This window comes from Streptomyces sp. NPDC003284, from assembly GCF_053589675.1.
The window spans coordinates 170,181-285,523 of sequence record NZ_JBSFSI010000004.1; the positions used below are offsets into that span (position 1 = coordinate 170,181).

90 protein-coding genes and 3 pseudogenes (2 of these 93 cut by a window edge) are annotated in these 115,343 nt (G+C 73.0%); 55 read left to right on the forward strand and 38 right to left on the reverse strand.

Annotated features, from left to right (window positions below; genetic code table 11):
- Positions 1–759, reverse strand: the 5' portion of a protein-coding gene (locus ACWDYF_RS10790) for a dihydrodipicolinate synthase family protein (protein ID WP_389467751.1). It extends 147 nt beyond the left edge of the window; only the first 759 of its 906 coding nucleotides appear in the window; its start codon is at positions 757–759; the stop codon falls past the left edge of the window.
- An 84-nt stretch (positions 760–843) separates the two neighbouring features.
- Positions 844–2,163 carry an aminopeptidase P family protein gene (locus ACWDYF_RS10795; protein ID WP_389467754.1) on the reverse strand — a complete coding sequence of 440 codons (1,320 nt, stop codon included), beginning with the start codon at positions 2,161–2,163 and terminating at the stop codon, positions 844–846.
- A gap of 356 nt (positions 2,164–2,519) precedes the next feature.
- On the opposite strand from ACWDYF_RS10795, the gene ACWDYF_RS10800 reads away from it, so the two are divergent.
- On the forward strand, positions 2,520–3,479 hold the full coding sequence (locus tag ACWDYF_RS10800; protein WP_381736445.1) for a LysR family transcriptional regulator: 960 nt from the start codon (positions 2,520–2,522) through the stop codon (positions 3,477–3,479).
- A gap of 117 nt (positions 3,480–3,596) precedes the next feature.
- Here the strand turns inward: ACWDYF_RS10800 and ACWDYF_RS10805 are convergent, their stop codons facing one another.
- Positions 3,597–5,912: a M9 family metallopeptidase gene (locus ACWDYF_RS10805; protein WP_389467758.1), complete on the reverse strand. Its 2,316-nt coding sequence runs from the start codon at positions 5,910–5,912 to the stop codon at positions 3,597–3,599.
- A gap of 176 nt (positions 5,913–6,088) precedes the next feature.
- Here ACWDYF_RS10805 and ACWDYF_RS10810 point away from each other — a divergent pair, with 176 nt between their 5' ends.
- From ACWDYF_RS10810 to ACWDYF_RS10820, 3 genes are all read left to right on the forward strand, one after another.
- Positions 6,089–7,138 (forward strand): proline racemase family protein, encoded by a 1,050-nt coding sequence (locus ACWDYF_RS10810; protein ID WP_389467761.1) that lies wholly within the window; start codon positions 6,089–6,091, stop codon positions 7,136–7,138.
- The gene (locus ACWDYF_RS10815) at positions 7,135–8,085 is read left to right on the forward strand and encodes an ornithine cyclodeaminase family protein (protein WP_389467763.1); all 951 of its coding nucleotides are present in this window, start codon (positions 7,135–7,137) and stop codon (positions 8,083–8,085) included. Before ACWDYF_RS10810 ends, ACWDYF_RS10815 begins: the two co-directional genes overlap by 4 nt.
- A gap of 97 nt (positions 8,086–8,182) precedes the next feature.
- Positions 8,183–9,625, forward strand: a complete 1,443-nt coding sequence (locus ACWDYF_RS10820; protein WP_389467766.1) for an aminopeptidase P family protein — start codon at positions 8,183–8,185, stop codon at positions 9,623–9,625.
- Between the two features lie 215 nt (positions 9,626–9,840).
- On the opposite strand, the gene ACWDYF_RS10825 is transcribed toward ACWDYF_RS10820, so the two are convergent.
- The 7 genes from ACWDYF_RS10825 to ACWDYF_RS10855 all read right to left on the reverse strand — a co-directional run bounded on the left by ACWDYF_RS10825 (position 9,841) and on the right by ACWDYF_RS10855 (position 18,986).
- Positions 9,841–10,869 (reverse strand): ABC transporter ATP-binding protein, encoded by a 1,029-nt coding sequence (locus ACWDYF_RS10825; RefSeq protein WP_389467768.1) that lies wholly within the window; start codon positions 10,867–10,869, stop codon positions 9,841–9,843.
- On the reverse strand, positions 10,866–11,996 hold the full coding sequence (locus tag ACWDYF_RS10830) for an ABC transporter ATP-binding protein (protein WP_389467770.1): 1,131 nt from the start codon (positions 11,994–11,996) through the stop codon (positions 10,866–10,868). Before ACWDYF_RS10830 ends, ACWDYF_RS10825 begins: the two co-directional genes overlap by 4 nt.
- Before the next feature lie 2 nt (positions 11,997–11,998).
- Entirely contained in the window at positions 11,999–12,985 is a 987-nt protein-coding gene (locus ACWDYF_RS10835; RefSeq protein ID WP_381736452.1) for an ABC transporter permease, read from the reverse strand.
- Entirely contained in the window at positions 12,982–13,980 is a 999-nt protein-coding gene (locus ACWDYF_RS10840) for an ABC transporter permease (RefSeq protein WP_389467774.1), read from the reverse strand. The genes ACWDYF_RS10835 and ACWDYF_RS10840 overlap by 4 nt, the downstream gene beginning before the upstream one ends.
- 14 nt (positions 13,981–13,994) lie before the next feature.
- Complete coding sequence (locus tag ACWDYF_RS10845; RefSeq protein ID WP_389467775.1) at positions 13,995–15,752, reverse strand: ABC transporter substrate-binding protein; 1,758 nt, start codon at positions 15,750–15,752, stop codon at positions 13,995–13,997.
- 203 nt (positions 15,753–15,955) lie between these two features.
- Positions 15,956–16,660, reverse strand: coding sequence for a GntR family transcriptional regulator (locus tag ACWDYF_RS10850; protein WP_381736455.1), 705 nt, complete (start codon positions 16,658–16,660; stop codon positions 15,956–15,958).
- A gap of 160 nt (positions 16,661–16,820) precedes the next feature.
- The gene (locus ACWDYF_RS10855; protein ID WP_389467778.1) at positions 16,821–18,986 is read right to left on the reverse strand and encodes a WD40 repeat domain-containing serine/threonine protein kinase; all 2,166 of its coding nucleotides are present in this window, start codon (positions 18,984–18,986) and stop codon (positions 16,821–16,823) included.
- A 982-nt stretch (positions 18,987–19,968) separates the two neighbouring features.
- On the opposite strand from ACWDYF_RS10855, the gene ACWDYF_RS10860 reads away from it, so the two are divergent.
- The 5 genes from ACWDYF_RS10860 (at position 19,969) to ACWDYF_RS10880 (ending at position 25,015) form a co-directional block, all read left to right on the forward strand.
- Positions 19,969–20,856: a peptidoglycan-binding protein gene (locus ACWDYF_RS10860; RefSeq protein WP_389467781.1), complete on the forward strand. Its 888-nt coding sequence runs from the start codon at positions 19,969–19,971 to the stop codon at positions 20,854–20,856.
- Positions 20,853–21,740 carry a helix-turn-helix domain-containing protein gene (locus ACWDYF_RS10865; RefSeq protein ID WP_389467783.1) on the forward strand — a complete coding sequence of 296 codons (888 nt, stop codon included), beginning with the start codon at positions 20,853–20,855 and terminating at the stop codon, positions 21,738–21,740. Before ACWDYF_RS10860 ends, ACWDYF_RS10865 begins: the two co-directional genes overlap by 4 nt.
- A gap of 598 nt (positions 21,741–22,338) precedes the next feature.
- On the forward strand, positions 22,339–22,668 hold the full coding sequence (locus tag ACWDYF_RS10870; protein WP_389467785.1) for a hypothetical protein: 330 nt from the start codon (positions 22,339–22,341) through the stop codon (positions 22,666–22,668).
- Between the two features lie 9 nt (positions 22,669–22,677).
- Positions 22,678–23,601 (forward strand): helix-turn-helix domain-containing protein, encoded by a 924-nt coding sequence (locus tag ACWDYF_RS10875; RefSeq protein ID WP_389467787.1) that lies wholly within the window; start codon positions 22,678–22,680, stop codon positions 23,599–23,601.
- Positions 23,602–23,710: 109 nt separating this feature from the next.
- Entirely contained in the window at positions 23,711–25,015 is a 1,305-nt protein-coding gene (locus ACWDYF_RS10880; protein ID WP_389467918.1) for a Cmx/CmrA family chloramphenicol efflux MFS transporter, read from the forward strand.
- Positions 25,016–25,123: 108 nt separating this feature from the next.
- Here ACWDYF_RS10880 and ACWDYF_RS10885 read toward each other — a convergent pair whose 3' ends face one another.
- From ACWDYF_RS10885 to ACWDYF_RS10895, 3 genes are all read right to left on the reverse strand, one after another.
- Positions 25,124–26,101, reverse strand: a complete 978-nt coding sequence (locus tag ACWDYF_RS10885; protein ID WP_389467790.1) for an amidohydrolase family protein — start codon at positions 26,099–26,101, stop codon at positions 25,124–25,126.
- Between the two features lie 473 nt (positions 26,102–26,574).
- Positions 26,575–27,996: a uridine transporter UriT gene (gene uriT / locus ACWDYF_RS10890; protein WP_389467792.1), complete on the reverse strand. Its 1,422-nt coding sequence runs from the start codon at positions 27,994–27,996 to the stop codon at positions 26,575–26,577.
- Between the two features lie 9 nt (positions 27,997–28,005).
- Positions 28,006–28,977: a nucleoside hydrolase gene (locus ACWDYF_RS10895; RefSeq protein WP_381736464.1), complete on the reverse strand. Its 972-nt coding sequence runs from the start codon at positions 28,975–28,977 to the stop codon at positions 28,006–28,008.
- A 312-nt stretch (positions 28,978–29,289) separates the two neighbouring features.
- Between ACWDYF_RS10895 and ACWDYF_RS10900 the strand changes: the two genes are divergently transcribed.
- The 6 genes and pseudogenes from ACWDYF_RS10900 (at position 29,290) to ACWDYF_RS10925 (ending at position 34,279) form a co-directional block, all read left to right on the forward strand.
- Entirely contained in the window at positions 29,290–30,042 is a 753-nt protein-coding gene (locus ACWDYF_RS10900; RefSeq protein ID WP_389467795.1) for a GntR family transcriptional regulator, read from the forward strand.
- Positions 30,043–30,197: 155 nt separating this feature from the next.
- Positions 30,198–30,938 carry a class I SAM-dependent methyltransferase gene (locus ACWDYF_RS10905; RefSeq protein ID WP_389467797.1) on the forward strand — a complete coding sequence of 247 codons (741 nt, stop codon included), beginning with the start codon at positions 30,198–30,200 and terminating at the stop codon, positions 30,936–30,938.
- Between the two features lie 171 nt (positions 30,939–31,109).
- Entirely contained in the window at positions 31,110–32,240 is a 1,131-nt protein-coding gene (locus tag ACWDYF_RS10910) for a hypothetical protein (RefSeq protein WP_389467800.1), read from the forward strand.
- A gap of 26 nt (positions 32,241–32,266) precedes the next feature.
- Complete coding sequence (locus ACWDYF_RS10915; protein WP_389467803.1) at positions 32,267–33,130, forward strand: DUF3592 domain-containing protein; 864 nt, start codon at positions 32,267–32,269, stop codon at positions 33,128–33,130.
- 213 nt (positions 33,131–33,343) lie between these two features.
- A pseudogene (locus tag ACWDYF_RS10920) lies at positions 33,344–33,952 on the forward strand (S1 family peptidase); the annotation flags it as partial.
- Positions 33,953–33,961: 9 nt separating this feature from the next.
- Entirely contained in the window at positions 33,962–34,279 is a 318-nt protein-coding gene (locus ACWDYF_RS10925) for an FG-GAP repeat domain-containing protein (RefSeq protein WP_389467921.1), read from the forward strand.
- 248 nt (positions 34,280–34,527) lie between these two features.
- Here the strand turns inward: ACWDYF_RS10925 and ACWDYF_RS10930 are convergent, their stop codons facing one another.
- Positions 34,528–35,340 carry a class I SAM-dependent methyltransferase gene (locus ACWDYF_RS10930; RefSeq protein ID WP_389467923.1) on the reverse strand — a complete coding sequence of 271 codons (813 nt, stop codon included), beginning with the start codon at positions 35,338–35,340 and terminating at the stop codon, positions 34,528–34,530.
- A 176-nt stretch (positions 35,341–35,516) separates the two neighbouring features.
- Entirely contained in the window at positions 35,517–36,350 is an 834-nt protein-coding gene (locus ACWDYF_RS10935) for a PIG-L family deacetylase (RefSeq protein ID WP_381736469.1), read from the reverse strand.
- Between the two features lie 707 nt (positions 36,351–37,057).
- Between ACWDYF_RS10935 and ACWDYF_RS10940 the strand changes: the two genes are divergently transcribed.
- Entirely contained in the window at positions 37,058–38,617 is a 1,560-nt protein-coding gene (locus ACWDYF_RS10940) for a carbohydrate binding domain-containing protein (RefSeq protein WP_389467805.1), read from the forward strand.
- A gap of 70 nt (positions 38,618–38,687) precedes the next feature.
- Positions 38,688–39,992 carry a chitinase gene (locus ACWDYF_RS10945; RefSeq protein ID WP_389467808.1) on the forward strand — a complete coding sequence of 435 codons (1,305 nt, stop codon included), beginning with the start codon at positions 38,688–38,690 and terminating at the stop codon, positions 39,990–39,992.
- A 109-nt stretch (positions 39,993–40,101) separates the two neighbouring features.
- Here the strand turns inward: ACWDYF_RS10945 and ACWDYF_RS10950 are convergent, their stop codons facing one another.
- The 3 genes from ACWDYF_RS10950 to ACWDYF_RS10960 form a co-directional block, all read right to left on the reverse strand.
- Positions 40,102–40,794 (reverse strand): alpha/beta fold hydrolase, encoded by a 693-nt coding sequence (locus ACWDYF_RS10950; protein ID WP_389467810.1) that lies wholly within the window; start codon positions 40,792–40,794, stop codon positions 40,102–40,104.
- 102 nt (positions 40,795–40,896) lie between these two features.
- Positions 40,897–41,778, reverse strand: coding sequence for an alpha/beta fold hydrolase (locus ACWDYF_RS10955; protein WP_389467813.1), 882 nt, complete (start codon positions 41,776–41,778; stop codon positions 40,897–40,899).
- Between the two features lie 141 nt (positions 41,779–41,919).
- The gene (locus ACWDYF_RS10960) at positions 41,920–43,020 is read right to left on the reverse strand and encodes a hypothetical protein (protein ID WP_389467816.1); all 1,101 of its coding nucleotides are present in this window, start codon (positions 43,018–43,020) and stop codon (positions 41,920–41,922) included.
- Positions 43,021–43,294: 274 nt separating this feature from the next.
- On the opposite strand from ACWDYF_RS10960, the gene ACWDYF_RS10965 reads away from it, so the two are divergent.
- Positions 43,295–43,960: an MSMEG_1061 family FMN-dependent PPOX-type flavoprotein gene (locus tag ACWDYF_RS10965; RefSeq protein WP_037892361.1), complete on the forward strand. Its 666-nt coding sequence runs from the start codon at positions 43,295–43,297 to the stop codon at positions 43,958–43,960.
- Between the two features lie 114 nt (positions 43,961–44,074).
- On the opposite strand, the gene ACWDYF_RS10970 is transcribed toward ACWDYF_RS10965, so the two are convergent.
- On the reverse strand, positions 44,075–44,941 hold the full coding sequence (locus ACWDYF_RS10970) for an alpha/beta fold hydrolase (protein WP_389467823.1): 867 nt from the start codon (positions 44,939–44,941) through the stop codon (positions 44,075–44,077).
- A gap of 111 nt (positions 44,942–45,052) precedes the next feature.
- On the opposite strand from ACWDYF_RS10970, the gene ACWDYF_RS10975 reads away from it, so the two are divergent.
- The 6 genes from ACWDYF_RS10975 (at position 45,053) to ACWDYF_RS11000 (ending at position 49,071) form a co-directional block, all read left to right on the forward strand.
- Positions 45,053–45,532 (forward strand): CGNR zinc finger domain-containing protein, encoded by a 480-nt coding sequence (locus ACWDYF_RS10975; protein WP_389467826.1) that lies wholly within the window; start codon positions 45,053–45,055, stop codon positions 45,530–45,532.
- 167 nt (positions 45,533–45,699) lie between these two features.
- Positions 45,700–46,548, forward strand: a complete 849-nt coding sequence (locus ACWDYF_RS10980) for an oxidoreductase (RefSeq protein ID WP_389467829.1) — start codon at positions 45,700–45,702, stop codon at positions 46,546–46,548.
- On the forward strand, positions 46,548–47,156 hold the full coding sequence (locus ACWDYF_RS10985; protein ID WP_389467832.1) for a TetR/AcrR family transcriptional regulator: 609 nt from the start codon (positions 46,548–46,550) through the stop codon (positions 47,154–47,156). Before ACWDYF_RS10980 ends, ACWDYF_RS10985 begins: the two co-directional genes overlap by 1 nt.
- 147 nt (positions 47,157–47,303) lie before the next feature.
- Entirely contained in the window at positions 47,304–47,654 is a 351-nt protein-coding gene (locus ACWDYF_RS10990; protein ID WP_381736479.1) for a hypothetical protein, read from the forward strand.
- A 216-nt stretch (positions 47,655–47,870) separates the two neighbouring features.
- Positions 47,871–48,449: a dihydrofolate reductase family protein gene (locus ACWDYF_RS10995; protein ID WP_381736480.1), complete on the forward strand. Its 579-nt coding sequence runs from the start codon at positions 47,871–47,873 to the stop codon at positions 48,447–48,449.
- Between the two features lie 181 nt (positions 48,450–48,630).
- Positions 48,631–49,071, forward strand: a complete 441-nt coding sequence (locus ACWDYF_RS11000) for a VOC family protein (protein ID WP_389467836.1) — start codon at positions 48,631–48,633, stop codon at positions 49,069–49,071.
- Between the two features lie 27 nt (positions 49,072–49,098).
- Here the strand turns inward: ACWDYF_RS11000 and ACWDYF_RS11005 are convergent, their stop codons facing one another.
- On the reverse strand, positions 49,099–50,637 hold the full coding sequence (locus tag ACWDYF_RS11005; protein ID WP_389467838.1) for an FAD-dependent monooxygenase: 1,539 nt from the start codon (positions 50,635–50,637) through the stop codon (positions 49,099–49,101).
- A 124-nt stretch (positions 50,638–50,761) separates the two neighbouring features.
- Here ACWDYF_RS11005 and ACWDYF_RS11010 point away from each other — a divergent pair, with 124 nt between their 5' ends.
- Positions 50,762–51,433, forward strand: a complete 672-nt coding sequence (locus ACWDYF_RS11010) for a TetR/AcrR family transcriptional regulator (protein WP_389467841.1) — start codon at positions 50,762–50,764, stop codon at positions 51,431–51,433.
- Positions 51,434–51,479: 46 nt separating this feature from the next.
- Here ACWDYF_RS11010 and ACWDYF_RS11015 read toward each other — a convergent pair whose 3' ends face one another.
- Together ACWDYF_RS11015 and ACWDYF_RS11020 are read right to left on the reverse strand one after the other, a co-directional pair.
- Complete coding sequence (locus ACWDYF_RS11015) at positions 51,480–51,968, reverse strand: GNAT family N-acetyltransferase (protein ID WP_381736484.1); 489 nt, start codon at positions 51,966–51,968, stop codon at positions 51,480–51,482.
- Between the two features lie 148 nt (positions 51,969–52,116).
- Positions 52,117–53,241 carry an FAD-dependent oxidoreductase gene (locus ACWDYF_RS11020; protein ID WP_389467844.1) on the reverse strand — a complete coding sequence of 375 codons (1,125 nt, stop codon included), beginning with the start codon at positions 53,239–53,241 and terminating at the stop codon, positions 52,117–52,119.
- A gap of 103 nt (positions 53,242–53,344) precedes the next feature.
- Here ACWDYF_RS11020 and ACWDYF_RS11025 point away from each other — a divergent pair, with 103 nt between their 5' ends.
- From ACWDYF_RS11025 to infA, 3 genes are all read left to right on the forward strand, one after another.
- Positions 53,345–54,046 (forward strand): TetR/AcrR family transcriptional regulator, encoded by a 702-nt coding sequence (locus tag ACWDYF_RS11025; protein ID WP_389467847.1) that lies wholly within the window; start codon positions 53,345–53,347, stop codon positions 54,044–54,046.
- A 273-nt stretch (positions 54,047–54,319) separates the two neighbouring features.
- The gene (locus ACWDYF_RS11030; protein ID WP_389467850.1) at positions 54,320–55,111 is read left to right on the forward strand and encodes a GNAT family N-acetyltransferase; all 792 of its coding nucleotides are present in this window, start codon (positions 54,320–54,322) and stop codon (positions 55,109–55,111) included.
- Positions 55,108–55,332 carry a translation initiation factor IF-1 gene (infA, locus tag ACWDYF_RS11035; RefSeq protein ID WP_381736488.1) on the forward strand — a complete coding sequence of 75 codons (225 nt, stop codon included), beginning with the start codon at positions 55,108–55,110 and terminating at the stop codon, positions 55,330–55,332. The genes ACWDYF_RS11030 and infA overlap by 4 nt, the downstream gene beginning before the upstream one ends.
- Positions 55,333–55,509: 177 nt before the next feature.
- Here infA and ACWDYF_RS11040 read toward each other — a convergent pair whose 3' ends face one another.
- A complete protein-coding gene (locus tag ACWDYF_RS11040; RefSeq protein WP_389467857.1) occupies positions 55,510–56,553 on the reverse strand; it encodes a phosphotransferase family protein in 1,044 nt (347 codons plus the stop codon).
- 54 nt (positions 56,554–56,607) lie between these two features.
- Between ACWDYF_RS11040 and ACWDYF_RS11045 the strand changes: the two genes are divergently transcribed.
- The 3 genes and pseudogenes from ACWDYF_RS11045 to lanKC form a co-directional block, all read left to right on the forward strand.
- Positions 56,608–57,087, forward strand: coding sequence for a hypothetical protein (locus ACWDYF_RS11045; RefSeq protein ID WP_389467862.1), 480 nt, complete (start codon positions 56,608–56,610; stop codon positions 57,085–57,087).
- 434 nt (positions 57,088–57,521) lie between these two features.
- Entirely contained in the window at positions 57,522–58,214 is a 693-nt protein-coding gene (locus tag ACWDYF_RS11050; protein ID WP_389467864.1) for a class III lanthionine synthetase LanKC N-terminal domain-containing protein, read from the forward strand.
- A gap of 21 nt (positions 58,215–58,235) precedes the next feature.
- A pseudogene (gene lanKC / locus ACWDYF_RS11055) lies at positions 58,236–60,269 on the forward strand (class III lanthionine synthetase LanKC); the annotation flags it as partial.
- A 243-nt stretch (positions 60,270–60,512) separates the two neighbouring features.
- Here the strand turns inward: lanKC and ACWDYF_RS11060 are convergent.
- Positions 60,513–61,679 carry a C40 family peptidase gene (locus ACWDYF_RS11060; protein WP_018565739.1) on the reverse strand — a complete coding sequence of 389 codons (1,167 nt, stop codon included), beginning with the start codon at positions 61,677–61,679 and terminating at the stop codon, positions 60,513–60,515.
- Positions 61,680–61,889: 210 nt separating this feature from the next.
- Between ACWDYF_RS11060 and ACWDYF_RS11065 the strand changes: the two genes are divergently transcribed.
- Together ACWDYF_RS11065 and ACWDYF_RS11070 are read left to right on the forward strand one after the other, a co-directional pair.
- Positions 61,890–62,369, forward strand: coding sequence for a hypothetical protein (locus ACWDYF_RS11065; protein ID WP_389467868.1), 480 nt, complete (start codon positions 61,890–61,892; stop codon positions 62,367–62,369).
- Between the two features lie 35 nt (positions 62,370–62,404).
- On the forward strand, positions 62,405–62,953 hold the full coding sequence (locus ACWDYF_RS11070; protein ID WP_389467871.1) for an SH3 domain-containing protein: 549 nt from the start codon (positions 62,405–62,407) through the stop codon (positions 62,951–62,953).
- 63 nt (positions 62,954–63,016) lie between these two features.
- On the opposite strand, the gene ACWDYF_RS11075 is transcribed toward ACWDYF_RS11070, so the two are convergent.
- The 3 genes from ACWDYF_RS11075 to ACWDYF_RS11085 form a co-directional block, all read right to left on the reverse strand.
- Entirely contained in the window at positions 63,017–63,562 is a 546-nt protein-coding gene (locus ACWDYF_RS11075) for an RNA polymerase sigma factor (protein ID WP_018565736.1), read from the reverse strand.
- A gap of 165 nt (positions 63,563–63,727) precedes the next feature.
- Positions 63,728–64,411: a M15 family metallopeptidase gene (locus ACWDYF_RS11080; protein ID WP_381736494.1), complete on the reverse strand. Its 684-nt coding sequence runs from the start codon at positions 64,409–64,411 to the stop codon at positions 63,728–63,730.
- 179 nt (positions 64,412–64,590) lie between these two features.
- Positions 64,591–68,058 carry an AfsR/SARP family transcriptional regulator gene (locus ACWDYF_RS11085; RefSeq protein ID WP_389467875.1) on the reverse strand — a complete coding sequence of 1,156 codons (3,468 nt, stop codon included), beginning with the start codon at positions 68,056–68,058 and terminating at the stop codon, positions 64,591–64,593.
- Positions 68,059–68,390: 332 nt separating this feature from the next.
- Between ACWDYF_RS11085 and ACWDYF_RS11090 the strand changes: the two genes are divergently transcribed.
- From ACWDYF_RS11090 to ACWDYF_RS11100, 3 genes are all read left to right on the forward strand, one after another.
- Positions 68,391–68,792 (forward strand): SH3 domain-containing protein, encoded by a 402-nt coding sequence (locus tag ACWDYF_RS11090; RefSeq protein ID WP_381736496.1) that lies wholly within the window; start codon positions 68,391–68,393, stop codon positions 68,790–68,792.
- A gap of 217 nt (positions 68,793–69,009) precedes the next feature.
- A complete protein-coding gene (locus ACWDYF_RS11095) occupies positions 69,010–69,426 on the forward strand; it encodes a hypothetical protein (RefSeq protein WP_389467879.1) in 417 nt (138 codons plus the stop codon).
- A gap of 46 nt (positions 69,427–69,472) precedes the next feature.
- Positions 69,473–70,012 carry an RICIN domain-containing protein gene (locus tag ACWDYF_RS11100; protein ID WP_381736498.1) on the forward strand — a complete coding sequence of 180 codons (540 nt, stop codon included), beginning with the start codon at positions 69,473–69,475 and terminating at the stop codon, positions 70,010–70,012.
- A gap of 132 nt (positions 70,013–70,144) precedes the next feature.
- On the opposite strand, the gene ACWDYF_RS11105 is transcribed toward ACWDYF_RS11100, so the two are convergent.
- Together ACWDYF_RS11105 and ACWDYF_RS11110 are read right to left on the reverse strand one after the other, a co-directional pair.
- Positions 70,145–71,350, reverse strand: a complete 1,206-nt coding sequence (locus ACWDYF_RS11105; RefSeq protein ID WP_389467882.1) for a winged helix DNA-binding domain-containing protein — start codon at positions 71,348–71,350, stop codon at positions 70,145–70,147.
- A gap of 171 nt (positions 71,351–71,521) precedes the next feature.
- A complete protein-coding gene (locus ACWDYF_RS11110; RefSeq protein WP_381736500.1) occupies positions 71,522–72,418 on the reverse strand; it encodes a helix-turn-helix transcriptional regulator in 897 nt (298 codons plus the stop codon).
- A gap of 227 nt (positions 72,419–72,645) precedes the next feature.
- Between ACWDYF_RS11110 and ACWDYF_RS11115 the strand changes: the two genes are divergently transcribed.
- The 14 genes from ACWDYF_RS11115 to ACWDYF_RS11180 all read left to right on the forward strand — a co-directional run bounded on the left by ACWDYF_RS11115 (position 72,646) and on the right by ACWDYF_RS11180 (position 100,789).
- A complete protein-coding gene (locus ACWDYF_RS11115) occupies positions 72,646–73,578 on the forward strand; it encodes an alpha/beta hydrolase (protein WP_389467885.1) in 933 nt (310 codons plus the stop codon).
- 113 nt (positions 73,579–73,691) lie between these two features.
- Complete coding sequence (locus tag ACWDYF_RS11120) at positions 73,692–74,648, forward strand: alpha/beta hydrolase (protein ID WP_389467888.1); 957 nt, start codon at positions 73,692–73,694, stop codon at positions 74,646–74,648.
- A 278-nt stretch (positions 74,649–74,926) separates the two neighbouring features.
- The gene (gene rox / locus ACWDYF_RS11125; protein WP_389467890.1) at positions 74,927–76,402 is read left to right on the forward strand and encodes a rifampin monooxygenase; all 1,476 of its coding nucleotides are present in this window, start codon (positions 74,927–74,929) and stop codon (positions 76,400–76,402) included.
- 112 nt (positions 76,403–76,514) lie between these two features.
- Positions 76,515–76,982, forward strand: a complete 468-nt coding sequence (locus tag ACWDYF_RS11130) for a hypothetical protein (protein ID WP_389467893.1) — start codon at positions 76,515–76,517, stop codon at positions 76,980–76,982.
- A gap of 147 nt (positions 76,983–77,129) precedes the next feature.
- Positions 77,130–78,536: an MmgE/PrpD family protein gene (locus ACWDYF_RS11135; protein WP_389467896.1), complete on the forward strand. Its 1,407-nt coding sequence runs from the start codon at positions 77,130–77,132 to the stop codon at positions 78,534–78,536.
- A 375-nt stretch (positions 78,537–78,911) separates the two neighbouring features.
- A complete protein-coding gene (locus ACWDYF_RS11140) occupies positions 78,912–79,943 on the forward strand; it encodes a ParB/RepB/Spo0J family partition protein (RefSeq protein ID WP_389467899.1) in 1,032 nt (343 codons plus the stop codon).
- A gap of 481 nt (positions 79,944–80,424) precedes the next feature.
- Positions 80,425–81,762, forward strand: coding sequence for a bifunctional o-acetylhomoserine/o-acetylserine sulfhydrylase (locus tag ACWDYF_RS11145; RefSeq protein ID WP_389474769.1), 1,338 nt, complete (start codon positions 80,425–80,427; stop codon positions 81,760–81,762).
- Positions 81,759–82,880, forward strand: a complete 1,122-nt coding sequence (gene metX, locus ACWDYF_RS11150) for a homoserine O-acetyltransferase MetX (protein ID WP_389474767.1) — start codon at positions 81,759–81,761, stop codon at positions 82,878–82,880. The genes ACWDYF_RS11145 and metX overlap by 4 nt, the downstream gene beginning before the upstream one ends.
- A gap of 32 nt (positions 82,881–82,912) precedes the next feature.
- On the forward strand, positions 82,913–83,479 hold the full coding sequence (locus tag ACWDYF_RS11155) for a carboxymuconolactone decarboxylase family protein (RefSeq protein ID WP_018565721.1): 567 nt from the start codon (positions 82,913–82,915) through the stop codon (positions 83,477–83,479).
- 157 nt (positions 83,480–83,636) lie between these two features.
- Positions 83,637–95,780 (forward strand): SDR family NAD(P)-dependent oxidoreductase, encoded by a 12,144-nt coding sequence (locus tag ACWDYF_RS11160; protein ID WP_451584274.1) that lies wholly within the window; start codon positions 83,637–83,639, stop codon positions 95,778–95,780.
- A 145-nt stretch (positions 95,781–95,925) separates the two neighbouring features.
- Complete coding sequence (locus tag ACWDYF_RS11165; RefSeq protein WP_389465697.1) at positions 95,926–97,185, forward strand: aspartate kinase; 1,260 nt, start codon at positions 95,926–95,928, stop codon at positions 97,183–97,185.
- A gap of 144 nt (positions 97,186–97,329) precedes the next feature.
- The gene (locus tag ACWDYF_RS11170) at positions 97,330–98,628 is read left to right on the forward strand and encodes a homoserine dehydrogenase (protein ID WP_389465694.1); all 1,299 of its coding nucleotides are present in this window, start codon (positions 97,330–97,332) and stop codon (positions 98,626–98,628) included.
- Positions 98,625–99,086 (forward strand): hypothetical protein, encoded by a 462-nt coding sequence (locus tag ACWDYF_RS11175; protein WP_018565208.1) that lies wholly within the window; start codon positions 98,625–98,627, stop codon positions 99,084–99,086. Before ACWDYF_RS11170 ends, ACWDYF_RS11175 begins: the two co-directional genes overlap by 4 nt.
- 158 nt (positions 99,087–99,244) lie before the next feature.
- Positions 99,245–100,789, forward strand: coding sequence for an MFS transporter (locus ACWDYF_RS11180; RefSeq protein WP_389465691.1), 1,545 nt, complete (start codon positions 99,245–99,247; stop codon positions 100,787–100,789).
- Between the two features lie 73 nt (positions 100,790–100,862).
- Here ACWDYF_RS11180 and ACWDYF_RS11185 read toward each other — a convergent pair whose 3' ends face one another.
- Positions 100,863–101,297: a winged helix-turn-helix transcriptional regulator gene (locus tag ACWDYF_RS11185; RefSeq protein ID WP_324604685.1), complete on the reverse strand. Its 435-nt coding sequence runs from the start codon at positions 101,295–101,297 to the stop codon at positions 100,863–100,865.
- A gap of 97 nt (positions 101,298–101,394) precedes the next feature.
- Entirely contained in the window at positions 101,395–102,495 is a 1,101-nt protein-coding gene (locus tag ACWDYF_RS11190; RefSeq protein WP_389465688.1) for an alcohol dehydrogenase catalytic domain-containing protein, read from the reverse strand.
- Between the two features lie 103 nt (positions 102,496–102,598).
- Between ACWDYF_RS11190 and ACWDYF_RS11195 the strand changes: the two genes are divergently transcribed.
- The gene (locus ACWDYF_RS11195) at positions 102,599–103,492 is read left to right on the forward strand and encodes a LysR family transcriptional regulator (protein ID WP_389465685.1); all 894 of its coding nucleotides are present in this window, start codon (positions 102,599–102,601) and stop codon (positions 103,490–103,492) included.
- 586 nt (positions 103,493–104,078) lie between these two features.
- A pseudogene (locus ACWDYF_RS11200) lies at positions 104,079–104,324 on the forward strand (VOC family protein); the annotation flags it as partial.
- A gap of 118 nt (positions 104,325–104,442) precedes the next feature.
- Here the strand turns inward: ACWDYF_RS11200 and ACWDYF_RS11205 are convergent.
- The gene (locus ACWDYF_RS11205) at positions 104,443–105,951 is read right to left on the reverse strand and encodes a GMC family oxidoreductase (RefSeq protein WP_389465682.1); all 1,509 of its coding nucleotides are present in this window, start codon (positions 105,949–105,951) and stop codon (positions 104,443–104,445) included.
- Between the two features lie 286 nt (positions 105,952–106,237).
- On the opposite strand from ACWDYF_RS11205, the gene ACWDYF_RS11210 reads away from it, so the two are divergent.
- Positions 106,238–107,227: an aldo/keto reductase gene (locus ACWDYF_RS11210; RefSeq protein WP_389465679.1), complete on the forward strand. Its 990-nt coding sequence runs from the start codon at positions 106,238–106,240 to the stop codon at positions 107,225–107,227.
- 58 nt (positions 107,228–107,285) lie between these two features.
- Here the strand turns inward: ACWDYF_RS11210 and ACWDYF_RS11215 are convergent, their stop codons facing one another.
- The 5 genes from ACWDYF_RS11215 to ACWDYF_RS11235 all read right to left on the reverse strand — a co-directional run bounded on the left by ACWDYF_RS11215 (position 107,286) and on the right by ACWDYF_RS11235 (position 112,285).
- On the reverse strand, positions 107,286–108,245 hold the full coding sequence (locus ACWDYF_RS11215) for a helix-turn-helix domain-containing protein (RefSeq protein WP_381736879.1): 960 nt from the start codon (positions 108,243–108,245) through the stop codon (positions 107,286–107,288).
- Positions 108,246–108,349: 104 nt separating this feature from the next.
- Complete coding sequence (locus tag ACWDYF_RS11220; RefSeq protein WP_389465743.1) at positions 108,350–109,534, reverse strand: S1 family peptidase; 1,185 nt, start codon at positions 109,532–109,534, stop codon at positions 108,350–108,352.
- 621 nt (positions 109,535–110,155) lie between these two features.
- A complete protein-coding gene (locus ACWDYF_RS11225; protein WP_381736881.1) occupies positions 110,156–110,701 on the reverse strand; it encodes an EF-hand domain-containing protein in 546 nt (181 codons plus the stop codon).
- 318 nt (positions 110,702–111,019) lie between these two features.
- Positions 111,020–111,898 (reverse strand): restriction endonuclease, encoded by an 879-nt coding sequence (locus tag ACWDYF_RS11230; RefSeq protein WP_389465675.1) that lies wholly within the window; start codon positions 111,896–111,898, stop codon positions 111,020–111,022.
- Positions 111,899–112,021: 123 nt separating this feature from the next.
- Positions 112,022–112,285, reverse strand: a complete 264-nt coding sequence (locus ACWDYF_RS11235) for a hypothetical protein (RefSeq protein WP_389465672.1) — start codon at positions 112,283–112,285, stop codon at positions 112,022–112,024.
- Between the two features lie 147 nt (positions 112,286–112,432).
- On the opposite strand from ACWDYF_RS11235, the gene ACWDYF_RS11240 reads away from it, so the two are divergent.
- Complete coding sequence (locus ACWDYF_RS11240; RefSeq protein WP_389465670.1) at positions 112,433–113,893, forward strand: helix-turn-helix domain-containing protein; 1,461 nt, start codon at positions 112,433–112,435, stop codon at positions 113,891–113,893.
- A 125-nt stretch (positions 113,894–114,018) separates the two neighbouring features.
- Positions 114,019–115,020 (forward strand): intradiol ring-cleavage dioxygenase, encoded by a 1,002-nt coding sequence (locus ACWDYF_RS11245; RefSeq protein ID WP_451584275.1) that lies wholly within the window; start codon positions 114,019–114,021, stop codon positions 115,018–115,020.
- An 18-nt stretch (positions 115,021–115,038) separates the two neighbouring features.
- Here the strand turns inward: ACWDYF_RS11245 and ACWDYF_RS11250 are convergent, their stop codons facing one another.
- Positions 115,039–115,343 carry the 3' portion of an NmrA family NAD(P)-binding protein gene (locus tag ACWDYF_RS11250; protein WP_389465667.1) on the reverse strand. 640 nt of this gene lie beyond the right edge of the window, so 305 of the gene's 945 nt are visible here — the last part of the coding sequence; its start codon lies off the right edge, out of view; its stop codon occupies positions 115,039–115,041.

Here is a 115,343-nt window from a genome sequence, read left to right on the forward strand (position 1 = left end):
GGTCCTGGAGTCCCAGCGCAGCAGCGGGTGCAGGTCGCGGTAGACCGGCAGCGCGCGGGCCAGGTCGGCCGGGTCGCCGGAGGTGGCCAGCCGGTACAGCTCGACGGTGCTGCGCGGGATCACGTTCGGGTAGCCGGCGATCCAGCCGACGGCGCCCGCCATGCCGAGTTCGAGCAGGACGTCGTCGGCGCCGACGAGGAGGTCGAGGCCCGGCGCCAGCTCGCTGATCTGGTAGGCCCGGCGGACGTCGCCGGTGAACTCCTTGACGCCGACGATCGTGCCCTCCGCGAAGAGTTCGGCGAGCAGTTCGGGGGTGAGGTCGACCTTGGTGTCGATCGGGTTGTTGTAGGCCACGACCGGCAGCCCGACCCTGGCGACCTCGCGGTAGTGCTCCACGACCGCCGCCCGCTGTGCCGGGTAGGCGTTGGGCGGCAGCAGCAGCAGCGAGGTGGCACCGGCCTCGGCGGCCTGCTCGGCCCAGCGGCGGGCCTCCAGGGCACCGTACGCGGCGACGCCCGGCATCACGCCGAAGCCGTCGGGGGCGGCCTGGACGGCGGTCTCGACGACGCGGGCGCGCTCCTCGGCGGTCAGCGTCTGGTACTCGCCCAGCGAGCCGTTGGGCGTCACGCCGTCGCAGCCGCCGGCGGCCAGGAAGCGCACGTGCTCGGCGAAGGCGTCGTGGTCGACCGACAGGTCGTCGCGGAACGGCAGGGCCGTGGCGACGTGGACTCCGTGCCAGGGCCTCGCGGAGTTGGTCATGCGGCAGCTCCTTGACTCGTGGGAACGAAAGACTATCAGTGCAATGTCACACGTACAATGTCACATGCTGTAGAACCCACCGGGTCACCGGTCGGCCATCCACTTCTCCAGGCCGTCGGCGTCCAGCGGCAGCGCGCGGGACAGGACGTCGGAACCCTCGGCGGTGATCAGGATGTCGTCCTCGATGCGCACGCCGATCCCGCGCAGCTCCGGCGGCACCGTCAGGTCGTGGGCGTGGAAGTAGAGCCCCGGCTCGACGGTGAGCACCATCCCCTCCCCCATCGCGGCATCGTGGTACGCCTCAGGGGCGGCCCGCGCGCAGTCGTGCACGTCGAGGCCGAGGTGGTGGCCGATGCCGCAGATCAGGTAGCGGCGGTGCTGCTGGCCGTGGTCGGACAGGGCCTCGTCCACCGAGACCGGCAGCAGGCCCCAGTCGTCGAGCCCGTGCGCGATCACCTCCATGGCGGCGTGATGGAACTCGCTGAAGCGGCGCCCGGGGCCGACGGCCGCGAGTCCCGCGCGGTGCGCCTTCTCCACCAGGTCGTGCACCTGGCGCTGAGCGGCGGAGAACCGCCCCGAGGCCGGGAAGGTGCGGGTGACGTCGGCGGTGTAGTGGCTGGCGACCTCCACTCCCATGTCGAGCAGCAGCAACTCCTCCGGGAGCACCGGCCCGTCGCAGCGCACCCAGTGCAGGGTGGGCGCATGCCTGCCGCTGCCGACGATCGACGCGTAGCCGGGGCCGTTGCCGTACGCGCGGGCGTACCGGTCGAAGGTGCCCTGAAGCCACCGCTCGCCGCGTCCGGCGATCGCGGCCGGGATCTCCCGGACGACCTCCGCGAACCCCTCGACGGTGCGGTCCACCGCTTGCCTCAACTGGCCGGTCTCCCAGGCGTCCTTGTACATCCGCAGGGACGCCAGGGCGCGGGCGGCCTCCGGGTCGGGCCGCACCTCCTCGCGCAACTCCGCCAGCGGGCGCACCTCGATGCCGAGCGCCCGCGCCCAGTCCCCGGGCCCCGGCGCGGCACCCACCCACAGCTCGCCGTACCGGGCGTCGGACCAGTAGCCCGGCTCGCCCGGGTGGGCCGGCGGCGGGATGTGGAGCACGGCACCGCCGTCGCGCACCACGACGACGGCGTTCTCGACCGCGCAGCCGGTCAGCCAGTAGAAGTCGCTGTCCGGGCGGAAGTCGTACGCGGTGTCGTTGCTGCGGACCGGCGCCTCGCCCGCGGCGACCACGACCGTCCGGCCGGGCAGTGCCTCGGCGAGCCTGGCGCGGTGGGCGGCCGCGGCCTCGGCGGCGCCGGGCACCACCGGGGGCGTGCGGTCCGGGGTGTCCCACCGCGTGCCCATGTAGGCGTTGAACGCCGGTATCCCGGTCAGTTTCGGGGGTCTGTCCTTGCTCACCGGTGGTTCCTCCTCCTGTGTCGCACACCGGGTGCCGGAGCCGGGTGAACACCCGCTCGTCGCCGATGCCGTCGTGCTCGTACCCGTCGGTGGCCGGTCACGGTCGTACGGCGGCGGCCGACGGCACAACTTCCCTGCGCCCTTCAGTAATATGTGGCATTGCACTGACCATAAGGCCTCGGCTCGACGCACAGCAATGAGGCCACCGCGACTGTCCCGGGGCCGGGGCCGGAGCCCCGGCAACGAGGCGTCCTCCACAGGTCCTTCACACCTCCTCCCGCCTGCACCGACATCCCCGAAGACCGCTGACCGGACGTAAAATCGCCACACTCCAGAGAGACCTGGGACGGGTGCTGATGGAACTCGAACTGCGACACCTGCGGATGCTGTGCACGATCGCCGACACGATGAGCCTGGGCCGGACGGCCACCGTCCTGGGGTGCTCGCAGCCCGCGGTCAGCAGTCAGCTGAAGCGCATCGAGCGGCTCATGGGCGAGGACCTGTTCGTCCGGGGCAGCGCGGGGGTGACACCGACGCGCTTCGGGGTCGAGGTGGTGGTGCAGGCCCGCGAGGTGGTGGCGCTGGCGAACGGGATCGGGCGCCGGTCCACCGCGGGCCGCCGCGGGACCGATCGGGTCCTGCGGGTGGCGGCGACGAACACGCCCATCCTGCCGGGGCTCCTCCAGCGGGCGCGCGCCGTCCTGCCGGCGCTGACCACGCAGGTGAGCAGCGTCTATTCCTCGGCCGAGATCATCAGGCTGCTCGAGGACGACAAGCTGGACATCGCCGTCGCGGTCGACTATCCCGGACGGGAGCTGGGGCATTCGGATGCCCTGGTGCGCCGCGGCATCGTCACCGAGCCCAGCTTCGTGGCCCTGCCCGCCGCCCATCCGGCGAGCGGGCGGCTGGACGTGCCGCTGCTCGAACTGGCGGGGGACGCCTGGTTCCTGACGCCCGACGACGGTGCGGGCTGGCCCGGTGTCTGCTACGACGCCTTCCGGGCGGCCGGTTTCACACCCGCCACCGTGCACGAGTATCTCGGTGACCGGGACCAGTTGCAGCGGATGATCGCCGACGGGCTGGGGATATCCGTCGTCCAGGCGACGTGCCGGCCGAACCCGGGTGTGGTCGTCAGGGCGCTGGCCGGCACACCGCTGTGGTGCCGCTATGTACTGGTCTGGCACCGGGAGCGGGTGTCCGACGAGGTCACGGAGACGCTCTTCGGCGCGGCCCTGGCCGCCTACGAGGAACTCATCGGCCGGGCACCGCACTTCCGGACCTGGGCCGCCCGCCATTACCGGACCCCGCAGCGGTAGGCGCACGGGGTGCGGCGTCGGCACCTGGCGAGGGCCGTGGCCCGGTCGACCGGAGTCGACCGGGCCACGGCCCTTCGGGTCATTCGGCAGTGCCGCCCGGGGAGGACCCGGGGAGGATCAGAACGACGTGGTGACGGTGACCCCGCTGAAGTCGGTCACCGCGTACAGGCTGATGTACCGGTAACCCGCCTCGGGGTTGCTGACGGTGAGGCTCTCGGTGGTGCCGGAGCCGGTGGACTTCTCGGTGTAGGCGGACGGGCCGGCCCATGTCGTCGGGTTGTAGTAGAGGTCGGCGTTGCCGCTGCCGCCGCTGGTGGTGACCTTCAGGGTGGTGGTACCGGCGGGCAGCCAGATCCACAGGTAGTCGGTGTCTCCGGCGACCCGGGACTGGTCCGGCCGGAAGCAGTTCTGCCCCATCGCCTGTGTGTTGGTGTCGGTGCAGGCCGTGGCCGAGCCGTCGTTGCCGCCGTCACCGCCCAGGGTGTCGAGCCAGGCGTCGAAGTCGGCGTCGTAGCCGGTGCCGATGGAGTTGTAGACGGCGTAGGCACCCTGGTAGTCGCCCGTCCGCATCTTGGCCAGCATGGCCTGGATCCGGTCCGGGTGCTTCTCGGTCATGTACCGGACGGCCAGGTAGCCCCACGGGTAGGTGCGGGTCTCGTCGTCGATGGCGTAGGTGTTCTGGAAGAGCTGGCTGAGCTTGTAGGTGTGCTTGGCCGCCTCGGTCAGCGCGCCGTCGTCGGCGAGCTTGCGGTAGGAGTAGGAGACGTACTCCGCCTGGCCCTCGATCCACCAGACGTCCGGGACGGTGATCTGGGCGCCGAAGTCGCCCTTCATGTCGTAGATGGACTGCTGGACGTGCGCGAACTCATGGTTGAGGTTCCACGCGCGGGCCGGGAAGCCGTTGTCGGTCGGCCACTGGTAGAGGATGGAGTAGGCGATGTTGCCGGGGTCGGTCGGCGTGCCGGTCAGTGTCTCGCCGCCGTTGTCGGTGTCATTGCCGAAGATCGCCCACGAGTAGGTCACGTAGTCGGCCCGGCTCCCGAAGATGACCATCTTCACGTCGAAGTACTCACCGGGGATCGGCGTGGTGGTCCCGACCTGGTTCTGGTAGAACGCGACCTCCTTCGACAGGCTCGTGCAGACGTCGGTCTGCTCCGTCGCCGTCAGTGCCTGCGCCAGGACGGTGAAGTCGCCGCAGGCGTTGTCGATCGGCAGCGCGGCGGCCATGAGCTGCTTCGGCAGGTCGCAGACGCCGTAGTAGGAGCACTGGCCCGGGTCCCCGGTGCTCGCCCGGTAGGCGACGTGCACCCACAGACCGGCCGTGGCGCCGGTGACGGACGAGCCGTCCAGCAGACCCTTGACGAGCGGGCGGACCTTGCTCCGCAGGGCCGGTATCTGGAGGAAGTTGGCCAGGTCGTTGCCCGCGTTCGAGTCGAGGACGTCGTTGTCCCCGCCCAGCAGGCCGCGGTGGTCGAGGGTGAAGTGATAGAGGGTGTCGGTGATACCGGGATCCGCGGTCACCGCGGTGACGAAGTCCGGCATCCCCGGACCGCGCCACAGCGGGGTGTAGATCGCGTTCAGCGCCCGGTCCATCTCCGGGACGGCGTCCCACGAAGCGCTGCTGTAGGCGTTGAGGTAGCGGCTGTAGACATCCAGGTAGTCGGCCTGCACCTGGGCGCTGTCGGTGAGGACGAACGCCTGCTCCAGCACAGCGCCGTTGCCCGCGCTGATGTCGTTCGCGTGGCTGTCGGCGAACAGCGTGTCGAACCCCTTCTCGATGGCTCCGCGGAGCGAGGAGTCATAGGTGCCGACGTCCTGGGGGTCCCCGTACTGCACGTAGTAGCCGGCGCGCATGAAGTACATCAGCTCGTACAGGCCGCCGGAGTCGTCACCGGTGTAGGACCTCGCCGCGTCGGCGACGCCGTTCGCCACCGCGAGCATCTGGGACTGGTTGAACACGGCGTGCGCGTCCGGACCGGTCAGGCTGAACAGCGGGTTGATGCATGAACTCCAGTCGACCGTCTTGATGTACGCCACCAGGCCGCCGCCGGACCGGCCCGAGAAGTCGGACGTGGTGCACGAGGCGGTGGCGGGCCGGGGGGAGCCGGCCGCTTCGGATGCCGCGTGCGCCGCCAGCCGCGGCTCGGACGGCTTGGCCGAACCCAGGTCCGCCGGCTGCCCGCGCAGTTTCGCGGGCAGTGGCGCGGCCCTCGTGGCGGCGGCCTGGGACCGGACGGTCTCGGCTCCGGCCGGTGTGGCCTTCCCGTGCTGTTCGGCGGCCCGCACGACCGCGGCGGGTGTCTGCGCGGCCGCTGCCGAGGCAGGCCTCATGTCGCTGGTGGCCGCCGCCTGAGTGCTCATCAGGCCGGCGACGAGCCCTCCGGCCGCCAGACCGGCGGCCAGAACTCTGGGCAGGATGGATCGACAGTGCATCGCGTCTCCAGTGGGGGGAGCGAAGGGAAGCCGCCCGGGGAGACGGGCAGCGATATGTAACATTGCACTGGGGTGAAGGCTGGACAATGCTCAGGGACCCAGCACTGTTTCCGGTCGCCCCATAACACCGGCGCACAGGGCAACGACACCTGTAACAACACCTGTGGGGAAGCGGGATGCGGATGGCAAGGACTCAGCCGGTCGAGACGATCGACTGGCATACCGGCGGCGAACCGTTCCGGATCGTCGTGGACGGCCCGGCCGAGGTGACGGGTGCGGGACCGACCGTCGCCGAGCGCAGGGTCCTCGCGACGCGCAGCGAGGACGTGCAGTGGATGCGGGCGCTGCTGTGCCGCGAGCCGCGCGGTCACGCGGGCATGTACGGCGGGTTCCTGGTCCCGCCCGACGACGCCGGCGCCCACCTCGGTGTCCTCTTCTGGCACAACGACGGGTTCTCCACGGCGTGCGGGCACGGCACGATCGCCCTGGGCTCCTGGGCCGTCGCCTCGGGCCGGGTCCCGGCACCCGCCGACGGCCTGACGGACGTCGTGATCGACGTCCCCTCCGGGCGCGTCACGGCACGGGTGCGGACCAGGAACGGCCTGGTCCAGGACGCGACGTTCACCAACGTGCCCGCCTACGTCCACGCGCACGGCGTCGAGGTGCGGACCTCCCGCGGGAAGGTCACCGTCGACATCGCGTTCGGCGGCGCGATGTACGCGGTGCTGCCGGCCGCGTCCGTCGGGCTGCGCGTCCGGCCGCAGGACGTCACCGGACTCACCGCCGTCGGGCGGGAGATCCGCGACGGGCTGAACGCCGCGCGCGCCGCCGAACACCCCCTCGACGCACGGCTGTCCGGGATCTACGGGGCGATCTTCACCGAGGAGAGCGGGCCCGCCGGGACGCGGGCCGACGGCAGCCGGCTGGTGCGGCAGCGCAACATCACGGTGTTCGCGGACGGCCAGGTCGACCGGTCCCCGTGCGGCTCCGGCACCTCGGCCAGGATCGCGGTCCTGGCCGGCACCGGACAGCTGCGTCCGGAGGACGAGTTGCGGCACGAGTCCGTGGTGGGCTCGGTCTTCCGCGCCCGGATCACCGAGCGGACCGCGGTCCATGGGATCCCCGCGGTCGTCACGGCGGTGACGGGCACCGCGCACGCGGTCGGGACCTGCCGGTTCGTCGTCGATCCGCGCGACGCGCTCCTGCCCGGGTTCGTGCTGCGATGACCGAACTCCTCGACGCGGAACAGGTCTTCGCCCTGGGTCCGGTCGCCGCCGTCCGGGCCGTCCAGGACGCGCTGGCCGCGGGCCTCGACCCGGACGACGACATGCCGCGGGTCATCACCGCGCTGGCCAACGGGCAGGGGCTGCTGATGCCGTCCGAGGCCGGCGGCTGGTTCGGGGTCAAGGTCGCGACCGTCGCCCCGGGCAACACCGCCCTCGGCCTGAACCGCGTCAACGCGACGTATCTCCTGCACGGCAGCCGGACCCTGACGCCGGCCGCGATCCTCGACGGCGTCGCGCTGACGACGCTGCGCACCCCGGCGGTCTCGGTCGCCGCCTGCCTCGGCCGGCTGCGCGAGCGCGCGACGAGCTCCGCGGGCGGGCTGCGTCTCGTGGTGTTCGGCGCGGGCCCGCAGGCCGAGTGGCATGTCCGGACGATCCGGGCGCACGCCCGGATCGCCGACGTCACGGCGGTCACCCGCCGCGGCAGCGCGGCGACGCCCTGGGCCGACCGCCACCTGGCCGCGGGCGGCGCGGCGGTCGCCGGTCGCGTCCGCTCCGCCGACGTCCTGGTCACCGCGACCTCGGCCCGCGAGCCGGTCCTCGACGGGCGTCTCGTCCGGGACACGGCGCTCGTGCTGGCCGTCGGCTCCCACGAGCCGTCGGCGCGGGAACTCGACGGCACGCTCCTGGAGCGTGCCGCGGTCGTCGTCGAGAGCCGGGCGAGCGCGCTGCGCGAGGCCGGCGATGTCGTCCTGGCGGTGGCGGAGGGCCGGCTCGACCCGCGCGCCCTGGTGCCGATGGCCGACCTGCTCACCTCGCAGGCCGTCCTGCCCGGCGACCGTCCGACGGTCGTCAAGACCACCGGGATGGGATGGGAGGATTTGGTGGTCGCCGTCGCGGCGTACCGGCGGGCAGAAGCGTGCCGCCAGGGGGCACGGGCGGAGTGACAGCCCCCTGTAACAGCCCCCTGTTGACATCCCCCTGTTTCTATACAATGTGAAATGGTACTGTCGCCTCCAGTGGATTCCGACGGACGGAGCAACGGTGGTGCGAGACGACATACGGCCGCGCGAGGGCGCGAGCCACGACCGCGCGGTTGCGCCGACGCTGGCGGAGTGCTTCACCCGAGGGTGGGCCGAGGCCGCTCCGGCGGTGCCGGTCCTGCCCGGTGCGGCGTACGCGGCCGAACGCCGCGCGCTGCTGTCCGCGCGCTTTCCCGGGGAGCGGATCGTGGTCCCGGCCGGCGGCCTGAAGGTCCGGAGCAACGACTTCGACTACGTCTTCCGGCCGCACTCCGCGTTCCTCCACCTCACCGCGGACGAGGGCGCCGACGCCGTCCCGGACAGCGTCCTCGTCCTGGAGCCCACGGGCACCGGCCACGACGCCACGGTGTTCACCCGGCCGCGCTCCCCGCGCGACGGCGGGCCGAACGGCACCGAGTTCTACCGCGACCGCCGCTACGGCGAGTTCTGGACCGGCCGGCGCCGCACCCTGGCGGAGACCTCCGAGGCCCTGGGCCTCACGGCCCTCCCCCGCGACGACCTCGCTCGCGCCCTGGCCCCGCACGTGCCGACCCGGGTGGTGCGCGGCCAGGACCCGGTGGTCGACGCGGCGGCGCCGCCGGTCGCCGGGGCCGAGTCCGAACTCCTCGCGTTCCTCTCGGAGCTGCGGCTCGTCAAGGACGCGTGGGAGGTCGAGCAGATGCGCGCGGCCGTGGGACACACCGTGGCCGCCTTCCACGACGTGGCGGGCGAACTGCCCGCCGCGACGCGGCTCGCGCGCGGCGAGCGCTGGATCGAGGGCACATTCAACCGGCGGGCCAGGCTGGAGGGTCACGGCCTCGGATTCGAGACGATCGCGGCGGCCGGCGCACACGCGTGCGTCCTGCACTGGATGCGCAACGACGGTCCCGTCCGCGACGGCGAACTCCTTCTGCTGGACGCCGGAGTGGAGGCCGACACCTGCTACACGGGCGACGTCACCCGGACCCTGCCGGTCGGCGGCCGCTTCACCGACGCCCAGCGGCAGGTGTACGACCTGGTGTACGCGGCCCAGTCGGCGGGCATCGCCGCGCTGCGGCCCGGCGCGCGGTTCGGCGACTTCCACGACGCCGCGACGCGTGTCATCGCCGAGGGCCTGGACACCTGGGGGCTGCGCCCGAACGGTGCGGGCAGCCACGACCGGTCCCTGTACGGCCGTTACACCGTCTGCGGCACCGGGCACATGCTGGGACTCGACTGCCACGACTGCGCCGACGCCCGGAGCAGCGCCTACCTGGACGGGGTCCTGGAGCCGGGCCACGTCCTGACCGTCGAGCCCGGCCTGTACTTCCAGCCCGACGATCTGACGGTCCCCGCGCGCCTGCGCGGCATCGGTGTGCGGATCGAGGACGACTTCCTCATCACCGCCGACGGCGCCGTCTGCCTGTCGGCCGGCCTGCCGCGTGCCGCCGACGACGTCGAGGCGTGGGTGACCGCCGCGCGCTGATGCCGCGCGGCCCGGGAGGACGGGGGTGCGCCCGCCACGGCGGCCGCACCCCCGTGTCAGCCATGCCTCCACCTCACCGGCGGACCGCGGCAGGCCGGCCGACTGGTTCTCGCCCCCGCCCCGGCGTCCGGCGGGCCCACGGTCCCGCAGCCGTAGCGGCCGCCCGGCCGTGCTTCGGCCGGGCGGCCGGGCGCGCCGCGGGGATCAGGCGGGGATCAGTCGGACTCGGGGAAATGGCAGGCCACTTGGCGCGACGGCGGTCCCGTCAGCTCCGGTCGCTCCACCCGGCACACGTCCTGCGCCTTGTGGCAGCGCGGATGGAACGGGCAGCCCGGCGGAGGAGCGGCAGGACTGGGCGGGTCACCGCGCAGCACGATGCGCTCCCGGGCCCGCTCCGCCGCCGGGTCGGGCACGGGCACCGCGGACAGCAGCGCCGTGGTGTAGGGATGCGCGGGAGCGCCGTACACCCGCGCCCGGTCGCCGATCTCCACGATCCGCCCCAGGTACATCACCGCGACCCGGTCGCACACGCGCTTGACCACCGACAGGTCGTGAGCCACGAAGACGTAGGCCAGGCCGAGTTCGGACCGCAGCCGTTCGAACAGGTTGATGATCTGGGCCTGCACCGAGACGTCGAGGGCCGACACCGGCTCGTCGGCCACGATCAGCCGCGGCCGTGTGGCCAGCGCACGGGCGATCCCGATGCGCTGCGCCTGGCCGCCGGAGAACTCGTGCGGATAGCGGTCGAGGTGCTCGGGGAGCAGCCCGACGAGGTCCAGCAGCTCGGCGGCCCTGGCCCGTGCGCGCCCGGCCGTCTCCCCCTGCGCCAGCAGCGGGTCCGCCACCGTACGGGCCACCGTGCGCCGTGGGTTGAGCGACGAGTTCGGGTCCTGGAACACCATCTGCGCGTCCCGGCGCAGCGGTCCGAGCCGTCTTGCCGGGAGATGGCTGATGTCCTGCCCGGCGAAGGCGACGGTGCCCTCGGTGGGCTCCAGCAGCCGCACGATCATCCGGCCCGTGGTGGACTTGCCGCAGCCGGACTCGCCGACCAGCCCCAGGGTGCGCCCCGCGGCGAGGTCGAAGCCGATGCCGTCCACGGCCCGGACCGGAGGTGTCGCCCGGCCGCGACGGCGCCGGCCGGGGAAGGTCTTGACCAGGTCGCGGACCGACAGCAGCGGCACCTCGTCCGGCGCGGCCCCTGGCGTTGTCCGGTGCTCGGTCCTCATGGTGGGGGTGTCGGTCATCGGCTGTCCTCGGCGGGAAGGGGCGGGGGGACCGACAGGCCGGCGGCCGCGGCGTCGCCGGGCCCGGCGGCGGGCAGGGGCAGGTGGCAGGCGACCTGGTGAGAGGTGCCGTCGGGCGGCACCGCCCGCGGCGGCGCGGCCGGCCGGGGCCGCTCTCCGGCGCAGCGCTGTCTGTCCGCCTCCTCCGCGTCCGCGGCGCGCGGGCAGCGGGCGAGGAACGCGCAGCCCCCGGCGCGCGCGAGCAGGGACGGCGGCGAGCCGGGGATGGTGCGCAGCGGTGCGTCGTCCGGGTCGTCGAGCCGGGGCAGCGAGTCGAGCAGCCCGCGGGTGTAGGGATGCGCGGGTGCGGCGAACAGCGCGTCCACCGGGGCCTGTTCGGCCGCGCGGCCCCCGTACATCACCAGGACCTCGTGCGCCACGCGGGCGACCACGCCCAGGTCGTGGGTGATCAGCACCACGCCGAGGCCGCGCTCCTCCTGGATGCGGGCGAGCAGTTCGAGGATCTGGGCCTGCACGGTGACGTCCAACGCGGTCGTCGGCTCGTCCGCGATGAGCAGATCGGGTTCGCAGGCCAGCGCGATGGCGATCATCACCCGCTGCCGCATGCCGCCGGAGAACTGGTGCGGGTACTCCCCCGCCCGGCGTGCGGGCTCGGGGATGCCGACCTCGCCGAGCATCTCCACGGCCCGGCGCCGGGCGGCGGCCCGTCCCGCCCCGAAGTGCCGCCGGTACGCCTCGGCGATCTGTTCGCCGACGGTGTAGTACGGGTGCAGGCCCGAGAGCGGGTCCTGGAAGACCATGGCCATCCGCCTGCCGCGCAGGGCGCTGAGTTCGGCGGGCCGAAGCCCCGTCAGTTCCCGGCCGTCGAGCCGCACCGAGCCGGTGACCTCGGCGTCCTCGTGCAGTCCCAGCACGGCGAGCGAGGTGACCGACTTGCCCGATCCCGACTCGCCGACCAGTGCGAGAGTGCGGCCTCGTTCGACCGTGAAGCCGAGTCCGTCCACGGCGCGGACCGTGCCGCGCGGCGTCCGGAACGACACGCTCAGCCCGTCCACGCGCAGCAGCGGCGTCGGCGTGCCTTCGTCGGTGTCGTACGACAGCGGGCCACCGGCGGTTTCCTGGCGCATCCTCAGTACCTCACCCTCGGGTCGATGACCGCGTACAGCAGGTCGACGACGAGGTTCGCGCCGACGATGAAGAAGGCCGCCAGCAATGTGACGCCGAGGATCACGGGCTGGTCGGAGCGGCGCAGCGCGTCGTAGAAGAGCTGGCCGACCCCGGGGAGGCCGAAGATGCTCTCGGTGATGACCGCGCCGGCCAGCAGGCCGCCCAGGTCCATGCCGAAGAGGGTCAGCACGGGCGTCATCCCCGAGCGCAGGCCGTGCTTGACGATCACCGTGTGCTCCGGCAGACCCTTGGCCCGTGCGGTCCTGATATAGGCGTGGGTCATCGCCTCGATCATCGAACTCCGGCTCTGCCGGGCGTACATGGCGGCGTACAGCAGGGCCAGCGCGATCCAGGGCAGCAGCAGGTTCGACGCCCAGTGCGGCGGGTCGTCGGTGAGCGGCACGTACGACGGGTAGGGCAGGATCCCGGCGATCCGCACCACGCCCCAGATCAGCATGACGGCGGTGAAGTAGACGGGCAGCGAGGCGGTGGCGACCGCCCCCACCATCAGTCCGCGGTCCGTCAGTGTGCCCTTGCGCAGCGCCGCGGTGACGCCCGCGCCGAGCCCGATGGCCAGCCACAGCACCGCGGCGCCCGCCGCCAGCGACGCGGACACCGGCATCCGGTCGGTGAGCTGGTTCCACACCGGCAGCGAGTTCTCGTAGGAGTAGCCGAGGCACGGGAAGCCGCAGTGCAGCGCGTGCGGTCCGCTGCCCAGGTCGCGGCCGGTGAAGATGCCGGTGAGATAGTCGGTGAACTGACGCCACACCGGCTGGTCCAGGCCCATCATGTGGCGTACCAGGGCCTGGCGTTCGGGTGTGCAGGTCTTGCCGCAGGCGGCGGCGGCAGGATCGGCGGGCAGCAGGTAGAAGATGGTGAAGGTGATCGCGCACACGGCGAGGAGGACGCCCGCGGCCCCGCCCAGCCGCCGGATCAGGTACAGCGTCATGACCGGCCTGCCCGGGGGTCGAGGATGTCGCGCAGCGCATCGCCGAGGACGGTGAAGGCGAGCACGGCGAGGAAGAGGAAGACGCTGGGGATCACGAAGAACATGGGATCGGTGTCGTAGTAGGTGACGGCCTCGGAGATCAGCTGGCCCCAGGAGGAGGCAGGCGGCCGCACCCCGACGCCGAGGAAGCTGAGTGCCGCCTCGGTACTGATCATTCCGGGGACCAGCAGCGTGGTGTAGGCGATGACGGGGCCGGAGACGTTCGGCAGGATTTCCCGGGTCAGGATGCGCAGGGCGCCGGAGCCGCCGACGCGGGCCGCGTCGACGTACTCGCGGTGCCGCAGCGACAGGGTCTCCCCGCGGACCACGCGGGCGATGCCCGGCCAGCCGAAGAGCCCGATGACGGCGGTCATCAGCGCGACACGGTTGACGTCCTGGGCCACCGACATCATCGCGATCATGAAGATCAGCGAGGGGAAGGACATGGTCAGGTCCATGAGCCGGCTCAGCAGGGTGTCCACGCGTCCGCCGAAGTAGCCGGCGCTGATGCCGGCCGCGGTACCGACCACCACGACGATCGCGGTGGCGGCGAACGCGACCAGCAGCGAGACCTGGGCGCCGTAGACGGTCCGGGCGAACAGGTCGCGGCCGGTGGCGGGTTCGACGCCCAGCCAGTGGGTGCTGCCCATGCCGCCGAACGAGCCTCGGGGCATGCCGCCGAGGTAGGGGTCGATCGCGTTCTCGTCGAAGGTGTCGGGCGACCAGCCACCCAGCCGGGCCAGCAGCGGTGCGCACGCGGCGACCGCGACCAGCAGGGCCACGACGGCCAGCGCGGCGCACGCGGCCCGGTCCCGGCGCAGTTGGCGCCAGGCCCGCTGCCAGGGACCGGCGGCCTTCTCCGCCGGGGGCGGATCGCCGGGCCGTGCCCGCCCGGGGAGTTGTCTGCGGGGACGCCCGGTCAGGCGCAGCCGGGGAGCCCTCAGCGGTGTGCTCATGGTCGTGGCGCTCCTCAACCCTGGCTCTTGGAGGGGTCCTTGAGGCCGATGACCGCGAAGTCGAACTGCCCGGTCCACGCGGAGTGGCCGTAGGCACCGGCGATGTTGGTGCCGACGAGCAGCGGCTTGCGCGGCCACAACAGCGGCACCGCGGGCGACTCACGCATGATCGTCGCGTCGAGGCTCTGCCAGGCGGCGGCCGCCTCTCCGGCGTTCGCCATCGCCGAGATCTGGTCCATCCGGTGCTCGACGGCGGTGTCGCGGAACTGGCTGTAGTTGCCCTGATTGCCCTTGGCGACGATGGTGCGGCCGTCGAAGACGAACGGCAGGAAGGTGGACGCCGACGGGTAGTCGGGGCACCAGCCGCCGATGGTCATGTCCGGGGCGTGCGCGGTGTCGCCGATCGTGTCGTAGAACACCGCCGGGTCCACCGTGGTGATCTGCGTCCTCACCCCCGCTTTCGCCAGCGACGCCTGGATCGCCTCGGCGCGGTTCTTGTCGCCGGTGGAGACGGTCAGGGTGGCGCTGAACGCGGGTTTTCCCGCCTTGGCCAGCAACTCCTTGGCGCGGGCAGGGTTTCCGGTGGGCGGCACGTCGTAGACCGGGGCTGCGGCGCCTTTGGCGAGGATCGGCGGCAGATAGCGGTCGGCGGCGTCGTTCAGCGCGGGCCCGCCGTTTGCCGTGACCTGGGCCGACTTCTCGACGGCGTACTGCATGGCCGTGCGTACCGCCGGGTCGGTGAAGGGCCCGCGGGCGGTGTTGAGGTACAGCATCTCGGTGCACCCCGTGGGCTCCGCCGACAGCCGCGCCCGCAGGCCGGGCTTCGGCAGCACCTTGGCGACGCTGGCGGGGCTCATGTCCGCCCACTCCACCGCCGAGGCGTCGGCGCCGGAACTCGCGATCAGCCGGTCGTCGATCTGCCCGCCCCGCAGGCCCATCTTGACGACGATGCGGTCCGGATACGCCTTGCGCACGCTGTCGGAGGCCGGGTTCCAGTGGGTGTTGCGGACCAGCACCAGCTGTTTGCCGCGCTGGTAGCTCTGGATCCTGTAGGGGCCGGACGAGACCGGCCGCAGGTCGTAGCGGACGCCGGTCTCCTTGGACGGCGGCACCGGGGCGAAGGTCGGCAGGGTGACGGTGTACGGGAACTCGGCCACCGGCTGCCTGAGATGGAAGACGATCGTCCGGTCGTCCGGCGTGACGATGGACGACAGGTGCCTGCCGTCGAGCGGGCCGGTATAGCCGGCGCTGCCGGAGAGGTACTGGCGGGCGTAGCCGGGACCGCCGGTCAGGTCCGGCGAGAAGGACCGCTCGACGTTGTACTTGACGTCCTGTGCCCTGATCGGCGAGCCGTCCTCGTAGGTCAGGCCGGGCTTGAGGGTGAACGTCCAGGTCCGGCCGCCGTCGGCGGAGCGGCCGAGGTCGGTGGCGAGGTCCGGTACGACCGTGCCGCCGGCGGTGCCGGGCCTGGCCTGGAACGTGGTCAGCGTCCGGTACAGCAGCCGGGTGCCGAAATCCATGGCCGGCATGACCCAGTTGCGGGTGGGGTCGAGATGGGCGAAGTCCTGGTCGGACAGGACGGTCAAGGTGCCGCCGCGCTCGGGGGTTCCGCCGATGACGGTGCCCGAGGCGACGCCCGCCCCCGGGGTGCCGCCCGGTCCGCCCGCGGCCCCGTCGTCCTTGGGCCCGCAGGCCGCGACGGTCAGGAGGAGGGAGGCCGCCAGGAGGGAAGCCGGGAGGGCGGCCGGAAGGGAAGGGGTGCGCTGGGTCATGGTGTGCCACTCCGTTGTGGAGACGAGGACCTGCATCCGCGATATGGCACGTAACATAGTAATGTGAAATTGCACTGACAAGGACCCGTCACCACCGTTACCGAGCTGTGGCCCGGGGTCGCGGTGCCGACGGACGGGTGAACGCAGCCGGGTCGAGCGTCCGTCAGATCGCTTGTCCGGGCCGCCCGTCAGCCCGGAGGGCGTCAGCCCGCGCCGCGGTCGAGCGCGGCGGACGTGGCCGGATCCGAGGAATCGGCCCACAGGGAACGGACGTTGCCGAGGTGGCGCCGCATGCACGCCTGCGCGCCCTCGATGTCGCCGGACAGCATCAGATCGAGCAGTTCGAGGTGCTCCTCGGCGGACTCCACCAGACGGCCGCCCGCGTCCAGCGCGGTGAGCCCGTACAGCCGGGAGCGCTTGCGGAGATCGCCCACCACGTGGACCAGGTGCGCGTTGCCCGCGAGGCCCAGCAGGCCGAGGTGGAAGCGGCGGTCGGCCTCCAGATACGCGATCAGGTCGTGCCGCCGGGCGCCCTGGACGATCTCCTCGGCGAGCGGGCGCAGCGCCTCCAACTGCTCGGCGACGGCGACGGCCGTGACGCGTCCGATCGTGGGGACCTCGATCAGCTCGCGGATCTCGGTGTACTCGTCCAGCTCCCGCTCGGTGACCTCGGTGATCCGGAAACCCTTGTTCCGTACCGCCTCGACCAGGCCCTCCCTGGCCAGATCGAGCATGGCCTCGCGTACCGGGGTGGCCGACACACCGAGGTCGGCGGCCAGGGTGGGCGCGGAGTAGACGGCGCCGGGCCGCAACTCGCCCGCGATGAGGGCGGCACGCAAGGCGTTGGCCACCTGGTCGCGCAGGTGCTCCTGCACGGGAATGACACTGCGGGACGAGAGATGGCCCATGATCGATCCTCCAGACACACGTACCACCAGCGTACAATGTCACGTTGCCCGGAGAGCCGGCCTTCCGTCCTGCCGTCGTACGCCCCGCCCGTGGCACGCTGATGACGCGTCACCCGGCCGGGTTCCTCGGCGACGCGGTGGCGCCGAAGGGCGGACCCGGTCAGGACGCCGGGATCTTCCACAGGTACACGACACCGTCGGAGCTCGTCGTCGCGACCTGTGTGCCGTCGGGGCCGAACGCCAGGGTCCGGACGTTCCAGTGGTTGCCGACCAGCCGGTACGTCAGTTTGTTCTCGGCCGTGTCCCAGAGCCGGACCACCTGGCCGTCGAACACGGCGAGGGTGGAGCCGCGAGGGCTGTACTCCACGCACTGGACCGGCACACCGGTCGTCTCGTCGACGCTGCCCGCGGCACGGCCGTCGGCGGCGTTCCACAGCTCGACCCGCCGGTTCTCGGCGGCGGTGGCGATGGTCCTGCCGTCGGCGCTGTACGAGACGCCGTAGACCTCCTCGGCGCGGACCAGCTCCTTGCGCGCCTTGTGCCGGTCCACGTCCCAGAGCCGCACGCTCCACGCGGAACCGGAGTTCCGGTCGCGGGAGTGGCCCACGGTGGCCAGCGTCCTGCCGTCCCGGCTGAACGCCACCTGCCGCGCCCACATGTCGTCGTCGAGCACCGCGACGGATGTGCCCAGATCCGAGCCGGTGCCCGCGCGCCAGAGCTGCGCGCCGCCCTCGCTCGCGGTGGCCAGGAGCCGGCTGTCGGGACTGAACGCCACACTGTCGATGGAGTCGGAGTCCTCGTCGGTCGTGGTGATGGCGGCGACCTGCCGCCGCCGGGCGACGTCCCACAGCGTGACGACGTTCCTCGCCGTTCCGGCGGCGAGCAGCCGGCCGTCGGGGCTGAAGGCGACCGTGGTCACGGCCACCGGGGTGGCGCCGGGCGCCGTCCGCGGGACGAACCGGGCGCGCACCTTGCGCCCGGCCACGTCCCAGAGCCGCACCGTGCCGTCCCCGGCGCCTGTCGCGAGGGTGGCGCCGTCGGGGCTGAACGCCACGCCTTCCGGCCCCTTGCCCCGGGGGTAGCCTCCCAGCGTGGCGGCCGGTTGCACCTCGGTGGGCGTGTGGCGGCCGGAGGAGCTTCCGGGCAGCAGCACCGCGACCAGGATGCCGACCACGGCCAGTACTCCGATGCCGCCCAGCAGCGCGGGCACGGACATCGCCGGTGTGTGCGCGAGCGGTGCGGGTTGCGCCGGACCGGGCCCGGTGGCGGCGTCCGGCGTCGGCGCCGGACTCCCCTGCCCCGCACCGGGCTCCGGCGCCTGGGGCGCCGCGGGCGCGGTGGCGGCGCTGTGGAGGTCCGGGGCGGTGGCGGCGCTGTGGAGGTCCGGCGCGGGGTCGACGGCGGTCCGCTGCGGCGGTACGGCGGGGTCCGGCCGGGCGGGAGCGCCGGTGCCGTCGGTACGGCACAGGCGGATGACCTCGGCGAGGCCCGGCCGTTGCGCGGGGTCCTTCGCCAGGCAGCGGGCGGCCACGGTCCGGACGGGCTCGGGGCAGCCGTCGAGGTCCGGCGCCTGTTCGAGGATGCGGTACAGCACGCTGTGCCCGGTGCCGCCGAACGCGGGCCGCGCGGTGGCGGCGTACGCGGCGATGGCTCCGAGCGCGAAGACGTCGACGGCGGCGGTGAGGCTCTCGCCCCTGATGTACTCGGGCGCCATGTAGCCGGGCGTGCCGGCCAGCATGCCCGTACTCGTCACCGAGGTGACGTCCGCGGCGCGCGCGATCCCGAAGTCGATGACCTTGGGACCGTCGGCGCTGAGAAGGATGTTGGAGGGCTTCAGATCGCGGTGGATCACCCCGGCCGCGTGGATGGACTGGAGCGCCTCGGCCACCTGCGCGGTCAGCGCCAGCACCGCGGTGGCCGCCAGCGGTCCGCGCGCGGCCACCGCGTCGTGCAGGGCCGGACCGGGGACGTACGCCGTGGCCAGCCACGGTTCGTCGGTGGCCAGATCCGCGTCGACGACCGGCACGGTGTAGAGGCCCTGCACCCGCCGGGCCGCGGACACCTCCTGCTCGAACCGCTTGCGGAACGACGCGTCGGCCGCGTACTCGCGGTGCACGACCTTGACCGCCACCGCACTGCCGGCCGGGGTGCGCGCCAGGTAGACCCGGCCCATGCCGCCCGAACCGAGCAGGCCCTCCAGCCGGTACGGGCCGGCGGTGACCGGATCGCCGGATCCCAGCGGGCGCACCGGTGGTGGCTCGACCGGCCACCCCGGGGCACCGGCCGGGTGCGGAACCGCGTGCGGGCCGTGGTCCGGTTGGGACATGCCGACTGTCACCCCTAGCTGGTCGTGCCTGCGCCACGCGGGCAACTGGCTGCCTCCGGCGAGGACACGGCACCACGCACCCTCACCGCACCGAACCCAGCGCTCCGCCGAGGCGCGCGCTCGTCCGGGCGTCAGCGTAATGGAGCCCTGGCCGGGGCGTCTGTCCCTGTCCTGTCACAAGCGGGGGCCCAGTCCTGTGACGGGAGGGGGCCCGGCGGCGGCGCCGCGCTACGCCCACAACTGGCGCCGCCGGCACGCGAGGCGACCCGGCTACCCCCGCCCCGCCCCGCCCCAGGGCACCTTCGCCGCGTGACAGTTCGGTCGGCTGGCCGCTGCTGTGACCACCCGGCGGGCCGTGGCCGCACCGCGACGGCCCGCACGTCCTGGGCGGGGCGAACCCGCGTCGTCCGTACGCCGGTCCGGTGGCGTCACTGCCGCCGGACCGGCGGAGCTGGACGCGGAGTTGCGGGAGCGGATCGGGTGCTGGGCTCGGCCCAGCGCCGAGCGGCTCCGCCCCGATCTGGCGATCTGGCGGACACCGCCGGGTGGGGCCGGGGCCCAGGGGGCAGAACCTCCGCGGGCCGACTCTGCGGCCTGCGGCCCTGCGGGCCGTTTCCTGTCACGGTCGTGGGACCCTGCCCGGCCCGCAGGCGGGTGGTGGGCCATGGCCGAAGAGATCACACACGCCGGTGACGCCGACAAGGTCGGCAGCCTGCTGGCGGGCGACGTCGCCACGGCTGGGCTTCCGGCCTCTCTCACGCCTTGTCATGAAAGGGAGTTGAGCCCCTGTCGGCCGAGAACCGGCCGTGTGCAATTCCGTCCGGAACGGAGATCCGTGAGTCGGCGGGCCGTGCCTCCCCGGGGCCTGGCCGAAACGGCGCGCCGCCGCCGGTCGGCGGGAACCGCGGCCCCGCGCCGCGTGGTGATAGGTGGCGGCGTGAAGATGACGGCCCCAGGGGCCCTGACACGTACGGAGTGAGGCATGCCGAGGTGGACGGAGCTGCCGGACTCGCTGGAGCAGAAGGTGCGGCAACTCGTCGTGCAGATGCGCAGATTGAAGGATCACAGCGGGCTGAGCCTCGCCTCGCTCGCGGCCAAGACCGACTACAGCCGCTCGTCCTGGGAGCGGTACCTCAACGGCAAGGTGCTGGCCCCCCGCCGGGCGGTGGAGCAACTGGCCCGGGTCACGGGGGCGGAGCCCACCCGGCTGCTGGTCCTGCACGAGCTGGCGGAACAGGCGTGGCAGCACCGGGACGAACCGTCGCCGTCGACGGTACCGCCGCCGGTGCCTTCGTCGTCGGTGCCTTCGTCGTCGGCCGTGGCGGGGGACGCCCGGACCGTCCCGCCGTCCTCGCCCGCTCCCCCGTCGGCTTCCGCTGCCCGGCGCGAGCCGCGGCGGAGCTTCTCCGGCCGTGCCCTGCTCGCCGCCGCCGTGGCCGCCGCGCTCGCCGGGCTGGCCGCGGGTCTGCTGGTCAGCGGGGTCCGGGACGAGAACGAGGACGCCACGGCGCGTACGACGCCCGACGCGCCCTCGTCCCGGTCGGCCTCCGCCGCGCCGGGCACCGCCACGCACGGCAGGTACGTCTTCAGACCCGGCACCTCCTACCCGTGCAAGGTGCACCGGACCGGCACCGCCGACGGCGCGCTGTCCGCCGGATACAGCACGACCCGTACCGCCGTCCTCGCCGGACCCGGCTGGGACGTGGTGGAAGCGCAGTGCCTGCTCGCCTACCGCAAGCTGGAGCCCGGTGCCGTCGACGGCGTCTACGGGCAGCAGACGATCGCCGCGGTGATGCGGCTGCAAAACCGGTCCGGACTCCCGGCGGACGGCGTCGTGGGCCCGCACACCTGGGGGGCACTGCGCCGATGACCGGCCCCGCCCCTGAGTGCGCCGCCCTGGCCGAGGGGCTGCGCGCGGTCCGGGCCCGGACGGGCCTGAGCCTGACGGCGCTGGCCGGGCGCACCGCGTACAGCAGATCGTCGTGGCAGCGGTATCTCAACGGCCGGCTCCCCGTCCCCCGGCAGGCCGTCGAGGCGCTCTGCGCGATGGCGGGCGAGCCGCCCGGACGGCTGCTCGCGCTGTGGGAGCTCGCCGACGCCGAGTGGAGCGGCCGCGCCCGCTCGGCCCAGGCCACCGCCTCGTACGGCCCGGTCGTGCCCGGCCCGGACCCGCGCGGCCCGGACCCGCGCGGCCCGGACGTGCGTCCCGCCCCGCCCGCGTCCGCCGCCCGCGAGCCTGCGCCGCCGTCCACCGTCCGCCCCCGGCGACCGCGCCGCCGCCCGCTGCTCATCGCCGCCGCGAGCGCGGCCGTCGTGGCTGCGGCGCTGACGGCGGCCCTGTCGGCACCGACACCCGGTCCCGGCCGTACGGCGCTTCGGTCCCCGCCCCTGGATCCGGCCCCTGGCTGCCACGGGACGGCCTGCGCGGGAAAGGACCCCGTGCTCATGGCGTGCGGACTGCCGGGGCGCGCCGATGCGTTGGGGGCGCCGCACCGCACCGGCACCGGCGCGAGCGTGGAGATCCGCTACAGCCAGGTGTGCGCCGCCGCCTGGGGCCGCATCTGGCACTCCCACGTCGGGGACAGCGTGGAGATCTCGGCCCCCGGCACACCATCGCGCCGTGTCGTCGTCACCGGCGAAGCGGACACGAGGGCCTACCGGTTCACGCCGATGCTCGGCGATCCGGACCAGAACCAGGTGCGCCTGTGCTTCGTTCCCCCTCATGGCACGGCGCAGGAGTGCTTCCGCCCCTGAGCCTGAACCTGAGACTCGAACTTGAACTTGAACCTGGGCCGTACCCACTCGCCGCGAGGTACCGGTATCGCGGGGTGTCACTGGGTATCGCGGGGTGTCGGCCCCGAGCCGGCACCGGGTTCGGTGCCGGCCGGGTGGGTCGGCGGGCGCGGGCCAACGCGCCTGCCGGAGAGTCCTGAAACGGGTTCGGGCTTGCGACCAGGAGCCGTCAGGAGCACACCGGCGGCTCGGCCGTCGGTGTTGTGCTGGGACCAGCGTCTTTCTGATGGGGGCCGGGCCGCAAGTCGGCTGGAACGAACGGTGAGCCGCCGCGGTCGCGGAGCGCGCGGACGAGGCCGCCGTCAGCCGGGCGGGCGCGGGTCCGCGGGGCGGCGGATTTCACGGTGGAGTGGGGAACATCCGCGGGGCCGGGAAGCCGCACAACAGACAAACAGCCCGCCGGGGCGGTGCGGCGGGATCCGCGAGCGTGGAAGGCTGTGTGCCACGCAGCCCGCTGCACGGCAGGGCCAACTGCCATGCGGGCCGCGTCACTTTGCGACCAGAGCCCGGGTCCCGGCACATCGTCGGCGGCCCCTGTCAGGACGGATTCCCGCGCACCATGAGCCATGCTTCCCTCCCCCGCCCGACCGGCCCCGCCCCGGCCTGCGCCTGTCCTTCCGCCGACGCGCCGCCGCCGACGACGGCCCACGGCGGCGAACGGGACGGCACCGCCGGGCGGTTCGGGCCCACCCACGCGCTGATCCTGCTGATCACCTTCCTGGGCCTGGGCTGCGGACTGATCCTCTCCGGTATCGAGCTGCGGACCGTCTTCGCGCTGCTGGGCGGCTGCGGGACGATCGGCGCGGCCACGCTCACCGCCGCCGGTGGCGGCCGCCGTCTGATGACGGTCCTCGTCGAGACCGCCGTGCGCTCCGGCGCGGGCAAGTAGGGGCCGGACATGACCCGTTGCCCCGCCGACGGCACCACGCGGCGCCCCTTCGCCGACCTCGCCCAGCATCTGATCGCGCTGCGCCGGGCGGCCCGGCTGCCCCAGCGCGGCCTGGCCGAAGCCGCCAACGTCTCCCGTGGCGCCGTCCAGCGCGCGGAGTCCGGTACCGCCCGGCCCACGACGGCCGTCCTCGACGCCTATCTGCGCGCCTGCGGAGCCGGTGAGGACGCGCGGAAGCGGGCCCGGCTCCTGCTCGTCCGCGGCCGCACCGCACAGCGCGGCAGGCTCCACGAACTCAGGGCGCCCGCGCCCGACTTCATCAGCAGCAAGCGCGAGCTCGGCCTTGCCCTGGCCCTGGCCTACGAACGCGCCGGTGCCCCCTCCCTCACGGACGCCCGTCTCACTCCCGGCCGCAAGCCGCTGCCGCGCACCACCGCGTGGCGGATCGTGAACCGCAAGGGCCTGCCGGCCGACCACGAGCAGCTGATCACGTTCCTGACCGCCTGCGGTGTCCGCCACCCGGCCGCACAGCGTCCGTACCTCGACGCCTACAGCCACGTCATCGCCCAGCACGGCACGCGCCGCCCCCCGCCGCGCGCCCCGCGCACGCGGCTGATCCGCCGTGTCCACCCGGTGCCCCTCGCCCTCGGCGGAACGGACACCGACGCCCGCTACGACGTCGAACGGCTCGCCGCGGGCATCAGACCGGTCGTCGAAGCCATCGCCGCGGACCCCGGCGTCCGCAACGCTCCCACCGCCATGGCCGCGGGCGTCCAGGCTTTCGCGGACGCCCTCACCGCCCTGTCCCGGTCGGTCGGCCGGGAGGCACACCGCAACGGCACCACCCCACCCGGCTGGATCACCACCGCCGGCCACGGCTCATCGGCGCACCGGACGGAGGTGATCCGACCGGTGCACGAAAGTGCCGGCTGATCGCGGTCGCCGACCGGGGTCCGCGTGGGAAGCGACGGGAATGCCGGGAGCGAGAGCGTCGTTACTGCTTGTCATGCACGTTTCCTCCGCACGGCCCCCGGCTGCCCGTATGCCGCTCGCCGTCTACATCCTCGGTCTGTCCGTGTTCGCGCTCGGCACGAGCGAGTTCATGCTGTCCGGGCTGCTGCCGCCCATCGCCGAGGACATGGACGTGTCCATTCCGCAGGCCGGTCTGCTGATATCGGCGTTCGCGATCGGCATGGTGGTCGGTGCGCCGCTGCTCGCCGCCGCGACGCTGCGGCTGCCGCGCAAGACCACGCTGGTCGCCCTGATCTCGGTGTTCGGCCTCGGCCAGGTCGCGGGCGCGCTGGCGCCGACGTACGACATCCTGTTCGTGTCACGGGTGGTGAGCGCCCTCGCCTGTGCCGGTTTCTGGGCGGTCGGCGCGGCCGTGGCCATCGCGATGGTGCCGGTGACGTCGCGGGCCCGCGCGATGGCGGTGATGATCGGCGGTCTGTCGATCGCCAACGTCCTGGGGGTGCCGGCCGGGGCCTTCCTCGGTGAGCACCTGGGGTGGCGGTCGGCGTTCTGGGCGGTGGCCCTGGCGTCCGTGATCGCGCTGGCCGGTGTGCTGACCCGGATCCCGCGCATCCCGCTGCCCGAGCGTCACTCGGCGCTGAGGGGCGAGCTGGCGATCTACCGGGACCGGCAGGTGTGGCTCTCCATCGGTGTGACCGCGCTGGCGGCGGGCGGCGTGTTCTGCGCCTTCTCCTACCTCGCGCCGCTGCTCACCGATGTGGCCGGGCTGGCGGACGGCTGGGTGCCGACGGTGCTGGCGCTCTTCGGCGTCGGGGCGCTGGTCGGTACGACGGTGGGCGGCCGGGTCGCCGACGCCCACCTGTTCGGTGTGCTGCTCTCCGGGATCGTCACCTCCACCGTGCTGCTGGTCGCCCTCGCGCTGTTCGCGTCCAGCCCGGTGGCCGCGGTGGTCCTGTCGTTCCTGCTGGGCTTCTCGGCGTTCTACACGGCCCCGGCGCTGAACGCGCGCATGTTCAACGTGGCGGGCGCCGCTCCCACGCTCGCGGGCGCGACGACGACGGCCGCCTTCAACCTCGGCAACACCGGCGGTCCCTGGCTCGGCGGCTCGGTGATCGACGCCGGTTTCGGCTTCGCCTCCACCGCCTGGGCGGGCGCGGCCATGACCGCGGTGGCGATCGCCCTGGTGACCGTCTCGCTGCGGCTGCACAGCCGGTCCCGCGTCGTACGGACCTCCGCACCGCGGGAAGACGGCCGGGCGCCGCTGCTCACGTCCGACGTGACGGACACGCCGTCGGACCAGGGCGTCCCGGCGGCCTGCGCGACGGCCTCCGGCCACGACGGCGACGGCGACCGGCCGGTGCTCAGCCACGACTGACCAGGTCCGGCCCACGCCCATGCCGACGCCGACGCCCACACCCCGGACCGCGACCTGCACGGGCGCGGCACGGCCGGGTTCCGCGGGCCGCCCCCGCGGTCACCGCGGTCACCGCGCGAGGGCGGGGAAGAGGCGGTGCGCGTTGCGGGTGGTGAGGTCGCGCCAGGTGGCGGCGCCGGACGGCGCGGGCGCGGCGTCGACGGTGGCGACCTGGGCGAGGGCGGCCTCGACGGGCGTCCAGCAGTGGTCGCTGCCGTAGAGGAGGTGCTCGGTGCCGAAGGCCGCGTCCAGGGCGGGGATCTGGCGCGGGAAGGGCGTACCGGCCATGTCGTACCAGAGGCGGCCGAGCTGTTCGACGGTGCCCGGGGCGTCCGCGGGGCCCTCGGGGCCCTCGCCGAGGTGGGTGCGGAAGAGTTCCATGCGGTCGGCGAGCAGCGGCAGGACGCCGCCGCCGTGGGTGAGGATCCACCGGATGCGCGGGCGGCGGGCGAGGACGCCGCTCAGGAGCAGGTCGCTCGCGGTGCGGGCGCTGTCGAAGAGGAACTCCAGCATGGGCCGGGGGCGGCCCAGGGCGAGTTCACCGGCGTGCGGCGGCGAGGTGGGGTGGACGAAGACGACGGCGCCGCGCCGGTCGAGGTCCTCCCAGAGCGGTTCGAGGCGCGGGTCGCCGAGGTAGACGCCCTGGTGGTTGCTCTCCACGGTCACACCGTCCGCCCCCAGCACGTCGAACGCGTGCGCGACCTCGGCGAGCGCGCCGTCGACGTCGGGCAGGGGCAGGGAGGCGAAGAGGCCGAACCGGTGCGGGTGGGCGGCGCGGACCCGGGCACCGGACTCGTTGACCTCGCGGGCCAGCGCGCGGGCCGCGCCGTCGTCGCCGAAGTGCACACCCGGCGACGAGACCGACAGATAGGACTTGTCGATCCCGGCGCGTTCCATCAGGCCGAGGTGCTGTTCGACGCTCCAGGCGGGCCAGCCGGGCATGCCGTCGGGATGCTCGACACCGGCGGCACGGGCCGCGGCCACATAGCCGTCGGTGAGGTAGTGGGCGTGTACGTCGACGAGTCCGACGAGTCCGGTCGGGTTCATACGGAGTCTCCGTTGCTCTGGAAAGCCCTGGAAAGCTCTGGGATACCGAGGTTGTTCCCGGGTGCCCCCGAGCGCCACCGCGGGAAGCGGGTCCGTCCATCCGCACGAGCGGTTCCGATGGACGGAACAGGATGACGGAAGCAGGGTGAGCGGGACAGCGGCGGCTCGCGGAACTCGCCCGGCGCAGCGGCGTGCCCGACAGCAGTGCGCTGCGGCCGGTCCGCCGCGCGGTCACGGACTGCGGGCGGTGGCGGTGCCGTACATGGAGGATCTCTTCCACGTCACGCGTCACACGTCAGCACGTCCTGCTCGCCCTGCGGGCGGGTCAGCTCCGGCGGCGGAGGCTCGGAGCGCGGACCGGGCTCGGGCCTTGCACACGGGGCGGTCTCCGCGGCTCCGCCCGCGGCGCCGCGGAGACCGCCCCCGTCGGCCGGTGGTGCCGTACCGCTCGTGCGCGGGCCCGCGCCCCTCCGTCAGGCGGTGACCTCGGCGTCCTCGGGGCGCGGGATGAGGAAGGAGGCTGCGAACGCCGCGACGACGACGACCGCGCCGGTGAGCATCGCCGTCACGTACCCGCTCGTGGAGCCGCTGCCCTCCGGGCTGCCCGTGACCTGTACGGCGGACAGCACCGCGAAGCTCAGCCCGGCGCCGAGGCCGAAGGCGGCCGAGATCAGCCCCGGCAGGAACCCGGGGTGGTCCTTCGGCGCGAGGACGACTCCGAGCAGGTTGAGCACGATGTTGGCCACACCCGCGTAGGTGAGGCCGAGCAGCACGGTGCAGGCGATCATCACCGGCAGCGAGTGCACGCCGACGAGGGCCATGAAGGCGATCACCACCGCGCTGCCCGCCAGACCCGCGCGGAGCACCCGCCGGTAGCCGAGGACCGGCGCCAGCCGGCCGGTGAACGGGCCCACGAGCCAGCCGACCAGCGCGAACGGGGTCAGGAACACCACCGAGGCCGAGGTGGCTCCCATGCCGAAGCCCGCTCTGTCGTTCTGCACGAACGACATCAGCACGCCGTTGACGGTGGCGAACACGCCCATGAGCGTCAGCAGGGTCGTCAGCAGCGGGGCCCAGGTGGCGCGTCGGCGCAGGTCGTCGATCCGGACCAGGGGGTCGCTGCCGCGCTTCTCCGTCCGCCAGAACACCGCGAACGCGGCCACGGCGACGACCAGGAGCCCGCTCGCGTACGGCCAGTTCGCCGCTCCGAGCTTCTCCGCCTCGTCCACGGCGAGCAGCAGCGCGGCGACGCTCAGCACGAGGGGGACCACGCCCGCCCAGTCCATCGGGGTTCCGGCGGAGGGCCGGGACTCCGGGCAGTTCATCTGGACCAGGACCGCCGCGAGCACGGCGACCACCGCGATCACCCAGAAGATGCTGCGGAAGCCGTGGTGCCCGGCGAGCCAGCCACCGGCGAGCGCGTCCACCCCCGCGATGCCGCCGTTGACCGCCGCGACCACGCCCATCAGGGTGCCGAACCGCTTGGGGTCGGTGATCTCGGAGCGCAGCATCAGCAGGGAGATCTGCACGACGGGTCCGGAGGCGCCCTGCGCGGCCCGTGCGATGTCGAGGACCGCGATGTTCGGGGCCAGCGCGGCCAGGACGGTTCCCGCCGCCATGAGGACGAGCATCCAGCGCAGCACCCTCTTGCGGCCCACGATGTCGCTGTAGCGGGGCAGGAACAGGGAGAACATCGCGGACGCGGTGAAGAACACGGTCTGCGAGAGGCCGGTGTTCGTCTCGTCGGTGTGCAGCTCGCGGGCCATGGTCACCAGGGCCGGGCTCAGCATGCTGGCGTTGAGCTGGAAGGCCGTGCACGCGGCGAGCAGCGCCGTCATGAGCGCCGCGGTCCCGGTCGCCGTCCTCGCCGGCCGGGTGGTCAGGTCAGTGGTCATCGCGCCGTCTCACTTCCCGGTCTGGCAGAGCCGGTCGACGAGGAGGTCCGGGAAGGTGCCGTCGGTCTTGAGCACGACGGCGGCACGGGCGCCGGGCTGCTCCGGGTAGCCCAGGTGGATGCCCCGGGTGTCCGCGACGAGCGCGCCGCGGGCCGCGCCGTCCGCGGTGTCCACGGTGACGTGCAGGCGCGGCGCGAGGACCGGGGTGACCTCGCCGACGGCGATACCGGCCGCGAGGGGATCGTGGCAGGCGGATCCGCGGAAGGGCAGCGCGGTCTCCTCGTGGAAGGTGAAGTAGAAGTCGAGGATCTCACCGGCGAGCCGGCTCACCGGCGAGCCGTGGGCGAGCAGCCGCTGCCGGTGCGCCTCGGTGAGGTTCTCCCGCATCGTCACGTCGAGCGGGACGAGGGTGAGGTCCCAGTCGGCCGCCAGCACCAGTGCGGCCGCTTCGGGGTCGTGGCCGATGTTCGCCTCGGCGACCGGGCTGATGTTGCCGGGGTGGTGGACGGCGCCGCCCATCACGGTGACGCGGGAGACCAGTTCCGGCAGCCGGGGTTCCTTGCGCAGGGCGAGGGCCAGGTTGGTCAGCGGGGCGGTGGCCAGGATGTGCAGGTCCCCGCCGGCCCGGCGGGCGGTGTCGATGATGAGGTCCGCGGCGTGCCGGGGGTCCGTACCGGCGGAGGGGGCGGGCAGGCCGACACCGCCGAGACCTCCCTCACCGTGGACGAAACTCGCATCGGCGTTCACGTCGCCGCGGAGGGTCGTCGCGGCGCCCGCGGCCACCGGGATGTCGGTGCGCCCGGCGACCTCAAGGACCTGGAGGGTGTTGCGGGCGGCCTGCTCGGCGCTGGTGTTGCCCGCGACCGTGGTGACCGCGCGCAGCTCGACACCCGGGGTCTGGCACAGGTACAGCAGTGCGACGGCATCGTCGATGCCGGTGTCGCAGTCCATGAGCAGCGGACGTGATGCGAGGACGGACATGTCGCCTCTTTCGGGGAGTCCTGCGGGCAGTCCTGGGGTCGCGCGGAGGCGCCACCCGACGGCACCACCCTCAAGTTGTCAGACAGCTTTCGGTGGGCTGGCGAGAGGTTAGGCACGGCCCCACCGCGAGCACAAGAGTGACGCTGAACACGCCCCCTCCCGCTTCGAGGCGGCGAGGAACCGTTTTACGCAGGCAGGACAAGGCAGGAGCGATCCGCGAACCGCGGCGGGACGGCCGACGCACCGGCGAGCTATCCTGAACCGAACCGGATACCGGTCCGCGATATTTGTCAGACAAAAAGAGGAGCCTTGATGCCTCGGCAGGGAGACCGCCGCCACTCACCCCGCGTCGAGCTCTACCAGCGCATCGTCACGGCCATCGACGACGGCACCTTCCCCCCGGGCGCCCGGCTGCCCTCCGAACCCGCCCTCGCCGCACAGCTCGGCGTCAGCCGCCCGGCGCTGCGCGAGGTGCTGATCCTGCTCCAGGAGGACGGCGTCATCATCCGGCGGCAGGGTTCCGGCAGCACCGTGAGCCAGTCGCCGCCCGCGCCGGGCCTGGAGCGTCTGCTGCCCGTCGAGTCCTTGCTCGGTCCCGGTACCGTACGCTGCCGCCGCCTCGCGGCCGAACTGGAGGAGCCCACGGACTTCTCGGGCTTCCACCTGCGTCTGGCACCCTCGGAGCGCACCTGCTTCTGGGAGACGGTCGTCGACATCGACGGCGCCCCGGCGTGCTTCGCGCACGAGTGGGCGGCGGACGAGGCGACGCTGCGCGCCGTCGACCCGGCCCTGGCCACGGCGCTCGGCACCGCGCCCGCCGCCCCGGACCCGGCGGCCACCATGCTCTCCGCCTTCCTGGACGCCGCGCCCCTGCCGATGACGGCCCGCAGCACCCTGGGCGCCACCATGCTCGGCAAGGAGCGCGGTACGGCCATCTCCCGGCCCCCGGAGACACCGGCGCTCCTTCTCACCCAGACCGTCTCCGTCTCGGGCCGCCCGGTCATGGCCGCCAAGTACCTGTTCCCGGCGGGGGCCCCGCTGCTGCATCTGGCACCGCGCCGCTGACGGGCCGGGCGGCGCGACCCGCCCGGGATCGCCCGGGATCGCCCGACCGCATCGGGACACCTGCGGCCGGTGGGCCGGTGGGGCGTCCCCGGCGTCCTCCCGGCCGCACCACAATCGTGTTGACCACCCGCGACAGGCGGTGCTTGAGTCGGCGCGTGGACAGCATTCCCGCCAACCGGCGGTTCTGGAACCAGTTCAGCAGCGCCTACCAGCACCAGCACGACCCGCAGATCGGCGCGGCGCCCCGGCTCTGGGGCACGTACGCCGTCCCCGACGCGCACCTGCGCGCTCTGGGCGACGTCACCGGCAAGCGCGTCCTCGAACTCGGCTGCGGCGCGGGCCAGTGGTCCAGGGCGCTCGCCGCCGAGGGTGCCGCCGTGGTCGGGATCGATCTGTCCGAAGCCCAACTCGCCGCGGCGGCCCGCGCGATGGGAGCGGCCCGCTATCCGCTGGTACAAGGCGCCGCCGAACACCTCCCGTTCGCCGCCGCCAGCTTCGACCTGGTGTTCTGCGACTACGGCGGGCTCAGCTGGGCGCCCCCGCACCTGGCCGTCCCGCAGGCCGCACGCGTCCTGCGCCGCGGTGGACGCCTGGTGTTCAACGTCGCCAGCCCATGGTTCGAAGCCTGCTACGACGAAGCCGCCGGGCACGCGACCACGACACTGCAGCAGGACTACTTCGGGCTGGACGCCATCGCCGAGGACGACGGCGCGACCAGCTATCAGCTCACCTACGGCGACTGGGTCAGGGTCCTGCGCGGCGCGGGTCTCGTCATCGACGACCTCATCGAGCCGCGGCCCGACCCCGGAACAGCCAACGGCTACAACCGAACCGACCCGCCTGACTGGGCACACCGCTGGCCGGCGGAAACGCTCTGGGTGACCCACAAACCGTAGGCACCGCGCCGCACGCACCGCCGCACCGAGCCGTGAGAGTGTTCCCCCCTACCCTCCGCCGACCAGGGCCGGTGCCGCTCGTCCGCGCCCCTTCGCGGTCTTCCACGATCTTTCGCGAGGGGTTTTCCACAGGGCTGTCGGCCGTTGGTCCTGGCGTGCACAATCGCCCACATGACCTTCACCGCGGACGCGCAGCCCGCGCACAGCACACCCGCCGATCTCGCCCGCGGGCTCCTGACCGGCGGGGTGATCGGGGCGTCCCTGACCGCCTTCATCGGCGGGTGCGTCGTCGAGAAGGCGCTGCTGGTCGTCGTGGGGCTGGTCCTGCCCGCGGTGTACGGTCTGGTCCTCTTCCTCGCCACGCTGCCGCGCCGGGCCCGTGAGGCGGCCGTCGTACCGCGCACGGCGCTCGCGGTGATCGAGAGCCTGGAGGCCGTCGGCGGCGAGAGCAGCGACGTACCCGTGCGGTTCGAGCTGTCCGTGGCGCCGGACGAAGCACCCGGATACCGCGTCGAGATACGGCAGGACATCAACCTCGTCGAACTGCCCGACTACCGGCTGCGCGGCATCGTGGTGGTCGAGTATCCCCCGGACCGCCCGGCGAAGACACGGATCGTGAAGCGGCCCACCCCGGAGTGGGAGGAGCGAGCCGCCGGGGCCCAGGTGGATTCGGTGCCCGGCCCGGCCTTGAAGAGTGATCCCCCGGTGGGCTGTGTCGGCGGTCTCCTCACCCTTCTCGGCCTGTTGCTCGGCGCGGGCGCCGTGCTCCTGCTGTTCCGTGCCGACCTGTTCGGCACCGACGAGAGCGGCGCCCCCCGAAGGCCGTCCGTCTCCTCCTCGTCGTCCACGTCCTCGTCGACCTCGTCGTCCACGACCACGGTGACGTCGGCGACCGGCACGGTCACCATCGGACCGGGCCAGTCGATGCTCGACCGGGGCGAACTGCGCAAGGCTGTCGAGTCGTTGACGGAGAACACGGGAAACACAGGGAACACGGAGTACACGGACAGGCGCCGGGCACTCACCGTCGTCGTGCAGGACCGTCTGCTGACGGTCGTCTTCTCCCCCACCGGTGTGCGGAGCGCCGGGTTCGACCCGCGTTCCCTGCCCTTCGACCGCCTGCCCGGCCTGGTCGAGGAGGCCAGAACCACCCTCGGTACCGGCTCCCCGCGGAGCTGGCAGCTGACCGCCGACGGCATCACCGGCTCGCTCACGCTCAGAGTCGTGGTCACCGGCGACGGCGGCACGGCGACGCTGGAGGCGGACGGGCAGGGCACCGTACGTCGACGCAGCGGCAGTTGACCGGATCAAACGGAGGAGGGGCGCGCATGGGGTGGGACGAGTTTCTGGTGCTGTGGTGTGCGGTGTGGGGTGTACTGGCGCTGGTCGGCTGCACCATGGCGCTGGCTGGGGTGAGCGGGCCGCAGCGGACGGTCCGGCTCACGGGGCGGATCGAGCAGGTGCGGGAATCCCGGCACGGCGGCTCCCGCAAGGGCGGGATACCGGTGGTCGTCACCTACCGCGATCCGGTCTCCGGGCAGGAGGTCACCGTGACGAACGACGGTGAGCGCGGCGAGATGATCACCGCGGCATGGGAGGGCCGGGAGATCGGGGTCAGCCACCCGCGGGGCAGACCGCACGCCTACCGGTTCTCCGACCGCCCCGAGCGGCCCGGTCGCGGACTGGGCCGGCCCGGTTGCGCGCTCTTCCTGGTCTACGTCGGGCTGGTGGTCCTCGCCGCCGTCGAGCAGGGGTGGCCTTGGGCGCTGATCGGCTTCGGCGGTCCGTGCGCGCTCTACGCCGCCGCCCACCTGCCCGGGACGGTACGCGCCAGGCGCGAACGCCTCAGCGTGCTGGCCGCGATGGACACCGTGCCGGGACGGGTCGTCGCGGTCCTGAAGGACGTCAGCATCGACCAGGACGACGGCCACGCCTGGACCACCATCACCCCGGTCGTGTCGTTCACCACCCGTGAGGGCACGGCTGTCACGGCCCACTGCACCTCGCATCTGGCGGACCCCGCCGACGCGTACGGCCGTGAGGTCACGGTCCACTACACGCCCGCCGATCCGGCCGACTTCACTCTGGACCGCGCGGCCGAACAGCGCTCACAGGGGCAGGACGTGACGTTCAACGCCCTGATGGTCCTCGTGCTCGCGGCGACAGCCGTGGCGGGGGTGGTGTTCCTCTGAGGAGCGGGAGGGGTTCCGGCCGATCCCACGAGGACGCGGCGGACCGGGTGGATCGGCTCAGTCAATGAGCGACCCGTCAGTTCCATGGCGGGGGAAGGAAATACGTTGCCCGATATAAGAACCCGCTCCCGGCAGGCTCGCGGCACCGTGACCGCCGGTGTCGTCCTGGCGGTCGCCGCCGGACTGCTCACCGCGGCGCCGGTCGCGCACGCGATGTCCGGCGCACCCGCCGCCGCAGGTGACCAGGCATTCGCCGCCCGGCTCCGCATCGGCGAGGGCGACACCATGCGCGCCTGCTCCGGCGCGCTGGTGCAGCAGCAGTGGCTGCTGACGGCCACGAGCTGCTTCGCTCCCACTCCGGGTGCCGTCGTCAAGCCGGGCAAGCCTGTGCTGAAGTCCAGTGCGACCGTGGGCAAGTAGACCCTCGACGTCGTCGAGGTGGTTCCGCGTGACGACCGGGACGTGGCCATGGTCCGGCTGGCCGAGCCCGTCACCGCGGTCAAGCCGGTGGTCCTGGCCGCCGAGGCCCCCACGGCGGGTGAGACCCTGCTCGGTTCCGGATTCGGGTGGACCGCCACCGAGTGGGTCCCGGACCAGTTGCACACGGGTGACTTCCGGGTGGATTCCGTGGCCGGCACCACCGTGGCGCTGACCGGCCAGGACGGAGTCTCCGTCTGCAAGGGCGACGCCGGTGGCCCGGCCCTGCGCCGCAAGGGTGCTGAGGTCGAGCTGACCGCCGTCCACAGTCTTTCCTGGCAGGGTGGGTGCTTCGGCGAGACGGAGACCCGGACCGGTGCGGTGGACGCCAGGGTCGACGGCCTCGCGGACTGGGTGAAGGACGTCCGTAACCGCGACCGGAACTACTCGGCCGACATCGACGGCGACGGCAAGGCCGATCTGGTCGTCCTGCGCACCAACGGCGACATCGTCGTCCACCGCAACCAGGGTGACACCTTCGCCCCGGGCCAGGTCATGTCCGGCGGCTGGAACCTCTTCGTGACCTGGAAGGACCTGGGCCGACTGTACTTCGCCGACGTCGACGGCGACGGCAAGGCCGACATGATCGTGCACACCAAGGACGGCAACATCGCCATCCGCACCAACCACGGCACCTACTGGGACCAGGGCAAGGTCATGATCACTCTCTGACCCGCTGCCTCCATGGTGTGCCGGACGGCCGGCTCCTCCGCACGGAGTGATCCGTCCTGCCGCCGCCCGGCCCTCCGATAGCACAGGCTGTTCCCGGAGGGCCGGTCCACGCCCGGCCCGTCGAAGCGTCGGACCGCTTCCGCGGCCAGGCAGGCCAGCCAGGCAGGCAGGCAGGACGTGCCGACGTCGACAGGGTCTGCCGGTCGCAGAAACCCTGGTTCCGTCGACCCGGCATCAGGCAGGCGGCTTCACCGGCGGACCGCCGAGATCAGTCCGCCGGGCCGCTCCTCGCGCTGCGGCGGGGTCCTGACCGGGCGGCCGTAGGCGGCGGCGCGCTCGCGCAGGGTGTGGCCGGTCGCCTCCCAGCCGTGCCCTGCCAGCCAGGCCACCGGGTCGTCGGGCATCTCCGAGACCCACAGGGACGCCGCCGAGCCCGGCGCGGCGTCCGCGCCGAAGCGTTCGATCGTGCCGCGCGAGCCCAGGGTCAGCCCCATCCGGCTGCCCGCCGCCGACTGCGTGCCGATCCGGGCCAGCAGCAGGTCCACCGCGTCCTCGGGCAGATAGATCAGGAGGCCCTCGGCGATCCACACGGTCGGGACGGCCGGGTCGTGCCCTGCGGCTGCCAGCGCGCCCGGCCAGTCCTCACGCAGATCAGCCGCGACGGTGATCCGCTCGCAGCGCGGGACGGCCCGCTCCCGGCGCAGCACCGATGCCTTGAAGTCCAGGGGCGCGGCGGTGTCGACCTCGAACAGCCGGGTGCCCTCGGGCCAGTCGATCCGGAAGGCCCGGCTGTCCATACCGGCGCCGAGCAGCACGATCTGCCGGATACCGGACCCGGCGGCCTGCCGCACCAGGTCGTCGAGGAACTTCGTCCTGATGACGATGGAGAACGAAACGGCCAGCCGACGGCGGCGCGCGGCCTCGTCGTCGGGCGGCGGCGAGGAGGGCCACAGGCCGCCGGCGGCCGCGAAGGCCCGTGCCAGCGGGTCACGGAACAGCGCGTTCTCCCGCTCGGTCTCCAGCGCCCGGACCCTCGCCACCCCCACGGCCGTGGCCCACACTCCCGACGGCCGCACCCGCTCCTGGTCATCAGTCACCGCGCCAGCGTAGACGGCGGGCACGACGAGCGGCCCACCGGGCATCGCCCGTCGTGCCCCGGGCTGCCGGGTCCTGGTGCGTCCGGCAGCGGCGGAGCCAACGGTCTTACGGGGAGGAGGGGACCTCCCCCGGCGCAGGGTCAGCGGAGTCCGGCGAAGAGGTCGTCCTCGGGCAGGGCCGCTCCGGTGGTGTCCTGGACGCGCACGAAGGTCTCCACACCCATCAGCTCGCCGAACCGCTCCTGGCCCATCTTGAGGAAGAAGATGTTCTCGCCCTGGCTGGCGTGCGCGGCCAGCGAGTCGAACTTCTGGCCGCTGAACGCGGTGGCGTCCACCCACGTGGTGATCTCATCGTCGGGGAGACCTATCTCGGCCATCGCGGCGGCCTCGGCGGGATCCGGTTCCGGCATGTCCTCGTGGAACTCGCGCATGGCCTCCTCGAACCGCCGCATCGTCGAGTGGGGCATCGTCGTCCAGTACACCTTCGGTGTCAGATCGGTCGTCTTCAATGCCGCCATGGTGATGCGGTGGGCCTGGATGTGGTCGGGGTGGCCATAGAAACCGTTTTCGTCATAGGTGACGACCACGTCGGGCCGGTAGTGCCGCATAAGCTCCGCGAGCCGGGCGGCGCCCTCCTCCACGGGGGTCCGCCAGAAGGATCCCGGGGCATCGTTGCCCGGCCAGCCCATCATCCCGGAGTCGGCGTAGTCCAGCGTCTCCAGGTCGCTGATCTTCAGGATGTCGCAGCTCGCCTCAAGCTCTCGACGGCGCATCGCGGCGACGGTCGCCGGATCGTGTCCCGGATCGCCCGGCTTGACACCTCCCGGCCCGTCCCCGCAGCCGCCGTCGGTACACGTCACGAGAACCGTGCGGACGCCCTCCGCCGCGTACCGCGCGAGGATCCCTCCGGTTCCGGTGGCCTCGTCGTCGGGGTGGGCATGCACGGCCATGAGCGTCAAGGGCCGGTCGGTCATAAGATCCTCCTGCATACATATGTGTCGGTTCGAGTGCGCGGCGGGTGTACCACGATCCCGAGGGTACGGATTGCCGGAGACGACCCTGCGTTCTCCGTGTTCCCCGCCCGCGCGGGTCCCGGTCCCCTGTCCATGCAACAGCACCGTTCGCGCCGACTGTTCCCGGTCCGCGGAGACGCGCCCGACCAGGACTCCGACAGGCTCAGCGCCGTGATCACGGCGACGAGACGTCGCTCGGTCCGGGCCCGCCACCCGGCGAGCCCGACGAGCCCGGCGAGCCCGGCGGGACGTTCACCGATAGGGCCGACTCAGGTGGCCGGTACGCCGTGTCCGGGGCGACGGGGAACCGCCGGCTCGTGGCGGCGGTTCGCGCCTCAGGTGGACTTGGCGGCCCGGAAGGGGAGCCCGTGCGACGGGTCTTGCCCTGAGCCTCACCGCGCCTTTGGTCCAGACCTATTGACGCGCCCTGCCGCCCACCCTACGATCCCGACGGTCACCGCCGTATGACTCCACTTCACCTGAGCCGGGCGTCACGCCCCTCCACACCTTGCACGTGCCCAGGGCACGTGGCGAGAAGGGAGCACAGCATGTTCCGTCGGAGGTTGCGTCCTCTAGATCCGGCAGATCCGACCGGTGCCGGTCAGCCTCGCACCGCCCCGCGCTCGGCCGTCGGGCAGCGCGTCCTCGCAGGCGCCGCAGCGGTCGCCATGGTCGGCACCGCCCTCGCTCTGGTGAACTCCGGTTCGGCGGGCGCCGCGACCACCAACCTGGTCTCCAACCCCGGTTTCGAGAGTGGGCTTTCGGGCTGGACGTGCTCGGCCGGCTCCGGTGCGGCGGCCGTGACGAGCCCGGTGCACTCCGGTTCCGGCGCCCTCAAGGCGACGCCGTCCGGCCAGGACAACGCGCAGTGCGCCCAGACCGTCAGCGTGCAGCCCAACTCCCGGTACACGCTGAGCGCTTACGTCCAGGGTTCGTACGCCTACCTCGGGGCCACCGGCACCGGCGCGGGCAGCGACCCCTCGACCTGGGCGCCGGGCAACTCCTCATACGGCCAGCTCAGCGTCGACTTCACCACCGGTACCGGCGTCACCTCGGTGACGATCTTCCTGCACGGCTGGTACGGCCAACCGGCCTACGTCGCCGACGACGTGGTGCTCAGCGGACCCGGCGGGAACCAGAGCACTCCGCCCACGACTCCGCCGACCACACCCCCCACCACCCCGCCCACCACTCCGCCGACGACGCCCCCCACCACACCTCCGCCGACCAGTCAGCCGCCCACCAGTCCTCCGCCCACCAACCCGCCGGGCAGCACCTGCCCGACCAAGCCCAAGCCTTCGGGCAAGGTCCTCCAGGGCTACTGGGAGAACTGGGACGGCGCCGCCAACGGGGTGCACCCCGGCATGGGCTGGGTTCCCATCACCGACAGCCGGATCGCCGCGCACGGATACAACGTCATCAACGCCGCCTTCCCGGTGATCCTCTCGGACGGCACCGTCCAGTGGCAGGACGGCATGGACTCGGGCGTCAAGGTGTCGACGCCCGCCGAGATGTGCCAGGCCAAGGCCGCGGGCGCCACGATCCTCATGTCGATCGGCGGCGCGGCAGCGGGCATCGACCTGTCCTCCAGCTCGGTCGCCGACCGCTTCGTGGCGACGGTGGTGCCGATCCTCAAGCAGTACAACTTCGACGGGATCGACATCGACATCGAGACCGGCCTGTCCGGCAGCGGCAACATCAACACCCTCTCCGCCTCCCAGGCCAACCTGGAGCGCATCATCGACGGCGTGCTGTCGCAGATGCCGGCCGGTTTCGGCCTGACGATGGCGCCCGAGACCGCCTACGTCACCGGCGGCAGCGTCACGTACGGCTCGATCTGGGGCGCGTACCTGCCGATCGTGAAGAAGTACGTGGACAACGGCCGCCTGTGGTGGCTCAACATGCAGTACTACAACGGCAGCATGTACGGCTGCTCCGGTGACTCGTACGAGGCGGGCACGGTCGCGGGCTTCACCGCGCAGACCACGTGCCTGAACAACGGACTGGTCGTCCAGGGCACCACGATCAAGGTGCCGTACGACAAGCAGGTCCCGGGTCTGCCCGCCCAACCCGGCGCGGGCGGCGGCTACATGGCGCCCGGCCTGGTCAGCCAGTCGTGGAACGCCTTCAGCGGCCAGCTCAAGGGCCTCATGACGTGGTCCCTCAACTGGGACGGCTCGCGGAGCTGGACGTTCGGCGACAACGTCAGGTCCCTCCAGGGCCGTTGACGCTCGCTGCCTCCCCCCCTGCCTGAACGGATCACCTCCGCTCCCCCCCACCTCAGCCCGAGGGACTTCCATGAACTTCGCGAAATGGGCGGCCTCCGCCTCCGCGCTCGCGCTCGTGACCGCCGGTTCGGTCCTCGCCCTGGCTCCCAGCGGTGAGGCCGCGACGGCCGACGTCTACTCCGTCGCCCCCTACGTCGACATGTCGAACAGCCAGGAAGGCATGCTCGACACCGCCATCACCGGCCACCACCTCAAGGCGTACACGGCGGCCTTCGTCCTCGGCTCGGGCTGCAACCAGATCTGGGGCGACACCCTGCCGATCGGCAACGACTCCTTCACCGACCCGCTGATCGCCAAGGCGAAGTCCGAGGGCGCGTCCCTGATCATCTCCTCGGGCGGCGCGAGCGGCCTGCCGCTGGCCTGGACGTGCTCGACCCCGAGTTCGATCCAGGCCGGCTACCAGAAACTGATCGACACCTACGGCGTCACCCAGCTGGACTTCGACGTCGAGGGCGCGGCGGTGGCGGACACCGCCGCCGCGGCACGCCACATGCAGGCGATGAAGGCCCTCAAGGCGGCCAACCCGAACCTGTCGTTCTCCATGACCCTGCCGGTCCTGGCGAGCGGACTGACCAATGACGGCGTCAACATCCTCAAGGCCGCGAAGAGCGCGGGCGTCAAGATCGACGTGGTCAACATCATGACCATGGACTACTACTCGGGCACCGGGACCGAGATGGGCCAGGGCTCGATCGCCGCCGCGCAGGCGACGCTGGCCCAGATGCAGTCCGTCGACGCGAGCTACACCTATGCGAACCTCGGGATCACCCCGATGATCGGCAAGAACGACGACGGTTCGACGTTCACGCTGGCGGACGCGGCAGCCGTGGAGAAATTCGCCGAGCAACACGGCGTCGGGCGGCTGTCGTTCTGGTCGATCAACCGCGACCAGCCGTGCAGCGGCAGCGCCAACTCGCTGTCGACGTGCAGCCAGATCAGCCAGAGCAGCCTGGCGTTCACCGACGCCTTCATGGCCTACGCGGGGGGCTCCGGGTCGTCGGGCGGCACGACGTCCGGGGGCACCACGTCCGGCGGGACGGCATCGGGCGGCACGACGACCGGAGGGACGACGACCGGCGGTACCACCACGGGTGGTACGACGGACGGCGGCACCACGGACGGCGGGACCACGAGCGGTGGATCCGGTGGCGGTTCGACCTGCACGATCACCGCGTGGAACTCCTCGCAGGTCTACACCGGCGGCACCTCGGTCTCCTGGAACGGCCACGACTGGAAGGCCAAGTGGTGGACGCAGGGCGAGGAGCCCGGAACCACCGGGGACTGGGGCGTCTGGCAGGACCTCGGCTCCTGCTGAACCCCGCGCCCTCTGCACATGGCGAGGCCGGCCGGGTCCCGGAAACGGGACCCGGCCGGCCTCGGTCCGACGCACCCCGATGGTCCGCCGTCCTCCCTCTCCAGCCTCTCTAGCCTCTCCAGGAACCGGCGGCCTCCGCCAGGACGCGGGCGAGTTCGCGGGGACGGGTGATCATCGGCCAGTGGCCCGAGTCGATGTCCACGTATGCGAGATGAGCGGCGCGAGCGAGCTCAGGACTCTCACCGGAGCCGATCCACTTCTCGGCCTGGGCCGGGGTGAACTCGGGGCAGACGACCACGACGGGGACGTCGAAGCGGCGCTCGTCGGTCAGGCGTACCACTCCCCTGACGACCGCCTCGGGGACGGGGACCGCGGCGGACGCGAAGCGGTCGCGGGCCTGCTGGTCCAGGTCGGCGGCGTCCGCGCCCTCGAAGGGGCCCCAGCCCGGGAAGGGCACGGCCCCGCCCTCGATCGCGAAGTGATCGGCGTACGACCGCCCGTCGGAGGCGGGGAAGCCACCGATCAGGGCGACCTTGGCCACCTTCTCCGGCCGTGCGTCGGCGGCCAGCCAGGCCAGGGTCGATGCCGCGGAGTGCCCCACCACCAGCGGCCTTCCGGGCGCCGCGTCCACCGCCGCAACGACGGTCTCCACCTGCTCGTCGAGCGTCGCGGCGGCGGCACCGTCGCCCTGGCCCGGGAGGGTGAGCGGCACGGGACGGTGACCGAGCGCGGTGAGTTCCGGCACGACGTCGTCCCAGGCGGATCCGTCGAGCCACAAGCCGGCGATGAGCAGGATGTCCATGGCGGTTCTCCCTGGGACGAGTCGGAGCTGGTTGCCGGCACGCTATCGGGAGGCTCTGACAACGGGCTCCGGCCGAGGAGTGCGCGCGGCGGGGCCGCGCGCTCAGCCGCTGTGGGCCACCAGGGCGTCGATGAGCTGGGGCCAGAGTTCCCGGGGGCGGTCGTGGCCCATGTCGGGGACCAGCAGGAGTTCGGCGCCGGGCACCAGGTCCGCGGTGCGTTCCCCGCCGCTGGGGTCGATCAGTGTGTCGTCCAGGCCGTGGATCACCAGTGTCGGCACCCGCAGCTCACGGAGCGCGTCCGCGCGTGAACCGCTGAGGATCATCGCGCCGAGCTGTCGCCCGGTCCCCTCGGGGCAGTAGGCCCGGTCGTAGCTGTCGGCGGCCAGCTCGCGCAGCACCGCCGCGTCGCCGTAGCGCTTGGAGGCCCACACGAGTTCCTCGGCCGCCGCCGCGATGTACCCCTCGCGGTCCGGGGGCCTGGGTCTGAACAGCACCGCCTGGGCCTCCGGGGCGGCCTGGCCGTACGCGCTCTCGCCGGTCGAGGACATCATCGACGTCAGGGTCAGCACCCGCTCGGGGTGGGAAAGGGCCATCGTCTGAGCGATCATTCCGCCCATCGAGGCACCGACCACATGGGCGCGTTCGACACCCAGCGCGGTGAGCAGGCCGAAGCCGTCGTCGGCCATGTCGAGAAGCCGGTAGGGAACCATCGCGAGAGCGGCCGGAATGTCTCCGGAACTCACGGCGGCGATGAACTCGCCCATGTCGACGGGGTGTTCCTCGAACTTGGTGGACAGCCCGCAGTCGCGGTTGTCGTACCGGATGACGTGACGGCCGCGATCTGCCAGCGCCCGGCAGAAGTCCTCGTGCCAGGCGAGCATCTGCGCCCCGAAACCCATCACGAGCAGTACAGGAGGGTCCCCGGGGTCGCCGAAGGTCTCGTACGCGAGAGACACCCCGGAGGACACGTCGACGATCGGCATGCGGGGAGCCTGCCACAGCCGACGCCGGAGCGCACCGGGAATACGCGTGGGTGACCTGCGCGCACCGCGCGGCGCGGAGCCCGACACCCGACCGTCACGGGCCGGGCCGTGCCGGGCCGTGACGCCGACGACGGACGGTGGCTAGGAACGCGTCGCCCGCGCGCACTCGTCCCCCGGTCCCGCGGTCTTGCTCCGCCCGATCGGCGTGCTGCGGTCGTAGGGGTCGATCTCGGCGCCGTCCTCGTCCGTGCGGTGGTCCCTGCCGAAGGGCGGGGTGAGGTAGCCCGTGGGGGCGCCGCAGCCGCCGTTGGTCATGGCGTACTTGTACGAGACGATCGAGAACGTGCCCGGCTCGGTCTTCACTTTGGCGGGGTCGTCCCAGCTCAGGACCAGTTCGCGCCGGACGATCGTGCGGATGATCTCGTCGTCGCCGCCCGTGTCCGCGCGGGTGACCGGGTAGACGAAGGTGACGTCGGCGGTCACCAGGAGCGCGCCGCGCTCGCCCTCCCGGTAGCTGAGCCGGCCCCGGGTCTTCACGACGTCGCCGACCAGGCGGGTGCGGGTGGGCTGGAAGCGGCTGAAGAGGAGGAGGGGGTCGTTCTTCTCGCTCGGGCTTCTGAAGGCGGTTCTCAGCAGGTCCTGGACGTCCTTCTGATGCGGGTTGATCAGTGCTGTCGCCTTCTCGGGGCGCTCGCCCCGCAGCACTCCGCGGTCCAGGCCGGAAGCGACGAGGAAGTCCCGGCTGCGGGTCAGGGCCCGCCCGACCTCGGCCGCGCTCATCCAGCCGACCGCCCTGGCCTCCGGCACGGTGATGCCCGCCGCTCCGCTCGCCCAACTCGCCGCCGGCGAGCCGCGGAACGGCTCCTCCACGGTGGGCCGCAGGTCCGCCCCCCTCGGTGGTGCCTGGGCCGGGCGAGCGGTCTCGGGCGCCGACGACGGAGAGTCGGTGCCCGCGAACAGGTCCACTGTCCGCCCCGGCGCGAGCGCCACCGCGACCAGCACCAGCGCGGCCAGCAGCCCGACGACGTACCAGCCCGTACGCCGCTTGGGCCGCGGGGGTGTGTGGGCGCGCCAGCCCTCCGGCCCGCGGCCGGGCTCGGAGCGCAGCCGCGCCGTCACCTCGCGGGCCCGCGCGGACGGCTCCTTGGGCGCGCCGGGGGCGCCCGCCACCGACTCGCGCAGAAACCGCTCCCACTCCTCGTCGGACCTGGACGAGCCGTCCGGCTCCGTACCCGCGCCCATTCCCCCACCCCCAGGCAGACAGCGAACCGCGGCCCACTCCCCTGGGACGCCTCCGCATCATGGCACGGAGCACTGACAGCGAGTCCGGGCGGACGGACGGACCAGCGGGCACGCACGGGGAGAAGGCGGCGTCGCGGGCACGCACGGGTGGAAGGCTGCGCCGCGGACGAGTTGGGCGCACCGGCGCGGGGCGGCGGTGCTCATCCACGCGGCCGGCCCAGGACCGGACGCGCTGGCCCGCCCCGAACCCCGGTCATCTTCTAGGGTCGTCCGTATGATGATCGACACTGAGGCCGGCGGGCAGCTCTTCGAGTCCCTCCGGGCGGACGCCCTCACCGGCCCGGACCAGTTGCGCGAGCTCTACGCACCGCCGAACCCGAACTCGCTGCGCAAGGAGACCGACCACCTGACCGAGGAGACCCGGGCGCTGATCGGCTGTTCCTCGCTGGTGTTCATCGGCAGCGCGGACGCCGGGGGCCGGGCGGACGTGACACCGCGTGGCGGCCCTGCCGGGTTCGTCTCGGTGCTGGACGAGCAGACCTTGGCGATACCCGACGCGACCGGCAACAAACGGCTCGACACCCTGCACAACGTGCTGGAGACCGGGCGGGTCGGACTGCTCTTCCTCGTCCCCGGCCGCCCGACCACGCTGCGCGTCAACGGCCGCGCCTGCGTCTCGGCGCGACCGGACCTGCTCACCCAGCTCACTCCGGTGGGGAAGCCGCCGGTCACGGCGCTGGTGGTGCGGGTCGAACAGGTCTATCCGCACTGCCCGAAGTCGCTGATGCGCGCCGGTGCCTGGCAGCCGGAGCGGTGGGTGCCCGCTGACGCCCAGCCGACCAGCGCCGAGGTGACGCTGGCCCAGCTGGACCTGCCGGGCCTGACCGTCGGCCAGGTCGAGGAGGCCGAACAGGAGTCACTGCGCCTGCGTTACGAGTGATACGAGTGAGAGGTGAGTTCGGAGCGCGGCGCCCGGGGCTCGTGTGCACACGGGGCTCGCGTGCACACGAGTCTCCCGCGGCGTCGAGCGCGCCCGTCCGGGCTCCAGGGTTCCTCAGCCCAGTACCCGCCCGAGGAAGCCGCGCAGGTATCCCGCGACGACGTCCAGGTGGCTCTCCAGCAGGAAGTGGCCGCCGTCGATCAGGTGCACCTCCGCGTCCTTGGCGTCGCGGGCGAAGGCCAGGGCGCCCGCCGGGCCGAAGATCTCGTCGTTGCGGCCCCACACGGCGAGCACCGGGACCTCGCTGGTACGCAGGAACTCGTGCAGCAGCGGGTAGAGCGGCCGGTTGTTCCGGTAGTCGCGGAACAGCGCCAGCTGGACCGCGTCGTTGCCCTCGCGGGAGACGAGAGCGGCGTCGTGCTCCCAGGTGTCCGGGCTGACCACGCTCGGGTCGGGCACGCCGTGCACGTACTGCCACCGGATGGCGTCGATGCCCAGCGCGGCGCGGACGGCGGGTTCGGTGTCGGGGCCGGGGTTCGCCCCGTAGGCCCAGACGTCGGTCCAGAACGACTCGACGAAGCCGTCCTCGTAGCCGTTGCCGTTCTGGGTGACGAGGGCGGAGATCCGTTCGGGGTGCCGGAGCGCGAGGCGCCATCCGATGGGGGCGCCGTAGTCCTGGACGTAGAGGGCGTAGCGGTCCAGGCCCAGTCGGTCGAGCAGGTGGGCGGTGAGTTCGGCGAGGGCGTCGAAGGTGTAGGTGAAGTCCTCGGCATGGGGAGCGTCGGAGTGGCCGAAGCCCAGGTGGTCCGGGGCGATGACGTGGTAGTCGTCCGCCAGCAGCGGGATCAGTTCGCGGAACATGAACGAGCTGGTCGGGTAGCCGTGCAGCAGGACGATCGCGGGGGCGTCGGCGGGGCCGGCCTCGCGGTAGAAGATCTCGTGGCCGTCGACGGTGGCGGTCCGGTGGTGCATCGAGCGCATATCTAACCCCTTTAAATGCTTGATGTGGTTAGCCTCTCGCCATGCAAGCACGCGTGGACTAACCTGTCAAACGATTTGATCCGGTTAGATCTGGAAGGAGAGTGGCACCCGATGGACATGCTGCTGGACCTGCTCAACAGCAGGCCGCTGGTCGACGGCGAGGAGCAGGACGCGCTCGGCGACCCGGCCGGGGGCAGGCGCTGGGCCCGGGAGCACGGCGGCGACGGCACCCCGGCGGAACTGGCGCTGCTGCGCGAGGCGCGGGACATCCTGCGGGACGTGGTGCGCGGAGAACGCCCGCCCGCCGCACTGAGCCCGCTGCTCGAAGGGGTCCGGCAGGTCCCGGAGATCACTCCGGACGGACTTCGGTGGACGGTGCGGACTCCGCCGCACGCCCGGCTGGCCGTCGAGACCGTTCTCGCCTGGGCCGCCACCGAGGAGCAGTTGCCCGGCCGACTGCGCCCCTGCGCCAACGACGCGTGCCGACTGTTCCTGCTCGACCGCAGCCGCGCAGGCCGCGCCCGCTGGTGCTCGATGGCCGTCTGCGGCAACCGCGAGAAGGCGCGCCGCCACTACGAACGCCATCGCTGACCCGGCCCGCTCCCCTCGCGCGCGGTACGCGGACGGCGCCCGCACGAACACCCCGCCGTCTCCTTCGACGCCAGGAATCTACACACCGACGACAAAAATCGACGTGGTGTAGATTTTGTTGTGTGGGGGCGGTCCCGCTTCCTCGGGCCGCGCCCCTTGGAGGAGCGATGGAGAAGCAGAACTGGCTCATCACCGGTGTCAGCTCGGGTCTGGGGCGTGCCTTCGCCCAGGCCGCTCTGGACGCCGGGCACACCGTCGTCGGCACGGTCCGCTCGGCAGGCGACCTGAGGTCCTTCGAAGAGCTGGGGCCGGGCCGCGCCCACGGCCGCATCCTGGACGTGACCGACGACGACGCCGTCTCGGACGTGGTCGCGGAGGCCGAGCAGCAGGTGGGCCCGCTGGACGTCGTCGTCGCCAACGCCGGTTACGGCGTGGAGGGCACCTTCGAGGAGACCCCGTCGGCCGAGGTGCGGCGGCAGTTCGAGGTCAACGTGTTCGGGGCGGCGGCCACTCTGCGGGCGGCGCTGCCGTCCATGCGCCGACGCCGTCGCGGCCATCTGATGGCCGTCACCTCCATGGGCGGGCTCATGGCCGTGCCCGGCATGTCGGCCTACTGCGGCAGCAAGTTCGCCCTGGAGGGCATCCTCGAAGCACTGGGCAAGGAGGTGGCCCACTTCGGGATCCATGTCACGGCGATCGAGCCCGGCTCCTTCCGTACCGACTGGGCCGGGCGGTCCATGACCCGCGCCGAACGGACCGTCGACGACTACGACGAGCTGTTCGGCCCGATCCGCGAGGCGCGGCGCAGGGCCAGCGGGAACCAGCTGGGCGATCCGGCCAAGGCCGCGGCAGCCGTCGTGCACATCACGACGGTCGAGAAGCCGCCGGCCCATCTGGTCCTGGGCTCGGACGCGCTGCGGCTGGTCGGCGCCGCCCGCACGGCGGTGGACGACGAGATCCGCGCGTGGGAGACCCTCTCCCGGACGACCGACTTCCCCGAGGGGGCTCAGCTCTGATGCCGCCGGGGAGCCGGCGCAGCGCCGAACGCAAGGGCGACGTCCGGGAGCGGGCCATTCTCGACACCTGCGAGGCCCTGCTGGCCGACAAGGGGTACGAGGCCATGACCGTCGGCGACATCGCCGAGGGCGCCGGTATCACCCGGGGCGCCCTGTACTTCTACTTCGGTTCCAAGCAGGAGGTGGTGACCGGCCTGGTGGCCAGGACGGTCGAGCACCTGTGGGAACGGTCGCGGGCCACCGCGCAGGCCGACGATCCGCGCCGGGCCGTCACGGCGGCCATGCGGCGCACGGTCGAACTGTGGACCGAACACGGCCTGGTGATGCGTACGGCCATCGACCTGTCGCTGACCGTCCCCGAGATCGGCGCGCTGTGGAACCGCACGGCCGACCTGTTCGTCACGGCCATCACCGCCGTCCTGGAACGCGCCGGTGTCCGGACCGGCACCGGACCGGACGAGGCACCGGCGATGGCACGGGCCCTGTGCTGGATGATCGAGCGGACCTTCTACCACGCCTCGCAGGGGTCCCCCGGTGAGCTGGAGGTGGCATCGGCGACCTGTGAGCACATCTGGCTGACCAGCGCCGGGCTGACGGCGACGGACTGACGGCGGCCAAGTGACCGCTCAGGGTCCGGGCGCGGCGCGGGTGCGGAACGATTCTGCGTTCTCGTTCGAGGGACAAACCGACTGTCTCTCGGTCACCGGGGCATCGCTGACACTGACCGCATCCCTACCCGCCGGAGAGAGAACACCGTGATCCGACGCTCCCTCACCGCAGCCGTCGGCGCCGCCTGCGCCTTCGTCCTGCTCATGGCCGTACCCGGCTCAGCCTCCGCGGCGACCGGCCAGTTCCGCTACTCCTACACCACCGCCGAGGGATACGAGGCCGTCGGCTTCCTGAACAACCCCGCGAGCGGCGAGTGCGTCGACCTCCCCGCACCCGGCTCCGCCCCCGGGACCGTCTCCCGGGCGCCGAAGAACCACACCGACGCCACCGCCACGGTCTTCCTCGACGCCGACTGCGAAGGCGACACCTACTACACGCTGCGGCCGGGCGCCGGCGCGTCCGACCGTCTGCTCCTGCGCTCCGTCGTCTTCTCCTGAGCGGGCACCCCGGACGGCTGAGCGGGCACCCGGGGCGACACGCGCCGGACCGAGCCGTCGCGGCCCCGGCGGCACCGCTCACCGGGGGCTGACGGCTCCTTCGCACACAGGTCCCGCACGGGTCCTGTCCAGGTCCGCCGTCGGGCGGCGATGAGTTTCGGCGTGGCGCCCCGTCTGAACTCACGTACCCACTCAGCCGCACCCGAGGAGAGCACCATGGGCGCCACCTACACCTTCGACGTCTTCTCCACCCTCGACGGCTACGGGCGGCCCGGCAGTCCTGACTGGGGCGGCTACTGGGGCAAGCAGGGGCCCGAACTGCTCGACCGCCGCCTCTCCCTGTACGAGGCCGAGCAGCGGATGGTGTTCGGGGCCCGCACCTATCGCCTGTTCGCGCAGGTGCTGGCCCCGGCCTTCGAGGAGTCGGGGCGCGACCCGTGGGTCACCCGCATGCTGAACCTGCCCGCGACGGTGGTGTCGAGCACGCTGGAGGGACCTCTCGGCCTGCCGGACGCGGTCGTCGCGAGCGGTGACGCCGTCGACATCGTCGCCCGGCTCAAGGAGGAGTCCGAGGTGCCGCTGCGCTCGCACGGCAGCATGTCGCTGAACCGGGCGCTGATGGCCGCCGGTCTGGTCGACCGCGTCCAGGTGACCGTCTTCCCCGTGATCACCGGGCGGACCGGCGAGCACCCGGTCTTCCGGGGCGCGGCCGACTTCGACCTCGAACTGCTCGACAGCCGGACACTCGACGGCAGCATCCAGGAACTCACCTACCGGCCCACCCTGCACGGCTGAAACCGTCCGGTGCGATCAGGTGCTCGGGCGGACCGGGCGCCTCGTCCCGTCCGCGGATGTCGAGAACGTGTCCCCGGCTCCGACCCCGGGACAGCAGCGGCCGCCACCGGCCGCACCAGGAAGCCAGCAAGCCTGGAAGCCTGGAAGCCGAAGCCCGGAAACTCAGAAGAAGGAGAGCCGCATGGCGATTCAGCGGATGGACAATGTCGGCATCGTCGTCGAGGACCTGGATGCCGCCGTCGCGTTCTTCGTGGAACTCGGTATGGAGCTGGAGGGCAGGGCGGAGATCGAGGGCCTCTTCGCCGACCGGTGCACCGGGCTCGACGGCGTCCGCTGTGACATCGCGATGGTCAGGACGCCGGACGGTCACAGCAGGCTCGAACTGGCGAAGTACCGCAACCCCGCGCCGGTCGGCACCGAGCCGCGCGACCGGCCGCACAACACGCTGGGCATGCACCGGGTCATGTTCGCCGTCGACGACATCGAGGGCACCGTGGCCCGCCTGCGCCCGCACGGCGCCGAACTCCTCGGCGAGATCGCCCGGTTCGAGGACAGCTACCTGCTCTGCTACCTCCGCGGCCCGGACGGCATCATCGTCGCGCTGGCCGAGCAACTGCGCTGAGAGGGCGTCGTCGTCGGGGGGCGTGCCTCAGTCCGGCGTGCCGGGGGTGCCCGCCCACGCGGTCAGTGCCCGTGTGCGCTCGGCGCGCCGTCCGGCGCTGTCACCGGTCCGGCTCGCCCAGGCGACATGGCCGTCGGGGCGCACCAGGACCTCGGTCACGCCCGCGAGTTCGGGGTGGTCGTCCCGTCCGGTCACCGTCACGGCCTCCACGCGTCCGCTCCAACCGGCCGCGACGGCGGGCGGGAGCGCCTCGTCCCCGGCGAGGTCGAGCAGCAGGAAGCGGCTTCGGTCGGTCAGTTCGTAGACCCGGGTGGCGGCGGATCCCGCGGCGGTCAGGCCGATGTCCGGCATGCGCCGTCCTTCCAGCGGGTCGGCGCCGGGACCGCGGGCGGGGTAGGCGGTGCCGAGGGCGGACACCTGTTCGGCCAGGATCCGGTTGACCTCGGCCGTGCCCAGGAACCCGTCGAGCATCCCGCGCAGTGCGGCGGCGGGCCGCGCGTACTGCGGGACGAGGACCAGTTCCGCCAGCAGGGTCTGGATCCCGGTGTTCTCGACGACCGCCGCACCGACCGGCCGTCGCTCGGCGTCGTAGCCGTCCAGCAGTCCGGGCGGCGCCCAGCCGCTGATCTCGGCCGCCAGCCTCCAGCCCAGGTTCGCGGCGTCCTGCAAGCCGGTGTTGAGGCCCTGGCCGCCCGCGGGGAAGTGGATGTGGGCGGCGTCGCCCGCCAGCAGGATCCGGCCCGCGCGATACGTCTCGGCGAGGCGGGCCTCGTTGCCGAAGCGGGACAGCCAGCGCGGACGGCCGACACCGCAGTCGGATCCGCAGATGTCCGTCAGGGAGGTCCGGAACTCCTCCAGCGTCACGGGCTCGCGGGAGGGGACGCGCATCCGGGCGGGGTCGAGGCAGACGAGGCGAGTGGCGCCGTCCTCCAGCGGTGCGACCAGCACCCCGCGGGCCTGTGCGCGCCGCAGTCCCGGGTCGTCCCGGTCGACGGTCTCGAAGTCGCCGAGGACACCGGTCACCGTCTCGTCCGTCCCCGGGAAGCCGATCCCCGCGGCCGTGCGCACCAGGCTGCGTCCGCCGTCGCACCCCACCGCGTACGCCGCTCGCAGGGTCCGCCGTCCGCCGGGGCCGTGCTCGTTCCGTACGTCCACGACGTCCACCTCGACGCCGTCGGGGTCCTGGCGTACGCCGACGGTCCGGTGTCCGCGCAGGATCCCGACGCCCAGTTCGGCGGCGCGCTCCGCCAGCAGGGCCTCGGTGCGGGCCTGGGCGATGAACAGCGTGTAGGCGTGGCGGCTGTCGAGGGCGGTGAAGTCGAGCCGGGTCTCCAGGCCCGCGAAGTGCCAGCCCGGCACGGTGGTGCCGGCGGCGAGGAAGCGGGGGGCCAGCCCCCGCAGGTCCATCAGTTCGATGCTGCGCGGGTGCAGCGTGAGGGCCCGGGAGTCGCGCTGCGGCTCCGTGCGGCGCTCGACGATCAGCGGCCGGACGCCTGCCAGCGCCAGCTCGCAGGCGAGCATCAGCCCGGTCGGGCCCGCTCCGACGACGATCACCTCTGTGGTCACATCCGCCTCCGAATCAGTGAGCAATGAGCAAGTGAGCAACGAGCAGTGAGCAGTGAGCAGTGAGCAGTGGACAACGAATTAGTGAACGTCGTTCACGTGAACGCCGTTCACTATAATCACCGGCATGAGCGATCCGTCAACCTCCCGCCCGGCCCGTGGCCGTCCGCCCCGGCTCGACCAGGCCCGCACCGTCGAGACCGCCCTGGACCTGCTGAACGACTCCGGTCTCGACGCGCTGACCATGCGGCGGCTGGCGGACGCGCTGGGCGTCCAGGCCGGGGCGCTCTACCGGTACTTCCGTACCAAGGAGGATCTGCTGACCGCGATGGCCGAGCGCATGATGGCCGGCATCCGGGCCCCGGCGGGCGGTGCGGACTGGAGCGACCGCCTCTCCGGCCTGGCCAGGGCGTTGCGGCAGGCGCTGCTGGCCCACCGTGACGGTGCCCGGGTGTTCGCGGGGACGCACTCCACCGGCCCGGGAACCCTGGGCTTCGCGGAGAGCTGCACAGGCGTCCTGCGCGAGGCCGGATTCAGCGACGCGGACGCCGCTCGGGCCGCGCTGGCGGTGGTCCGCCTCACCATCGGGCACACCTTGGAGGAACAGGCCGCGCTACGGACCGAGGACGGCTCCCCGGCCGACCCGGAGGTGCTGCGCGAGGCGGTCTCCTCCGGCGGCTACCCCCACCTCACGGCCGCCCTGCCCACCCTCACCGAGGCCGACCAGGCACCCCACTTCGAATTCGGCCTCGCCCTGCTCGTGGCAGGTCTGGAGACGCTGCGTCAGCCGCGCCGGTGAGCGAGAGGGCGAGGAGCGGAGCCGGTCCGCCGTCTGCGGCGGCGCGTCATGCCGCAGAGATCCGGAACTCGAATTCGGGACGGTCCCACGGCACCGCGGGCGGGTTCGCGGGCACGGTCCCGGTACGCACCGCACCGACGCGGCGGTAGAAGTCCTCGGCGGGAACGTGCGACACCACCCTGACGCGGTCGAGCCGCGCGGCGCGGGCCTCGGACCGCATGTGCGCCACGAGCAGCCGCCCGATGCCACGTCCCTGCGCTTCGTCGGCGACGAACAGCAGATCGAGCTCCGGCGGCGCGAGGACGAGCGAGTAGAACCCGAGGACCCGCCCGCCGTCCTCCTCGGCGCCGACGGCCACGAAGACGCGGTGGGCCTCGATGTAGTCAGGGCCCACCCGGTAGCCCGCGACCGCTGCCGCGTACTGGCCCGCGTAGGCCCCTGAGCCACGCACGAGCCGCGTGAGCCGTTTGGCGTCCCGCGCGACGGCCCTCCGTATCGTGACCGGCCGGCTGAGCGGCGACGTGCGGGGAGTCATCACAGAAGTGTCCCGCACCGGGGAGTGCCTCCGCGCGGCGGGGCGACCGCGGTGGCCGGAGGCGTGCGCCGAGGAGCCCGCGCGCCGCGACGCCCGGCGCGTCCACCGGCCGTGCCGGGGCGCCCGACACCCTGTTCGGCGGCGGATGTCAGGCGACCCGTTCGGCGCCGGTCATCAGGGCGAGCAGGCTGTGGGGCGCGTGGTCGTCGATCATGGTCGTGTAGAAGCCGTCGTCGTCGGCTTCGTCGGCGCGGGCGAACATGGCCTGCTCGTGCGCGGCGAGGGCGGCCTCCGTGTCGCCGGGGTGCGCGGCGAGGGCCCGGCCGAGTTCGGCGCCGTCCTGCATGGCCAGGTTGGCGCCCTCGCCGTTCGGCGCCCGGAGGTGTGCGGCGTCGCCGAGGAGAGTCACGCCCGGTGTGCGGTCCCAGCGGTGCCCGGCGGGCAGCGAGAAGACGGGACGCAGGACCGGCGGGGTGTCGCTCTCGGTGAACAGGGCGGTGAGTTCGGGGGCCCAGCCCTCGAACTCCTTCGCGACCTGCGCGGCGAGGGCCGCGGCATCGGCGCCGAGGCCGGTGAACCATGCCCGGGGCTTTCGCAACTGGACGTAGGTGTGCAGGGTCCCGGCGCCTTCCCGGTGGGCCAGCAGTCCCCTGCCCGGTGCGAGCGCGAACAGCGATCCGGCGCCGACCGCTTCCGCGGAGGCGGGCCGACGGGTTCCCGCGTCGAAGAGGAACGTCTCCACGCCACAGACCCCGACGTACTCCGGGGTGGCCTCGGACAGCAGCGGCCGTACCCGCGACCACGCGCCGTCGGCGCCGACGAGCAGGTCCGCGACGGCGGTGGAGCCGTCCGCGAAGTCCATGTGGTGGCGGCCCTCGCCGAGGGACCGCACCGCGGTGACCTTGCGGCCCCAGCGGACGGTGCCGTCGGGCAGGGAGTCGAGCAGCAGCTGCCGCAGTGCGCCGCGCGGCACCTCGGGGCGTTCGCCGGTCCCTTCGTCGGGCAGGTCGAGCAGCACGTTCCCGGCCCGGTCCATGACCCGGTACGCCTCGCGGCCCGGCAGGACCAGCTTGCGGAAGTCCTCGAACAGCCCGGCGGCCTTCAGCGCCGCCTGTCCGTTGTGCGGGTGGATGTCGAGCAGCCCGCCCTGGCCCCGGGCGTCCGGCGCGCTCTCGGCCTCGTGGACGGTGGCCGGGATGCCGTGGACATGCAGCACACGGGCGAGTGTCAGGCCGCCCAGACCTGCTCCGACGATCGTGATGGGTGTCGTCACGTTTCCTCCCCTACCGGCAGCGGTATGACGCCCATTGGATCGTCACTCCAATGACGCTAGCACGCGATTGGATCGACGCTCCATCCATGCGATGATGGGGACCATGACGAAGAAGGCGGCGACTGGAGCCGCGCGGGCCCCGCGCCGGAAGGACAGCCTGTCGAGGGAGCGGATCATCCGCGCGGCGACCGAGATGCTGGACTCCGGCGGTGAGAGGGCGCTGACGCTGCGCGCACTGACCGTGCGCCTCGGCACCGGCTACGGCGCGATCTACCACCACGTCGCGGACAAGGGCGATCTGCTCGCGGCAGCCGCCGACGACGTCATCACCGGTGTGCTGTCCGGCGTGGTCGCCGACGCGGATCCGCGTGCCGCTCTGCGCCGCCTCGCCCTGGACCTGTTCGACGCGGTCGACGCCCACCCCTGGGTCGGGGCGGAGCTCTCCCGCCGACCGTGGCGGCCCGCGCTGCTGGACTTCTACGAGAGCATCGGCCGCCTGCTGGACGCCCTCGGCGTTCCGGAGGAGGCGCTCTTCGACGCGGCGGGCACGCTGGTCAACCACGTCCTCGGCGTCGCCGCGCAGAACGCCGCGAACGCACGGCTTCTCGCGGACGCCCGCGACACGGACCGCGAGTCCTTCCTGGAGGACGCCGCCACGCGATGGGCGCGGGTCGACCCCGAGCGGTATCCGTTCGTGCACGCGGCGGCGGCCCGGCTGGGCGAGCACGACGACCGCGAGCAGTTCGCCTTCGGCGTCGACGTCGTCCTCGCCGGCATCGCGGCCCTGGGCGGAGCCCGGCGCTGAGTGCCGCACCGGGCCTTGAGCAGGGGCGGGCCGGAGCGGGATCCGGCCTCGGCGGGGCGGTTCCGTGCCTCAACTGCTCGTGCCCGGAAAAGGGGTTGGGGCGGGCGGCGGGCCGCTGCTACGTTCGTGGCGGACCGTGAAGCCGTCGTAGGGAGGTGAGCCCCGTGAACACAGTCACCCATGGGTGCTCCCTCATCCCGTCACGGTCCGGCGGCTGACATCCGGTGTCGCCAGGAGCGCCTGAGACCGAGGCACTCCTGGAAGAGGACTCCGATGAGTACAACACCTGTCACATCCGGCCCGAGCGGGGACACGGTGGTGGTCACACGTGTCGCGGACCGGCAATGGCACGCGCTGGACGACGACCTGGTGGCCGGCCGCGGTCACGCGGAACAGCGGCCCGACGGACGCCTGTTCGTCACCATCGACGCCTGGCACGACGCCGCCTTCGACCGGCTCGCCGAGGCGATGCCGACCGACCTGCCCGCGCCGCTGTACACCCTGGTCGACGAAGCCGACACCGAGCTGACGGCCGGCTGGCGGCGGGCCGGGTTCACGGTCCGGCGCCGCGAGCGGGAGTACGTCGTGCCGACCGATCCGCGGGTCACCGGGCTCGGAGCGGTCCTGCCGCCTCCGGGCGTGACGATCGTCCCCGCCGCGGAGGCGGACGAGACACTGCTGCGCGCGGTGGACCGGGCGATCCGGGACGAGGTCGAGGCGACCGTCGGGTGGCGGTCGATACCCGCCGAGGTGAACCCCCGCCCCGAGGACGGCACCGCCGCCGGACCGTCGGTGTACGCGGTGGCCGCCGCGCCGGACCGCTACCTGGGTCTGATCCGGGTGGAGCGGGTGAAACGCCCGCGCATCGGACTGGTCGCGGTCAGGGCCGGTGAGCGGCGCCGCGGCATCGCGCGGGCGCTGCTGGCCCACGCCCTGGGGACGCTGCACCGTTCCGGAACGGCCGCTGCCTGGGCCGAGGTCCACGAGTCCGGGCGGGCGGCCTCGGCGCTGTTCGAGGGCATCGGCGCCCGGTCGGCGGGAAGCAACCTGGAGCTGGTGCGATGACGAGGAACAAGAACGTCATCGAGGTCGAGGGCAGGGTCGTCGAGTGCCTGCGCAGCGCCATGTTCACCGTGGAGCTCGAGAACGGCCACCAGGTGCTCGCGCACGTCAGCGGGAAGATCCGCAAGAACTACATCAGAATCATGCTGGAGGACCGGGTGCTGGTGGAGCTCCCGCCGTACGACCTGTCGCGCGGCCGGATCGTCTTCCGGTACCGCAACTAGGGCAGGCCGCCGGGATCAGTCGGCACCTTCCGCGACGGCTGATCCCGGCGCCCCGGTCACCGCATCTGCGTGACCGGGGCGCGGTGACGAGGGGCGGCGGGCGGGGACGAGCGTCGTAGTCGGAGGGGCGACGCCGTGCCGTACTGCCCCGGTGCCGTACTGCCCGGTCGCAGGCGGCTACCGCCTCGGTCCACCGGCCTGGGGCGGAGGGCATCCCCAGTCGTCGGCCGTAGCGTCCATCAGGGCGGTGACATAGGCGTCCAGCCGCTGTTCCACGGCGCGTTCCGTCAGCTCCGGACGTCCGGCCTCCCGCCAGGTCCGCGATACCGGACGCACCTCCTCCGAGGAGGCCAGCGCGTCCCGGACCAGCCAGTACCGCCGCTCGCTCACGGCTGCGGCCAGCACGCCCCCGGCCTCCTCGTACGCCTGGGGGAAGCGCAGGCCCCACTCCGGGCCGTGCAGCAGTGCGAGGTTGGCCGAGCAGTGCGCCACGTCGAGATCCGCCGGGCCCCAGGAGGCCGCCGCCCAGTCGACGACGGCGGTGATCCGCGCTCCCGCCGGGTCTGCGGACCCCACGTCGAACAGCACGTTGCCGGGCTGGAAGTCCCGGTGCAGGAAGCGTCCCTCATAGGGCGGCGCGGGCCCGCGGATCACGTCGATCGCCGCGGCCCATGCGGCCGTACGGGCGCCCGCCGGGGTGACGACGGAGTCGGCGGTCGTCAACGCCGCGTACTTCGGGGGACGTTCGGCGGACCGTACCGCGTGGATCGCGACGAGCTGACGGGCCAGCAGGGGCACACGTGTCTCCACCCCCGCGTCGTCCAGGACCGTCCGGCCCGTCATATGTGTCATCAAGAGCGACGGGTGTTCGGCATGCGCGGCGACCGGGTCGGCCGCGACCAGTCCGGGAACCGGCACACCGGTCCCCGCCAGCACGGTCAGGGCTCCGGCCTCCCTCCCCAGCCAGTCCTCGGCGCGCTCCCGGTGGCACGGGGCGACGAAGCTCCGCAGCACCAGATCACGGGTGCTGCCGTCCGGCGCGCCGACGGTCAGCCTCCGCATCTCGGCCGTGCTGCCACCGTGCAGCACCTCGGTCCCGACGACCCTTTCGCCGTCCTCCAGCTGCCGGTTCACCCAGGCCAGCGTCAACGGGCGGACGGCACCCGCTTCTTCGTCGTTGGTCAGCCGGCCGAAGCGCGCGGGTTCGGGCGCATATGGCATGTGGCCATTTTACCGCCGTTCCGGCGCGACGGCGGGCGCCCTACGCTCGGACTCATGCAATGGATGACGCTGATCAGTGCCGTGGTCGGCGCCCTGATCGCGACCGCTTCCGCCGCCGTGCTCGACCGCAGCCGCTGGCGACGCGAACAGGACGACCGCCTTCTCGGCGCACGGCGGGTCCTGTACAGCGACTACCTCACATGTCTCTCTCAGGCCCGGAACACGTTTCGCGGTCTGGCGCGGAACCATGACATGGAACCCGTCGAACGGGCGCGCACCGCCCGTGACAGTTTCGCCCCGTGCTACGGAGTGCGCTACCAGATGTCGATCATGGCCGCATCGCCGGTGGTCACCGCGTCCGAGGAAGTCTTTCGTCGGCTGCGTGACGTACGGGACCTCGCCGCGGCGGGCACCCTGGCCGGGGACGAGGCGTACTCAGATGGGCGCGCCGAGTACGAAGCCGCTCTCACCCGGCTGCGCGAGGCCATGCGCCTCGATCTCGGAGCCCATCGCGTGCCGTCCCGGCGCCCCTGACCGCCTCGGTGACCGGCCCCGGCCGTGCACCCGCCGCGCCGCCGCACGCACCCACACTCCTCCCCGCACATCCCGACGGCCTGAGCGGAGGCAGAACTTGGCTGGATCTGGTCCGTCCGGAACCCGTCCCGGAGCGGTGGCTGCGGTGCGTGGGGTGGTGTGGGCCGCCGTGGAGTCCTGGAAGGGGCCGTTGTGTGCGGGGGAATGCGGGGGCGGGGCGGGTGGGCGCGCACGGCGGGTGCGGATGGTCTGTGCGGGATGCCGGTTGCGCGGTATCCGGGCAGAGGTATCCGGATTCCGGGACAGGCCGTGCCGCGCGATAGCCCATGGGCCGGGCCCGCGCAAGATCTTGTCCGTGCCCGGGAGCCAGGCATAGAAATCTCCACGCCGCTCACCGGCATGGACACGCTGAGTTCCTGGGAGGGGATGGCGGAGTGCGACCGCAGGACTATGAGGCGTACTGCCGGGTCGATCCCGTCTTCTACGACGACCCCGGCCGCAGTGAGGAGTCGCGGGATCCACAGGACCCGCAGGACCCGCAGGGCCCGCGCGATCTCTTCGAGGCGGCTCGCGGGAGTGTCCCGGACGGCTGGCTCAGGAGCCGGGACGGCGTGTGGGTCTATCTGCACCCCGACGGGGTCGAACTCCCCGACCAGGGCTGGAAGATCCATGTCTCCGGCACGTTCGGCGAGGCGGAGGAGGTCATCGGCGAGGTGCTGGCGTACTGCCGTGAGCACCGGCTGTCGGTGAAGTTCCTGCGCGGTCCCGTCACCGTGCTGGCGGCGAACTCGAAGTACGCTCCCCGCGCCTCCAGCGGGAAGCTGCTCACCCTCTACCCGCGTGACGAGGCGGAACTGCGGCGCGCCCTCACCGGTCTCGCCGCCCGTCTGGACGGCCGCCGCGGACCGTACATCCTCAGCGACCTGCGCTGGCGGGACACCGTCCTGTACGTGCGCTACGGCGCGTTCCGGCAGATGTACTGCGTCAACGCGGCCGGTGAGACGGTCTCGGCGCTGCGCGACCCGGCCGGCGCGCTCGTCCCGGACCAGCGCCGGCCCGTCTTCTCGGTGCCCGACTGGGTCACGGTTCCCGGCTTCCTGGCCGAGCAGGTCGCCGCCCGCGCCTAGGGACGGCCCGAGGACTTCCCGTACGACATCGAGCGGGCCCTGCACTTCTCCAACGGCGGTGGCGTGTACAAGGCCCGCGACCGCCGTGACGGGCGCGGTGTCGTGCTGCGCGAGGCCCGGCCGCTGGCCGGTCTCGACGACCGCGGCACCGACGCGGTCACCCGGCTGCACCGGGAGCGCGACATGCTGCGCCGACTGGCGGGGCTGGACTTCGTACCACGTCTGTACGACCACGTGACGGTGTGGGAACACGAATACCTGGTCGAGGAGTTCATCGAGGGCGAGAAGCTGGAGCGGCACCTGTTCAACGGGGCCCATCCGCTGCTGTCGGCCGATCCGGACCAGGAGACGCTGGACGCGTACGTCCGCACCGCGCTCGACTTCTCGGACCAACTGGCCTCGATGATCCAGGAGTTGCACCGGCGCGGTGTGGTCTTCGGTGATCTGCATCCGGGCAATGTGATGGTGCGGCCCGACGGGCGCCTGGCCCTGGTCGACTTCGAGCTGGCCTTCGACGCGGAGAGCGGGTCCGCCTGCGGTCTGGGGGCGCCGGGGTTCGTCTGCGCCACCGCCCGCGAGGGCACGTCCGTGGACGACTACGCGCTGGCCTGTATGCGGCTGTTCTTCTTCCTGCCGCTGACGTTCCTGATCGAACTCGACTCCCGCAAGGCCCAACAGCTCGCGCGGGCCGCGGCCGAACGGTTCGGTCTCGGCACCGGTTTCGCCGACGCCCTCGTACACGATCTGCGGCAGGCCGCGGGCGGCACGCTGCCGCCCGGACGGATCGAACGCGCCGCCGCGCCGCCGACAGCCGCCCGGACACCGGCCGCCGGGGCACGGGGGACCACCGGCGGGGACGGCCCGGAGGACACGGACAGTACGGAGAGTACGGAGGACACCTGGGAACCGGGCCGCCTCACCGGCCCCGAGGAACTGCGGCAGGTCATGGACTCACTGGCCGCCGGTATCGTCGCCGCGGCCACGCCCGAGCGCACCGACCGCCTCTTCCCGGGCGACCCCGAGCAGTTCCACCGCCCGGCCGGACCGGACGTGGCGCACGGTGCCGCCGGTGTGCTGTACGCGCTGGCCACCGCCGGATACCCGGTCCCCGCCGAGCACGTCGCCTGGCTGGTCCGGGCCACCGAGGCGCCGGGTGCCACCCGCGCCGGGCTCTACGACGGCCTGTACGGTGCCGCGGTCGTGCTGGACCGCCTCGGCGAGGCGGACGCGGCCCGGCGCGCCCTGGCCAGGGCCGGACAGGTGGCCGGTGAACGCGCCGGACGCGGCATCCTCACCACGGACCTGTCCGGTGGCACCGCGGGTGCCGGTCTGGCCCTGCTGCACTTCGGCCTGGTCGACGAGGCGGCGGACCTCGGCGGCTCGCTGGCCGAGCGGCTGGGCGCCGCGGGCCGCCCGCCCGGCCGGCGGCCCGGTCTGCTGTACGGGGCCTCGGGAGCCGCCCTGTTCCTGGTGCGGCTCCATGAGCACACCGGTGAGGACCGCTGGCTCGACCTGGCGGGCGCGGCGCTGGCCGAGGACCTCACCCATGCCTCGGTCGACACCAAGGGCATGCTGTTCCGCAACGGCGGGCACCTCACCCCGTACCTGGCCAACGGCAGCGCCGGTGTGGCGCTCGCGGCCCGCGCGCTGCTGCGCCACCGCGACGACGCCGGGCTGCGCCGGGCGGTCGGGCACATGGAGCGCGCGTGCGCCGCCGAGTTCACGCTGATGCCGGGGCTGTTCGAGGGCCGCGCCGGGCTCATCTGCTCCCTGGCCGCAGCGCCCGCGCCGCGGTCCGGGGCCGCGGCCGGGACCGGAACCAGGCCGGACGGTTCCCCGGCCGCCGCGGCACGGGCCCAGGCGCTGCGGCTCGACTGGCATCTGCTGCGCCACGGCGGCCACGCGGCCGTCCCCGGGCAGCACCTGTTCCGGCTCTCCGCGGACCTCGCCACCGGAGCGGCCGGTGTGCTGCTGGCCCTGCGGGCGGCGCTGGACGGAACGGGTACGGCGCTGCCCCTGCTCGACCCCTTCCCCGCCGAGGCGGCCCGCCGCTGACGGGAGCCGCGCCTCCCGTCACCCCGAGATGTCCCCGGCCGACCGGTCCGGGGCGGAACCCATCACGAAGGAGGTACGCCCATGTCGTTCATCCTGGACCTGCAGGCGATGCAGGAGGAGTCCGAGTCGATCGTCGAGTCGCTGTGGTGCAGCCACTGGTCCACTCGGGCCTGTATGTGACAGCCCGGCTGCCCGCCCGGCGCCGTGGCGCCGGGCGGGCAGCCGCCTGCCGTGTGACCGGACTCAGCAGGTGGGCACTCCGGGCAGCCACTCCGGGCCCTTGATGTAGATGTTGGTCATCCACGAGCCGTCGGTGAGCCTGGACCAGGCGTCGTTGGTGTAGCCGTCGGCGGTGACCGTCTGGGCGTGGGCCTGGCAGGTCACGTTGACGGTGGTGGGCTGCGGGAAGTAGTCCACGACGGCGGCGTTCACGTTGGCATCGGAGTGGGTGCGCACGCCGGTGCCCCAGGTCTGGAAGGGCTTGCTGCCTCCGCTGGGCGGCGGGGTGGAGGTGCCGCCGCAGTCCGGGATGCCGGGCAGGGACGCCGGGCCCTTGATGTAGATGTTCGTCAGCCAGGAGCCGTTCGACAGCTTGGCCCAGATGTCGTTGGTGTAGCCGTCGGCGGTGACCTTCTCGGCGTGCTGCTGGCACATCACCGACACCTGGGTGGGGCCGGGGAAGGTGTCCACGACGGACGCCTTGACGCTGGGCGCGGAGTGGGTGCGCACCTGGGTGCCCCAGGTCTCGAAGGTGGTGCCGCCGTTGGCCGGCGGGGGCGGCACCGTGCCGGAGCCGTCGATGCGGACGGCGCCCGCGTAGTCGCCGCCGGTGCGCACCGGCGCCACCCGGATGTGGGTGCCCGACTCGTACGCCTCCACCATCTGTCCGGCGCCGAGGTAGACGGCGACATGGTGGATGTGCCCGCTGCCCCAGAACATCAGGTCGCCGGGGAGGAGGGGTGCCGTGCCCTGTCCCGCGGAGAACCTGGCCGCCGCGTGCGAGGTGTGGAACTGGTCGTCGGCCGTGCCGTTGATCAGGTCGCGGCCGGTCGCCTGGGCGTAGGCGTAGCGGGCCAGTCCGGAGCAGTCGAAGCCCTTGCGCTCGTTGTCGTGGAGGCTGTCGGGGTCGGAGCCGTCGTAGTAGCCGTAGGTCGCGCCCGGGGTGGCGCCGTGGCCGCCGCCCCAGCTGTACCAGACGCCGATCTGGGTGCACGCGGCGCGGACGGCGGCCTCGGCGGTGGCCGAGGCGCCCGGGGCGAGCACGTCGCAGGCGGCCTGCGCGGACGCGGGGGCGGCCGACACCGCGTGCGCCGTCGCGGGCAGGGCGGCGGAGAGGGCGAGGGCCGCGACGGCGGCCAGCGAGCGGCCGGCGATCTGGCGCGTCCTGATGGTGGGGTTCACGGTGCACATCCTCCGTTGACGGTCTGTCGTTGCCAGGACCGCGCCGGGCGTGCGGCGATATGCCTCAACTGGGGTGACCTACATCACACTTCATGGCGGGCGGGCTGCTCATACCCGCTCCGTGCCGCCGCCGTCCCCCCGATGACCCGCCGAGCGCGGCGCCTGCCGAGCGCGCCCCTGCGGCGGGCGGCTCCCTGCCCGCCGACCGAGGGACACCCCATGGCCTCCTCCGGACCGCCGACGACCGTCCCGGCCCGATCCCGTTCCGTCCTGCGTCGGCGGCTGGCCGCCTGTGTGCCCGTCGCGGCCGCGCTGGCCGGTACGCTGCTCACCGGGCCCGCCGCCGCGGCACCCACCGCGCCGTCCGCATCGTCTGTGCCGCCTGTGCCGCCTGCGCCGTCCGTGCCGTCCGCCGCTTCCGGCAACGACGTGTACGTCTGGGCGACCGGCGTCAACCTGCGCCCGTGCCCCCGGGTGTCCACCACCTGCCGCCCCACCGGTGTCCGGCTGGGCCGCGAGTACGCCGCCGCGTACTGCCAGGCCGTCGGCGACCGCGTCGCCGACGGGCCCTACGAGAACACCTACTGGGTCCAGGTCGCCGCGCACGGCCAGGTCGGCTGGATCAGCGCCGTGTATGTGCGCGGCGGCGACAACAACCAGCCCGTCCCCGGTGTCCCGGGCCCCGACAGCTGCGTCTGACCCCTCCGCATCCGCCTTCCATGTCAGGAGACCCCGTGCGTCCAGACCCCGTGCGTCTGCCGTCCTTCCGTCGCTCCCTCGCCGCATCCGCCGCCCTCGCCGTCACCACCGCCGCCGTCCTGCTGTCCACCGCACCGACCGCCGGGGCCCGGACGGCGGACCCCACCGTCCAGGCCGGCCGGTCCCACCACACCTGGGCCAGCGACGTGAACGTCCGCGTCAGCGCGGCCGATCCGAACGCCTGCGGACGCCACCCGTCCGTCGCCGACTGCCCCGGCACGAGCGGGCCGAAGGGGGGCGCGGCGCCGGTCGCGGCCAAGAGCGCGCGCCCGTACGGCCCTTACAGCGTCACCGCGTACGAGACCGTCAACATCCGCAGCAAGCCCAACACTTCGGCCCGTGCCTTCGACCAGATCCAGGCCGGTGAGACCCGTACGGACGCCCTGTGCTGGACGCACGGCGAGACCGTCCGGGACCACGGATACACCAACGACGTGTGGATCGGCTTCACCGAGGGGTGGGCCAGCGCGGTCTATCTGAAGGGGAACGAGTACGCGGGGCTGCCGGTCGGCGCGAAGTGCTGAGACGGCGTACGGAATGAGGGGGCGGGGCCGCGTGCCCCGCCCCCTCGGTCTTCGGACGCTCCGTCAGCAGGGCCGGGCGTCGGCCAGCGCGGCCCGCATCTTGGCGAGGCCGCGCATCCGGTTGCGCTGCACGGTCCCCCGGTGCGCGCCCAGCCACTCCCCCGCCGCGTCGTGGCTGAGCCCCTCCAGGTCCACCAGGATCACCGCGGCGGCCTCCTTCGGCGACAGCAGGGCGAGCAGGGCCAGCGCCGCACACCGGGCCTCGCAGCGCTCGACTCCCCCGTCCCAGCCGGGCTCGGGCAGCCGCTCGGTGGCCGTCTCCCGGCGGGACGGCCGCTGCCAGGAGTCGCGCAGCAGGTTGAGCGCGGTCGCCGAGGCGTAGGCGTACGGATGCTGCTGGGAGGCCAGGGTGCGCCCCCTGGCCCGGCGGGAGAGCCTCATGTAGGTGTCCTGGAGCAGGTCGTCGGCGTCGTGCGGATTTCCGGTCAGGGTCAGCAGCCGTCGGCGCAGCCGGGGCATGACCTCGGTGAAGACGGCGTCGAACTCGGCCGAGTTCATGCCGTCGAGTGGACGGTCTACGGCGGTGTCGCAGGGCTCGGTGAAGCTCATCGGATGTTCCCCCATGTGCCCGTGGTCCCACTGGTCAGGTGGTACGGGCTGCTGCTGTGTCCGGCGGGGCCTGCTGCTCCGGCCGGTGGTGGGTGGTGCGGTGCGGACGAACTCGGTACGGACGGGGCGCCCCTGTGCGGACGGGGCGGCCCGGTGCGGACCGGCTCAGGCCGGTGCGGTGGCGTGCTGTGTCCCGTCCGGCAGTTCCACGGGGCCGTAGCGGGCGGCCCGCTGCCCGGACAGCAGCGCCCAGTACCGGTCCCCGTAGGACCAGTGCCACCACTCCGTGGGGTAGTTGACGAAACCGGCGGACGTCAGCGCCCGCCGCATGACCTCGCGGTGGGCACGGGCGGTGGCGTCGATGTTCGGCGCGTCCGTGCGGCACGCGTTGCCGCTCTCCTCCGGGGTCGCGTTCACCTCGGTGCCCAGGGCCAGTTCGGTGCCCTCCTCGGTGCACAGGGTCAGGTCGATCGCGCCGCCGCTGACGTGCGGGGCGACCTCGGGCGGCGAGATGTAGGCGCTGGCCAGCTCCCGGATCCGGGCCGGGGACGCCTCGGGGTGCGCGGCCCGCAGGTCCGCCGAGTACCCCTCGAAGTAGACCCGTTGGAGTTCCGGCGGCCGGTACCCCTCGACCACCAGGAACCGCGTCCCCGAGGGGAGCGCGCGCTGTGCCCGCAGAAGCCTGCCGAGGACACCGGACCGGGTCCGGGCGTAGGCGCCGAGGCCGTCGGCCTGCCGGCCGTCGAGCAGCAGCTCCGGTACGTCCCGGAGGTCGACGAGCGGTTCGTCGCAGTCGTCCAGCGGGACGGCCGCCACGCGCGGGTCGGAGAGAGTGATGATGTCGGTCACCCGCCGATGGTCCCGGGCACCTCTGCAAAACCTCTGCAGATGCTCTGCAAGCGTGCTCTGCAAGCGCCCGGCAGGTCCGGCTGCCGCCGACCGGGGCGGCCCGGCTCGCTGCCGGTGAGCAGGACGGACCTCGGTACGGCGGGGCCGGGTGCCGCGTGGGACGTCCGGCCCTGCGCCGTTCAGCCGCGTTCCTCCCACGCCTCCCGGCCACCGAGCGCGCGGAAGGCCGCGTGCGCCTGGCGGCGGGCCTCCTCGGCGGCCGCGCGGTCGCCGTGCGCCGCGTGCACCTCGGCCAGATCGCGCAGGGTGCGGGCGCGCCAGAGCGGCAGGGCGAGCCGTTCCCAGAGGGCGAGCGCCTCCCGCAGCGGGGCTTCCGCGCCGTCCGGGTCTCCCGCCGCGAGGTGCCACTCGCCCCGGGTGCGCAGCACGAGCGCCTGGCCGAAGCGGTCCTGCCGCTCCCGGGCCACCTCCAGGCAGCGGCCCAGCCGTTCCTCCGCCCGGTCCAGCAGTCCTTGCCGCAACTCCACTTTGGCAAGGGCCTGTTCGGTGTACATGAGGCCGAACGAGTCGCCGAGGGAGGTGAAGACGCGCAGCGCCTCGGCGAGCACGCCGGTGGCTTCGGGCAGCGCGCCGCGCGCCCGGTCGCACAGGGCGATCGAGCGCAGGGTGAGCGCCTCGCCCTGGCGGTCGCCGACCCGCCGGAACAGCGCGAGGGACCGGGTCAGCGCCTCCCGGGCCTGGTCGTCGCGCCCCTGCTCGCGGTGGACGTAGCCGATCCCGTAGAGGGTGCGGGCAAGGCCCGCGTCGTCGCCGAGCGCGGCGTACCGCTCCAGGGCGGCGCCGAGCGCTTCGGACGCTTCGCCGAACCGGGCCTGTTCGCGGCGGATGGTGCCGATGCCTACCAGGGCGGTGGCACTGCCCCGCAGCGCGTCGCGCGCGGTGTCGGCCGCCGTTCCCCCCGCGTCGCCCGCGTCACCCACATCACGCACGTCACCCACATCACCCGCATCACCCACGTCGCCTGCGTCGCCCGCGTCACGGGCCGTCGGTGTCTGCTCGTCGAACAGGCGCCGCGCCCGGTCCAGGCAGGCGTACGCCTCCTCGAACCTGTCCTGCTCGTAGCGGAGTTGGCCGAGTCCGACCATGAGCCACGCCTCGCCCTCCCCGTCCCCCTCGCGGCGCACCGCGTCCAGGGCGACGGTGTGGGTCTGCGCCCAGACGTCGAACTGGTTGTACAGGGCGGCGGAACTGGCGATCAGGGCGCCCGCCAGGGCGCGCGCGGCCCGGGTCATGCCCTGGGCCGCGCAGTGGTGAACGGCCGAGACCAGGCAGTTCTGTTCGGCGGCGAACCAGGCGGCGGGCCGGGACAGCAGCCGGTCCTGGACCTCGGGGCCGAGGCGGCACTCCGGGTCGGGCTGCGGCAGCAGCCAGGAGGCACCGCCGGGGCCCTGGACGGCCGCGCGGTCGGAGAGCGTGAGCCAGCAGGCGACCAACCGCTCCACGGCGCCGCCGCGTTCGTCGGCGCTCTCCTCGGCGAGGCAGCGCTCGCGGGCGTGTTCCCTGACGAGGTCGTGGATGCGGTACCGGTTCTCGCCGGTGCCGTCGATGCCGAGCACCTCGATGAGGTGGCAGTCGACGAGCCGCTCGACGGCCTCCTCCGCCTCCTCGGTGCCGATGTCGAGGAGCGGCGCGGCGATCCAGGCGGCGAAGTCGGGCAGATCCATCAGCGCGAGGCGGCGCAGCGCCCGGCGCTCGGGCGGGTCCAGTTCCGCGTAGCCCAGTTCGAGGCTGGTGCGCACCTCCAGGTCGCCGACGCGGAGTTCGTTGAGGCGGCGGCGTTCGTCGAGGAGCCGTCCGACGAGCTGCCCGGGGCTCCAGTGCGGTCGTGCGGCGAGCCGGGCGCCCGCGATCCGCAGGGCGAGCGGGAGCTGACCGCACAGGGCGACGATCTCGGCGAGGTCGTCCGGCTCCGGGCGGGCCCCGGTGCGGCCCGCGACCGTGGTCAGCAGATGCAGTGCCTCGGCGGGGTCGGGCACCGGCAGGTCGAGGCGGACCGCGCCCTCCAGCGCGGTCAGCCGACGTCGGCTGGTGATCAGCACGGCCGAGCCGGGTCCGGGCGGCACCAGGGGCCGCAGCCCGGCCTCGTTGGGGGCGTTGTCCAGGATCAACAGGATGCGGCGGCCCGCGAGTTGGGTGCGGTAGAGGCCGATCAGATCGTCGGTTCCGGAGACGGTCTCGGGGTCGACGCCGAGCGCCCGCAGCAGCCTGGCGAGGGCATCGGCGGTGGTCAGCGGGGTGGTGTCGGAGGCGCGCAGGTCGAGGAAGAGGCGGCCGTCGGGGAAGAGGTGCGCCGCGCGGTGGGCGGCGTGGACGGCGAGCGCGGTCTTGCCCATCCCGGGGCGGCCGGAGATGACCGCGACGGGCGGGGCGGTCCTGCCGGGGTCCCGGGCCTGGTCGAGGAGGGCGGTGACCCAGGCGATCTGAGGGGTGCGGCCCACGAAGTCCGCGACGTCCGGGGGGAGATGGGAGGGTGGACGGGCCGTCGTCCGGTCACCGGCCGTGGACGCGTCGGGGCCCGCGGAGGCCGCCGGGGCAGCCGGGGAGACCGGGGCCGCCGGGGGCGCGGGCGTCGCCGGGGGCGCGGGCGTCGCCGGGGGCGCGGGCGTCGCCGGGGCGGCCGGGGAGGCCGGGTCGGTGGGCAGGGGAGCCTGCGGGCCGGTGGGCGCGCGGCCCGGCACCTGGCCGGGCGTACGGCTGGACGGACGGCTGGAGGTACGGCTGGGCGCACCGCCGGATGTGCCCGGTATGGGGCCGGAGGTGCCGCCGGATGTGCCGGGTATACGGCCGGGTCCGCCGGACGCGGGCGCTTCCGCCGTCCCGGGGTGACCGGCGGCGAGCGCGGGGTCGTTGTGCAGCGCGGCGAGGTGGACCGCGTGCAGTTCGGGTCCCGGGTCGAGGCCGAGGTCGGCGCGGAGTATGTCGCGGCCCTCCTGGTAGACCCGCAGCGCGTCGGGCGCCCGGCCGATCCGGAGCAGTGCGGTCATCAGCTGGGCGCGCGGCCGTTCGCGCAGCGGATGGGCGGCGACATGGGAGAGCAGCGGCGCGACGACCTCGCCGTCGTGCCCCATCTTCAGCCGCAGTGCGAAGAGTTGCTCCTGTGCGACGAGCCGCAGTTCCTTCAGCCGGGCCGCCTCGATCCGGGCGAAGGACTGGGTGACGCCTTCCAGGGCGTCCTGGCCGCGCCACAGGGCGAGGGCCTCGGTGAGCAGGTCCACCGCCTCGGTGTCGCGCCCCGCGTCCGCGGCACGGCGGCCGGCCGACAGCAGCCGCTCGAACCGGCGGGCGTCAACCTGGTCGGGGGTGAGGTCGACGACGTATCCGGGGGCGCGGGTGCGGATCGCGGAGGCGGCACCGGCCGGTGCCAGGGCGCGGCGCGCGGCGGCGACGTGCGAGGCGACCAGCGCGGCCGCGGTCGCGGGGGCGCGTTCCTCCCAGACGAGGTCCACCAGCCGTGCGGTGGACAGGACTTCACCCAGATGCACGACGAGCGCGGACAGCAGCGCCACCGGTCTCGAACCGCCCAGCGGCAGATTCCGGGACCCGTCCTCCCACACCTCGACGGGACCCAGCAGGCGCACTTCGATCATCGTCCCCCGGCAAGCATCGATCCGCGCACATGTCCAGACAACGATATCGGCAGGCCGGGCGGGGTGGTCACAGATTTCGGGCCACTGGCCGGTTCCGGCCCGTGCGCTGGTGAGAGACCCGGGCCAAGCCCCGACAGGAGCGCTCCCAGCTCGATTTCGGCGCCGACGGGTATTGGCTGGTTCCCGTGGCGTGTCCCACCGGACGCGCCCGGCCCACGGCGCGGGCACCGGTCGGGGGCGCGTATGAGCGCATACGCGCTGCGGCGCTCATACGGGACGAGAGCGTGCCCCGTCCGCCCTGTGACAACAAGTCACCGAGCGAGGAGACGACCATGACGAACATCCTCCGCACAGCGGCGCGTTCGCTGCGGCACGCGGTCCCGGCCGGTGCCGTCGCGGCGGCCGCGGCGCTTCCCCTGCTGCTCCCCACACCGGCCCAGGCGACCACGTCGGACGCCCAGTTGTACGTGTGGGCGACCGGTGTGAACGTACGGGAGTGCGCGGGAACCTCCGCGAGCTGCCCGCCGATCAAGTACGCGCAGATCGGCAAGCGGTGGGTGACGGCGTACTGCCAGCGGCAGAGCAGCGAGGTGGTGGACGGCCCCTACCGCAACAACTGGTGGGTGCAGGTGAACGCCGGGGGTCCGATCGGGTGGATCAGCGCGGTGTACGTGCGCGGCGGCGACAACGACCAGCCGGTGCCCGGCCTGTCCACCGATTCCGACTGCCACTGACATCGCCTGTCACTGACATCCGCCTGTCGCTGGCATCCGGCTGTTGCTGACATCCGGCTGTTGCTGACATCCGGCTGTCACTGACACCGGACAGGGGCGGCAGACGACGGTGCCGAAGGACGGCGGCGCGGACGCTCATACGAAGGGCCCGTGGGCGCCGTCTCCCGGACGACGCGTCAGTCACCATCCTTCACCGACACCGAGAGGGGCACCCGCTGTGTCCTCGAAGTTCATGACCCGCCGGTTCTCCTGGCGGGCGCTGTGCACCACCGTGCTCGGCCTCACGGCCGTGCTGGGTCTGATGTCGGCTCCCGCGCAGGCCGACATCTCGACGAGGCCCGTCCACATCTGGGCCAGCCAGGTGCGCGTGCGTGAATGTGCCAGCAGCACCTCCTGCGGACTGGCCACGCAGGAGCGGCTCACCAACGTCACCGTGCAGGCGTTCTGCCAGCGGTGGGGCGACCGCGTCAGCGACGGCTCGTACTACAACCACTACTGGGTCGAGATCATCACGCCGGGCGGCTGGCTGGGCTGGGTGAGCGCCGTGTACGTCAGCGGCGGGTCCAACGACGGACCGGTGCCCAACGTGCCCGTCGAGACCAACACCAGCCCCGTGTACTGCGAGTACCCGTAAGCCGCGAGGTACGGGTCGTCGACCGCACCACAGGAAAGGGAACATCATGAACGTGCAGGACCCGACGTCCGGACACCGGCTGCGCCGGGCGGTCGTCGTCCTCGCCTCCGCCGCCTGTCTGAGCACGGGCGTGGCCGGTGTCGCCGGCGCCGACGCTCCGGCGCGTGACGGCAGCCGGACCGTCTCGACCCGCACTGTCTCGGCGGGCACCGTCTCGGCGGCGGCGGTCGAGCACTACGGCAACATGGCGACCGGCGGCTGCCTCGACGACAGCGAGTACGGCTTCCGGGGCTACCAGTGCAACAACAGCAACTACCAGAACTGGAGCGTGCGGATCTGGCAGGAGGACGGCACCCGCCAGTTCCGTAACGTCTTCACCGGCCGTTGCATGTACGGCGGTGTCGGTGCCGGGGCCAGGCCGGAGACCCGGGCCTGCGACTCGTCCAAGCAGCAGAGCTGGTGGGTGTACGCGCGGGGCGATCAGGTGAGCTTCGAGAACCAGGCCACCGGTCTCTGTCTCGACGACAGCGAGTACGGCCTGCGCATGATGGTCTGCACCCACAACCGCTACCAGACCTGGCGCTGACGACACGCCGGGCGGGCGGTGCCGGAGGGACGAGCGGGTGGTCCCTCCGGCACCGGCAATTTCACGACCCCGTGACCCCATGGCCCCGTGACGCCCATGGCCAGGCGCGCGCGGTGTCAGGCGCGCGCGGTGTCAGGACTTCATCGCCGGGGAGCTGTAGACCGACCCCACGCGGAATCCGTCGAGCCAGGCGGTGAGGCGTTGCGCCTGTTCGTCGAGCAGGCGCTGTTCGGTGGGGGTGACGCGTTCCAGCAGGCGCAGGCTCACCAGACCGGCGGGATCCTGCACCCAGCAGCCCACCACACGGCCGTTGACCCAGGCGGTCGTGCCCGCGTTGCCGCGACGGTCGAACAACTGGTCACGGTGGGGGCCGAGATAGAAGTCGCGGTCGCGCCAGCCCATCACCGTCGCGTCGAGGACGGGCAGCAGCGCCGCCCACGGGCCGGGATCGGTGACCTCGTCGAGGTCGTCGGGCAGCAGCCACCCGGTCGTCCCGCCGTCCAGGGTGACGGGGAGCGCGCCGAGGCCGGCGAGGGCGGCGCGGACGATGGTCCTGGTGGCTCCGAGCCACCACAGGAGGTCGTCCTCGGTGCCGGGGCCGAAGGTGTACAGCCAGCGGCGGACGATCTCCCGGTAGCCGTCCGCGGGGGCGAGGGCGGCGGGCGGGTCGCCCAGCCAGTGGCGCATCAGGGTCCAGCGGGGGCGGGAGGTGTACCAGCCGGCGCCGTTGACACCGCGGACGATGTCCCCGGTGGCGCCCAGTTGGGTCAGTACGCGCGAGGCGGCCCACGGGACGCCGGATGCGGCCGACACCTTCACGTCTATCAGCGGCAGGGCCCGGCGGATCTCCTGGGCCGTACGGCCGTCCGCGGCCGTGGCGAGCAGGTCGACCACCTCGGCGCGGGCGCGGTCGAGCCAGGCGTGGCCGTCGGCCGCGAGACCGGCCTTGACCGTGTCGGCCACGATGCGGGCGCGCTCGGTGGCGGCGACCCGCGCGGACGGCCCGGCCCAGGCGGCGGGGAGCAGGTCGCGGGGGAAGACGAACAGGGTACGGCGCATGGCGAGCTGTTTGACCAGGCCGCGGTCGGTGTGGAGGGCGTGGTCCACGTCGGCGGTCGTCAGCGCGGTCGTGCGGGCGTGGCAGGAGAGGTGGACCGTGGCCGGTTCGGTGGCGTGCAGGACGGTCATCGCCTCGGTGACGGCCCGGGGAGAACCGGCACGGAACGCCGGGGCCAGCGCGTGCCGGACGGCGAGCCGGGCGCGCCGTTCCCTGTCGGTGACGTGACGCACGGGCGGACCGGCGCTCTCCGGTGCGGTGCGCGGGGAAGTTTTCGCCATGGGATCCATCGTCCTCGATATCGAGGTCAGTTCCTGTCCTCAATTACGGCGAAGACCTCTGTTCCTGCTCCTGCTCCTGCTCCTGCTCCTGCGGACGTTCCCGCTGCGCGAGAGCCGCGCCGGGGCGGTCTCCGGGCAGGGGCGGTGCGGTCTCGGCTCGTACGGCGGGCGTCAGCTCTGCCGGTCGGCGGAGGCGGGGCTGCCGGTGGGCGGGGACGCCTCTTCGGTGGCGGCCCAGGCGGCAAGGAGCTGGAGCCGGTCGTGGTCGGGGGTGCCGGGCGCGACGCTGAGGGCGGTGAGGGAGAGACCGGGCTGGGCGGGCAGCTCCATGGAGTCGAAGTCGAGGGTGATGTCACCGACGACGGGATGGCGAAAGGCTTTGCGGCCGGTGTAGTGCAGGCGCACATTGTGCTTGGCCCAGGCGGTGCGGAAGGCGTCACTGCGGGTGACCAGCTCGCCGATCAGGCCGGTCAGCTCGGTGTCACCGGGGGCCCGGCCTGCTTCGGTGCGCAGCAGGGCGACGGTCGTGTTCACCGCTTCCTCCCGGTGGGGGAAGAAGTCGCCTCCGGCCGGGTCGAGGAACTGGAAGCGGGCGATGTTGACCGGCTGCCCGCCGCCGCTGGTGTACAGCGGGCTGTACAGGGCGCGGCAGAGAGGGTTGGCCGCGAGGATGTCCAGGCGGCCGTTGCTGATGAAGGCAGGGCAGTCACTCATGGAGTTCAGGACGCGCAGCACGCTGTCCGGCAGCGGTCCGCGCGGGCGCCTGGCACGGCGGGCGGGGCGTCTGGCGGCGGCGCGGGCCAGGTCGTAGAGGTGGGCGCGCTCGGCCTCGTCGAGTTGGAGGGCGCCCGCGACGGCGTCGAGAACCTCCTCGGACGCGCCGGCGAGGCGGCCGCGCTCAAGGCGGACGTAGTAGTCGATGCTGACGCCGGCGAGGAGGGCGACTTCCTCGCGGCGGAGGCCGGGCACGCGCCGGTTGCCGCCGTAGGCGGGCAGTCCCGCCTGCTGCGGGCTGATCTTGGCGCGGCGGGAGGCCAGGAACTCGCGAATGTCACTCTCGGTACTCACCTCTCCAGGCTAGGACGGCTTCGCCGTGCGCGGGGGGTTCTGTCAGTACCCGTAACGGCAGGCCCTTCTCCAGCTCCGTGACCTGCTGTTTCCTCGATATTGGCACCGGCTGGGGGCCGGATCGGGCCCCGGGAGCGGTTGCCGCCCGGGACCCCGCACGACCCACTGGAAGAACAAGGAACCAAGGAACAAGGGACAAGGAACCAAGGAACATGGAATCAAGGAACATGGAACCCACCGCTTTCCCCAACGGCTCGCTCACCATGGCGGGCAACCTCTACCTGCCCGAAGGCTCCGCCCCCGGCACCCGGCACGCGGCGGTCGTCGTCGTCCACCCCGGCGGCGGCGTCAAGGAGCAGGCCGCCGGTCTGTACGCCGCCAGGCTGGCCGAGCAGGGCTTCGTGGCCCTCGCCTTCGACGCCTCCTTCCAGGGCGACAGCGGCGGCGAGCCGCACCACCTGGAGGACCCCTACGCCCGCGTCGAGGACGTCCGCGCGGCGGTCGACCACCTCCAGACGCTCCCCTTCGTCGACCCGGAGCGCATCGGTGCCCTCGGTATCTGCGCCGGTGGCGGCTATGCCGTCAACGCCGCGATGACCGACCACCGGATCAAGGCGCTCACCACCGCCAGCGCCGTCAACATCGGCACCAGCTTCCGCCGCGGCTGGTACGGCACCGACTCCGACGCCGCCGCCGTACCCACCCTGAAGGCCCTCGCCGGACAGCGCACCGCCGAGGCCGCCCAGGGGGCCGAGCCCGCGTACCTGCCCTACGTCCCCGCCGAACCGGACGACAGCACCCCCCGCGACCTGGTCGAGGCGGCCGACTACTACCTCACTCCGCGCGCCCAGCACCCCAACGCCGCGAACAAGTTCCTCTTCACCAAGAGCGTCTCGCGGATCTTCACCTTCGACGCCTTCCACCTGGTCGAGGACCTGCTCGTGCAGCCGGTCCTGATCGTCGCGGGCAGCGAGGCGGGTTCGCTGTGGATGTCCACCGAACTGCACGGCCGCGCCCGCGGGCCCAAGCGGCTCCTGGTCGTCGAGGGCGGCACGCACATGGACTTCTACGACGTCCCCGAGTACGTCGACCGCGCCATCGCCGAGGCCGTGCCGTTCTTCACCGGGCACCTCGCGGCCGAGCCCGCGGACCAGGGCTGAACAGCCTGAACAACCTGCACGGACCGAAACGGCCGCACCGCACCGGCCCTGCACAGAGCGGCCGTCCGGCACTGCTTCGGTCCCCCTCCACTCACCACCAAGGAATTCCACCCATGGCCGACACCATCGAGCATGTGGCCGTCAAGGCCCTCGCCTGGGACATCGCCGCCGACCTCCACCTCCCCCCGGAGTTCGACGCGACCCGGCACTATCCCGCGATCGTCAGCGTCCACCCCATCGGCTCGTGCAAGGAACAGACATCCGGCAACGTCTACGCGAGGGCGCTGGCCGCCGAAGGGCTCGTCGTCATCGCCTTCGACGCCAGCTTCCAGGGCGCGAGCGGCGGGACCCCGCGCTCGGTCGAGGATCCGTACGTCCGGGTCCAGGACATCAGCCATGTCATCGACCACCTGGTGACGCTGCCGTACGTCGATGCCGACCGCATCGGTGTGATCGGTGTCTGCGGGGGCGGCGCCTACGCCGTCAACGCCACCATGACCGACCGCCGGATCAAGGCAGTCGGAAGCGTCACCGGCGTGAACTTCGGACGGCTCATGCACGAGGCGTTCACCGGCTACGACCCCATCGCCGCCCTCGACGCCATCGCCGAGCAGCGCACGGCGGAGGCCCGCGGAGCCGAGCCCCGGGTGAACCAGTACCTCCCGGACTCTCCCGAGGCGGCCGAGGCACAGGGCCTCACCGAACTCGACCTGGTCGAGGCCACCGACTACTACCGCACCGACCGCGGGCAGGCACCCGGCGGCCGTACCGAGGCACTGTTCTCCCGGCAGGCCACGGCGGTGGGCTGGGACGCCTTCCACCGCGCCGAAATCCTCCTCACGCGTCCGCTGTGCGTCGTCGTCGGGGACAGGCCCGGGGCGTTCGGCGCGTACCGGGACGGCCTGGAGATCTACCGCCGCGCGGCATCGAAGGACAAGGAACTCGTCGTCGCGGAAGGCTTCTCCCACTACGACCTCTACGACCGGCCCGAGGCGGTCGGGATCGCGCTGGAGCGGCTGATCCCCTTCTACCGCAAGTACCTCCAGGAGGACCCCCGCACCCACGCCTGACACCGGCACCACCGGCACCACCGGCACACCCTCGTGCCACCCAAGCCCCCCCCCCGGCGCCACGGCCGGACGGTCGCCCGTCGGCCGTGGTCCACGTCCTCCGACAGCGGGCGGGGGATGATAAGTTGCATGCACTGGCCCGTGACGCCGCCCGAGGAGGTGAGACCCATGAACGCTGTATCGATGTGGGTGCTCCCCCTGTCCCGTCACGGTCGGCGGCTGACCTAGGTGTCGCCGGGAGCGCCTGGCCAACAAGGCACTCCCGAAGGGCAACACCTATGCAACCCAAGCATTCTTCGCAGACCGCCGTCGACCTGTCGCCGGATGGCGCGTTCGATGTGATCATCGCCGGGTGCGGACCGACCGGCGCGATGCTGGCCGCCGAACTGCGGCTGCACGACGTGCGGGTGCTCGTCCTGGAGAAGGAGACCGAGCCCACGTCGTTCGTCCGCGTGGTCGGTCTGCACATCCGCAGTATCGAACTGATGGCCATGCGCGGACTGCTGGACCGCATCCTGCCGCACGGAAGGCAGCGTCCTGCGGGCGGCTTCTTCGCCTCCATCGACAAACCCGCGCCCAAGGACCTGGATTCCGCGCACGCCTATCTGCTGGGCATCCCGCAACCGGTCGTCGTGGACCTCCTTGAGCAACACGCGATCGGGCTGGGCGCACAGGTCCGGCGCGGCTGCGCGGTGGCCGGAGTCACGCAGGACGACGAGGGCGTGACCGTCGAACTGGCCGACGGCGAACAGCTGCGCTCACGCTGGCTCGTCGGCTGCGACGGCGGCCGCAGCACGGTGCGCAAACTCCTCGGCGTCGGCTTCCCCGGTGAGCCCTCGCGCACCGAGACGCTGATGGGCGAGATGGAGGTGGGGGTACCGCAGGAGCAGATCGCCGCCAAGGTGACCGAGATCTCCCGGACCGAGAAGTCCTTCAGTCTCCGGCCCTTCGGCGGAGGGGCCTATCGCGTCGTGGTGCCCGCCGCGGGCGTCAGCGACCGCGCGGAACCGCCCACCCTCGATGACTTCAGGCAGCAGCTGCGCGCCGTCGCCGGAACCGATTTCGGCGTGCACTCCCCGCGCTGGCTGTCCCGCTTCGGGGACGCCACCCGGCTCGCCGAACGCTATCGGGTCGGGCGGGTGCTGCTGGCCGGCGACGCGGCACACATCCATCCGCCCGTGGGCGGGCAGGGCCTCAACCTCGGCGTCCAGGACGCCTTCAACCTCGGCTGGAAACTGGCCGCACACGTGCGCGGCTGGGCACCGGAAACACTGCTGGACACCTATCAGGCCGAACGCCGTCCGGTCGCCGAGGAGGTGCTCGACAACACCCGCGCCCAGATGGAACTGCGCTCCACCGAACCGGGTCCGCAGGCCGTGCGCAGGCTGCTCACCGAACTGATGGACCTCGACGAGGTGAACCGCCGTCTGATCGAGAAGATCACCGGCATCGGCATCCGCTACGACTTCGGCGAAGGCCCGGAACTCCTCGGCCGCCGCCTGCGCGACATCGACGTACGGCAGGGCAGCCTCTACGGTCTGCTGCACCGCGGCCGCGGCCTGCTGCTGGACCGCACCACGCGCCTGACGACCGGCAGTTGGTCGGACCGGGTGGACCACCTCGCTGACCCCACCGCGGCGCTGGACGCTCCGTGCGTCCTGCTGCGCCCCGACGGCCATGTGGCCTGGATCGGCGACGACCAGCGGGACCTGGACACCCACCTCGCCCGCTGGTTCGGCAACCCCGCTGCCTGAACCCCTGATGCCCCCGCCCGGACCCGAAAGGTCCGGGCGGAGCGGCACACCGACCCGAATATCGTCCGCCCTGCCCACCCGGCAGAGCGCCACGCGAAGAAGGCGGAACCACGTGAACGACCACGACATCCTCCAGGAGCCTCCCGAGCACCTGCGCTTCGCGGCCTACCTCGTCGAGTTGCGGCAGGTCGCCGACGCGGACGAGATCAGCCTGGTCAGCCGCGTCCTCACCGACCCGGATCGGACGATGGCCCGATCCGCCGTGCTGCGGCACCTGGACGACCGGGCCGAAGTCCTCCACCTCCGCTCCGCCTACGAAGCGTGGGCCGAGGCGCTGACCCGGGCCGTGTCCGGCCACCCCCTGCTGACCCGGCGGCTGCGGGAGTGGTCGCTCTTCCGCGCCGTCGTGCTGGAACTGCCCTGGCACCCCGACGCTCTCCTCGCGGCCTCCGACTGGCTCCAGCTCAGGACCGCCGCCGGACCAGGCTCGCGCGCCGCCGAGATCCTCGCCGTGGGTGGCCGCACCAGGCGGATCCGCAACACCGCCGCGGCCACCCTCAAGCAGCAGAGCCGGGCCTGAACAATTCAGTCCCGCATCAGCCCCGCACCAGTACCGCACCTCTGGCTCCGTACAACGTCTCGCACAGCGGTGCGGTACACATTTCGGCACTAAGAGACAACAAATACCGTACTTGTCGGTGTCCCGCCCCCGCGACAAACTCCGTTTGTGCCTGAAAATTCTCCTGGTCTCTCGCGACGCATCAGTTCCTGGTCGAGTGGGCTGCGCTGGTCGGACGTGCCCGAAGCCGTACGGGGCAGGGCGGTCGACGCGCTGCGGGACGTGGTGGCCGTCATGTTCGGCGGAGCGGCGACGACGGCCGCCCGACACGCCTCGGCCTACGCCCATACCGCTCCCGGCGACTCCCCCTTGGCCGGAGGCGGATTCGCCGATCCGGCCAGGGCGGCCTTCGCCAACGCCACCGCGGCGACGGCGCTGGACTTCGAGGACGGCCACTACCTCGGTGGCGGCATCCATCCCGGCTCGGTCGTGGTCGCCGCGGGGCTCGCGGCCGCGCCGCCCGGCACGACGGTCGGCGACTTCCTGACCGCCCAGGTCGCGGGGTACGAGGTGGGGCTGCGCGCGGGGGCTCTGCTCTGGCCGCGGCACGCCGACGACTGGTACCACTGCACCGGCACCGCCGGAACCCTGGGCGCCGCCGCGGCCGTGGCCCGGCTGTACGGACTGGACGCCGACGCGACCGCGCGGGCGGTCACCCTGGCGTGGCAGCACGCGCCGATGGCGACATTCGTCCTGCCGATGGCGAAGGAGTCCATCGGCTGGGGCGCGCTCACCGGTGTGACGGCGGCCGATCTGGCCCGCGGTGGATTCCTCGGCCTTTCGGAGGGCTGTCCCCCGCCCGCGTTGCCGGGTTTCGCCGCGACCCCTTTCGATGTTCCCGGAGCCGAGGACAACGACCTGGTCATGAGTTTCGGTGAGACCTTCGAGAGCGGGCGCACCTATTTCAAGAAGTACGCGTGCTGCCGCTACATCCACGCGGCCGCCCACGGTCTCGCATCACTGCTGCGGGAACTGGGGGCGGTCGCGGCGGAGATCGAGGAGATCGAGGTGCGGACACACCACGGTGCCCTCTTCCTCGACGAGATCTCGCCGCGCACACTCGAACAGGCGCAATACAGCTTTCCGCATGTGCTCGCCGCGGTGGCGCTCGACGGTGCCGCGGGGGCCCGGCAGATCGACGAAGAACATCTGGGCGATCCCCGTCGCGACGCGCTCGCCGCCCGGGTGCGGCTCGTCCACGCGCCCGAGCTCGACAGTGCTCCTCCCTCCTCCTATCCCTCACATGTGCGCGTACGGACCGTCGACGGCCGGGAGGCCGAAAGGCTCTGCACCGAGGCGCCCGGCGATCCCGGACTCCCCCTGTCGGACGATGAGTTGCGGCACAAGTGGCTGGATGTCATGACGCTCGCGGTGCCCGGTGAGGTGACCGAGAGCGTGCTCGACGGGCTCGGGGACCCCGAGCGGATCCTGTCCGATGTGCTGTCACCGGCATGGAAGGCGGTGCCCCCGCCGGAGCCGGCCACTGCTCCCGGCGCGTCGACGCGGATTCGGTGACGCATCTCACAGAACCCTTGTGCAGAGAAGGCGACTTGACCGATCGCGACATCAGGGGTGCCGCGGGTAAGCAATGAACCCGCAACATGCTACTGGCATGGACCTGCTCACTATCAGTCCTGTCCCCAGTCGCCGGGGCCCGGACGCCGGGTCCCGAGGCCGCCGCCGGGAGGCCCCGGGCCTTACGTTCCCGACACATCAGCGCAGTTGACAGGCGTTGCGCAGCTCTGTGTATCTTCCAAACAAGCTGACGCTTTGGAGGATGCGATGCCTGCCGAATCAGAGGCCAGGTGCGTCACAACCATCGTTCGCGCCCGCTCGCGACCCGCTTCATCGAAACGGAGGCCGTCCTGCCGCCCCGGAAGGTTCTGAGCCATGGGCGAGCCGACCACAACCGCGCCGACCATGATCGCACCGACCACAACCGCTGTGACGGACCCGCGCGGTGCGGAATCCGGCCGTGAGCCGCTCCCTCCGCTGACGCCCGTCACCCATGTGCCGATCAGTGCCCTGACAACCGGGGAATCGCCCCGGTCGAACGGCACCGACATCGAAAGATGCCGCGAACTCGCCGAGACCGAAGGTGAGTTGCCCGCCATAGTGGTCCACCGCGAGACGATGCGCGTGGTGGACGGGGCACACCGGCTGCGTGCCGCCGAACTGCGCGGCGACGAGCTCATCGCGGTGCGATTCTTCGACGGACCCGCACGCGACGCGTATGTGCTGTCCGTCGAGGCGAACACACGGCACGGCACACCCCTGTCGAGAGCTGAGCGCACGGCCGCCGCGACCCGCATCATCGGTTCCCACCCCCAGTGGTCCGACCGGGCGATCGCGCAGGTGGCGGGGTTGTCCGCGCATACGGTCGCCGCGCTGCGGCAGCGTTCGAGGGAGCGGACCGCTCAGTCGAACAGCAGGATCGGGCGGGACGGACGCGTACGACCGGTCAGCAGTGCCGAAAGCCGCAGACTGGCGGGCAAGTTGATGCGCAGCGATCCCAAGGCGTCGCTGCGCCAGATCGCCGACCGCGTCGGCCTCTCGCCCGCCACCGTGCTCGATGTGCGCCGCCGGCTCGACCGGGGCGACGACCCCGTGCCGACGGGCCGCCGCACCCGGGCGGCCGGACCGGCGAGGCCGCCGGTCCGCGAGGAACGGGATGCCCGGGACAGCCTCGACGCGCTGCTGCACAACCTGGCCAAGGACCCGGCGCTCCGCTTCACCGACGCCGGGCGGCTGCTCCTGCGCCGACTGCACCGGCAGGCGGTGAGCACGGAGGAGCAGGCCAGTCTCCTCGACGACGTGCCCGCGCACTGCGCGGTCCCGGTCGCCGTGTTCGTACGCCGCTGCGCCGAACGCTGGCTGGAAGTGGCGGAGGAATTGGAACGACGCAGGTGTCAGCCGGCCTGAGGCCCGGAATTCCGGCCGGTCGCGTTCTCCTTTCCGACCACTCCGACAGCGACACCGGCACCATCGACATCAACGTCGAATTCGACTTCGACTTCGTTTTGGTGCTTGCACAGAACAGAAACACTTTTATGTCCGCCACCGTTCCATGACGGTCGGCGACGGCCCATGACGTGCGGCTCGGCAGATGCTTCGGAGCACCTGCCGAGCCGCACGTCTTCGTGTGCCCGAGAACATCCCCCACCTGTAACGCGATGGTCTTCCGGCTGTTGCGCGCAGGCCATTCTCCGCGCGCGGCGCGCTGTGCGTTCACCCCTGCGCCCTTCCCTTCTGTTGAACCTCGGCACGCCTCGTTAGCATCGCTTCCCGGGCCACGCCGAGGAGCGTCGGCCAACTCCCCTTTCTCACCTGTCCGGCAGGCATTCCGTGCGCCTGCCGGAATTTCTCCCACCGGCACGTCCAGCCTTTCGACGAGAGGAATTCCATGACCATTTCCAGTGACCCGGCGGCCTTCGACGAGGCCGGGCCCGGCCTCGATCCCACCCAGGCGTGGGGCTTCGAGACCCGGCAGATCCACGCGGGCCACTCACCCGACCCGGCGAGCGCCGCCAGGGCCCTGCCGATCTACCAGACCACTTCCTACGCCTTCGAGAGCACCGAGCACGCCCGCGCGCTGTTCTCCCTGGAGGACACCGGCAACGTCTACGGCCGGATCATGAATCCGACCCAGGACGCCATCGAGCAGCGGATCGCGGCCCTGGAGGGCGGTGTCGCGGCCCTGCTGCTCTCCTCCGGGCAGGCGGCGGTGGCCACGTCGATCCTGAACCTGGCCGCCGCGGGCGACCACATCGTGACCAGCCCCCGGCTCTACGGCGGCAGTTACACCCTCTTCCGGCACACCCTGGCCCGCTACGGCATCACGGTGTCCTTCGTCGAGGACCCGGACGACCCCGACCAGTGGCGGGCCGCCGTCCGGCCCGAGACCAAGGCGTTCTTCGGGGAGAGCATCTCCAATCCCCGCAACGACGTGTTCGACATCGAGGGGGTCGCCGCGGTGGCCCACGAGCACGGCGTGCCGCTCGTCATCGACAACACGGTGGCCACGCCCTACCTCGTCCGGCCGCTGCTGCACGGCGCCGACATCGTGGTGCACTCGGCCACGAAGTACCTCGGCGGGCACGGCACCACCATCGCCGGTGTGCTGGTGGACGGCGGGACCTTCGACTGGTTCTCCGGGCGCTTCGCCAACTTCACCGACCCGGACCCCAGTTACCACGGTCTGGTCTACGCCGAGCTGGGCCCGCCCGCGTACGCGGTCAAGGCCCGGGTCTCGCTGCTGCGCGATCTCGGCCCGGCCATCTCGCCGTTCAGCGCCTTCCTCCTCGGCCAGGGCATCGAGACCCTGAGCCTGCGGGTGGAGCGCCATGTGCAGAACGCCACGGCGGTCGCCGAGTTCCTGGAGGCGCGGCCCGAGGTGTCCTCGGTGGCCTATGCCGGGCTGCCGTCCTCCCCCTGGTTCGAGCGCGGCCGGAAGCTCGCGCCCCGGGGCACGGGCGCCGTCGTCAGCTTCGAGCTGGCGGACGGGGAGAAGGCGGCCACCGCCTTCATCGACGCGCTGACCCTGCACAGCCATGTGGCCAACATCGGGGACGTGCGCTCCCTGGTGCTGCACCCGGCGACCACCAGTCACGCGCAGCTCAGCACGGAGGAGCGGCTCACGGCGGGCGTCACGCCCGCGACCGTGCGGCTGTCGGTCGGCATCGAGTCGATCGACGACCTCCTCGCGGATCTGCGCGCCGGCTTCGCCGCGGTGGCGCGGTGACGGTCGGTGTGCTGCGGTCGGTGCCCCGGGCGGCCTTCCCGCCGCCCGACGGCCGGCCGTGCCTCGTCGAGGTGGGGCCGCTGGCCCTGGAGTCCGGGGCGGTACTGCCCGGGGTGCGGCTCGCCGTGCAGTGCTGGGGCCGTCCCTCCGCCCTGCGGGACAACGTCGTCCTGGTGCTGCACGCGCTGACCGGCGACGCGCACGTGGCCGGGCCCCCCGGGCCCGGCCGGCCCACCCCCGGCTGGTGGGACGGCGTCATCGGGGAGGGCCGCGCGGTGGACACCGGGCGCTGGTGCGTCCTCGCGGCCAATGTGCTCGGCGGCTGCCGCGGCAGTACGGGACCCGCGTCGCCGCACCCCTCGGGCGGAGCGTGGGGTGGCCGGTTCCCGGAGGTGAGCATCCGCGACCAGGTCGCCGCCGAGGCCGCGCTGGCCGACGCGCTCGGCATCGGCCGGTTCGCCGCCGTGGCCGGTGGGTCGATGGGCGGGGCGCGGGCGCTGGAGTGGGCGGTCGGCCACCCGGAGCGGGTCGGTGCGGCGCTGGTCCTCGCCGTGGGCGCGCGGGCGACCGCCGACCAGATCGGCACCCAGAGCACCCAGATCGAGGCCATCACCCGCGATCCGCACTGGCAGGGCGGGGACTACCACGGCAGCGGACGGCTGCCGACCGGCGGCCTCGCCCTGGCCCGGCGCATCGCCCATCTCACGTACCGCACCGAACTCGACCTCGACGCGCGGTTCGCGAACCGCCCGCAGGAGGCGGGCCGTCCGCTGCCCGCCGTGGAGAGCTATCTGCGCCATCAGGCGCGCAAACTCGTCGACCGCTTCGACCCGGGCAGCTATGTGGCGCTCACCCGCGCGCTCAACGGCCACGACGTGGGCCGGGACCGGGGCGGGGTGGACGCCGCGCTCACCGGCTGTCCGGTGCCGGTGGTCGTCGCCGGGATCGACAGCGACCGCCTGTACCCGCTGCGGCTGCAACGCGAGCTGGCCGAGAAGCTGCCCGGCTGCACCGGCCTGGAGGTCATCAGCTCCCGCCAGGGGCACGACGGGTTCCTGACCGAGACCGCGGCCGTCGCCGACCTCCTGACCACCACCCTGCGGCGCGCCTCCGGCTGAGGCGCGCCGCGTACCGCACGAGAGGAGCCCCCGTGGCCCGCATCCCCTATCCGGAGTTCGCCCCGGACTTCGACATGCCCACACCGATCTACGGCAGCCCGCACGACGCGACGCTGCTCAACGTCTTCCGGGTCCTCGGGCACAGCCCCGCCCTGCTGACCGCGGTGGCGAACATCGGGCACACCCAGCTCACCGAGGGCCGACTGTCCGATCCCGACCGCGAGTTGGTGATCCTGGCCGCCGGCCGGTGCTTCGGGGCGGACTACGTGTGGGCGCAGCACGAGCAGCTCGCCGCCGAGTTCGGCCTCCGCGCCGATCAGCTCACCGCGCTGCGCGAACGGCGTCTCACCGCCGACTGCTTCGACGGCCCCCAGCGCGATCTGCTGGCCTTCGTCTCGGCGGTGGCCGCGACCGCCCGCGTCGAGGACACCCTGTTCCAGCGCGTCCGGGAGCGGCACGGTGACCGCGGCGTCGTCGAGATCATCGCCCTGACCGGGGTGTACTTCCTGGTCTCCCGGATCACCACGACCCTCGACGTCGACATCGACAGCCGCGAACTGGACAGCGCCCTGTCGGCGGCCGGCCGCCCCCAGGACTGAACCGCCCCCGGCTCGCCCCACGCGCCGTCGCCGCACACCTCCCCGCCCTCCGCTCGCCCCACGTACCGCCGCCGCTCGCCCCGCACCGGCGCCGCGTGCCACCCCCGCACGGCGCGGTCCCGCGCGCCCGCACGCGGCGCCCGAGAAGGAGAAGCCCATGATGAGCAAGCCCACCGGAGCCGAGGTCCCCCCGCACCCGGCCGAAGCCGTCGCCGTCGTCGGCATGTCCTGCCGGTTCGCACAGGCGCCGACGCCCGACGCGCTGTGGTCGCTCCTGCGCGACGGCCGCGACGCCATCGGGGAGGTGCCACCGGATCGCTGGGACGCGACGGCGTTCCACGATCCCGACCGGGCGGCACCCGGCCGGATGAACTCCCGCTGGGGCTCGTTCCTCGATGATGTCGACCGCTTCGACCCGGCCTTCTTCCGGCTGTCGCCGCGCGAGGCCGCGATGACGGACCCGCAGCAGCGGCTCATGCTGGAGCTGGGCTGGGAGGCCCTGGAGGACGCCCGGGTGCGGCCCGGCGCGCTGCGCGGCCGCCGGGTCGGGGTCTTCGTCGGTTCGATCTGGGACGACTTCGCGCACCTGGTCTACCGGGACGCGCTGGCCGCCGGGACCCAGCACACCATGCCCGGCGTGCACCGCGGCATGATCGCCAACCGGCTCTCGCACTTCCTCGGCGTCACCGGCCCGAGCCTGGTCGTGGACACCGGGCAGTCCTCGTCCCTGGTCGCCCTGCACCTGGCCTGCCAGAGCCTGCGCAGCGGCGAGTCCGATACGGCCGTCGCGAGCGGCGTCAACCTGAGCCTGCTGCCGGAGACTTCGGTCATCTCCACCAAGTGGGGCGGTCTGTCGCCCGATGGCCGCTGCTACACCTTCGACGCGCGCGCCGGGGGCTATGTCAGGGGTGAGGGCGGCGGCGCCGTCGTGCTCAAGCCGCTGGCCCGCGCGCTGGCCGACGGCGACCGGATCTACTGCGTCGTACGGGGCGGCGCCGTCAACCACGGCAGCGGCGCCGGGCTGACGGTCCCCGAGGAGCGGGCCCAGCGCGACGTGCTGCGCCTCGCGTACGAGAACGCCGGTGTCGACCCGGGCGCGGTGCAGTACGTGGAACTCCACGGCACCGGGACGAAGGTAGGCGATCCGATCGAGGCGGCTGCGCTGGGTGCGGTGGTCGGCACCGCGGGCACGGACCGCACCCTGCGCGTCGGTTCCGTGAAGACCAACCTCGGGCACCTGGAGGGCGCGGCCGGGATCGCCGGGTTCCTCAAGGTGGCCCTCAGCGTGTGGCACCGGCAGCTCCCGGCCAGCCTCAACTACCGTACGCCGAACCCGCGGATCCCCTTCGACGAGCTGCGCCTCGCGGTGCAGAGCGAGCCCGGCGACTGGCCCCTGCGGGACACTCCGCTGCTCGCGGGCGTCAGTTCCTTCGGCATGGGCGGCGCGAACTGCCATGTGGTGGTGTCCGAGGCGCCACGGCCCGCCGCGGACGAGCCGCGGGACATGAGTGGCGTGAGCGGGCCCCCGGTCACCGCGTGGGTCCTGTCGGGCCGTACCCCGCAAGCGCTCCAGGACCAGGCCGAACGCCTCCACGACCATCTCACCCGCACCCCCGGCTGGCGCCCCGCCGACATCGGACTCTCCCTCGCCGCCACCCGCACCCACTTCGAACACCGCGCCGTCATCACCGCCACCCACCCCGACACCCTCCTCGACCACCTCACCCGGGTCGAGCACACCGAGCCGGTCTCCGGCTCCCTCGCCTTCCTGTTCACCGGCCAGGGCTCCCAGCGCGCGGGCATGGGCGGTGAACTCCACGCCCACCAGCCGGTGTTCGCCCGCGCCTTCGACGAGGTCTGCGAGCACTTCCCCGGGCTGCCCCTGCGCGAGGCGGTCACCACCGGCGAGGGCCTCGGCCGGACCGCCCTCACGCAACCCGCCCTGTTCGCCCTCGAAGTCGCCCTGCACCGGCTCGTCACGGCGTACGGCGTCACCCCGGGCCACCTCGTCGGGCACTCCGTCGGGGAGATCGCGGCCGCCCATGCCGCCGGTGTCCTGAGCCTGCCGGACGCCGCAACGCTCGTCGAGGCCCGCGGGCGCCTGATGCAGGAACTCCCGGCCGGCGGCGCCATGATCGCGGTCGACGCCCCGGAGGAGACCGTCGCGCCGCTGCTCACCTCCCAGGTCACCGTCGCGGCGGTCAACGGTCCCGCGGCCGTCGTCATCGCGGGCGACCACGACGAGGCGCACCGGATCGCCGATGAGCTCACCGGACGCGGCCACACGTGCGTCCCGCTGGCGGTGAGCCACGCCTTCCACTCGCCGCGCATGGACCCCATGCTCGACGCCTTCCGCGCGACCCTGGCCACTCTCACCTTCAACGAACCGGCCGTCCCGGTCGTCTCCACCGTCACCGGCCGGCTCGCCACCCCCGGGCTGCTCGCCACACCGGCCCACTGGATCGCCCACGCCCGCGGCACCGTCCGCTTCCACGACGCCGTCCTGACCGCCGAACAGCTCGGTGCCCGCACCTTCCTGGAGCTCGGCCCCGACGCCACCCTCGCCTCCCTCGTCCCGCGCAGCGCCCGGCACCCCGGCACGACGGCCACGTCGCTCCTGCGCAGGAACCGGCCGGAGCCCGAGACCTTCCTGCGCGCCCTCGCCCACCTGTTCACCCGCGGCACACCCGTCGACTGGGAGCAGACGTACGCCCACACGGATGCCCGGGTCGTGAGCCTGCCCACCTACGCCTTCCAGCGCGAACGGCACTGGCTCGACACCCTGGACACCGCTCCCCGGCCCGCGCAGGCCGCACAGGCCGCACAGGCCGTGCGGTCCGTGCGGTCCGCGTCTCCGGCCGAAGCCGAGGCGGTCGAGGCGGTCGAGGCGGTCGAGGCGACTGAACCGGCCGACCCGGCCGAGGCAGGGCGTGAGGAGGCCCCCGCCGCCTCGCCGTCGGCCGATCCCCGCGCGCTGCGCGCCCTGGTGCTCTCGCATGCCGCGGCGGTCCTCGGCTACGGCGACCCGGGCGACATCAACCCACGGCACACCTTCAGCGATCTGGGCTTCGACTCGTTCGCCGCCGTCGAGTTCCGTACGCGGCTCGGTGCGGCCGTGGGGCTCTCGCTGCCCACGGGCCTCGTCTTCGAGTACCCGACCCCGGGTGACGTGATCGCCCATCTCGGCGAGCGGCTGGCGGCCACGAGCGGACCGGACGCTCCGGCGGACACAGGTGGTGAACCGCCCGTCGAGGACGATCCGTTGGTGATCGTCGGCATGGCCTGCCGCTACCCCGGCGGCGTCACCTCACCCGACGACCTCTGGAACCTCCTCACCACCGAGACCGACGCCATCACCGGCTTCCCCACCAACCGCGGCTGGAACCCGAACCTCCACCACTCCGACCCCGACACCCCGAACACCACCTACACCCGAGGCGGCGGCTTCCTCCACGACGCCGACCACTTCGACGCCCCCTTCTTCGGCATCTCACCCCGCGAAGCCGTCGCCATGGACCCCCAACAACGCCTCCTCCTCGAAACCGCCTGGCACACCATCGAACACGCCCACATCGACCCCCACACCCTCCGCGGCACCGACACCGCCGTCTACATCGGCGCGACCGCCGGGGACTACGGCCCCCGGATGCATGCCGCCCCCGGCACCGTGGAGGGGCATCTGCTCACCGGGACCACGGCCAGTGTCCTGGCCGGCCGGATCGCCTACACCCTCGGGGTCGTCGGCCCCGCGATGACGGTGGACACGGCGTGCTCGTCCTCGCTGGTGGCACTGCATCTGGCGGCCAGGGCGCTGCGTTCGGGCGAGGCGTCGCTCGCCCTCGCGGGCGGGGTGACGGTGATGTCCACGCCGGGCATGTTCGTGGAGTTCGGCCGACAGCGGGGTCTCGCGCCGGACGGCCGCTCCAAGTCGTTCTCGCGTGACGCGGACGGAACGAGCTGGGCCGAGGGCGTCGGACTCGTCGTCCTGGAGCGGCTGTCCGACGCGCGGCGCAACGGCCACCCCGTCCGCGCCGTCCTGCGCGGCACCGCCGTCAACCAGGACGGCGCCTCCAACGGACTCACCGCACCCAACGGCCGCTCACAAGAAGCCGTCATCCGCCAAGCCCTCACCGACGCCCACCTCACCCCCCACGACATCGACGCCGTCGAAGCCCACGGCACCGGCACCCGACTCGGCGACCCCATCGAAGCCCAAGCCCTCATCAACACCTACGGAACCGCACACACCACCGAACAACCCCTGTACCTCGGGTCATTGAAGTCCAACATCGGGCACGCCCAGGCGGCGGCCGGGATCGGCGGACTCATCAAGATGACCGAGGCGATACGGCACGGCATGCTGCCGAGAACCCTTCACGTCACCGACCCCACGCCGCACGTCGACTGGAACGACGGCACCGTCGAACTCCTCACCGAAACCCGCCCCTGGCCCCACACCGGCCACCCCCGCCGCGCCGCCGTCTCCTCCTTCGGCATCAGCGGCACCAACGCCCACATCATCATCGAGCAGGCGCCCGAGGAACGGGACGGCACCGCGCGCACCGGCGAGGCACCGGCCGTCGGCGGGCGTGCCCTGTGGGCGCTGTCCGCACGCGACGAGACCGCGCTGCGGGCGCGGGCCGGGGCTCTGCACCGGCAGTTGACCGCCCGGCCCGGATGGCACCGCGCCGAGGTGGCCCGCTCGCTGGCCGAGACACGCTCGCTGTGGGAGCAGCGGGCCGTGGTCCTCGGCGACTCCGACGACGAACTCCTCGCCGCGCTGGCCGCGTTCGGCCGTGGCGAGACGTCCCCCGCCGTGGTGGCGGGCAGCGCGGCGCGCGCGGGAGGCACCGCGTTCCTGTTCACCGGGCAGGGCGCCCAGCGGGCCGGGACGGGCCGCGAACTGTACGCGGCCAGCCCCGTGTTCGCGGCGGCACTCGACGAGGTGTGCGCCGCCCTGGACCCGTATCTGGACCGCCCGCTGCGGGATGTCATGTTCGCCGAGGAGGAGCCGCTTCTCCACGAGCTCCACGAGACCCGTTACACCCAGCCCGCGCTCTTCGCCCTGGAGACCGCCCTGCACCGGCTGCTGGCTCAGCACGGTCTGGTCCCGGACGCGGTCGCCGGACACTCCGTCGGCGAACTCGCCGCCGCCCATGCGGCAGGAGTGCTGAGCCTCGCGGACGCGGCCGCGCTCGTCGCCGCCCGCGGCCGCCTCATGCAGGCCGCGCGGCCCGGCGGTGCCATGATCGCCGTACAGGCCGCCGAGGCGGAGATCGCGGCCGATCTGCGGCCCTACGCCGACCGGCTCGCCCTGGCGGCCGTCAACGGGCCGTCCTCCGTGGTGATCTCGGGGGACGCGGAAGCGGCCGAGGCCGTCGCCGCCCGGTGGCGGGAGCGCGGGGCGATGACCCGGCGCCTGCGCGTCAGCCACGCCTTCCACTCCCCCCACATGTCCGGGATCCTCGACGCATTCCGGTCCGTGGCGGAGAAGTTGACCTACCGGGCGCCGCGCATACCCGTCGTCTCCACCCTCACCGGGCGGCTCGCCGCCGGTGACGATCTGGTCACCGCCGACTACTGGGTGCGCCAGCTCCGCCACGCCGTCCGCTTCGCGGACGCCACCCGGACCCTGGAACGGGACGAGGGCGTCACCGTGTTCGTGGAGGTGGGCCCGGACGCCGTCCTGACCGCCATGGCGGGCGCCTGCCTCACCTCGGACGCCTCGGCCGCCGTCGCCCTGCTGCGCGCGGGCCGTCCCGAGGTCACCGCCCTGACGGCGGGTCTCGCCCGCGCCCACACCGCCGGGGCACCCCTCGATCTGGCGTCGCTCCACCCCGGCACCGGGCACATCGACCTGCCGACGTATCCGTTCCAGCGCTCGCGCCACTGGCTGGCGCCGTCGACCGCGGACGGGGAGCGGGCCGCGGCCGGGGTCACCGTGCTCGGGCATCCGCTGCTCGGCGGCGCGGTCGAACAGGCCACCGGCGGCGTCACGTTCGTCGGGGAGCTGTCCCTGGCCACGCACCCCTGGCTCGCCGACCACGCGATCCGGGGCACGGTCGTGCTCCCGGCCACCGCGTACATCGAGATGGCGTTGTACGCGGCGGACTTCACCGGCTGTGCGGAGGTCGAGGAGCTGACTCTCACCCAGCCGCTCATGCTGGAGCCGGACGACTCGGTGCGGGTGCAGCTCACGGTCGGTGCCCCCGATCCGGCGGGGAGGCGCGCCCTCGACGTGCACACCCGGCGGGACGGCGACTGGGTCCTGCACGCCACCGGCGGCCTCGCCGAGGCCGCGACCGACGGTGCACCGGCCGATGCACCGGCCGCGGGTCGTGCGTGGCCGCCCGCAGGCGCCGAGCCGGTGGATCTCCACGAGCTCTACGAGCGCGTGGCCGAGCGAGGCTACCGGTACGGTCCCGCCTTCCAGGGGCTGCGGGCGGCCTGGACGCACGGCGACAGCGTGTTCGCGGAGGTAGGCGCCGAGCCGGACGCCCCGGACGGCACGTTCCTGCTCGACCCGGCGTCACTGGACGCGGCCCTGCACGTGCTGCTGCCGGGTGTGCTCGACGAGTCGGCGGCGACCCGGCTGCCGTTCTCGTGGTCGGGGGTCCGCCTGCACACGGCCGGAGCGGGCGGACTGCGCGTGGAGTTCCGGCGGTCCGGCGACGCGACCATGTCGCTCGCCGTGGCCGACGCCTCGGGCGTCCCGGTGGCCGGCGTACGGGAGTTGAGGTGGCGCGAGCTGCCCGCCGACGCGCTCGGCGGCGCCGTCGAGGAGCCGTCCCTGTTCGCGCTGCGCCGACGCGTACTGTCGCTGGGAAACGCCGCCGCGACCGCCGGAGCACCCTTGGTCCTGGACTCGCTCGACGCCGCCGGGGCGGACGGCCTGCCGCCCGTGGTCGTGCTGCCCGTGGCGGGCCCGACCGCTGCACAGGCGGTGACACCGGTGCTGGAGGCCGTACGCGCGTGGCTGACGGAGGACCGCTTCTCGGCGAGCACGCTGGTGGTGCTGACCCGCGACGGCGACACGGATCCGGCGAGCGGTGCGGCCTGGGGGCTGGTCCGTTCCGCGCAGACGGAGCACCCCGGCCGGGTGGTGCTCGTGGACACCGACGGGTCCCCCGAGTCGGAGCGGCTGCTCGCGGCGGCCGTCGCCACCGGTGAGCCGGAGCTGACCCTGCGGGCGGGTGTCGCCTCCGTACCGGAGCTGGCGCCGCTGCCCGGTGCGCACGGCGCACCGGCCGTCCCGGGCGCCGGGGCCCCGGCGCGGGCCGCCTTCGGATCCGAGGGCACCGTTCTGGTCACCGGCGCCACCGGCACGCTCGGCGGTCTGCTGGCCCGCCACCTGGTGACCCGGTACGGCGTCCGGCATCTGCTGCTCATCAGCCGCAGCGGTGAACGCGCGCCCGGTGCGGCCGAGTTGGTGGCCGAGCTGACCGGGCTGGGCGCCGAAGTGCGGCTCACGGCGTGCGACGCGGCCGACCGGGACGCGCTCGCGGAGGTGCTCGGCTCGGTCCCCGCCGACCGGCCGCTGTCCGCCGTCGTGCACACGGCGGGCGTGCTCGACGACGGTGTCGTCACGGCGCTCACACCCGAGCGGCTGCACGGTGTGCTGCGCCCCAAGGCCGACGCGGCCCGCAACCTGCACGAGCTGACCCGTCACCTCGACCTGTCCGCGTTCGTGCTGTACTCGTCCGTCTCGGGTCTGATCGGCGCGGCCGGGCAGGCGAACTACGCCGCGGCGAACACCTCCCTGGACGCGCTGGCCCGGCACCGCAGGTCGCTGGGCCTGGCCGCCACGTCGGTGGCCTGGGGCCTGTGGGAGCAGCGCGGCGGCGGCATGGCCGAGTCGCTGGCGGACCGCGACATCCGGCGCATGGCACGCGCGGGCGTGGGTGTGCTCTCGCACGCCGAGGGGCTGGCGCTGTTCGACAGTGCCCTCGCCACCGACGAGGCCGCGGTCGCCGCGCTGCGGCTCGACACCGCGGCGCTGCGGTCCGCGGCGGACCGGGCGCCCGCGCTGCTGCGGCGGCCGGCGGGCGGCGCGGCGGCGCCCCGGCGCCGTGAGCGGCGGCGCGCGCCCGAGTCACCGCAGGGCGTGCGGCTTTCGGGGCTCTCCGACACGGAACGGCACGAGCGGCTCACCGAGGTGGTGCTGTCCGAGGCGGCTTCGGTGCTCGGGCACGCCGACGCGTCCGGGATCCGCTCCTCGGACCGCTTCAACGCCATCGGGTTCGACTCGTTGATGTCCGTGGAGTTCCGCAACAGGCTGGGCGCGGCCATCGGGCTCTCGCTGCCGACCGGTCTCGTCTTCGACCGTCCGACTCCGGACGACGTCGTGACGTATCTCGACGAGCGGCTGGCCGGACCGGCGGCCGAGACCACCGTCCCGGACGACGCTCCGGCGGTGCCGCCTGCCGAACTGCCAGCAGAAGGTGATCCGTTGGTGATCGTCGGTATGGCCTGCCGCTACCCCGGCGGCGTCACCTCACCCGACGACCTCTGGAACCTCCTCACCACCGAGACCGACGCCATCACCGACTTCCCCACCAACCGCGGCTGGAACCCCAACCTCCACCACCCCGACCCCGACACACCGAACACCACCTACACCCGAGGCGGCGGCTTCCTCCACGACGCCGACCACTTCGACGCCCCCTTCTTCGGCATCTCACCCCGCGAAGCCGTCGCCATGGACCCCCAACAACGCCTCCTCCTCGAAACCGCCTGGCACACCATCGAACACGCCCACATCGACCCCCACACCCTCCGCGGCACCGACACCGCCGTCTACATCGGCGCGATGTACCACGACTACGCGCCGCCGGTGCACCAGATGCCCGAGGAGCTGGAAGGGGTGCTGCTGACCGGCAACACGGCGAGTGTCCTCTCCGGGCGGGTGTCGTACCTGTTCGACCTGACCGGGCCCACGGTGACCATCGACACCGCGTGCTCGTCGTCGCTGGTCGCGCTGCATCTGGCGGCCAAGGCGCTGCGCGCCGGTGAGTGCTCGATGGCGCTGGTGGGCGGGGTCACGGTGATGTCCACGCCGGGTACGTTCGTCGAGTTCGCCCGGCAGCGGGGGCTGTCCCCGGACGGCCGCTCCAAGTCGTTCTCCGACGACGCCGACGGCACGGGCTGGGCGGAGGGCATCGGTCTCGTGCTGGTCGAGCGGCTGTCCGACGCGCGGCGCAACGGCCACCCCGTCCGCGCCGTCCTGCGCGGCACCGCCGTCAACCAGGACGGCGCCTCCAACGGACTCACCGCACCCAACGGCCGCTCACAAGAAGCCGTCATCCGCCAAGCACTCGACAACGCCCACCTCACCCCCCACGACATCGACGCCGTCGAAGCCCACGGCACCGGCACCCGACTCGGCGACCCCATCGAAGCCCAAGCCCTCATCAACACCTACGGAACCGCACATTCTGCTGAACAACCCCTGTACCTCGGCTCACTGAAATCCAACATCGGACACTCACAAGCGGCAGCCGGGATCGGCGGACTCATCAAGATGACCGAGGCCATGCGCCACGGCATCCTCCCCCGAACCCTGCACGTCACCGAACCCACCACACACGTCGACTGGAACAACGGCACCGTCGAACTCCTCACCGAAACCCGCCCCTGGCCCCACACCGGCCACCCCCGCCGCGCCGCCATCTCCTCCTTCGGCATCAGCGGCACCAACGCCCACATCATCATCGAGGAGCCGCCCGCGCCCGGCCCCCGTCCGGCCCCCGAGTCCCTGCCGGTCACCCCCTGGGTCCTGTCGGGCCGTACCCCGCAGGCGCTCCAGGACCAGGCCGAACGCCTCCACGACCACCTCACCCGCACCCCCGGCTGGCACCCCACCGACATCGGACTCTCCCTCGCCACCACCCGCACCCACTTCGAGCACCGCGCCGTCATCACCGCCACCCACCCCGACACCCTCCTCGACCACCTCACCCGGGTGCAGGCCGACGAGGCCGCCCCGGCCCCGGCGGGGCGCGGCCGGGACAAGGTCGTCCTCGTCTTCCCCGGGCAGGGATCGCAGTGGGCGGGCATGGCGTCCGAACTCCTGGACCAGTCACCGCGGTTCGCGGCGGCGATGGCCCGGTGCGAGCGGGCCCTCGCCGCGCACACCGACTGGAACCTGACCGATGTGGTGCGGGGCGCGCCCGGCGCGCCGGGTCTGGACCGGGTCGACGTCGTCCAGCCCGTCCTGTTCGCGGTGATGGTCTCGCTCGCCGAGACATGGCAGGCGCTCGGTGTCACGCCGTCGGCGGTGGTGGGCCACTCGCAGGGCGAGATCGCCGCCGCGCACGTGGCGGGTGCGCTCTCCCTCGACGACGCCGCGCGCATCGTGGCGCTGCGCAGCCGGGCCCTGCACTCGATCACCGGGCGCGGCGGCATGCTGTCCGTACCGCTCCCGCGGGACCGGGTGGACACGCTCCTGAAGCCGTGGGCCGGCCAGCTGTCGGTGGCGGCGGTCAACGGACCGGCCGCGACCGTGCTGTCCGGTGACGCCGACGCGATCGAGGAGGCGCGCGCGCAACTGGTCGCCGACGGGGTGCGCGCCCGGACGGTGCCGGTCGACTTCGCCTCGCACTCGTCCCATGTGGAGGCGGTGCGCGAGGAGTTGACGTCCCGGCTGGCCGGAGTACGGCCGCGGGCCTCGCGGATCCCGTTCTATTCGACGGTCACCGCGCAGCGCCTCGACACCCGGGAGCTCGACGAGGAGTACTGGTACCGCAACCTGCGCGGCACCGTCCGTTTCGAGGAGACCACGCGGGCGCTGCTGGAGAGCAGGCACACGGTGTTCGTCGAGGTGAGTCCGCATCCGGTGCTGACCATCGGCATCCAGGACACGGTGGACGCCGCGGATGCCACGGCCGTCGTCTCGGGCACCCTGCGCAGGGACAAGGGTGACCTGGCCCAGCTGTTCGCCTCCGCCGGGCGGTTGTTCGCCGCCGGTGTGCACATCGACTGGGCCGGGGTGTTCGCCGGGACCGGGGCCGCCCCGGTCGAGCTGCCGCCGTACGTCTTCCAGCGTGAGCGCTACTGGCTGGACCGCGACGGCGTCCACGTCCCCTCGGGCGCACCGCGGGGTGCCGGGGCGGCGCGGCGGTTCGCGGAGCTTTCCGGCGCCGAGCGGGCCGAGCTGATCTCCGAGGTGATCACCGAGGAACTGGCGCTGGCGCTCGGCCGGGGCGAGAGCGGCTCCGTGGCGCCGACGGAGACGTTCACCGAGCTGGGGCTCAACTCGCTGTCGGCCATGGAACTGCGCGGCCGGCTCGCGTCGGTGACGGGTGTCAGGCTCCCGGTGACCGTCCTGTTCGACCACCCGACGGTCGAGCAACTGACCAAGGTCGTGGACGAGTTGATGGAGGAGGCGGAGACGAAGGCGGAGGCGGAGACGGAGGCGGGGCAGGGCGGAGTGGTCTCGGCCGGTGCCGCCGTGCGGAACGTCCCGGTGCCCGCGGCCGCAGCCGCCGCCCCGGCGGCCGCCGCGCCGACACCGCTGATGGCGCTGTTCCGCTCGGCCTGCGCGTCCGGCCGGATCAGCGAGGGGCTGCGTCTCCTGGGCGCCGCCGCCCACTTGCGCGAGGAAGCGGCTTCCCCCGCCGCGCCCCGGCCGCCGATCCGCTTCGCGCGCGGCGCCGGGCAGGCCGCCCTCGTGTGCCTGCCGTCGTTCGTGGCCCCGGCGAGCCCGTACCAGTTCGCCCGGTTCGCCTCGGTCTTCCGCGGCGAGCGGGACGTGTACGCGCTGACCGCCGCCGGATACGCCGACGGCGAGCCGCTGCCCGGGACCGTCGCGTCCCTCGTACGCGCCCAGGCGGACGCCGTACGCGCCTGCGCGGACGGCCGGCCGTTCGTCCTGGTCGGCTACTCCTCGGGCGGCTGGCTCGCCCAGGCGGTGGCGGAGGAGCTGGCCGCGGGCGACCAGCCCGAGCGCGTCGTGCTCCTGGACAGCTATCTGCCCGACGACCCGGAGATCCTGCGGATCCAGTCGACGCTCTTCGACGAGCTGGCCACCAAGCCGGAGGTCGCCGACCTGGTCGACGACGCCAATCTGACCGCCATGGGCCGCCATCTCGACCTGTTCCGGGGCTGGACGCCCCGGCGGGCCGCCGCCCCGACGCTGATGGTCCGGGCCGAGGAGCTGCCCGGCGGCGACGACGGCGCGCGGTCGCGCTGGCCGCTGGCGCACGCCGAGGTCTCCGTGCCGGGCAGTCATGTCTCGATGATCGACGCGTTCGCCGACACGACGGCGCGGGCGGTCGCGTCCTGGCTCCGCCCGTCGCGCTGATCCGGTGCGCCGTGCCTCGCCGCCCTTACGGACGGCGGGGCACGGCGCGCGCTGCGAACACCGGCGTACGGAGGGCGCGTCGGCCCGTTCCCGTACGCGGCGGCACACGATTCCCGATGCTCACGATGCCGGAAGGAGCAGATGCATGCTGATCGTCCAGAAGTACGGCGGGTCCTCGTTGCAGGACGCGGACCGGATCAGGCAGATCGCCGCACGTGTCCTCAAGACCCAGCGCAGCGGTCACGAAGTCGTCGTCGTCTGTTCGGCGATGGGGGACAGCAGCGACGAACTGATCGACCTGGCCGAGGAGGTGAGCGGCAACCGTCCGGCGCGGGAGATGGACATGCTGCTGACCTCGGGGGAACGGGTGTCCAACGCGCTGATGGCGATGGCCGTCCACGACCTGGGCGGCAGCGCCCGCTCGCTGTCCGGCGCCCAGGCGGGCATCTTCACGGACGCCGACCACGGCGCGGCCGGAATCATCGAGGTGGCGCCGGTCCGGGTGCGGGAGGTGCTGGCGCGGGGCGCGGTGGCGCTGGTCGCCGGGTTCCAGGGGCTGTGCAGGGAGACCGGTGACATCACGACGCTGGGCCGCGGCGGCTCGGACGTGACGGCGGTGGCGCTGGCCGCCGCGCTCGACGCCGATGTGTGCGAGATCTACACGGACGTCGACGGGGTGTTCTCGGCCGACCCCCGGGTCGTGGCCGGGGCGCGGCTGCTGGAGACCGTCAGCTCCACCGACATGCTCGAAATGGCGGCCACCGGCGCGAAGGTGCTGATGCCGCGCTGTGTGGAGTACGCCCGGCGGCACGGGGTGGAGATATGTGTCCGTTCCTCGTTCACGGACGGCCCCGGGACACTCGTCTCGCGGACGCCGCCGCCCGCCGGGACGGGGCCTCGTGTCACAGGTGTGACCCACACCGGGGCGATGGAGCTGGTCACGGTGGCGGACCCGGCCGCCGGTCCCGCGGCCGGAACCCGTTTCTCCGTGCTGCTCGCCGAGGTGTCCACGCTGCTCGCCGACGCCCGGACACCGGCCGACATGGTGCAGGCCGTCGCGACCCCGGCAGGGGGCGAGGTCGCCTTCACGGTGCCCGCGGCGGACGCCCCGCGCACCGTCGGTCTCCTGGAGCGCCATCGTGACCGCCTCGGGTACGGGCCGGTGCGCCGCCTGTCCGGCTTCGGCCGGGTCTCCGTGGTGGGCGCCGGGCACCCCGGTGCCGCCGGGGTGGCGGCGGCGCTGGCCGGGGCGGGCATCGGCGTCCGGCTGACCGCCGCCTCCGGGCTGCGCGTCTCGGCGCTGTGCGCCGCCGACCGGCTTCACGACGCGGTGCGCGCCCTGCACAGCGCCTGTGACCTCGACACCGCCACCGAGGCCGTCGTCCACGCCGGGACGGGACGTTGAGCGCGCCGCGCTCCCCGGCGACCGCGAAGAAGGCGACCGCCAAGAACCACCGAGAACCACCGAGAACCGCTGGAAACCGCCCGAAACAGCCCGGAACCGCCGGGAACCACGAAGACCACGGAGAACCCCGGAAATGAGGCCCTGATGAACACCGCCCCCCTGAAGGTGGCCGTGCTCGGCTGCGGAGTGGTGGGAACCGAAGTCGTACGGCGTCTGCACAGCTCGGCGCCGGACCTGACCGCACGGATCGGCGCCCCCGTCGAACTGGCCGGTGTCGCGGTGCGCGACACCCGGCGGCCCCGCGGTCTCGGCCTGGACCCCGGCCTGTGGACCGACGACCCGCTGGCGCTCGTCAAGCGCGGCGACATCGACATCGTCGTCGAACTCCTCGGCGGCACCGAACCGGCGCGCTCGCTCGCCGTCGCCGCCATGGAGCAGGGCGCCTCGGTGGTGAGCGCCAACAAGGCGCTGCTGGCCGAGCACGGGCCGCTGCTGCACGAGAGTGCCGCCCGCCACGGCGTGGACCTGCTGTACGAGGCGTCCGTGGCCGGGGCGGTCCCGCTGCTGCGGCCGCTGCGCGACTCGCTCGGCGGTGACCGGATCACCCGGATCACCGGTGTCGTCAACGGTACGACCAACTACATCCTGGACCGGATGACCGAGACGGGCGGCGGCTTCGCGGCGGCGCTGCGCGAGGCCGTCGACCACGGGTACGCCGAGGCCGACCCGACCGCCGACGTGGAGGGGCTGGACGCGGCGGCCAAGGCCGTCGTCCTCGCCGCGCTCGCCTTCGGCGTCCGGGTGCTCCCGGCGGACGTGCGCCGCGAGGGCATCACCGGGGTGACCGCGGCGGACGTGGCCGACGCCCGCGCCCTCGGCCGGGTCGTCAAACCGGTCACCGTGCTGGAGCGGCCCGGCCGGGACGGCGTGCTGCTGCGGGTCCATCCCGCGATGGTGGCCCGTGCGCATCCTCTCGCCGAGGTGCGCGGCGCCGACAACGCGGTGCTCGTGGAGGCCGCCGACGCCGGGCCGCTGCTGTTCCGCGGCGCCGGGGCCGGCGGTGTGCCCACCGCGGGCGCGGTCCTCGGCGATGTGGTGGCGGCGGCCCGCAGGAGGGTGCTCGGGCACCGCGGCGCCGCGCCCCAGACCCTGGTGGCGCGGAGCGGCGCCGTCCCGGGCGCCCGCTCCCGCCACCACCTGCGCGTCCCGGTGACCGACACCGCGGCGGCGCTCGCCGACGTGGCCGCCGCGCTGCGGGACGGGGGCGTGCGCGTCGGCGGCGCCCACCGGCGGCGCGCGGCGGGGCGGGAGGCGCTCGTCCTGCTCACGGAGGACACCGACGACGCGGCGCTGAGCTCCGCGCTCGCGGCCGTCGCCGCGCTGCCGTGTGTGAGCGGCGCACCGCGCGGCATGCGGCTGCTCGACGCGGAGGAACACCGGTGACCGCCGGGCCCGCGTCGGCGGTCGTGGACTCCTTCGCCCTGTACCGGATCGTCACCGGTCATGGTCCGGAGGCCGCCGCCGTCCGGGTCGCGGCGCTGACCGGAAGGCTGAAGCTGCTCGCGCCGTCCGTCGCGGTGGCGGTCACCGCGGGGATGCGCGACTGCTGGGACGAGACATGTGTGCAGCGGCACGGCTTCCTCGGCGGCAAACTGACGGCCTTCTGCCGCCGCAGCTCGCTGGACAGCGCCCCGCACGACGCCTCGGCGGCCGTCGAGGCGGGCCGGCTGTACGCGGCGTCCACCACGCTGCGTATCGACGGGCCCGAGGTGCTGGCCGCCTGCCACGCCGCCCGGCTGGCCGATCGCAGCGGCTGCGAACTGCTGACGGCGGCGCGGGCGTCGTACTGCTACCGGGCGGCGCGGGAGGCCGGACTGCGGGTGTCCCTTCGCACGGTCTGAAGCGGTCGGCGCGGTCCGGTGCGACGGCCGGTCCCCGGGTGTTCGAATTTCCGGGCAAGAGGCTCTCAGCAGCCGGTCAGAGGCAGTACACATTTTGTCCCCAGGGACAAGAAATACCGTACTTGTCCTGCCCCGTCGGCGATCTGCACGATGAACTCATGACAGAAGATAAGTCGGACCCCCGCCGCTGGGCAGTGCTTGTCGTCCTGCTGGCCGGAATGCTCATGGGAGGCATGGACCTCACCATCCTCAATGTCGCGCTGCCCACCGTGGGCCGGGAATTACTGCCGTCCAGCTCCGAACTGCTCTGGATCACGGACGGTTACGCGCTCACCGTGGCGGCGACGCTGGTGGTCTGCTCCACCCTGGGAGACCGGCTGGGGCGCAAGCGGATCCTGATGGCGGGGCTGGCCGTCTTCGCGCTCTCCTCGCTCGCGGCGGCCGCGTCCTCGGCGCCCGGTCAGCTCATCGCGGCCAGGGCCGTGCAGGGCCTCGGCTACTCGATGATGCTGTCGAGCACCGTGGTCATCATCCGCGTCGTCTTCCCCGTCGCCCGCGAGCGGTCGCTGGCGTACGGGCTGTGGGTGGCCAGTTCCAGCACCGGCGCCGCGCTCGGGCCGGTGCTCGGCGGCGTCCTGGTGGAGCGGTTCTCGTGGGGGGCGGTGTTCCTGGTCAACGTGCCGATCGCGGCGCTCGCCCTGCTGGCGGGCGGGGTGCTGGTCCCCGAGTCGCGCAATCCGGCGCCGCGCCGCTTCGACGGCGTCAGCGCGCTCATCTCGATCCTCGGCCTCGCGGGGGCCGTGTACGCGCTCCAGCACATCGGGCAGCCCGGGGCCGTCTCGCCGGTCACCGTGGCGGCCGGTGTTCTGGGCGCGGCGCTGCTGGTCGCCTTCACCCTGCGCCAGCGCCGCATCCCGAACCCGCTGCTCGACATGCGGCTCTTCGCCGACCGCCGGTTCTCGGTCTCCACGGTGTCGATCCTGCTGTGCTACGGCGCCTACACCGGGCTGCTGTTCCTGCTGACCCAGCAGCTCCAGCTGGTCGACGGCTACTCGCCGCTGAGAGCGGGCCTGTCGCTGGTGCCGGTGGCGGTGGCCAGCGCGATCGGCGGGGTGCTGGCCCCGCGGCTGGCCGCGGCCGTCGGCAACCGGTGGGGGGTGACGGCGGGCGTGTGCCTGCTCGCCCTGGCGCTGCTCGCGCTCTCGCTGTTCGGGGCGGCCGGGAACCTCGCGGCGCTGATCGCGGTGGGCCTCGGCGCGGGCACCGTCATGACGCTGGGCGCGGACTCGATGATGAGTGCGGCGCCGCCCGAGCGGGCCGCGGAGGCCGGCGCGGTCCAGGAGGTCGGGTTCTCGCTCGGCGCCGGGCTCGGCGTCGCGGCCATGGGCATCATCACAACGGTGGCGTACGGCGCGTACATCGAGCCCGTCGACGGGCTGACGCCCCCTCAGTCGGACGCGGTCTCGGGGTCGTTGAGCGCCGCGACGGACCTGGCGGCCCAACTGCCGGGCCGGACGGGCGAGGCGTTGCGCGACAGCGCGCAGCATGCCTTCGAGCGGGGCTTCTCCGTCAGTACGGCGACGGTGGCGGCGGTCCTGCTCGTCCTCGCCGGACTGACCGCCCTGCTCCTGCGCCCCGGCAAGGCGCGGCCCGCGGCGGACACCCCGCGGCACGCCCCGGCGGAGAACGAGCCGTCGGTCTGAGGCCGTGGCCGCGCGGGCGTCCGTGGCAGGCGGACGTCCGGGAACCGGCCGTCTCGTGGAGCGGCGTACGCCCCTACGAGACGGCCTTCACGCGTCGGTCCGGCGGCTCGCAGGCCGCCACGGTGTCGGGGACGGTGCTGCGGATCTGCTCCCGGTAGTAGTTGCCCCACTCCTCCAGCTGGGTCACCAGGCCCCGCAGGCTCATGCCGATCTCGGTCAGCGAGTACTCCACGCGCGGCGGGATCTCCTGGTAGACGGTGCGCCGTACGAGGCCGTCCTCCTCCAGGTCGCGCAACTGACGGGTGAGCATCCGCGGAGTGATATCGGGCATCGCCCGGTTCAATTCACCAAAACGTAACGTTCCACCGAAGAGGTATTTGAGAATGCTGAGCTTCCACACACCCCCACAGACGGTCATCGCGACCTCAAGAGTGCAGTAGTCGAGCATCTCATCCACGCGCGGCCGCATGTTCCTCCTACTATTCGCCCGCCGGTCTCTGCTCGGCATCCTAATATCCCCATGCTAACCACACCTGTCTGAACGGGCATTGACCGAATCAGACATCTTGTCGCACCGTGAAAAGCTGTCCGCCGGGGCCGACGGGTCACGCCGAGGCGGTCGTGGCGCGCGGGAGGAGGACGGTGCGGTCGAACGGGCCGCTGTGTACGGCGGCGTACGCGACGGCGTCGTTGACTGCGTCGAGGCCGAACGACCGGACGCGTTCGGGGGCGAGGTCCAGCGTGCCCGCGGCGAGCAGCCGGATCAGGCCGGTGTTCGCGGTGCGCGGGTACATCCACTGGCCGCGCACGGTCACCGAGTTGCGCATGATCCAGCGGTACGGGAGTGCGAGCGCGGCGCCGTCCGGCATGCCGACGCCGCCCATGAGGACGACGCGTCCGTACTCGCGCACGGTCATGGCCGCGACCCGTACCGCGGAGACGGGCGCGCTCGGCGGGAGCAGGTCGATCACCATGTCGATCGGGCCGTCGGCCGCCGCGCACATCGCCGCGGCGTCGGCCTCCTCGTCGCCGGTCAGCGGCACCGGGCGCACCCGTGGGCCGAACCGGTCGGCGAGCAGGCCGAGCGCCGCCCGGTTGCGGCCCGGCGCGACCACGCGGCCCGCTCCCAGCGCGAGCGCGACGGCGACGGCGCTGCTGCCGAGGTTGCCGGTGGCCCCGCTGACGAGCAGCGTCTCACCGGCCGCGAGTCCACCGGCGAGCAGTCCGCCGTAGGCGATGGTGTGCACGGAGAGCGCGGACCAGCGGGCCGGGTCGTCCCCGGCGGCGGCCGGGAGCGGGAAGACGTTCTCCGTGGGCACCCGCATGAGTTCGGCGAACGCCCCGTCGTGCAGGTGCCGGGCGAGCTTCGCGCCGCCCTCGCCGCGGGAGCTCCAGCCCTGGAGGGCGATGTCGGGCGTCAGCGCGTCGTCGCGCGAGCGCACCGTGCAGTCGCACCACACCAGGTCCCCGGCGCGCAGCCGGGTGGCGTCCGGGCCGACGTGGACGATCCGGCCCACCGCGCCGACCCCGGGCACGACGGGCGGGACGAGGGGGTAGTTCCGGGTGCCGCCGAAGACCTCGGCCGCGTACGGGGCGACGCAGGTGGCCAGGACCTCGACCAGCACCTCACCGCCGCCCGCCTCGGGGTCGGGCAGCTCGCGCACCGTGAGCGGGGCGCCGAACCGGGTCAGTACCGCTGCTCGCATATGAGGGCCTCCAGGGTCGTCGGGACCGGTCGGCATCGACACTAGGAGTGCGCGCGGTCATGCGGGAAGCGACGATCAGGCATGTGTGGTATGCGTAGGCCGCATGGACATCTCCAGTACGGGTCTGCGGGTCCTCCGGCAGATCGCGGAATCCGGCAGCTTCACCGCGGCCGCCGCCCGGCTCGGCTACACGCAGTCGGCGGTCTCGCGGCAGGCGCTCTCGCTCGAACGGAGCGCGGGCGCCACGCTGTTCGACCGGCGTCCCGACGGGGTGCGGCTCACCCCCGCCGGGCTGACCCTGCTGCGCCACGCCCGCACCATGCTGGACTGCCTGGCGGCGGCCGAGGCCGACCTCACCGGCGCGGTCCCCCGGTCCACGACGGTGCGGCTCGGGCTGTTCCTGAGCGCGGGCGCGGTCGTCCTGCCCGCGGCGCTCACCCGGCTCGCGGCGACCGACCCGCAGATCACGGTCACCACGACCGAGGGCACCTCACCGGCCCTGGTCCGGGCGCTGCGGGCGGGCTCGATCGATCTGGCCGTGCTGAGTTCCCGGCCGCCGCACCGGCCGTTGGACGGCGAGTCACCGCGCCTGCACGTGGAGACCGCCGTGGACACCGAACTGGTCCTGGCGACGGCTTCGGCCGGGACGTTCGCCGGGCGCATGGCGGTGCATGTCGACGAACTGGTCGACGCCGCGTGGATCGCCGCCCCGTCGTCGCACTCCGAACCGCTGCTGGGTGTCTGGCCCGGCCTGCCCGGACGGCCGCGTATCGCCCACCGGGCACGCGACTGGCTCACGAAGCTCCACCTGGTCGCGGGCGGCTTCGGGGTGACGACGGTACCGTCCCGGCTCGCGCCGGTGCTCCCGCCCGGGGTGAGTCTGCTCCGCGTCGAAGGCGCGCCCGCGGAGCTCCGCCGTGTGCTCGTGGCGCGCCTTCCCGGCCGCTCCTCCCCGGCGGTCACGGCCGTCACCCGGGCGATCACCTCGTCCGTCTGACCTGTTCGATGCTGATGCCGCTCCGCGTGGGCGGCGTGGTCGGAGCCGACGAGCGTGGGCGACCGCCGTGTCCAGCACAGAGATCACCGACCCTGGGACGACCCAGCTGACCCCGTTGACCCCACTGCGGCTCAGGGAGGTCACGGTCCCCGATCGGCTGTGGATATCCCCCATGGCCCAGTACGCCGCAGGTCAGGACGGCAGACCGACCGACTGGCACCTCGTGCGCTACGGGGCGCGCGGTCGGCGGGGTGGGGCTCGTCATGGTCGAGTCCAACGCCATGGGTCCGCTGCACCAGACCACTTCGGCCGACCTCGGCATCTGGAACGAGGACCAGGCCGCCGCGCACCGGAGGCTGACCTCGTTCATCACCGGGCGCGGCGCGGTCCCCGCGGTCCAGCTGCCGGCCGCGGGCCGGAGGGGCTCGCACCAGCTGCCCTGGCACGGCGCGGGGGCAGAACGGTCCGGTGGACGTGGCCGACGGCGGCTGGGAGCTGATCGGGCCGTCGGCGGTCCCGTTCGGCGGCCCGAGTGTGCTCCGGGAAGCCACGCGCGCCGACCTCGACGAGGTGGTAGAGGCGTTCGCACACGCGGGGCCTCGGCCGGCACCACGCGGGCTCCAACTTCTTCTGGTACCTCAAGGACCCGGCGGGCAACTTCAGCGAGTACTACGCCGACATGGACTGCATCCCGGAGGACGAGCTCTGGCCCCCGGAAGTCTTCGAGGGCGCCCAGGGCCTGTTCAGCTGGGGCCCGCCCCCACCGCCGTCCTTCCTGGAACCGGACGAGCTGGCCGCCCTCATGACCGGACAGCACGCGCCGTCCCGGTGACCGTCGTCGAGTCCGGGCGCGCCGTCCCGCGCTCCTCCTGGAGAGGTGCGGGACGGCGGGGCGGACTCCCGGGCCGGATCCGGCCCACCGCGCCCCTTCCGGGGAAGCGGACGACGGCTCAGAGCTTCCGGCCGGCGATGAGGTCGGCCGCCCGCTCGGCGATGGCGAGCACGGTGGCGTTGGTGTTGGCGGAGGGAATGGCGGGGATGACGGAGGCATCGGCCACGCGCAGACCGCTGATGCCCCGGACCCGGAGATCGGTGTCGACCACGGCGGTGTCGTCGCCGCCCATGCGGCAGGTTCCGGCGTAGTGGAAATACGATTCCAGGCTCGCCTGGAGGAAGGCGCCGATCGTCGCGTCGTCAGCGACGGCCGCGCCCGGCGCGGCCTCCCCGGCGCGCCAGGGCTCCAGAGCATCGGCCTGCCCGATGTCACGGGCCATGGACAGCCCCGTGATCAGGGCGTCCAGGTCGCGCTTGTCACTGAGGTAGCCGGGGTCGAGGAGGGGCGCCCCGGCAGGGTCCCGGACGTCGAGACGAAGGTGGCCCCGGCTGCGGGGAGCGACCAGCGAGAAACATATCAGGAAGCCGCTGCCGACCTCGGGCGGCGCTGGTGCGACGAAGAAGACCTGGAGATCCGGCCCGTCGAGAGCGGGATCGCTGCGCATCAGGCCGATGGCCTCGATGTGGTTGTTGGGACCGACGTTGACAGCCTGGGGGGCTGTGTAGGCGACGAAGCTGTGGGGGTGGTCGTGCAGGTTGGAGCCCACGCCGGGGAGATCGAGGACGACATCGACGCCGGCCTCCCGCAAGTGCTCGGCCGGTCCGATCCCGGACAGCAGAAGCAGGTGCGCGGAACCGACCGTCCCGGCGCAGAGGACGACTTCCCGAAGTGCCTCGGCGTGCGCGTGCTCCTCGCCCCGGGTGTAGGCGACTCCGGTGCAGTGGCCGTCCCGGACCCGCAGCCGGGTGACCCGTGCATCGGTGATCACGGTGAGGTTGGGACGGTCGAGAACCGGCCGGAGGTAGGCGTCGGCGGCGCTCTGCCGTGCCCCGCCGGCGATGTTCAGGTCGACCCAGCCGAAGCCTTCTTCCAGGCCACCGCTGATGTCGGAAGCCCGTGCGTGTCCCACCTCGGCCGCGGCCTCCAGCGCGGCGGCGGCCACGGGATGCCGCTGGGTGGCGGCAGCGACGTCGAGCGCACCGTCCGTTCCGCGCAGCGCCGGGTCCCGGTGCACGCCCACCGCGTTCTCGCTGCGGCGGAAGTAGGGGAGCAGGGCGTCGAAGCCCCAGCCTTTCGCTCCTGCCGTCTCCCACGCGTCGTAGCTGGAGCGATGTCCTCGCGCCCAGACCATGCCATTGATGCTCGACGAGCCACCCAGCCCGCGGCCGCGGGGCCAGCCGACCTGCTTGCCGTTCAGCGCGGCCTGCGGGACGGTGGTGTTCGCCCAGTCCGCGTCGCTCCCGCGCAGGGTCAGCCAGGCGGGCGGGACGGCCATCGCCTCCAGCGGTTCACCGCTGCCGGCTTCGAGCAGGAGGACCCGGGCGTCCGCGTCCTCGGACAGCCGCGCAGCGAGCACACTGCCGGCCGACCCGCCACCGACGACTATGTAGTCGTATTCATTCATCACGAAACCCCTGGGAACAGTGAGGATATGAGCACTTCAGCTGACGTCTCACCCTACTCTCAATGTGTGAGTAGGTGTGTGCGAACCAAGCCTGCATGTGTGCACACGTGTTATTCGGTCGAGGAGGCGGCTCACCCGTGATCTCGCCCGCCGTCGAGGATGTCCGGCGTGCCGGGGCGCCTCAGCGGGTCGGCTGGCGGAGGATGCAGGGGGCGGGAACCGTCGGCGGACGGGAACAGCCCTCGCGCCGGACGGACGGCGAACGAAAATGCGAGAAAGGACCCTCATGCAGGAACGCAGTCTGCGGGACCTCACGGTATCGGCCATCGGGCTCGGATGCATGGGGATGTCCGCCTTCTACGGCACCACCGACCAGGACGAGGGCGTCGCGACCATCCGGCGGGCCCTCGACCTGGGCATCACGTTCCTCGACACCGCCCAGATGTACGGCCCGCTCACCAACGAGTCGCTGGTCGGCGAGGCGATCAGGGGGCATCGCGACGAGTACGTCATCGCGACCAAGTTCAACTACCGGATGGACGACGCCGTACCGGGCGACATGGACAGCATCGGCCGCCAGGACGGCTCGGCCGAGCATGTGCGCAGCTCCGTCCACGGCTCGCTGGAGCGGCTGGGCACCGACCACATCGACCTCTACTACCAGCACCGGGTCGACCCGGACGTCCCCATCGAGGAGACGGTCGGCGCGCTCGGCGAGCTGGTCGCCGAGGGCAAGGTGCGGCACATCGGGCTGAGCGAGGCGAGCGCGGCCACGATCCGGCGGGCCCATGCCGTGCACCCGGTCACCGCCGTGCAGAGCGAGTACTCGCTGTGGTCGCGGGACGTGGAGGCCGAGGTGCTGCCGGCCTGCCGGGAGCTGGGCATCGGCTTCGTGCCGTACTCGCCGCTGGGCCGCGGCTTCCTGGCGGGCCGCTTCAGCTCCCCCGACGAGCTGGACGAGAACGACTTCCGCCGCGGCAACCCCCGCTTCGCGGACGCCAATCTGGAGGCGAACCTGCGGCTGGCGGCGAAGGTCAAGGAGATCGCCGCCGAGAAGGACGTCACCCCGGCCCAGCTCGCCATCTCCTGGGTGCTGGCGCAGGGCGAGCACCTGGTGCCGATCCCCGGCACCAAGCGCCGTACCTATCTGGAGCAGAACGCCGCCGCGGTCGGCATCGAGCTGACCACCGAGGACCTGAGCCGTATCGACGCGGAGCTGCCGAAGGTGGCGGGCGAGCGGTACGACGAGGCGGGGATGCGGTCGGTCAACCGCTAGGCCGGTCAGCCGCTGGGCGGATCCCCGAGCGGGAGGCCGGGGGGGGTGGTCCGGCCGGTCAGCGGGGCCACTCCCAGAACATGCCGTGGACACCGGGCGGGCACTTGTGCAGCAGGATGTGCGCGGCGTGCGACACGTCCAGGGCGATACCGCGCTCGTAGCGCATGGGTGCGTCGATCCGCTCCTTGAAGAAGCGGTGGCAGCTCGTCGGCAGCGCGTCGGGGTGAAAGCAGATGTGGAGCAGGTACTCGTGCGGGCTGGTGCGCATCCGCCGCTCGTAGTGGGGGCACTGGGCCGGTTCGGGGCCGTACTCCAGTGTGTAGGCGATCAGCGCCGTCTCGTCGCGGGCGAGCGGCCGTCCGAACTCCACCTCGGCCACGACGGTGCGCAGTTCGGGGAGGCGGCGGACCGTGCCCAGGCGGCCGAAGTGGGGGACGACGGTGGCGTGCTCGGCCGATATCTCGTCGTGCACCACCGTGATGTGGCGCGCTCCGTCCCGGGTCGCCCGCATCACCTGCTTCACGGCGACGGCCCGGCAGCGGCGGCGCGCGTCGATGCGTACCGTCTCGTGGATGCTCAGCGCGACGAGGTCGTTGTTGAACTGGGCGAAGTCCGTGCCCAGGGCGAGTTCGACGTGGGAGCGTTCGCCGAACACCTGCCGTGAGTCGTCGAGTCCGGGGCCCTCGCTGGTGATCCGGCCGCGCGGGCGGCTCGGTCCGATGAGCGAGCGCAGGGCGCCGGTCGGGAGGTCGAGGATGCTTTCGAGGGCGTCCACGGCGCGCAGGGAACGCGCCTGTTCCGGCTGGCTGCGTCCACGCTGCCAGTAGCTCAGGGTGGCGAGGCTGACGCCGATGCCCTGGGCGGCCAGCCGCTCGCGCACCCGGTCCAGGGAGAGTCCGCGGCGCTGGACGGCGTCCCGGAAGACGGCGGCGAAGGGCCCGGTCGTGTCCGGCGCCGCGGTGCGCCGGGAGGAGGGGCGGGCGTCGTCGTCGGGTTCGGCCCGGTGCGGTCCTCCCATGGCTCCTCCTCGTCGCTGCCGGGCGGCCGGGGACGCGGGTGCGTACGCCCGGCGGGGCGGGCCCGCCGTCGGCGGACCCGCCCTCTTGGTCCAGGACCCGGTGGTCAGTTGGTGTTCAGGGTCAGACCGTAGTACGACAGAGCGTCGTCGAGGGGCTGGAAGTACGAAGAGCCGGAGGAGTTGGTGCCCGAGCACTGCTGGCCGATGGGACCGCCCGAGGTCATGCCCTGCGCCTGGTTGCCGGAGATGTACGCGCCGCCGCTGTCTCCGCCTTCCGTGCACACCGACGAGGTGGCCAGACCGGTGACCACCGTGTCGGGACCGCCGTGCTCGTCCTTGTAGGTGACGGAGACGTTGTACGACTTCACCGCGCCGCAGGTCCACCCGGTGGTCTGGCCCGACTTGCACAGCGAGGCGCCGGAGGCCGCGCGCTTGCTGCCCTTGACGGCGACGTTCGAACCCTGGCCCCAGGTGCCGACCTGAGTGGCGACCGAGTCGTCCGAGTCGACCTGGGCGATGCCCATGTCGACGCTCTGGCGGCCCAGGGCGTAGCGGCTGTGGACGCCCTTGGCGAAGTGCGACTTGTTGACGTACAGATCGGTGAGGTCGGCCACGCAGTGGCCCGCGCTCACCAGGTACTGACGGCCCGAGGAGTCATGGGCGCCGTAGCCGACGGAACAGACCCAGCTGCCCGAGTTGTTGGTCCAGGACATGCTGCTGCCCGGGTACACGGTCGCCTGCGGGGTGAGGCGCCGGCCGTCCCGGACGATGCGCACGGCGCCGCCGTGCGAGGCGGCCGACTTGAGGAACGACTTCGCCGCGGCGGAGGTGCGGTCCGGGTCGACGTGCACGGTGACGGTGTCGCTCGGCAGGTCCACCGACCACGAGGTGACGCCGTCGGGGGCCTCACGGAGGGCCTGGGCGTCGAGCGACGCCTTGACGCGGTCCAGGGCGTGCTCGCCGCGCTGCGGTACGCGGGCCGCCAGGCCGTGCTGTCTGACCTGCGCGGCGGCGGCAGCGGAGGAGACGTTCACCGTCAGCCTGCCGTCCGCGGTGAAGTAGGCGCCGTCCGTCGCCACGCCCGCGCGGCCGAGGTCGGACAGCTCGCCTTCCTGGGCGGCCTGCCGGTCGAGCCGGGCCACGGCGGCGTCCTCGCTGACGCCGAGGGAGTGGGCCAGCGCCGTGACCATCTCCGGCTGGTACCGGGCCGCGGTGGGGGCGGCGGTGGCCTGGGCGGCGCCCGTGACGACCGCGGCCGAGAGCAGCGTGCCGACGGCGGTGGCCACCATGGATATACGGGAAACGCGCACAGCTTTCCTTTCTGCATGGGCATGACACATACGCGGCTGGGGAATCCGGCGGATCTCCTCAAGGCAGGAGACAGCCGTCCGCGGTATGGGGAATGCCGGTCCAGCGGCGTATTGGGGGGTGCGCCGCTGCCCGAACTCTGGCCCGGCCCGGCCGGGTTGTTCAAGGTGCGTTCACCGTTCCGTTTTCCACAGAGGTACGCATAACTGTTGACCTCGGCGGGCGGACGCCCGTGCCGCCACCGGGTTCCGGTCCGACTGCCGGAAGCGGGCGGGGCGGGAGGGCCGGCGTCGGCTCGCGCGGCGGGGCCGGGGCAGGACGCGGGCGGGGCCGGGACAGGCGCGGCGGGGGGCGGACCTCAAGCGCGGCCTTGGGCGGGCGCGAGATCACCAATGTCCCGCATCGACGGCGGGACTCCGCGAGCGGCGGTCGCCGTCCGGCGGCGCGCCGCTGTGACCGGGCGGAGCATCGGGTCCGCCAGGGGCATGGCGCCGGGTCACGGCGCCGGGTCATGGCGTCGTGTAAGGCGCCGTGTCATGGCGCCTTATCACGCCGTCGCCCTGCTCCCCCCGAGGGGAAGTCCCAGACGTGCCGAAGGGTGGTCAGGTGCGGGTCGGCACCGGGCCGCAGAGCTGGTTGCCCGGGTCGGACGGGTCGGCGCTGGTCCAGAACTGGATCCAGAGGACGGTGAACTCCGCGCGGCTCAGCCAGCCGTCGCCGTCCTGGTCGAGGCGGTCGAAGACACCGGCGGTGTCGACACTCTCACCGTGCCACGTGTCGACCAGCCGCCGGTGCTCGGCGGGGGAGATACGCCCGTCGCCGTTCTCGTCGACGGCGTCGAAGACGGTCTCGGCGGTCGCGGCGACGACCTCGCGCATCGTGGGCAGCAGGTCCACCATGGCGAGGACCCCGTCCAGATCGACCTTGCCGTCGTGGTCCGTGTCCACGTGGGCCGCGAGCAGGTCCCACCAGCCCCGGACGACCGTGTCCACGCGCATGGCCAGTTCGGACCCCTCCCGCACCCGGGGCAGCTCCTTCCAGCGTTCCGCGAGGGCCTGGAAGTCGCGCTCGTCGAGGTAGCCGTTGTCGTCGGCGTCGAACGCGCGGAACACGTTGGCGAGCTTGTCGCGCTGGAACTCGGTAGCCACGGCCGGCCCTTTCTGCCAGTGGTCGGGGACCCACGGCGATCCTGCCCACGGCCGGGCACGCCCCAACGGCGCCTGGTGGCTCGGGACGGCGCGCCCCGAGCCCCCTCGCACTCCCCGTGCTTCGCGCGCCCCGCCTGTTCCCGATCGACCGATTGTCGCGGACACAGAAAGCGGTTCCCGTGGCACACTGGCTGTGGCGCCCGCCTCGCATCCCCCGTCGAGGCGGGCGCTGCCGATCGTGGACGCACGGGTTCCGGAAGACGGGAGGGACCCGGGAAGAGCCGACGCGGTCGACGCTCCCCTACCGAGTCGGCCCTCTCAGCGGCGTCCGCTCACCTTGTTCCGCTTCCTCGCCTCGCCGAGGATCCGGCCGCGCTCCAGGAAACCCGTCCCGCGCTCCCGGAGCATCCGGTCGGCCGCGCCCTGTCCACGGCCCGCGGCGAGCAGCCGCGCCGCCTCCGCCACCAGCTCCTCCGGCGGGGGTGGGGGCGGCGCGGACGGGCCGCCGGTGCGGTTCGAGGGCGTATGGTCCCGGGCAAGGCGTACCCGCACGGGACCGGTGCTCACCCGGACGCGCCTGCCGCCCCGGGTGGCCAGCAGATACGCGCCCACCAGCCAGCAGGCGGCCAGGATGCCGCCGAACTTGAGCACGTCCAGGGCGGGCGGCCCGGTGTACGTCTCCTCGTCACCGATCGAGCCCAGCGGGGCCATCAGCAGCAGGACCCCGGCGACCACCCGCCGGTTGCGCCGCCAGAAGCCCCGGTCCGGGGCCGGGGCCCGCCCGGAGCGCCCGGCGGCCGGTGGGGCGGCGGCCGGGCCGGGGACACGGGCGGCGGCGGTCCGGCGGTGGACGCGGCGGGCGGTGTCGTTGGCCGGGGTCATCGTGCCGTCGAGCCGGTAGCGGAACAGGGCGATGTCCCACTCCCGCGCGTAGGCGAGGGCGGTCGTCGTGTAGTCGCTGCCCGTGAAGAAGATCAACTGGGCCGTCGACCCCTTCGGCCGCGCGCCGACGAACCGTTGCAGCTCCGGCCGTCCGGCCTGGGCGGCCTGGTACTTCACCTGGCCCAGCGCATCTCGTGCCCGGATGTCGATGCCCGCGTCGGGGCCGCCGGGACGCGCGACGGCGTCGGCGTACCCCCAGTGCCGCATCCAGCGGGCCGCGTTGTGCTCCGCCTGCTGCCACGACGAGATCCGCATCGGCCGGGGCGTCCCGGCCCCGCGCTCCGCCCCGCTCACTTCGTCCCCCTGTTGCCCGTACCCGCCGCCTCATCGTATGCCGCGCCCGAGGCCGTACGGACTCCTCGGCCGGCCCGCACCGCGTCACGGGCGGCCGGACGGCGCGTGCGGGGCGCGGCGGCGCCGGGCCGGGGCCGGGGCGTCCTCGGGACCGGAGGACAGGGCGGTGCGGGTCCAGGCGGTGATCTGCTCGAGCAGGATCTGCCAGCGGTTCGGCCCGTCGGGCGTGAACGACGTCACCAGCAGAGCCGGCAGGCTGGCCAGCACGACCGGCGCGATGAGCAGCGCGCCCAGCACGGCGACGAGGCTCCGGGCCGGCAGGGCGGCCAGGCGGAGGACAGTGGTCATCGGCTCGTCCCATCAGTATCCGTGGAAGGGGCAGCCCCGGTGGGGGCCTGCCGATACCGTGGTCCGCGCTCGAACTCTTCCCTCCCGGGCACAACGTGTTTCGGGGCGGGGAACTTCTCGGTCGATGTGTGATGCCTTGGGGGAACAGTGGCTGAGCTGGGCGGGGACGCGAACACACCGGAGAGCGGGCGGCGCCGGGGGCCGGGTGTGCCGGCCAGGGCGTCGGCACCCCGGGAGGCGCCGGACGGCTCTCCCGAGGCGGCGGCGCTGCTGGGCGAGCAGTTACGGGCCCTGCGGGAGCGCACCGGTCTGGTGATGCGGGCGTTCGTCTCCAAGTACGGGTACAGCCAGACGACCATCTCCCGCTACGAACGGGGAGGCCGGCTTCCGCGCAAGGCCTATCTGGACTGCCTCCTCGGGGAGGTCTCCCGGCGCGGGAATCCGCCGCTGGCACCGGAGGACGTCCAGGCGACGTACGACTTGTACCGCAAGGCCCTGGGCCCCGCGGGGGGACGCAACGCCCTCCTGCGCGAAGTCTTCGAACTGGAGCTGCGCAACGAGCAGTTGTCCGTCCAGACGACCGGGCTGTACACGGAGGCCGCCGCCTACAAGGCCCGCGTCCAGGAGTTGGAGGCGCGCCTCGCGGCCGGTGGTGCCGCGCGGCCGGGCGAGGAGGAGCAACTGCGCCGCGAGGGCGCGGAGCTGGCGCGGCGTCGGACGGAACTGGAGGCCGAACAGCGCACCGTCCAGCAGCGGATCAACCGGCTGGAGCAGCTCTTGCCCCTCGACGACGAGGACACGGCGCTCGTCCCACCGCCGCCGCCCGTGGTCCCGCCCTTCGTTCCCCCGGGGGAACACGGCGGCCGCCGGGGGCGCCGGGTCAGCGTCACGCAGTGGATCCTCGGCGCCGGACTGGCCGTCGCGCTCGCGCTGCTCACCGTGATCGCCGTCCACCTCTGGTCCCCGGGCTCCGCCGATTCGCCCGTCTCCTCCGCTTCCTCGGATTCCTCTGATCCCGCTGATCTCGCTGGTTCCTCCGGCGGAGACGGGCGGACCGCCCCGTCCTCCGACTCCGCCACGGACGCCGCCTCCGACCCCGCCGCCGGTGCGGATGGCGGTGGCGACGGCGGTGGCGACGGAGACGGGGCCTCGACCGCGCCGTCCGCGAGCGCCACCAGCTGGACCAGGCAGTACCACGACACCTCCATCACGCTGCCCCCGGTGGAGGACGTCGGCTGCCAGCTCGCCTCGATGGACTTCGACCCGCCACGGGGCTACGAGGGTTCGGCCGACGCCGTCAGCGGCACCCCCGACGACCTCACCGTGCAGACCGCGTGCGTCGGCATGCCCACCAACATCACCCTCTACGCCGTCGCCTGGGGGACGTCATCCGCCCGTGAACCCGGCCCCGCCCAGTGCCTCGACGACGCGAACCGGAACGCCCTTCCCCGCAAACAGGCCCTCTCCAAGATCACCGTCGGGTCGGCGTACTGCCTTGTCACCCGCAAGCAGTCACTGGCCTGGTTCAAGGTGACCGCGAAGCCCGGCAGCCAGCAGCAGGGGCTCACCGTCGTCGCCACGCTGTGGACCCCGCCGGAAGGAAGCTGAACGCGAGCGCGCCGCCCGAATTACTGGCCCGATCATTGGTCCAGTCCACTACCGGCCAGAGGTTGGCGGGTTACGGGCGCGTCTTTCACAGGGTGGCCACAGGCGGCGTTTCTAGTGTCGCGTACATGCCTACTTTCGCTGGTGAAGCGCCAGAAGGACCAGAAGAGCCCGACAACGCCGCCGTCTCCCGGCTCCTGTCCCGCCGCCGCATGCTGGTCCTGGGCGGCGCGGTCGGAGCCGCCGCCCTCGCCGGGGCGGGCGCCGTCGCACACGCCGCCGACCGGCAGTCCGCCACGGGCGCCGGAGCGCTCGACGCCGTCAAGGCCGCCGCCTCGGCGTCCGACGCGTGCATGCGGCTGACCACCGAGCAGATCGAAGGCCCCTACTACATCGACCACGCGCTCTTCCGCACGGACGTGACCGAGGACCGTACCGGCATCCCGCTCGTCCTCGTCCTGCGCGCGATCGACAGCGCCACCTGCAAGCCCCTCCGCGACTCGGCCGTCGAGATCTGGCACTGCGACGCGTCCGGCGTCTACTCCGGCTACACGCAGACCGGCAACGGAGGCGGGGGCGGTACGCCTCCGGGGCCGCCGCCGTCCGGGCCGCCGACGCCTCCGCCGGGCGGCGGCGGGGGCGGGGGCGGTCACCAGACCCCGACGGACGACCTCACCTGGCTGCGCGGCATCCAGATGACCGACCACCAGGGGTTCGTCACCTTCCGGACGGTCTTCCCCGGCTGGTACACCGGACGCGCCGTCCATGTCCACACCAAGGTGCACACCGGCGGGGCACGGACCCGCGACGGCTACTCGGGCGGACACACCTGCCACACCGGCCAGTTCTACTTCGCCGAGGACGCGGTGCGGGCCACCGAGGGCATCGCACCGTACTCGGCGAACACCACGGCACGGGTCACCCTCGACAAGGACATGCTCTATCCCGGAACCGGCACGCAGGGTGGGCTGCTCAAGCTCGTCCACGACCGCCGGCACATCGAGCGCGGTGTCATCGGCTACCTCACGATGGCCGTCGACCCCGCCGCCACCCACGACGGCGACGGCCCGCCGCCCGGCGGCCCCGCGCCCTCCGCCCCACCCTCCGCCCCGCCCTCCCCCGTCGCCTGACGGTGCCGCGGCCGCCGGTCAGGTGCCGAGCAGCCGGGCGCGCAGTGCGGCGACCGTGCCGGGCCCGGCGAGCCAGTCCGCCAGGGTACGCAGTCCGGGATGGACGACCCGCAGCACTTCGATGTCGGCGCGCCAGCGCGAGCCGGAGATCCACTGCTGCCGGATCCCGGCGATCTGCGGGCCCAGCGCGGCCGCCTCGTCGTGGGTGAGCTGTTCGTAGCGCACCGCGATGCCGGTCGCGGCGCCGATGGCGGCGGCGGCCTCGGCCGGGGTGGGGTCGTCACCGGCCAGTTCCAGGGTCCGGCCGGCGAAACGGTCCGGCT

Bases quoted from the DNA above. Each gene is read 5' to 3' on its own strand.
- ACWDYF_RS11045 (WP_389467862.1), top strand. From the start codon at position 56,608: ATGCAATGGATGACGCTGATCAGTGCCGTGGTCGGCGCCCTGATCGCG.
- ACWDYF_RS10810 (WP_389467761.1), top strand. From the start codon at position 6,089: ATGCGGATGGCAAGGACTCAGCCGGTCGAGACGATCGACTGGCATACC.
- ACWDYF_RS10860 (WP_389467781.1), top strand. From the start codon at position 19,969: ATGCCGAGGTGGACGGAGCTGCCGGACTCGCTGGAGCAGAAGGTGCGG.
- ACWDYF_RS11030 (WP_389467850.1), top strand. From the start codon at position 54,320: ATGAGTACAACACCTGTCACATCCGGCCCGAGCGGGGACACGGTGGTG.
- ACWDYF_RS11245 (WP_451584275.1), top strand. From the start codon at position 114,019: ATGCCTACTTTCGCTGGTGAAGCGCCAGAAGGACCAGAAGAGCCCGAC.
- ACWDYF_RS11065 (WP_389467868.1), top strand. From the start codon at position 61,890: ATGGCCTCCTCCGGACCGCCGACGACCGTCCCGGCCCGATCCCGTTCC.
- ACWDYF_RS10815 (WP_389467763.1), top strand. From the start codon at position 7,135: ATGACCGAACTCCTCGACGCGGAACAGGTCTTCGCCCTGGGTCCGGTC.
- ACWDYF_RS11140 (WP_389467899.1), top strand. From the start codon at position 78,912: ATGGGCGAGCCGACCACAACCGCGCCGACCATGATCGCACCGACCACA.
- ACWDYF_RS10970 (WP_389467823.1), bottom strand. From the start codon at position 44,941: ATGCGCTCGATGCACCACCGGACCGCCACCGTCGACGGCCACGAGATC.
- ACWDYF_RS10945 (WP_389467808.1), top strand. From the start codon at position 38,688: ATGAACTTCGCGAAATGGGCGGCCTCCGCCTCCGCGCTCGCGCTCGTG.
- ACWDYF_RS11025 (WP_389467847.1), top strand. From the start codon at position 53,345: ATGACGAAGAAGGCGGCGACTGGAGCCGCGCGGGCCCCGCGCCGGAAG.
- ACWDYF_RS10875 (WP_389467787.1), top strand. From the start codon at position 22,678: ATGACCCGTTGCCCCGCCGACGGCACCACGCGGCGCCCCTTCGCCGAC.
- ACWDYF_RS11185 (WP_324604685.1), bottom strand. From the start codon at position 101,297: ATGCCGAGCAGAGACCGGCGGGCGAATAGTAGGAGGAACATGCGGCCG.
- ACWDYF_RS10880 (WP_389467918.1), top strand. From the start codon at position 23,711: ATGCCGCTCGCCGTCTACATCCTCGGTCTGTCCGTGTTCGCGCTCGGC.
- ACWDYF_RS11120 (WP_389467888.1), top strand. From the start codon at position 73,692: ATGGCCGACACCATCGAGCATGTGGCCGTCAAGGCCCTCGCCTGGGAC.
- ACWDYF_RS10915 (WP_389467803.1), top strand. From the start codon at position 32,267: ATGGGGTGGGACGAGTTTCTGGTGCTGTGGTGTGCGGTGTGGGGTGTA.
- ACWDYF_RS10955 (WP_389467813.1), bottom strand. From the start codon at position 41,778: ATGCCGATCGTCGACGTGTCCTCCGGGGTGTCTCTCGCGTACGAGACC.
- ACWDYF_RS10830 (WP_389467770.1), bottom strand. From the start codon at position 11,996: ATGCGCCAGGAAACCGCCGGTGGCCCGCTGTCGTACGACACCGACGAA.
- ACWDYF_RS11085 (WP_389467875.1), bottom strand. From the start codon at position 68,058: ATGATCGAAGTGCGCCTGCTGGGTCCCGTCGAGGTGTGGGAGGACGGG.
- ACWDYF_RS10850 (WP_381736455.1), bottom strand. From the start codon at position 16,660: ATGGGCCATCTCTCGTCCCGCAGTGTCATTCCCGTGCAGGAGCACCTG.
- ACWDYF_RS11195 (WP_389465685.1), top strand. From the start codon at position 102,599: ATGGACATCTCCAGTACGGGTCTGCGGGTCCTCCGGCAGATCGCGGAA.
- ACWDYF_RS10835 (WP_381736452.1), bottom strand. From the start codon at position 12,985: ATGACGCTGTACCTGATCCGGCGGCTGGGCGGGGCCGCGGGCGTCCTC.
- ACWDYF_RS11205 (WP_389465682.1), bottom strand. From the start codon at position 105,951: ATGAATGAATACGACTACATAGTCGTCGGTGGCGGGTCGGCCGGCAGT.
- ACWDYF_RS11165 (WP_389465697.1), top strand. From the start codon at position 95,926: ATGCTGATCGTCCAGAAGTACGGCGGGTCCTCGTTGCAGGACGCGGAC.
- ACWDYF_RS11180 (WP_389465691.1), top strand. From the start codon at position 99,245: ATGACAGAAGATAAGTCGGACCCCCGCCGCTGGGCAGTGCTTGTCGTC.
- ACWDYF_RS11230 (WP_389465675.1), bottom strand. From the start codon at position 111,898: ATGCGGATCTCGTCGTGGCAGCAGGCGGAGCACAACGCGGCCCGCTGG.
- ACWDYF_RS11215 (WP_381736879.1), bottom strand. From the start codon at position 108,245: ATGGGAGGACCGCACCGGGCCGAACCCGACGACGACGCCCGCCCCTCC.
- ACWDYF_RS11010 (WP_389467841.1), top strand. From the start codon at position 50,762: ATGAGCGATCCGTCAACCTCCCGCCCGGCCCGTGGCCGTCCGCCCCGG.
- ACWDYF_RS10935 (WP_381736469.1), bottom strand. From the start codon at position 36,350: ATGACCGACCGGCCCTTGACGCTCATGGCCGTGCATGCCCACCCCGAC.
- ACWDYF_RS10900 (WP_389467795.1), top strand. From the start codon at position 29,290: ATGCCTCGGCAGGGAGACCGCCGCCACTCACCCCGCGTCGAGCTCTAC.
- ACWDYF_RS10895 (WP_381736464.1), bottom strand. From the start codon at position 28,977: ATGTCCGTCCTCGCATCACGTCCGCTGCTCATGGACTGCGACACCGGC.
- ACWDYF_RS10940 (WP_389467805.1), top strand. From the start codon at position 37,058: ATGGTCGGCACCGCCCTCGCTCTGGTGAACTCCGGTTCGGCGGGCGCC.
- ACWDYF_RS11100 (WP_381736498.1), top strand. From the start codon at position 69,473: ATGAACGTGCAGGACCCGACGTCCGGACACCGGCTGCGCCGGGCGGTC.
- ACWDYF_RS11160 (WP_451584274.1), top strand. From the start codon at position 83,637: ATGATGAGCAAGCCCACCGGAGCCGAGGTCCCCCCGCACCCGGCCGAA.
- ACWDYF_RS10975 (WP_389467826.1), top strand. From the start codon at position 45,053: ATGGACATGCTGCTGGACCTGCTCAACAGCAGGCCGCTGGTCGACGGC.
- ACWDYF_RS10845 (WP_389467775.1), bottom strand. From the start codon at position 15,752: ATGACCCAGCGCACCCCTTCCCTTCCGGCCGCCCTCCCGGCTTCCCTC.
- ACWDYF_RS11220 (WP_389465743.1), bottom strand. From the start codon at position 109,534: ATGGTGGCCACCGCCGTCGGCACGCTGCTCTCGGCCGCGGTCGTCACG.
- ACWDYF_RS11210 (WP_389465679.1), top strand. From the start codon at position 106,238: ATGCAGGAACGCAGTCTGCGGGACCTCACGGTATCGGCCATCGGGCTC.
- ACWDYF_RS10800 (WP_381736445.1), top strand. From the start codon at position 2,520: ATGGAACTCGAACTGCGACACCTGCGGATGCTGTGCACGATCGCCGAC.
- ACWDYF_RS10910 (WP_389467800.1), top strand. From the start codon at position 31,110: ATGACCTTCACCGCGGACGCGCAGCCCGCGCACAGCACACCCGCCGAT.
- ACWDYF_RS10870 (WP_389467785.1), top strand. From the start codon at position 22,339: ATGAGCCATGCTTCCCTCCCCCGCCCGACCGGCCCCGCCCCGGCCTGC.
- infA (WP_381736488.1), top strand. From the start codon at position 55,108: ATGACGAGGAACAAGAACGTCATCGAGGTCGAGGGCAGGGTCGTCGAG.
- ACWDYF_RS10825 (WP_389467768.1), bottom strand. From the start codon at position 10,869: ATGACCGACACCCCCACCATGAGGACCGAGCACCGGACAACGCCAGGG.
- ACWDYF_RS10995 (WP_381736480.1), top strand. From the start codon at position 47,871: ATGGGCGCCACCTACACCTTCGACGTCTTCTCCACCCTCGACGGCTAC.
- ACWDYF_RS11115 (WP_389467885.1), top strand. From the start codon at position 72,646: ATGGAACCCACCGCTTTCCCCAACGGCTCGCTCACCATGGCGGGCAAC.
- ACWDYF_RS11075 (WP_018565736.1), bottom strand. From the start codon at position 63,562: ATGAGCTTCACCGAGCCCTGCGACACCGCCGTAGACCGTCCACTCGAC.
- ACWDYF_RS11170 (WP_389465694.1), top strand. From the start codon at position 97,330: ATGAACACCGCCCCCCTGAAGGTGGCCGTGCTCGGCTGCGGAGTGGTG.
- ACWDYF_RS10960 (WP_389467816.1), bottom strand. From the start codon at position 43,020: ATGGGCGCGGGTACGGAGCCGGACGGCTCGTCCAGGTCCGACGAGGAG.
- ACWDYF_RS10865 (WP_389467783.1), top strand. From the start codon at position 20,853: ATGACCGGCCCCGCCCCTGAGTGCGCCGCCCTGGCCGAGGGGCTGCGC.
- ACWDYF_RS10855 (WP_389467778.1), bottom strand. From the start codon at position 18,986: ATGTCCCAACCGGACCACGGCCCGCACGCGGTTCCGCACCCGGCCGGT.
- ACWDYF_RS11060 (WP_018565739.1), bottom strand. From the start codon at position 61,679: ATGTGCACCGTGAACCCCACCATCAGGACGCGCCAGATCGCCGGCCGC.
- ACWDYF_RS11015 (WP_381736484.1), bottom strand. From the start codon at position 51,968: ATGACTCCCCGCACGTCGCCGCTCAGCCGGCCGGTCACGATACGGAGG.
- ACWDYF_RS10805 (WP_389467758.1), bottom strand. From the start codon at position 5,912: ATGCACTGTCGATCCATCCTGCCCAGAGTTCTGGCCGCCGGTCTGGCG.
- ACWDYF_RS10965 (WP_037892361.1), top strand. From the start codon at position 43,295: ATGATGATCGACACTGAGGCCGGCGGGCAGCTCTTCGAGTCCCTCCGG.
- ACWDYF_RS10840 (WP_389467774.1), bottom strand. From the start codon at position 13,980: ATGAGCACACCGCTGAGGGCTCCCCGGCTGCGCCTGACCGGGCGTCCC.
- ACWDYF_RS11145 (WP_389474769.1), top strand. From the start codon at position 80,425: ATGACCATTTCCAGTGACCCGGCGGCCTTCGACGAGGCCGGGCCCGGC.
- ACWDYF_RS11000 (WP_389467836.1), top strand. From the start codon at position 48,631: ATGGCGATTCAGCGGATGGACAATGTCGGCATCGTCGTCGAGGACCTG.
- ACWDYF_RS10950 (WP_389467810.1), bottom strand. From the start codon at position 40,794: ATGGACATCCTGCTCATCGCCGGCTTGTGGCTCGACGGATCCGCCTGG.
- ACWDYF_RS10885 (WP_389467790.1), bottom strand. From the start codon at position 26,101: ATGAACCCGACCGGACTCGTCGGACTCGTCGACGTACACGCCCACTAC.
- ACWDYF_RS11105 (WP_389467882.1), bottom strand. From the start codon at position 71,350: ATGGCGAAAACTTCCCCGCGCACCGCACCGGAGAGCGCCGGTCCGCCC.
- uriT (WP_389467792.1), bottom strand. From the start codon at position 27,996: ATGACCACTGACCTGACCACCCGGCCGGCGAGGACGGCGACCGGGACC.
- ACWDYF_RS11040 (WP_389467857.1), bottom strand. From the start codon at position 56,553: ATGCCATATGCGCCCGAACCCGCGCGCTTCGGCCGGCTGACCAACGAC.
- ACWDYF_RS10980 (WP_389467829.1), top strand. From the start codon at position 45,700: ATGGAGAAGCAGAACTGGCTCATCACCGGTGTCAGCTCGGGTCTGGGG.
- rox (WP_389467890.1), top strand. From the start codon at position 74,927: ATGCAACCCAAGCATTCTTCGCAGACCGCCGTCGACCTGTCGCCGGAT.
- ACWDYF_RS11090 (WP_381736496.1), top strand. From the start codon at position 68,391: ATGACGAACATCCTCCGCACAGCGGCGCGTTCGCTGCGGCACGCGGTC.
- ACWDYF_RS11190 (WP_389465688.1), bottom strand. From the start codon at position 102,495: ATGCGAGCAGCGGTACTGACCCGGTTCGGCGCCCCGCTCACGGTGCGC.
- ACWDYF_RS11235 (WP_389465672.1), bottom strand. From the start codon at position 112,285: ATGACCACTGTCCTCCGCCTGGCCGCCCTGCCGGCCCGGAGCCTCGTC.
- ACWDYF_RS10985 (WP_389467832.1), top strand. From the start codon at position 46,548: ATGCCGCCGGGGAGCCGGCGCAGCGCCGAACGCAAGGGCGACGTCCGG.